Genomic DNA, 115,343 nt, shown 5'->3' on the forward strand with positions numbered 1-115,343 from the left:
CGAGCGCCGCGTAAAAAATAGAATAATCAGGAGACAGGGAAATGAAAAAACCGCGTTTTGCCACGCATCGCCATCGTCGACAGATGCTGGCAATGCAAGTATTGACCATGCTGGCCGCGGCGCCGGTAGCGGTCTATGCCCAGACGCCGCCGAGTTCCGGCAGCATCTTCGACGCCAACCGCCAGCAACTGACACCTACCGACCGTGAGCGCCTGCAGCAGCAGGACCAGGGACAACCGCGCCAGCGCGTACAGATTGAAAAAGAAACCCAGGACACCGACGATGCTGGTGCTGCAGCGACGCAACAAGCTGCGGTGAGCATCAAAGTCAGCAGCTTCGCCCTGAGCGGCAACGCCTCGATCGACGACGCCGCACTGCAAGCAGAACTGAGCGAATTCGTCGGGCAGGAACTCGACTTCAACGGGCTGCGCAAAGCCGCCTCGCGCATCACCAATCTCTATCGTGCTCACGGCTATCTGGTGGCGCGCGCCTACTTGCCTGCGCAAGAAATCCGCGACGGCAAGGTAGCAATTGCCGTGCGCGAAGGCGTCATCGGCCAGGTCATCGCCGACACCGACAGCAACGTGCGTCTGGACAAAAGCATCATCCAGCGCTTCCTCGATGAACTCAAACCCGGCGCTGTCATCCGCGAGAGCGAACTGGAAGGCACGCTGCTGCGCCTGTCCGATATTTCCGGCGTGTCGGTGCGCGCCCTGCTGCGTCCGGCCTCAGTCGCCGGCGCGACCGACATCGTACTCAAGATCAGCGAGATGACTGCGATCACCTCGCGCGTCTCCATCGACAATTACGGCAACTACTACACCGGCGCCAATCGCCTGTCGGCCAATATCAACCTGAACGATGCCCTGGGTCTGGGCGAGAGCTTCGGCATCAATACCCAGAATTCGTTTGAAGGCCTGCGCATCGCCGGTCTGAGCTTTGCGCTGCCGCTCGGCAGCAGCGGCGTTTCCATCGGCGCCAGCATCGCCGAACTGGAATACAACGTCGGCAAGAATCTCAAGGATGCCCAAGCCAGCGGCTCGGCAAAAGTATCGAGCTTCTTCATCAACGACTCGCTGTACCGCAGCCGCAAGGCCAACGTCAATCTGTCGCTGGCGGCCGAATTCCGCCACTTCCAGGACATCACCTCGGCCACTGCGGTAAACAAGTCCGCGCGCTTCTGGAGCGCCACGCTGTACGGCGACTGGCGCGACAACCTGTTCGGCGCGCAAGGCAACAACAGCTGGAGCGTGCGCTACGGCCGCGGCCAGCTCGACAAGGAAACACCCAACGATGCCGCGCTCGACGCCATCACCTCCAAAGCCGCCGGCAACTACGAGAAAACCAATATCTCCTACAGCCGCCTGCAACAACTGGGCGGTGGCTACTCGCTGCTGGCGGCGGTCAACGCACAATATGCCAACAAGAATCTGGATGCCTCAGAAAAGATGAGCCTGGGCGGTCCCAACGGCGTGCGCGCTTATCCGGTCGGCGAAGCCGCCGGCGATGAGGGCGTGCTCGGCCGCGTGGAGCTGCGCAAGCTGATCGGCGTCTATGGAAACACGGTGGTCGAAGGCGCGCTGTTCGCCGATGCCGGCCGCGTCACCGTCAACAAGTCGCCGTGGGACACGACACAGAATTCGCAGTCGCGCTCCGGCTACGGCGTCGGCATCAACGTGTATAACAAGGACCTGGTCTTCAACGCCAGCGCCGCCTATTCGCCGGGCGTCAATCCGACCACCGAGCAACGCAACGCGCGCCGTCTGTGGGTGTCGGTATCAGGCTCGCCGCAAGCCTTCTCCAGCTTCGGCTCCGACACCACCGGCAAGGGCGAAGACTTCGAAGAACCGGAAACCGCCTTCGTCATCTACGGCTCGCTCGGCCTGGTGCCTGAATTCGTACACCGCGACGGCGCCACGGCGGCAGCCGCTGCCGACCAAAGCAAGCTGGCTACGCCCAATGGCCGCAACATGCCGGGCTTCTGGCGCGTGCGCGACAACGTCTCCTACATTGGCGCCCACAGCGGCATCCAGCTGTACGATCAATGGAAGTTCCTGTGGCAGCTGGAAATGGGCCTGTCGCTCAACTACACCAACCGCAGCGCCGAAGCCGTACCGGACTGGACCCACTCGCAAGACCTGCGCAACACCGGCGTCGCCTTCGCCAATCCGTCGGCGGGCACGCTGATGTACGGCCGCTGGGATACGCCGATGAAAGAAAGCACAACTTCTTTCGATCCCTTCCAGGGCCTGACCAGCGCCGCCCACTACAACATCATCGGCTCACCGGGCTTCGTCACCAGCATCACCAAGAACTCCGGACCGGTCGGCGACGCCATCAATTCCAACAACGACGACGCGGCCTTCAATCGCCGCCAGGACGGCCTGATCGGCTACTGGTCGCCGAAGCTCTATGGCTTCCAGCTCAAGCTGGCGTATTCCAACAACGGCATGAAGGCAGCCTCGGACGTCGCCACCGGCTATCTCTACGGCGGCAGCCTGTCATATGAGAACGGCGGCTTCTCGGCGGTGTTCGCGGCGGAACAGCACATCAACTATTTCGGCATCGCCAGCCTGGGACGCGACGCGCGCGGCGTAGGCAGCAGCACGCACGTAACCGCAGGCACCTCGTCGAGCGACTTCAGCTTCCGCTACGGCGTCGCCTACGATTTCGGCAAGACCAAGGTCTCGCTGATCGCCGACGACCTGTCGTATTCGGAATCGGGTGTGATCAACAACAGCACCACGTCGAGCGACTTGTCCAACTATCGCCGCCGCGCCTACATGCTCGGCATCTCGCATCAGATCGGCGCACTGGAATTGCGCGCCAGCTACGCCAAGGCGCTGGCCGGCGACTGCAGCATGATCGGCGGCAGCACCTCCGGCAACGTCAAATGTTCGACCGACGGCATGGGCGCCACATCGCAGGCGATCGGCTTCTCTTACAAGTACAGCAAGCAGACACGCTTCTTCGGCCAGTACGTGGTCTTGCGCAATGAAGCGCTGGCCAACTACAACTTCGCCGTCTCCGGCGTGCTCGGCGCCACCGGCCTTTCGCCCGGCGTCGGCACCACCATCCGCGCCCTCGGCGTGGGCGTCAACTACACTTTCTGAGGCCTGTCATGACAACGATGAACAAGCTCACCCGCGCCGGCGCTCATGCCAACATTCATGCAAGCGTCCGCAAGAAAATCAACCCGGCCCTCAAACCGGCCTGCGTCGCCGTCCTCACCGCCTGGTGCGGCCTGACGGTACTGCCGGCGCATGCGCTGGACACCGGCGCCTTGCCGACCAACGGCCAGATTACTGCCGGCAGCGGCAGCATCGGCCAGAGCGGCAACACCATGACGGTCACGCAAACCTCCGACCGCATGGCGGCGACCTGGAACACCTTCAACATCGGCAGCAATGCGACGGTCAACTTCGTGCAGCCGACTTCCTCTTCAGTCGCGCTCAATCGCGTGACTTCGGGCGATGCCTCGCAGATCCTCGGCCAGCTCAACGCCAACGGCCAGGTCTACCTGATCAATCCCTCCGGCATCCTGTTCGGGGCCGGCTCCTCGGTCAACGTCGGCGGCCTGGTCGCCAGCACGCTGAACATTTCCGACGCCAACTTCATGGCCGGCAAGAACATCTTTGAAGCGGAAGGCGCAGGCGGCTCGATCATCAATCAAGGCAACATCACAGCGGCCGACGGCGGCTATGTCGCGCTGCTTGGCGCGCAAGTTCGCAACGAAGGCAACATCGTGGCTCGCCTCGGCAGCGTAGTGCTGGCCGCAGGCGAAAAGATGTCGCTGGACTTCAACGGCGACGGCCTGATCAATGTTGAAGTCAGCAACGCCACACTCAACGCCAACATCGTCAATCAAGGTTTGCTGCAAGCCGATGGCGGCGCCGTCATCATGACGGCACGCGCGACCGATGCCATGCTGTCTAACGTCGTCAACAACAGCGGCGTGATCGAGGCACGCAGCCTGCAGAGCCGTAATGGCAGCATCCTGCTCGATGGCGGTGATTCCGGCATCGTCGCCAACAGCGGTACGCTGAATGTGTCCGGCGTCAACGCCGACGAGACCGGCGGCACCGCGAAGGTATTGGGCCAATACGTCGGCCTGTTCGACGGCACGCGCATCGACGCCTCCGGCGATGCCGGCGGCGGCACCGTGCTGGTCGGCGGAAATTATCAAGGCAGCGGAACCGAACGCCAGGCCGAAGCGGTCTACATGGGTGGCGACGCCACCATCAAGGCCGACGCCATCCACAGCGGCAACGGCGGCTCGGTGGTGCTGTGGTCGACCGGCAGCACACAATTCTATGGTGATATCAGCGCGCAAGGCGCGGGCACGACAGGGCGCGGCGGTTCGGTGGAGACTTCGGGGCATGATCTCGAAGTCAACGGACTGGTGCATTTGGGTGCAACGTCCGGACTGGGCGGCGACTGGCTGATTGATCCCTACAATATCAATATCACCAGCGCGGCCAATGCTACCGGCGCTACCTCGACAGCGCCATTCACATCGAGCGGAGCCTCCAGCTCCAATCTGAGTTCTGCGACACTCAATGCCTCGCTGTCGGAAGGCGCCAACGTGCGCGTCTATACCACATCGGTGGGCGGCACTTCGGGCGACATCAACGTGCTCGATGATGTCAAGGCGGTCGGCAATGCGACACTGACCTTGCAGGCGCATCGCAACATTGTGATGACCAATCATTCGATCAGCAACGCCACCGGCAAGTCACTGAATGTCTCGCTGTTCTCCAACTTCAATAATTCCGGCAACGGTTCAATTGCGCTGACCAACAGTACAATCTCCACCAACGGCGGCTATCTGACCATGAGCGGCGGCCTGGATCCGACTACCGGTTCGGCCGGCACCGCCGTCAACAGTACCTCGGCCATCCTGATCAGCGGTTCGACGCTCAACACCAACGGCGGCAACGTTACCATCCGCGGCGCCATCGCCAGCAATGTGACCACCAATAGCAGCGCCGTGCAAATCACCGGTTCGACCGTCAATGCCGGCGGTGGCAGCATCACGATTCTTGCCAATCAGTCCAGCACAACCAGTACCGGGGACGCCTTCATCCTCACCGGCGGCAGCAGCGTCGTCACCAACGGCAGCGGCTCGATCAGTATCGACAGCACCAATCTCGGCAATGGCAACGGCACGCGCATTTTCAGCACCAATAACACCATCGCTGCGACCGGCTCGGGCAACGTCACCATCAGTGGCAATGCGACATCCGGCTTCGGCGTGCTGGTGTGCTCGACTGCCGCTACGTCGTCGCAGACAGTTACTGTCGGCAGCGGCAACCTGACGGTCAAGGCAAACAGCGGCGGCTTCGCCGGATCGAGCCGCGGCGTCTACCTGGCTGCCAGCGGTACCGGCTCCGTTGTCCTGAACTCAACCGCTGGCGGAACTATCAATGTCAACGGCAGCAGCACAGGCAGCTACGGCACGGTGCTCAACTCCACCGGCGCCAGCTCGCAAATCAGCATCACCACGGCAGGCGACATCAACATCAACGGCACCACTTCCGGCGGTACTACACCTGCGCTGGCGTTGATTTCTTCCGGCAACGGCACCAGCTCGGCTGCCGGTTCGCAGGTCAATGTCACCAGCAGTGCCGGCAACATCACGCTGACGGCCAACAATAACGTGATCAACAATTCCAGCGGTTCGTTCAAGGCATTGTCGCTGGATGTCGGCGGCCAGTACGCTGCAGTAAATATCAAGACCACCACCGGCAACATCAGCCTCAACGGCACCAGCGCATCCGGCCGCGGTGTCGACATCGCGCCGTCGGCGCTGAATGCGGTCGTCAATATCGGCTCCAACAGCGGCAACATCGCCATCAACGGCAATAGTACCAACAGCTTCGGCGGCTACGGCATCTTCTTCAATTCGACCGGCAGCGCTATCGGCGTGAACGTCACCACTGTCAGCGGCGACATCACGCTGCGCGGCGATTCCGTCGGCACATCGGATGCGATCGCGTTGGGCGGCAGCGGTACCGCATCGGTCAACAACATCTCGTCGCAAGGCGGCAACATCACGCTCAACGGCAATTTCCATTCGCCCAATGTGCCTGAACTGGATCACGGCATCGCGATTCTCGGCGTGACCAATAAGATCCAGACCACCGGCTCCGGCAATGTCACGCTGATCGGCAACGCCGCCGATCAGGGCGACGGCGTGAGCCTCTACAGCAGCGGCAATGCGTTGTTGAGCGTAGAGAACGGCGCCTTGAGCATCACCGGCAGCAGCGTGTACGGGGACGGCATCAGCGTGCTGACCGGCACCAGCGTCATCCGCGCCACCGGCAGCGGCTCGGTCAGTCTGACCGGCACCTCGGTCAACGCCGGCGGCATCACGATCTATCCGTCGACCAACACCAGCAGCGCCGTCATCTCTACCAATACCGGCAAGCTAGCCTTGACCGGCACCAGCGGCGGCGCATCAAGCACGGCCGGCATCACCATCCGCAGTCCAGGCTCGGGCGCGGCGGCAGGCGTCAAGATCCAGTCCAACAGCGGCGATATTGCATTGACCGGCAAAGGTAACGGCGCCGGCGAAGGTATTGCCTTTGTCGGCAGCAGCACCAATGGTTTCAACACGGTGAGTACCGGCGGCAGCGGCAACGTGACGGTCAACGCCACCAGCAATGGCTCCGCCGGCCTGCGTTTCAACGGCGGCACCAACACGCTGCAGGTAAGCGACGGCATCCTGTTCCTCACCGGCATCGCCCCGAACGGCGCACCGCTGGCCCAGGCGGGTGACGCCACCTCCTTCGCCGCCATCGGCTCTGGCGTGGTCATCATGAATTTTGGCAAAGGCATCAGCAACACCCTGACCAATTCGGCGACTGCGGCAACCACTGCGGCGCTGCAAACCGATCAGACTGCCAACGCCTGGAATCGCCCGAGCGGTAACAGCAACGTGTTCTCGCCATTCAATGAAAGCGCGCGCCGCATGAACATCGAACTGGCCTCCGCCGGACCCGCTGCTGCTGCCACCGATGCGCCAACCGATTCTTCATCTGCTTCAACTCCGACCAACACCAGTACTCAAGGTAAAGACAATGATGCTGACTAAATCCTCCTCTCTTCGCGCCGTGCTGCCGCGCCACACAGCGCGCATCGCAAAACTGGCGCTGGTGCCGCTGGCGCTGATGACCTTCGGCGCCGCCGTAGCGGCCGACAAGAAACCGGCCTATCACGATGCCTTTTACTTTCTCGGCGAGATGAACAAGGCGTCGACCGTGATGGTGATCGAGAACAAAATCGTGCCGCCCGATCTCGGCAAGAAGATCGTCTCGGCCGTCGACCAGGTCATCAAGAACGGCGACCAGCCGGGCGCCAAGCGTCCTGCCGATTACCTGCAATACGAACCGCTGATCCTCGCCATCGCCGGTCCTGACGGTTCGCGCATGCACTCCGGCCGCAGCCGCCAGGACATCCTGTCGACCAACCGCCGTCTGATGCAGCGCGAACGTACGCTGGACCTGATGGATGCGATGAACAAGTCGAAGGCGGAAGTGCTGGAGCTGGCCGAGAAAAATCTCGACACCATCGTGCCGGCCTACACCAATGGCGTGCAGGCGCAGCCGACTACCTTTGCCCATTATCTGCTGGCGTTCTCCTCAGCTTTCGGCCGCGACAGCGCACGTCTGCAGGAAGCCTACACGCGCCTGAACCTGAGTCCGCTGGGCGCCGGTGCGCTGGGCACATCGAGCTTCCCCGTCGACCGCAAGCGTCTGGCGGAACTGCTGGGCTTCGACGGTCCGATTGAAAACTCCTACGACGCCGCGCAACTTGGCGCGCTCGATCAGGGTGTGGAGCTGGTCAGCCTCTGCAGCAATGCCGCGCTGACCATCGGCATCCTGATGCAGGATTTCCATACGCAATACCATCAGCCGTACCCCTGGATCATGATCCAGGAAGGCCGCCTCACCGGCACCAGCAGCATCATGCCGCAGAAGCGCAATCCCTACGGCCTGAACGTGCTGCGCCTGCAAGCCAGCGACATTGTCGGCGGCGCCATGACCTTCCAGCTGGAGGCGCACAACGTCTCGCCGGGCATGCCTGATTACAAACGCGATCAGGTTGAGAAAACCTTGGAACTGACTTCCAACGCCTTCATCAAACTGGCCGATCTGCTGGACAATCTGGTGATCGACAAGGACCGCGCGCTGCAGGAAGTGGACGCAGACTATTCAACCACCACCGAACTGGCCGACATCCTGCAACGCGATTCCGACGTACCGTTCCGCGTGGGCCATCACTTCGCGTCGGACCTGGTGACCTACGGCCGCACCAACAAGATGAAGCCTGCGGATATTCCCTTCGACGTCGTACAGCAGATATATACCGAAGCTGTGAAAAAGTTCGACTTCGAACGCACGCAATTCCCGCTGACGCAGGAGCAGTACAAGAAATCGCTGACGGCACAGAACATGCTGGCATCGAGCAAGGGACTGGGCGGTCCGCAACGCGCAGAAGTCATGCGCATGCTGGGCGTCGAAAAAGCCAAGCTGGACAAGGACATGACGTGGGTGCAGCAGCAGCGCCAGAAACTGGCGAAGGCGTCGGCTAACCTGGATCAGACGTTCTACAAGCTGGGCAAGTAACGGAGTAAGTGAGTAAGTGAAGAAGCAAGAAGTTGTAACCTGGTAGGAAGGATTTGTCCCGGCATTGCCGGGACTTTTTTATTGCGGCGATGACAATGACTAAGACAGCGCCTGCGCCATCGCCTTGCGGTCCAGTGCCTTATCCCACGCACACACCACCACGCAGGCGAGACAATTACCGATGACATTGCTCAGCGAGCGGCATTTCATCAATCGTTCCACACCCAGCAGCAGCACGATGCCGCCGACCGGAATGATCTGCAAAGTGCTCAGCGTTGCCGCCAGTGCGATGAAGCCGGAACCGGTCACGCTGGTCGCTCCCTTTGACGTCAGCATGGCAATCGCCAGCAGCGACAGTTGCTGCCATACGTTGACCTCGATCCCGCCCGCCTGCGCCAGAAACATCGCCGCCATGGTCAGATAAATATTGGTGCCATTGAGATTGAAGGTATAGCCGGTCGGCAGCACCAGCCGTACGACGGCTTTGGAGCATCCCATACGCTCCATCTTTTCAATCAGTCCCGGCAGTGCAGCCATTGATGATGTAGTGAAAAATACCAGCGACAGCTCTTCCTTGATGTAAGCGATCAGACGAAAAATATTCACCCCCGCCACGCGCGCGATCACGCCCATCACCACACAGACGAACAAAATGCTGGCGATATAAATCGCGCCGACAAAATGCAGCAACGGCAGCACCGACGCCATGCCATAGCGCCCGATGGTGTAGGCCATCGCACCAAATGCCGCCAGCGGCGCGACTTTGAGTATCAGGTTGATCATGCCGAACAGGATGCGCAGGATCCCCTCGATGAAGCCGGTCACGCTGCGTCCGCGCTCGCCCTGCCGCGCCAGCGCGACACCGAACAGCACCGCCAGCAGCAGAATCTGCAAGCTGCTGTTGCGCAGGAAAGCGTCGATAAAGCTGTTCGGGATGATGTTCAGCAAAAAGTCGGCGACGCTGGTGGTGGTCAGCTTTGCTGCGTACTGCGTGCTGTTCTCTGCCAGATGCGAGAGATCGAGATTGGAGCCGGCGCCGGGTTGCAGGATATTCGCCGCCAGCATGCCGAAGCCGAGCGAGACGAAAGTCATGATCTCGAAATACACGATCGCCTTGCCGCCCACCTTGGCGGCATGCATCTTGTCCTGCATGCCGGCGATGCCCAGCACCACCAGCGCGAACATCACCACGCCGATCAGCATGCCGATCAGACGCACGAAGCCGTCGCTGAGGGGCTTCATCTGCACCGCCAGATGCGGGTCGAGATGGCCGAGCAGGATGCCTGTCGCGATGGCGATGAGCATCTGGACGAAGGCGTTCTTGTAGAAGGCTTGCTTCATTTTGGGTGCCTGGCGAGGGCGGTCTCCGGGTGTTGTTTTTGGGTTTTGGCGTCGTATTGAGGCGATCTTGTCTTGGGGGAATTTTATCTTGTTTGAGGTGGTTGGCGGGGGTGGTGGGAATTAGGGGTATCCGCAATTGCGGGTTGGGGAATTGTTTTGTGTTTCGTTCCGGCCTGGCTTCTCCGGTAGCTTCAGCTTTTCTTTCTTCGGACAACCGTGCCGGGGTAGCCCGGCGAAGGATTGATCGAAGAAAGAACAGCATTCATCAACGCACAACGAGCAAGTCGGAACACAACACCGCCAGATGTAAAATGTATCCACTCCCTCATCTCAAAACTAAAAAGAGATCTCCAAAAAATGGAACTCCGCCACCTCCGCTACTTTCTCGTAGTCGCCGAAGAACAACACTTCACCCGCGCCGCAGAGCGTCTGGAGATGCAGCAGCCACCGCTCAGCCATCAGATCCGGATGCTGGAAAAGGAGCTCGGCTTCGACCTGTTCCGCCGCCACCCCAAAGGCGCAGAGCTGACGGCCGGCGGCGTCGCCTTCCTCGAAGAAGCCAAGTCCATCCTGCGCAGCGTCGAACTGGCCTCGGCCAAGGCCGCGCGCGCCGCGCAGGGCTTTGAAGGCACGATGATCATCGGCTTCACCAGCTCCGCCGCAGCGCATCCGCTGATCCCCGGCATCATCCGCGCTTACCGCGATGCTTATCCTGGTGTACATCTCGATCTGCGTGAAGGCAATGCCGCGGAACTGACCGAAGACATCGATGAAGGCAAGGTCAATCTCGGCTTCCTGCGCTCGCCGGTAAGCCAGCCGCGCGGCATCGGTTTTCATCAGTTGCTGGATGAGGAGATGCTGCTGATCCTGCCAGTCGGACATGCGCTGCTGGAGAAACAGCAGAAGAGTGAATTGCCTGTCATCTCGATCAAGGCGCTGGCGGATGAGCAATTCATCCTGGTACGGCGGCATGGTGCGCCGGGGATGTATTCCAATCTGATCGAAGCCTGCGAGAACGCGGGTTTTGTGCCGCGCATCGCGTCGGAGGTCGAGCGCATGCTGACCAATATCAGTCTGGTGGCCGCCGGCGGCGGGATCTCGGTGGTGCCGGCGTCAATGAAGAACTTTCATCGCGACAGCGTGGTGTACTGCCGTATCCGCGATGCGCGCCCGGCACTCGTGGCGCCGATCACTCTGGTGAACCGGATCGCCAGCATTTCGCCGGCAGAGAAAAATTTCCTCGATCTGGCGAAGAAATTCACGCAGCAATACAAGAAGGCTTGAATCAGCCTCTGGACGGCGGCAAGTCGGAACTGCTGCGTATGCAATCCCGGCCTTCGCTCTTGGCGAGGTAGAGCGCCTTGTCGGCCGCACGCAGCAACTTATCGGACGCATCGACATCGCGGATCGGCACGAAGGCGCTGACGCCGGCGCTGATGGTGACGATGCCCGCTTCATTGCCTTCATGCAGCAAACCAAGCTGGCGTACGGCGACGCGTACGCGCTCGGCCACCGCCATGGCGCCGGCTTCATCGGCGCCGGGCAACAGGAGAGCCACTTCTTCACCGCCATAGCGCGCCATCAGATCGCCCGGACGCGCCTGATGGCTTTTGATGACACGGCCGATCTTGCGCAGGCACTGGTCACCGGCGAGATGGCCATAGATATCGTTGTATTGCTTGAAGTGATCGACGTCGATCATCACCAGCCCCAGCGAATCGCCGTTACGCATGGCGCGGCTGAATTCTTCGTGCAGGCTGAGATCGAACTGGCGGCGGTTGGCCAGCCCGGTAAGATCGTCTTCCAGCGCCAGCCGTTCGAGTGCCTTGTTCATGCCTTCCAGGTTCACACGCGCCTGGTCGAGCGCGATGTCGGCATCCTTGCGTTCCCGCATGAGCGAATTGAAGGCGCTGCCCAGATCGCCGATTTCATCTTCGCGATACGCCAGCGGCACTTCGTCGTAGCTCTTGGCGGCGCGAATTTTTTGAATGTGGCCGTGCAGCTGATGCAAAGGATCGATCAGGCGCGACATGATCAGCCAGGCCAGCCAACCGGCGACGAAGGCCAGCGATAGCGACACCAGCAAGGCACGTTTCTGAATTTCCCGCACCGGCTGAAAAGCATCTTCCTGCAGATAGATGGAGCCGATGATCCAGTCCGTCGACGTCATGCGCTTGAAGCCGAACAAGGCCGGCTGATTGTTGCGGCTGACGCCTTCCATGCTGCCCTCGAATCCCTGCAACGCGCGATCGGTGCCGCCGCTATTGCCGCCGATGCTGTTGGCATGCTGCAGGATGCGCCCCTTGTCGATGTGATCGACGATGATGCCCTTCGAGGTCAGAACGAAAATGAAGCCGTTTTTGCCGACTTTGGTGTTGGTGAACTGGCCGAGAAAATTGGCTTGCTGCAAGTCGACGCTGCCGACGAACACCATCGCAACATCGCCGCGGTCATCCAGCACCGGCTCGGTCATGAGTACGATGGCGCGTTGTGAAAGCTGGCTGCGCAAGGGTTCGGAAATGACCCCGCGTTTTTGCTCCAGCGTGCGCCGCATGTATTCCCGATCGGCAACATTGAATTTGCCAACCGCGCTTTTGTCGATGAAGTTGCCGATCAGATTGCCGTCGGCGTCGAAGACCGAGAAGTTAAAGAACATGTCGGTCAGGCTGGTATGGCTGGCCAGATAGGTCTGCAACTGCTGATGGTCGTGATAAGCCGAGGCCGGCAATCCCTGCGACAGTGAGCGCAATGTAATGCGGCGGGTGTGGAAGCTTTCGTCGAGCGCCGTGGCGATCATCTTGATCGTTGTGTACTGCTGGTCGCCGATCAGATGCTTGATGTCGCGCTTCATGATGTAAAGCGAAACGGAAACAATTACCGCAGTCGTGACCAGAACGGCGGCAACCACGACCATGATGACCTTGGTCTTCAGCGTCCATTTCACTGGCAACAGATTGCTCAAAATTTTTTTCTTCTCGGAAATAATGATGATGCGCGCAAGAAATCTGCTGCTTGCGGGCATTGCCATCTTAACCGACTTTAATCTCTCTCATATAACGGGAAACTACGCGCGGCATACTTAAACACCACGAAACCGCGCATCTAAATCACCAGCAGCGCCTGCAACACAGGCAAGCGTTCCACGAAGAAACGTTGCGCCTGCACGCTCAGTTCGTCCAGATTGTCTTGCTCGTCCTCCAGACGCACGCCTTCGCGCACGAGCTTTTTTCCCTGCGCCGAAATATGCCGCCAGACAAACGCGATGATGTCGTCCGGCGTCTGCTGCTCTTCCAGTACGGCGAGCATGAACAGTTGCTGGATGCGATCGGCCGGCACGCCACCGCCGGTGAGCGGGCTGGAGAGATGTTCGATGTCGCCGTCGGATGTGCCCCCGGCAGACAGCGCAATGAGATGACGGTTGAGCGCAGCGCTGGCTTCACTGCCGTGCGCAATGTCGGCGTCCAGCTGCACCGGCGCCGCATTGCCCGCGCCGACCAGCATCATCACTGCATCGAGCACTTGCTGCAGGCCGAGGTTGCGCGAACCGACCACCCCGGCGATCTCGCCCAGCGAATGCGGCCGCATGTCCGACAGTTCTTCAATGATCGGCCCGTAGATGTGCGGGTTGAGCGTGATCTCGGTGGCGACTGTCTTGAGCATCATCGGGATCTTGTCCGGATGATTGAGCAGCACCACGCGCTGTTGCGCCAGCGTAGCCTGGTGCAGGGCGGGATCCAGACGTCGCGCGCCGCGCACCCAGTAGTCGCGGCGGAACTGCTGGTTGACCATGAAGTCGCGCACGCTCTGGCGCAGATGGCGATCGTCGATGCCATCGCTGAAAGCGCGCTGCTCCGGCGTCAGGTTGGCCATGTCGAGGTAATCGCGATAGTCGGCCGAACAGGCGAACTCCAGCCCCGCGCCGGACCAGATATCGGCCATGTCGGCAAAGGATTCGGCATGCCAGTTACGATTGAAATACTCGTGCGCCAGATAGTGGCGGCTTTGCTTTTTGACGAGTTCCAGGCGTTCCTGCATGAAGGGATTGGCCTGCGCATACAGCGGGTTGGCGGCGAACAGGCGGTCGGCAAACGCCAATGCGGCGTCGATGCGTTCGGCACTGCCCTTGCCGTCGTTGGACGGCGAGTCGAAATGGCGCAGCAGCAAATCGCGCAAGGGCATGAAAGCGGCCCAGCCCGGCTGCGTGTTGTAGCTGACGTAGAGCACGCCGCCGATCTTGAGGTGGCGTTCAACGAAGCCGCGAATGATGTGCCGGTTCTCGGCCGACACCCAACTCCAGATGCCGTGCATGGCGATGAAATCGAATTGCGGCAAGTCATCGCGTGCGCAAAACCCGGCGAAGCTGGCTTGCTGCAATTGCGCGCTGCTGCCTGCCGCCGTCGCCAGCGACTGTGCATTGGCGACCTGCTGCGCGTTGAAGTCGTTGCCGTACCACGCCACCGGCGATGCGGCTGCATGGATGTTGATGCTCAGACCCTGGCCGAATCCCAGTTCGCAGGCGGTGCGCACCAGCGGGCTGTCGAGCCCGACTGCGGCAAATCCCAGCTGCAGCCGGGCCGGATTAAGTTGCGGGTAGTAGCCGTGGGTGTAGCCGATGTCGGTGACATAGCCGTCGGTCCAGTTGGAGTTCATTGCGCCGTCTATCCCTTGTTGTGCGTTGCGTGCGTTCTACGTCTGCGGGGGAATTCGATGAAAATGCCAATCCGCAGTGTCGCAGAATCGGACAAGGGCGTTTTGACGAATACGGCGGAAATTCAGCCCCATTCCCCAATCTGACTGCCGGCTGACCGGACATGGCAGCCCGTTTATTGATAGCACCCGATCTCCAGCACGGCCTCGTAGTCGGCAATCGAGATCGCTCCCGACGGTGCACCGAAGGCGCTGCCGGTAGTACGGATATGTTGTGCGAAGCGCTGCATCATGTGGGCATAGGCCAGCGTCGCCGAGATCGGGAAACTGAGCACGCGAAACCCCAGCGCGCCGAACTGCGCGGCGGTGAGCGGAGGCGTCTTGCCGTCGACGGCGTTGAACATCAGCGGCGCATCGATGGCGGCGATGGCCTGGCGCATTTCATCTTCGAACTGCAGCATTTCCAGCAGCACCAGATCGGCGCCGGCTTCAGCGTATGCCTGGCCGCGTGCGATGGCTTCTTCCAGTCCGAGCGGAATGCGCGCATCGGAACGGCCGATGATCAGAAAGTCTTTGCTCTTGCGCGTTGCCACGGCGATACGGATTTTTTCTGCATGCTCTTCTTTGGAGATCAGCGCCAGACCTTTCATGGCGCCGCATTTCTTGGGGGTGACCTGGTCTTCGAGATGGATCGCCTGCACGCCGGCGGCTTCGTAGTTTTGCACGGTGCGCACGACGTTGTTGAGATTGCCGTAGCCGGTATCGGCATCGGCAATCACCGGTACCTGCACCGCACTGGCGAAAGCGCGTCCGCGCTCGACCATCTCGCTCATGCCGAGCAAACCGATGTCAGGCGCACCCAGCAGGCTTGCGGATAAACCATTGCCGGTCATGTAGACGGCTTCGAAACCGGCCTGCTCATAAATTTTGGCGCCGAGTGCATCATGGCAGCCGGGAGCGACGATGATGCCGGGCTGGCGCAGACGTGCAGCCAGAGAGAGTGCTTGTGTCATGAGGCTTCCTGCAAAAAATTGCGCCGCCATCGGCATGAGGGCGGCGCAGGTTCTTCAAATAGGCTGAGTCAATCCGGCTTCAGTCAGCAGCGCGGTCGTTCTTGAACTTGAGCGATGCGCACAGCACGAAACCGATCATCGGACTCACCGCCAGCACCAGCAAGGCCATCGAGAAGCTTTGCGTGGTTTCGCGGATCCAGCCGACCAGATAGGGGCCGATGAAGCCGCCGATCTGCGCGAAGCCGTTGATCATCGCAATGCCGCCGGCCGCAGCCGCGCCGGTCAGGAATTGCGTCGGCAAGGTCCAGAACACGCCCAGCGTGGCCCACAAACCCATCGCCGCAATGCAGATCAGAATCAGACCGACGACAGGCGACGACACCAGTGCGCTGGCCGCGAGGAACACGCCGCCGCACAGACCGGCGCAGGCGGTGTGCATCTTGCGCTCACCGGTGCGATCCGAGCTGCGCGCCACCAGCACCAGGCCGACCGCCGCGCAGATAAACGGAATCGCCGACACGATACCGGTCTGAAAGTTGTTGAGACCGCCCAGACTCTTGACGATTTGCGGCAGCCACAACACCACGCCATAAATCGCCACCGCGTTGAACATATAGATCAGCGTCAGAATCCACATGCGCTTGTCGCGGAAGATTTCGCGGAATTCATGCTGAGCATGCGGTGCGTTATCGGCCTGTTCGGCGGCCAGCGTGGAAGTCAGCCAGCGACGCTCATCGTTGTCCAGCCACTTGCCTTGCTCAGGACGATCGACCAGATAGAACAAGGTGACCACGCCCATGATGATGGCAGGCAGGCCTTCCAGGACAAACATCCATTGCCAGCCCGACAGGCCGTACCAGCCGTGGGTGGAACTCAGCAGATAACCCGACAGCGGCGCGCCGACCACCGACGACAGCACGGTCGCCAGCATGAACCCGGCGACGGCTTTGCCACGTTCTTTCTTCGGGAACCAGTAAGTCATGTAGAGCAGCACGCCCGGCGCAAAACCTGCCTCGGCCAGACCGAGCAGGAAGCGTAATGAATAGAAGCTCAACGGTCCTTCAATGGCGGCCATGGCGCAGCCGACGATGCCCCAGGTGACCATGATACGGGCGATCCAGATGCGCGGACCGACTTTGTGCAGGATCATGTTGCTGGGGATTTCAAAGGCGATGTAGCCGAGGAAAAAGATCCCCGCGCCCAGGCCGTAGACCTTGGCGCTCAGGCCGAGGTCGGCGTTCATGGTCAACGCGGCGAAACCGACGTTGACGCGATCCAGGTAATTGATCATGAACAGGAAAAAGCAGTACCAGACGATCTTGCGATGCAGCTTGCTGATGACGCGTTTGCCGATGTCTGTATCGGCGTCGGCGATCCCGGCTACGTTGGCGTAAGCCATATTGTCTCCTCAATATTGGATTGTTGTCAGATGGACATGTCACGCTGCTACCTGCTATTTGCAACCGGCCATCTGCCCCTTGGCGCTTATGTTGTTCTTGCCTTTGGGGAAGTCCGATTATACGAGATACCGATTAGAAGGTAAAAAGGTCTTACCAATTGTAAAGAGCATGCGGCGATGTCTTTACCGTCCCAAACATCTTCCCTGACAGACCTTTGTCCGCCGGCACACTCGCCGTGCTGGCATGCAGGCGATCTGCCTGCATCCTGAGATGCGCCGCTGAGTTCACCGTCGGCCGGGCAATCGGCTATAGTCTGCTTTTGCCCTCTTCTGCCCCGACCTCATGAGCGACTCCTCCCCCGCCTCCGACCTCACCGCTCTGCGCGACATCGTGCGCCAGTTCGCCGAGGAGCGCGACTGGCAGCAGTTTCACACGCCTAAAAATCTGGCCATGGCCTTGTCGGTCGAGGTGGCTGAACTGGTCGAGCACTTCCAGTGGCTCAAGACCGGTGAAGACCATGAACTCGACGACAGGCAACGTACCGGCATCCGCCATGAACTGGCCGACACGCTGGTGTATCTGATCCGTCTGGCGGACCGTGTCGATGTCGATCTGTATGACGCCGTGATCGAAAAGATGCAGCTCAATCGCGAGAAATATCCGGTCGATAAAGTCAAAGGCCAGTCGCGCAAGTACACCGAGTATTGAACGCCCGCGGCGATCGCAACTCCAAACTGCCGCATAGCGTCAGATCAAGCCTGAGATCAAGCAAGATCAGACACCAGATGCAGAGCAATGACCATGATCCACCCTGTTCAGGAAATAGAATGAAGCCGTCCCTCAAGATCGCCGCTGCATGCGGCACGCTGTTGAGCCTCTGCGCCCTGTCCGCGCATGCCGACATCAATAGTGCAATGAAGGCTTACGGCGAGCAGAAATACGATGCCGCCTATCGCGAGTTTTCACAGTTATCCGCGCAAGGCGACAATCGCGCAAAATCCTTCCTCACACTGATGACACTGCGCGGCCAGGGCACCGCCCGCGACGTCGTGCAAGGCGCCAGGCTCGCCCGCGAATGCGCCGAAGGCGGCGAACCGACCTGTGCCGCGATTTACGGCAACCTCAACCTGCCCGGCAATGGCCTGCCGGTCAATTTCACCGAGGCGCGTGCGTGGACGCGCAAAGCTGTCGCCGGCGGTGACCAGCGCGCCGGCTATGGATTGTGGCAGGCTTACTCACTCGATCCCGCCAACCAGTTCATGGTCAACGGCAAGGCAGACGACCGCAAGTACAACGCCATCGCCCGTCGCAGCATTGCCGAACGCGGCGATCAGATCGAAGCCATCGACGGTCTCGCCGGCGCTGCTGCCGCTGGTTATCTGCCGGCGCGACTGATGCTGGCGACACTGTTGCTGGAGCAAAGCGGCGCCGGCACGACCAAGCAAATCCGCACGCTGCTTGACGGTATCCCCAACCTGCCGGCGGACTATCAAAAATATCTCGCACTGGCGCAGCAAGTCGATACGCTGGGACCGACTCGCGCAGCGCCCAAGGTGGTTGCCGATGCAGTCCCGACAGTCATGACGGGCGCGGCGCTGGCATCGGAACGCAGCGGCACGCCGAACGCAACGCAGTGCAAGGACTTTCGGCTGATGTCCATCAAAGACGTCAGCACCGTGGGCGATGCCGTCTGGCTGCCGCTCAAGCAGCCGCTGGTGGCGGGAACCTATCCGGTCAAAGGAACATGGACGGAAGACTGGCACGTTTTCTTCTGCGGCGCCGAGCGTACGGTGCAGATGCAATTCTCGGCTGACGGCATGGGCGGCGCTGTTTACAAGGTGCGCTCATAAAGTGCGCTGATGTGCATTCCCGCAGCAAGAACATTGCAGTTATCATACGGGCGACTTCGGGCGGCTTGCTGAGCCCGCGCATCTGAACTGATCTGACTACGTTTGCACCTTCATGAAACCTCAACGCAGCGCCGACACTGCCGAAAGCCTTGACCAGACCGTCTATGACGCGCTCTTCAACGGCGTAATGCATGGCCGTCTGAAACCCGGCACGCGTTTGCAGGAAGCGGCCTTGTGCGAACAGTTCGGCGTCAGCCGCACCGTCGTGCGCCAGGCTTTGCGCCGCTTGTCCGAAGTCCAGATCGTCGACATCGTCGCCAACAAGGGCGCGGCCGTCGCGACACCGAGTCCCAAGGAAACCCGCGACGTTTTTGCTGCGCGCCGCGCCATCGAAGGCGCCATCGTGCGCGAGGTGGCGCGCCGCATCGAGCACGGCGATATCGAAAAACTCAAGCAACGGCTGCGCGCCGAACACGACGCCTTGCACGATCAGGATCATCCGCGCTGGGTGGCGCTGGCCGGCGGCTTTCATCTGGCGCTGGCGGAGTTGTCCGGCAACCAGGTCCTGCAGCGCATGCTGACCGAACTGATGACGCGCTGCTCCTTGATCGTCGCCTTGTACGAAGCACCCGGCGAAGCCAGTTGCGAACACGACGAACACGCCCGCCTCGTCGAACTGCTGTCCTTGCGCGACGGCCACGGCGCGGCTGATGAAATGGACAAGCACTTGCTGGCGCTGGAAGCACGCCTGCAACTTCCCGCCTGAGTTTCTCCCGCTCAACCGCCTCCCATCTTCCGCGTCGCATCTTTTTCAGTCTCTTTCTTCTCCTTGTTTCAAACGCACCAGAATTTTGCCGTTTGCCCGCGCATGGTGCGGATTCGTCTTTGATTGCGCCAAAATAAACAAATGTATACAATTTAATAAAATATATTATTTATATATAAATCAAATACTTAATTAATTTAAAAGGCTGGCATTTAACTTGCATGTATACAATTTAAGGGCGACCGTAATGCACTCTGCCCTGACCATTGTCCATCCATGTAAGGAGCCTTGTAGCCATGAAACGCCGTGACTTTCTTTTCGCCTCGGGCGCTGCCGCCCTCTCTTCGCTGTCCGCGCTGTCTGCACCGGTCATGGCCGCGACCAGCCCTGCGCCGCGCCTGAAAATCGGCTTTATCTATTCCGGCCCGGTGGCCGATATCGGCTGGTCGTTCCAGCACGACCTCGGCCGCCGCATGCTGGAACGCGAATTCGGCGCCCGCGTTGAAACCGTCTTCGTGGAGCGCGTGCCCGAAACGCCGGAAGCCGAACGCGTCATGCGCCAGCTGATCGATGACGGCTGCAAGATGATCTTCGCGACGTCCTTCGGCTTCATGAATCCGGTCATCAAGGTGGCGGCGGAATATCCCGACGTCATCTTCGAACACTGTTCCGGTTACAAGACCGCACGCAACGTCGGCATCTATCAGACACGTTTCTATGAAGGCGCTTATCTGCTCGGCACGATTGCCGGCCGCATGACCAAGACCAACACACTGGGCTATGTCGCACCGATTCCGATCCCGGAAGTGATCCGCAATCTGGATGCCTTCGTGCTCGGTGCGCGCAGCGTCAATCCCAAGGTCACCGCCAAGGTGGTCTGGATCAACGCCTGGTACGACCCGGGCCTGGAACGCGATGCGGCGCAGACCTTGATCGCGCAAGGCGTCGACACGCTGTACCAGAACACCGACTCGCCGGCCGCGGTGCAGGTGGCGCAGAGCCGCAACCTGTACGCCTTCGGCCAGGATTCCGACATGACGCGCTTCGGTCCCAACGCGCATCTCACCGGCAATGTATTGAACTGGGGCGTGTACTACGTTCACAAGGTGCGCCAGGTGCTGGAAGGCAAATGGAAATCGGAAGACACCAAATGGGGCATGAAGGAAGGCATCGTGCAGCTGGCGCCGCTCAATCCCGCTCTGCCCAAGGATGTCGTCGCGCTGGTCGAACAGCGCCGCAAGGCCATCGTCGCCGGCACGCTGCAACCGTTCGCCGGCCCGATCAATAATCAGGCCGGCCAGGTACAGGTGGCCGCCGGCAAGTCCGTGCCCGAATCCGAACTGTGGACCATGAAGTGGTACGTAGAAGGCATACAGGGCAAGCAACCTTAAGAAAGCATCGCCATGACTGAAATCGATTTCTCCGAACTGGGTGTGTATCAGCGCTACAAACTGATGGCGAGCCTGATCGTGCCGCGGCCGATTGCACTGATCACCACACTGGGCGAAGACGGCACCATCAACGCCGCACCGTTCAGCATGTTCAACATGCTCGGCGAAGATCCGCCGATCGTGATGGTCAGCATCAATCGCTTGCACGACGGCAATCTGAAAGACACTGCCGCCAACATTCTCAGAACCGGAGAGTTCGTCGTGCATCTGACCGACGAAGCCATGTGCGAACAAATGCATGCCTGCGGCGACCGGCTGCCCTCCGATGTGAGCGAGCTGGCGCACGCCGGGCTGCATGCGGTGCCGTCGCAAAGCGTCAAGCCGCCGCGCATCGCCGAAGCGCCGGTCGCCTTTGAATGCGTGCTGCATGAAAAACTGGAGACCGCCAGTCGCTACATTTTTATCGGACGCGTACAATGGCTCGCAGCGCGCGACGGCCTGGTGGACACCGAACTGTGGCGCGTGCGGTTGCAGGACTACCACCCGGTGGGCCGTTTCGGCGCCAGTTTTTACGTCAAGACCAGCGAGCGGTTTTCGCTGGAGAAGGCGCAGGCCAGCTCCACTCCGATCGACGAAATGTGAGAATAAAAAAATGACATTCAACGATAGTGACGTTAAAGCCATGCGCCTGGCAATTGAGGCATCTGCGGAAGCTCTTGCGGACGGTGATATGCCTTTCGGGGCGACGCTGGTGTCGCCGCAGGGCGAGATTTTGCTGGTCGCCGCCAACAATCAGAACAGCGCCGCCGATTGCACCGGCCATGCCGAAATGGTGCTGGTGCGCACCGCGCAAAAGCAACTTGGCCTTCGGGCGCTGCGCGGCGCGACTGTCTATGCCAGCGGCGAGCCTTGCGCGATGTGCAGCGGCGCGATGTTCTGGGCCGAAATCAAGCGCGTGGTGTATGCCGCCTCGACAGCGCAAATCGGCACGGCGCTGGGCGGCCCGCAACTGCCGATGCGCAGCGCCGACGTGCTGGCCAACACCAGCCCCGCCATGACCGTCGAAGGACCGCTGATGGCAGAAGAAGCCTGTGCGGTGCTGGCGCAGTTCGTGCCGGATTGACACTCGCCATATCACTCCGCGCCTATGCGAACGCAGCTGCTTGCCGTTAAGGCAAGTGGTTTCCGCTCGCCAATATTTCCCCCAGAACATGCTTGCGCTACAAGTGTAAATTTGACGCGCCTCGCTTCAGAAAACGGCATTGCTGTCGTTACCGGGATTACCTCCGACGCAGAATGTTGCATACATTCTTGCCGCGAAGAAGTTTTATTAGCCCGTTGCCATGAATCGAGTACAAGCCATGAAGATGCCTGAAATGTCGCCGCGTGATTTTTATCAAGTGAACGCATTGCATGCATTCGGCCTGTTCGCATCCTCGGCGGAAATGCGCTTTGAGCGTCTCACGCGTCTGGCCAAGCGCCTGTTCAACGTGCCGGTGGCGTTCGTCAGCCTGGTCGACACGCATCGCCAGTGGCTGCCGTCGAAATCGGATCATTCCGCCATTCCGCGCACCGCGGCAACCGCCGAAATGCTGGTGGTGCCCGATACGGTGCTGGACGATCGCTTTCAGGATCATCCGCTGATGGGCGATGCCAGCGTGCGCTTTTATGCGGGTTGCCCGATTCGCGTGGGCAACGGCGATCAGCTCGGCACGCTGTGCCTGATCGACAATCAGCCGCGCGCCTTCAACGACGACGACCAGGCCCTGTTGCTCGATCTGGCGAAGATGGCTGAGCAGGAATTATTTGCCATGGAACTGGCGACCATCGATGAGCTGACCCGCGTGCCAAACCGCCGCGGTTTCGAATCGATGGCGGAGCAGGCGCTGAGCCTGTGCAAGCGTCTCGACAAACCGGTCTCGCTGTTCTACTTCGATCTCGACCTGTTCAAGCAAATCAACGATCAGTTCGGCCATGCCGAAGGCGACCGCGCGCTGCAGGATTTCGGCGCCATTCTCACTCGCAGCTTCCGCCAGTCCGACATCATCGGCCGCCTGGGCGGCGACGAATTCGCCGTGCTGTTGCCCAATACCAATCAACAACAGGCGGACGTCGCGCTGCGCTTTCTCGACAAGGCGATCAGGCAGCACAACCGTAGCAGCAAGCGCGGCTACAAATTGCATTACAGCGTCGGGTACGCGGATAGCCATGCCGGCGGTGCGATGCACTCCATCGGTGAACTGATGCAACGCGCCGACGCGCGCATGTTCGAAAACAAGAAACAGCATGCGCGCCATGGCGCCAATGCGTTCGCGATGCTGCTGGATATGCTGCTGCCGGCGCAGCGTAAATACCGGCATTGATTCTGCCGCCGTTCTGCCGCCGTGCCACCTTCTTGCCGGCGTGATGTACGTGCGCATGCGCCAGTGGCTGCTTGTGACTATCTCCGCAAAACCCGAAATTGACTTCGAGTATGATGTGCGCTCCAACTCGTCACGGGAGTGAAACATGAACTTGCGCATTGTTGATTTGCCACCGGTCAAAGTTGCTTTCCTGCGCTACACCGGCCCTTACGGCCCTGCGCTGGGCGACTTCTGGCGCGACACGTTCATTCCCTGGCTGCAAACCAATCACCTCGACGGTCCGACCTGCTATGGCATCGGATTGGATGACCCTGCGACCACGCCGCCCGAACAATGCCGCTATGACGCTTGCGTGCAAGTGCCGGCCGGCTTTGTCGCCACCGGCGCGGCCCAGCTGACCGCGCTGCCGGGCGGACGCTATGCGGTGGCGGATTTCCGCGGCCATGCGCGCGACATCGGTCGGGCCTGGATGGACATGTGCGGGCAATGGGTCCCCGGGCAGCAATTGCAGTTCGACGCGCGGCCCAGTTTTGAACGTTATGTGCCGGGTTCGCGCACGGATCCGGAAACCGGTTTATTTTCCTGCGAACTCTGTGTCGCGGTGCGTTAAACTTCTTTGGATTGCAGTTCGGTTCTCTGAGTTTTTTTGTCCTGCTGTTGCCGTCGAGGGAGCGCAATGATAGGTACGCGACAATGAGTACGACAGACACAGGCGCCATGACCGTTGCGCCGGCGGAGCCGTCACGTGAAGAAGCCGTGAGAAAGCCGGCCTCGGTCGCCAACCTCGCGATCGGTTTCATCCTGCTGGTGTGCGGCCTGTTTATCGTCGTCGACCTGATTCAGTTGGGCGTGGCCCGCAAGCAGCAAATTGACGACACCAACATCGCTGTCACCAACATATCGCGCGCTCTGCAACGCCACGCCGACGATGCGATCAAATCAGCCGATGTCTCTCTGATCGGCATGGTCAAATTGATCGAATCCGAAGGAAGCGGCGCGAAAGGGCAGCGAAACCTTGCAACGCTGATGGGACAGAATGCCAATGCGCTGCCGCAAATCCATGCCTACTTCGCGTATGACGAACACGGCCGCTCTCTGGTCGACTCCACACCGCTATACGTGCCGCAGGACGTATCCGATCGCGAATACTTCATGTTTCACCGCGACAATCCCGGCCGCGACGCCCATATCGGCCCGCTGATCAAAAACCGCACCACCGGCTCATGGGTCATTACAGTGTCGCGCCGCCTTAATCACCCGGACGGCAGCTTCGCAGGCGTCATCATGGCGGCGCTCGATCTGGAATACTTCAAGACCTTTTACGAGACCTTCGACATCGGCAAGGAAGGCGTGGTTTTTCTCGGCATGAACAAGGGAACCGTGCTGGTGCGGCGTCCGCTATACGAACAATACGTCGGCAAGACCATGATCGACACGCCTATCTTTCGCGACCACGTCACCAAGAAATCGTCCGGGCTGGTCACGTTCAGATCGCCGATCGACAATAAGGTCCGGCTCACCGCCTACGATCATTTGCAGCACTACCCGCTGTATGTTTTCGTGGCGTTGTCGAAGCAGGAGGCGTTATCGGGCTGGGTCGCCGACACCATCATGCATGCCTGCGGGATCGGGGTGCTGGTGCTGACGCTGGCGTTGCTGGGATGGCGGCTGGTGCGGCAAATCAGATTGCGCGCGCTCACCGAAATCTCGCTGCGCGAGGCGCGCGACTCGCTCAACGAACTCAACGCCACCTTGCAGCGGCTGGCATTGGAAGACGGGCTGACCGGTCTGGCCAACCGGCGCCATTTCGATCTGGCGCTGCAGGAAGAACTCAGCCGCGCGACGCGCAATGCCAGTTCGCTGGCGCTGATCATGATCGATGTCGATCGCTTCAAGCAATACAACGACATCTACGGCCACGCCGCCGGCGACGAATGCCTGCGCCAGATCGGGCGCGCCGTAAAGAACGTGCAGCGCCGCAGCGGCGATCTGGCCGCGCGCTATGGCGGAGAAGAACTGGCGGTGCTGCTGCCAGACACCAATCTCGCAGCAGCCGTAAAAATCGCCGAGAAACTGCGCCAGACCATCGATGCACTCAAGATTGCGCATGCCGGCAATCCGGTCGGCAATGTCACTGTCAGCGCCGGTATTGACGCCCTCATGCCTGTGCGGGCCGAAGACCTGCCCGACACCTTGATCCGCCAGGCCGATCAGGCGCTTTACATGGCGAAAAAACAGGGGCGCAATCAGGTTTGCGCTGCGACTGACGTAGTCTGAAGCGCGCCCGTAAAGCGCACATGAAAAAGCCGCAACGTTTCTCGCAAACGCTGCGGCTTTTATTCATTGCGCCACGATGACGACAGGGATCAGTGCGGCAACAGCTTGACGTTGCGCTTGCCGTCGTTGTGCGCAATGGCCAGACGCGATCCGCCGGAAATCATCGGCAGCTCAACCGCATTGAGCACGGCGCCGTCCACGCTTCGGACCACCATCGATGCGCCATGGCCATGCGACAACTTGAACAGGCTGACCGCGCGCGTCAGGCTCTCGGCCTGCTCCTGCAGGGAGCGGGCTGCGGCGGCGGCTTGCTCAACCAGCGCCGCATTGTGCTGCGTGACTTCATCCATCTGATTGATCGCACCGCTGACCTGCACGATGCCCTGATGCTGCTCCTGGCTGGCGACACTGATTTCCTCGACGATGCCGGTTACGCGCTTGACGCTGGCGACTACGTCATCCATCGTGCTGCCCGCGAGTTCGACCAGCTCGGTGCCGCTGGCGACCTTGTTCACGGAATCGGCGATCAGTTCCTTGATTTCCTTGGCGGCGGTGGCGGAACGTTGCGCCAGGCTGCGCACTTCACTTGCCACGACAGCGAAACCGCGGCCTTGTTCGCCGGCGCGCGCGGCTTCCACCGCCGCGTTCAGTGCGAGGATATTGGTCTGGAAGGCGATGCTGTCGATCACGCTGATGATGTCGACGATCTTGCGCGAGGATTCATTGATGGAGCCCATGGTTTCCACCACCTGGCCGACCACGCTGCCGCCCTTCACCGCCACCGACGATGCGGTCGCACCGAGCGCGTTGGCCTGGTGCGCATTGTCCGCGTTGCGCTGGACCGTCGCGGTCAGCTCTTCCATGGCCGATGCCGTTTCTTCCAGCGAGCCGGCTTGTTCTTCCGTGCGCGCCGAGAGGTCGGCGTTGCCGGAGGCAATCTGGCTCGATGCAGAAGCTATCGTATGTGCGCCTTCGCGGATCTGGCCGACGATATGCGCCAGGTTGTCGCGCATTTCTTTCATCGACATCAGCAGGCTGCCCTGATCGCTGCTCTTGGTGTTGATCTCGATGGCGAGGTCGCCTTTGGCGATGTGGTCGGCGATTTCCACCGCATAGTCGGGCTCGCCGCCGAGCTGCTTCAACAAGCCGCGCGTGATCACCACCGCGACGACGATGCCGATCAGCACGGCAATGACGGTCATGCCGATGATCCAGGCGATCGAACGGTCAAACAAGCTGTCGGAAGCGGCGCCCGCTTCGGCTACGCGCTGTTCGGTCTGCCTGATGACGACGTTGATGTCACGCACGATCTGGCGACGCAGCGGACTGCATTCCTTGACGAGGAAATCGCCATATTCCTGCATCTGCCCCGCCTCGCGATATTTACGCGGACGTTTCAGTTCTTCGGCCATCGCCAGCAGACCGGCACTCACCTTGTCGAAATCGGCGTCGCCCTTGAATGCCGGCGCCATGGCTTTCAACGTATCAAGGTAAATCGCCTTTTGCTCGTCGACAATCGCCAGTTCCTTCATCGCCTCGGCGTTGTCGGTAAAAATGAAGGCATTGCGTGCCGCCAGGCCGGTCTGATCCAGCGCTTCGCGTGCGTTGTACAAAGGCTGCAGTTTTTCCGCCTGTACTTTGTCGCCGTACTTGACGGTGTCCAGAATCCCTTCCAGACGCAGCAGAGCAAACACTGCCATGGCCGACAACATGAACACCAGCAGCCCGAATCCCAGGCCGAGGCGTACCCCGATTTTCAATTTGTTTAACGCACGCATGCTTGTTCCCAATCCGAAGTTTTTGTCAAAAGTCGACCTTACGGGTGAGCACGTCCCATGCCACGCCGGAGAAAAAATATTTACTACAGGAAACAATGTCCTGTATTTTTGAGTATGCTTGAGGTTGCGTCAGGTGATGCCAGACGTTGCGTACAGTCTTGCCGGGCGGAAAAGCTTTGCCAGCTTGGCGTACGACCGTGCGAAGATATCACATACGATCAAGAATGCTTATTTTTTCCGCAATGCTTTCGCGGCATCTTTACAACATAATTGACACAAACCAGAAACAACTCCATGTTAAAAATTCAAACAAATAAGGGGGGAATCATGAACAAACACATCGTCCGCGTCGTGCTGTCGCTGCTGCTTCCTTTTTCTCTCCTGACCGCCTGCGACCATTCGGTCGACGACAAACTGGCGGCACAGGCGGCTGCTGAACAATCGCTGGGCATCTCCCCAAGCCTGTTCGCGACCAAGTTCAACCGCGCCATCGCCGATGTACTGGAAGACCGCAACGATGAGGGCGCCGGCCGTATGGCGCCGCTCTACACCATCGACGTCACTCAGTTGCACAACGGCGGCGAAAAACACACCTTCCAGACTCAGGTCGGTCCGGCGCAGACATCCATGATGGGCAGTCTGGCCAAAGACGGCGACCTGAAGACGGTGGGCGTGCTGCTTTCCAATCGCAGCGAAGGTGCGCGGGCGGAATTTTTCCTGTGTGCAGAAGCCACCGGCCGCCTGGTCACCGACGGCGATAAGAAAAAGCTGCCGGACCTGATCAAACGCCTGGTCAACAACGCCCTGAACAACCCCGGCCAGCGCATGACGGAAGTCGTCGGCGACAAGCTGATGTCAGCGGAGATCATCCAGCAGGGATTGATGTTCCAGGTCGAACACAAGTAAAAGCAGAATATTCTGTGCAAAACAAAGCGGGGGGTGACCATGGTCGCCCCCCGCTGCTTTCTTGCCTCAGATTTGCCGGCTCGCTAGCTCTTGCCTTGCCGTTCCCGGTATCCGGGAATCAGACGTCCAGTTTGATCAGGCGCGTCGCCTTGGCCGTCCCGCCGGCCATCAGATGGTGGATCCTGCCGTCGGCGACGGACAGTTTGACCTTGATGACGCTGGGTGACGGCGGCTGCATCAGATAGCCCTGTTCGATAATGATCTCGGCGTCCCTGACACCGGCGTAGTCGCGCAGATAACAGGCCAGCGGCCCGGCTGCCGTACCGGTTGCCGACTCCTCCGGGATGCCGAAGCGCGGCGCGAACATGCGTACGCCGGCATGCCGTCCGCTGACTGTCGTCATGTCGGAGAATGCGTAGTAGCCGATCACATCCAGCTCATTGCTGATGGCTTCGATCAGTTTGAAATCGGGACGCAGCGTGGAAACCGTCTGTTCGTCCGGAAACGGCAGCACCAGGAAGGTATTGCTGGTATTGACCAGCGCCGGCACCAGCATGCTGTGAAACTGCCCGGGCGCTACGCCCAGCGATGCCGCAATCCGTGCGGTGAAAGGCGAGCTGGCGGGAATGTCGCGATACTCCGGCGCGCGCTGTTCCATGTAGACCATGTCGCCATCGATCAGGATGTTGCGGTTGCCGTCGATGGTTTCCTTCGACAGCATGCCTTCGCCGACCATGCCCAGCTTGCGCAGCAGGGAGAACGTCGCGATGGTGGCGTGGCCGCAATGCGCGATCTGGCGTGTCGGGGTGAAAAATTCGAGTTTGATGGTGGCGCTTTGCGAGGCGGAAACAAATGCCGTCTCGGACAAACCCAGCTTGCGGGAAATGTGCAGCTTCTGGTTTGCCGTCAGATTATTCGCGTCGAGCACTACGCCTGCGGGATTGCCGCCAAGGGCGCCATCAATGAAAGCATTAACGATCTGAGCTTCGACGTGCAAAATGAAATCCCCCCGAAGTGTGTATTTAACTATTTGTTCTTCAGGGGATTCTAGCGCAACACGCCTGTTCTTCGCTGGCGTGTTGCAACTTTACTAAACTTCACGTCAATTACTTGCCCTGGAAAGGCTCAAACGGCTCGGTCAGGATGCCGGTCAGGGTGCGCACGCCGTCGATGTAATTCCCGAGACGCATGTTCTCGTTGGCGCTGTGCTGGTTGTTGTCGGCATTGACCAGCGGCACGATCACGAACGGAATCTTCAGCGCGCCGACCATGGCGCCGGTCGGCACGGTGCCGCCCATCATGCGGATCTGTACCGGATCCTTGCCGTAGGTCTTGTTGAACGAGCTGCGCAGCCATTTGCCGATCGGCGAAGCCAGGTCGGTGCGCACCGCCATGCTGGATGCGGAGACTTGCGCGTAGTCCAGCGAAGCGAGCTTGGCGTAGCGGGCGCGATCGTCATCGGTCGGCTCGCCCTTGACCAGATGGAATCCCTGCTTCTCGATGTGCGACTTCAGCAAACCCAGCAAGACTTGCGGATCGGTCTCAGGCACGGTGCGCAGGTCGAGTTCGGCAATCGCCACGCCCGGCACGATGGTGCGCGCCTTGGCGCCGACATCGGCGGACTGCAGGCCGCGCACGTTCAGGGTCGGGTATTGCATGGCTTCCTGGTAGTTCTGTCCGACCTTCTCGGCCTGGGCGATGCCAAGGCGCTTGCGCAGAGCGACTTCGTCGTCCGGCACGGCGCGCATGATGCGGCGCGATTCGTCGTCCAGCTTGACGGCATCATAGTAGCCGGCGACCGTCACGCGGCCGTCATCGTCCTTCATCGAAGCCAGCAGGCGCGCCATGGTCTGCGCCGGATTGGCGGCGTAGTTGCCGTAGTGTCCGCTGTGGCTGTCCTGGCGCGGGCCGAACACCTTTAGCGTGGCCTGGGCCACACCGCGGTTGCCGAACACCAGTGTCGGCAGATTGCTGGCGTGCATGGGACCGTCTAGTACCACCAGCAGGTCGGACTTCAGCAGCGCCTGATGCTCGCTGATCACCTTGCCCAGCGAGGGCGAACCTTTTTCTTCTTCCGAATCGAGGATGATCTTGACGTTCACCGCCGGCGCGGCGCCGTTGGTCTTGAGCGCATCGAAGGCGGCCAGCATCATCATGATCGGCGCCTTGTCGTCAGCAGATGCGCGGCCGAACAAACGCCATTCCGGATTCGGATTGGCGGTGTAGAGCTGATCGATAGGAAGCGCTTCCCATTGGCCGGCAGCGTTGCGTTGCTTGAGCGTCGGCTTCCAGGGGCTTTCCTGTTGCCATTCGGACGGTGTCACCGCCTGGCCGTCGAGATGCGCGTAAAACAATACGGTCGGCTTGCCTGCCTTGTTGCCCGGCAGCTCGGCAAACAGCATCGGACGGCCGTCATTGGCCAATTGCTGTGTGCGGAAGCCGCGACGCTGGAAGGCCTGTTCGAACCATGCCGTGTTGCGTTGGATATCGGCCGCCACGACGGAGTCGTTCGGGATGGCCAGCACTTCCGTCCATTCCTTGAAGGTGGCTTTGGCAGCCGTGGCAGCTTGCGCGCCGGTCGGCGCATCGGCAGCAAAAAGAGACGACGACGCCAGCATGGCGACGGCAACGCCGGAGGCGATACAGGTGGCGCGGAGAGAGCGGCGGGAGATGATGTTCATACGATTTCCTCAAGGCAATGGAACGGCCATGATACAGAAATCATCTCCCTGCGAATATCCATCTGCATGCCGAAGATGCGCCAGAGAGGGTGCAAACGCACGCCCCCTATGACCCCGGCACGAATGATGAAAATTATTTGTGAATTACGGCACGTACAGAATGGCAGCCAGCAATCGACGATCAACCATCAATGATTGCGGCCCTGCGTCCGCGACATCAGGCCGATGTGTCGATGATGTTGCCGATGGATTTCCAGCCGGCGGAGACATCGTCAGCCACGGTGTGGGCGGCCGACTTCACGGTGTCCACAGTCGAGTCGACGGCGTCGCTGATTTCATCGCCCACTTTGGCGACGGCATTTTTTACCGGTACATAGATGTTGTCGTACAGCGCATTGGAATACGAAGAGGAAACGGATGAAACGCTCATGGCAGGCTCCTTGAAAATTTCGATGAATAATTCTGTCTTCATCATAGCCATTCAGAGCGCAGACAAGAACAGGCCGGAGCGCCATTTCAGGTAAATCGGATTAAAGATTTGTAAGGACGCGCGGCGCCCGGATGTCTGCTACGGCGTCGCCAGAAAGCGCGAGATCACGCCGGCCGCCTTGTCGAGGTTAAGCACGCCTTCCAGATGTCCGCCCGGCCCCTGCAACAGATACAGCATGCCCTGGCCGCCCTGTTTCTTGAAACGCTGCAGCGCTTCCATCGACAGCTTGGGCGGAAACACCAGGTCGCTGTAGCTTGGAATGAACAGGATCTTGGCCTTGATGCCTTTCACTTCTTCATCAGTGAGGCGATACAGCTGATTCGCCTTCGACATGTAGATGATGCTGTTGCCGTCCGCAACCTTGGCGCGCGCCCGCGCACCGGCTTCCAGCGCCGACTCGATCTTGAACAGATTGCCCATCGCCGCACCCGGCGCCTTGTCTGCATCCGCAGGCGTATAGCCGAAGGTGGCCTGTGCCCAGTCCCAATGACGCGTTTGCACGGTCACGATCTTGAGTGCTTCCGCGACACCGTCATCCGGGTCGCCGCTACCGTAGTAATCGCCCTGCTTCCATTTCGAATCGAGCCGCACCGGCAGCGACCAGACATCCAGCAAGGCGATCACGTAGGGACTGATTTCAAATCCCGGTCCGATCACATGCACCACGCGCTTGACGAAATCGGGATACAGCGCGGCCCATTCCATCGCCTGAATCGATCCTCCCGACGCCCCGATGGCCGCCGCCAGCTGATGCACGCCTAGCTTGTCGAGCAACTGCTTGTGAACGCGCACGGAGTCACGCATGGCCACCACCGGAAAATGCATGCCGTACGGTTTGCCGGTGGCAGGACTGATCGATGCCGGACCGGTGGTGGTGACCATCGGATCCTTGACGTTGATGTTGACCAGCGTATCCGCGCTGATCACAAAAAACTTGTCGGTGTCGATCGCCTTGCCGGGACCGATGATGCTGTCCCAGTATCCGGGCGCGGCATCACTCTCTTTGTACTTGCCTGCGGCGTGCGAGGTCCCTGAATAAAAATGGGCGATGAAGATGGCGTTGTCGCCTGTGTCGTTGAGTTTGCCGTAGGTTTCATAGCCGACGCGCACGTCGCGGATTTCCTGACCGGCGACGGTCTTGTAGGACGGCAGCGTGAATATCTGCTTGTTGACCAGCGGCAACGGCGCCGATGAAGAAGACTGCTGCAACTGCTGCGAGGGCGGCTGCGGCATCTGCTGCAGCGGCTGAGGACGCACCGGCGTTGGCAGCGACGAGGCGAAGGAAGCCGGAAAAGACAAGGCAAGAGGCAGAGCGAAAGAGAGGATGAGAGACAGATGGCGCAACTTCATCATGAAGCGAATCTCCTTGGCGTGAATGTGACAACCCGGCCACTCTACGGCAAGCATCGCCGCATCACAACCGGGCATGTGTAAAAATACGCCTCTTTACAGTTCACATACTGTTTCAATGCGGTTTCAATACAACGGAGATTTCCTGTGTCCACTACTCACCTGCCCGATGTCGCCGGCCTGCTGCATTTGCGCAATGCCCAGGGCGACAGCGCCGTCATCAGCCTGTACGGCGCGCAACTGCTCTCCTGGACAACCGCTGAAGGACGCGAGCATCTCTATTGCACGCCGATGCCATCGGTCAAACCGGGTGCGTCAATCCGCGGCGGCGTGCCGGTCTGCTTCCCGCAATTCTCCGGCCGCGGCACACTGCCAAAACATGGCCTGGTGCGCAATCTGGTCTGGCATGTCGACGGCGATGTAATCAGCGGCGACGATCAGGACGTCGCCTGTGTACGCCTGGTCGCCACCGATACCGATGGCACGCGTGCGCTGTGGCCGCACAGCTTCCTGCTGCAATTGCAGGTGGAGCTGGGCGCTGGCTGGGTCAGCGTTGCACTCAACGCCACCAATACCGGCGAGGCCGCCTTCGACTTCACTGCCGCACTGCATACCTACCTCGCCACACCCGACGTGCGCCAGTCCGCCGTTGCACAGCTGGAAGGCACGCGCGTGCTCGACACCACCGTCGCCGGCGGCAGCGAAGCCGTGCATGGCGCCACGCCGCTGCGCATCAGCGACGAGACCGACAACATCTATTTCGCCGCGCCGGCGGCGTTGTCCCTGTTGCAGGACGAGCAACCCTTCCTGCAGCTGGATCAGCAAGGATTCGCCGACAGCGTGATCTGGAACCCCGGTCCGGCCAAGGCGGCGCAACTGGGCGACATGCCGGCGGAAGACTGGACCCGCATGCTCTGCATCGAAGCAGCGCAGATCGAGCATCCGGTCCGCCTGTCGCCGCAAGCGACCTGGCGCGGCGTGCAGCGACTGACGCGCAGCCGCTGACAACCGCCCAACGCATCAACTTACAAGGTCAGCAATAGCGCGCCCTGCACCGCACCGGCCTCCAGCAGGCGGTGCGCCTGTGCAGCCTCTTGCAGCGGCAAGCGGTCGGCAATGTCGATCTGCAATCCCGCCTGCAGTTGCGCCACCGCGGCATCGGCTGCGAGGCGATACTGTTGCAGGTCGCCGATAAAGCTCAGGATGCTGGGCCGCTCCAGCAACACGCCTCGCGCCTGCGCTGCCGGCAGCGCTTCTGCCGGCGCCCCTTCGCCGGAAATCGATCCGATGCTGATCGTCATGCCGCCGCTGCGGGTTGCCTCGATACTGCGCAAGACATGCGCACCGCCGATGCCGTCGATCACAAGATCGGCACCTTTGCCGCCGGTAAGATCGCGCACGGCGGCGGCAAAATCCTGCTTGCGATAGTTGATCGCGACATCCAGTCCGCGTGAATGCGCCAGTGCAGCTTTGTCTTCGCTGCTGACGGTGCCGATCACGCGCGCGCCCATGCGTTTGGCCCATTGCGTCAGCAGCAAACCCAGACCACCGGCCGCCGCATGCACCAGCACAGTCTGACCGCGTTGCAGACGCGCGTAGTGATTCAGCAGCAAATGGCCGGTCATCGCGCGCAGCATACCGGCGCCGCCCTGCTCCAGCGACACATCGTCAGGCAAGACGATCACACGCGCCGCGTCGAGATCGACATGCTCGGCATAGCCACCACTGCGTGCAACCCACGCCACGCGCTGGCCGACTCTGAGTGTTGACACCCCGGCGCCGACGGCTTCGATGACGCCGCTGCCTTCCACGCCCGGCACGCCTGGCAACGGCAAGGGATAGCGTCCGACACGGTAGTACACGTCCACATAGTTGACGCCGGCGATGTGCTGACGCACGCGCACCGCGCCCGACGCCAACGGCGCCAGCGTGCGCGAAGTGAACTCCAGCTGCGTGGCGTCGCCGTAGGACGAAAATTGGATGACTCTGGAAGTGACTGCTTGCGCGCTCATGTGCATGCTCCGTATCGAAAGAGTAGAAAAAAGAGGAAGTGGACGCTCAGAATAACTTCGTGCAAAATCAATCGGAATTCCCTATTTCCACCCAGCCATTGTGCAAAAATCGACAAACACGCCGTCAACGCCTTTCGCTCTTGAACAGCTCTCCTGGGATGACGTACGCTACTTCCTCTGCCTGGCGCGCGGCGGCAGCCTGTCGGCAGCGGCGCGTCTGCTGGCGGTGGAGCATTCAACGGTGGCGCGCCGTATCGGCGCGCTGGAAGCCGCGATCCGGCTGCGCTTGTTCGACCGTCTGCCGCGCGGCTGGCAACTGACCGATGAAGGCAAGACCTTGCTGGAAGCGGCGGAACGCATCGAACTGGAAGCCCACGCCTTCGGCCGCGCCATCCAGGGCATGACCGCCATGCAAGGCACCGTGCGGCTATCGGCGCCGCCGGCGTTGTCCAGCCATTTTCTGATGCCGCTGATGGCGGAGAAACATAAAGAGTGGCAAGGCATACAGCTTGACCTGGTCGGTGAAATCCGCGCCGCCAACCTGCACCGGCGCGACGCCGACCTGGCGCTGCGCCTGTCGCGCCCGGAAGAACCCGGCCTGCTGGCCCGCCGCCTCGGCAGCGCCGGCTACGGCCTCTACGGCAGCAGCCGCTGGAAACGCGTGGCGCGCACCAGGCGGCAATACATCGGCTATGGCGACGCACTGCAAGGCGGTCCGCATCGCGCGTGGCTGGCGCAATGCGCAGACGATGCGCCGTATGTGCTGGCCGCCAGCGACTTCGCCATCCTGCATCAGGCTTGCCGGTCGGGATTGGGATTGACCATCCTGCCGCATTTCATCGCGCGCAACGACGACACGCTGATCGAATTCGACAGCGGCCTGGACGCCATGCAGCGCGACATATGGCTCACCGTCCATCCGGACCTGCGCCGCTCGCCGAGGGTGCAGCGCATTGCCGGCCTATTGGCACAGATCATTCAGGAGCAGACCGCGTTGCTGAGCTGACGCGTTCGATCCCGGCCTGCTGAAAATCGCGGTTCAGGATATGCTTTCGGGGTTACCCACATTTCCTGTCCGTCATCCCCGCCATGATCAAGATCCTTGGAAAGCCAACTTCCATCAACGTCCGCAAAGTTCTCTGGTGCTGCGAAGAACTGAACCTCCCCTACGAGCGTGAGGACTGGGGCAGTGGATTTCAGCCCACCCAGGCGCCGGAATTCCTCGCTCTTAATCCCAATGCACTGGTGCCGGTGATCGAAGACGACGGTTTTGTTCTGTGGGAGTCGAACAGCATCATCCGTTATCTCGCCAATCGTTACGGCAACGACAGCTTTTATCCACGCCATCCCCAGACGCGCGCCCGCACGGATCAATGGATGGATTGGCAGGCCACCAATCTGAACAACTCCTGGAGTTATGCGTTCCTGTCGCTGGTGCGCAATTCGCCGGCGCATCAGGATCCGCAACAACTGGCCGCTTCCGTCGCCGGCTGGAACAAACACATCGGCATCCTTGAGCAGCGGCTGCAAGCCACCGGTGCCTACGTCGCCGGCGACCGCTTCACGCTGGCCGACATTCCCATCGGCCTGTCGCTCAACCGCTGGCTCGCCACCCCCCTGGAACGTCCCGACTATCCGGCCGTGTCGGCGTATTTCCAGCGGCTCAAAGAACATCCCGGTTTTATCCGGCACGGCTGCAACGGCACCCCATGATCCGGCCTGCCGGCTTATCGACATCTGACATCGACCGACGACCATGAACAATTCCGCCAATCGCCTTGTAGACATTTTCTTTTACGGCCTGCACATGGATGCGGAATCGCTGCAGCAAAAAGGCATCGTCATCCGTCAGCCGCGCCTGGCCACTCTCCTGCATCACAGTGTGGTCGTACGCGAAAAAGCCATGCTGCTGCGTGAGAAAGACGCGCTCGCCTACGGCATGCTGTATCAGTTGACGCATGCCGAAATCGACCTGCTCTACCAGCATCAGACCGGCTATCGTGCCGAAGCCTTCCTCGCCAACGACGGCGGGCACGAAGTCTGCGCCATCAGCATGGTGCATATCGAACCGCCGATCGGTTCGGCCATCGATTACGATTATGTTTCCAAACTGCGTGGCGTATTGGAGCGTCTCGGCTTTCCGGTTGACCATCTTCCGGCAATGCTGGTCTGAGGAGACCAACCGATGCTGCTGCACACCATCTATCTGATCGCCATCACGGCCGAAGCCATGTCCGGCGCCATCATGGGCATCCGCCGCGAGATGGACCTGTTCGGCATCTGCCTGATCGGCACAGTGGCAGCATTGGGCGGACCTTTTCCGAATATAACCCTTTCATCGTCGTCATCTTCGGCATGATCACCGGCATGATCACCGGCGTGTTCGGCGGCCTGCTGCGCGACGTGCTGTGCAACCAGATTCCGCTGGTGCTGCAGCGTGAAGTCTATGCCAGTGTGTCACTGGTGACGGGCGGCTTATACGTGGGATTTCTATGGCTGGAGATTAACACCAATGTGGCGTCGTTGAGTGCGCTGGCGGTAGGATTCGTGTTCCGTCTGCTGGCGATCCGCTATCACTGGATGCTGCCGCGGTTCAACGACAAGGATGTGCAGGGTTTTGAGTGAGCGCCGGCCTGCAGCGATAATCTCGCAACGATCTCCTCAAGAACCCTGACGCAAAAAATACCTACTCGATGATGATCGGTTCGATCGATGGCAACGCAACCGGTTGCGTTGTGAATTGCACGCTGCTTTCATCCTGATCGATGCCGTCGGTGGCTTTTTCCACATTCATGTCATCAGCTGCATCGTTGTTTTGCTGGCTGGCCTGGCGTCTCTTGCGTTCCGCTGCCATCAGCTTTGCCGGCAATGGCGTCCACACAATACTGGTATTGACTGCATACATCTGGCACACGACGTTACGCCATTTTGCGCAACGCTGCATGGCACGTGTCGCCGGATCCGAAATCCCAGGCACATCGGTCACGCTCACGCCCCACGTCGCCATCCATCTGCCGTTACTGGCGATGAGAAAGGCACGCGGCAATCTCTGTTGCAGCCATCTCTCGTAACCGGCCCGCCCTCTGTCATTCACTCCCGGCAACGCCATGCCGTCACTGAGGGACGCATAGGTGCTGCGGCGGAAGCTGAGGCGGCGATCATTCATTCGCGGCGCTACGCCGGGGAGCAAAGCGATATCCGCTCTGGCCTCGTCTACCGGACGAGCGCGCAGCACGGTCTGCTCAAAATGCTGCTTGTCTTCAGGGTCCGGCGTGAAATCGAACTGATAGTAGCTACGCTCGCCGGCCTTGACCTGAATCGTACGTCCGCGATTAAAGCCCCATGGCCCGGGGCTTACGACAACGTTGTGCTTGCCGGGCTCCAGATGAAAGACAACATAAGTGCCATTCGCCAATGCCGGTCCGATATGGCCATCAACCGTGGTATAGAAAGGCTGCGCCCTGGCGATATCGGATTTTTTGCGATAGATATAGACGTCGCCTTTGTTTTCGTCCACCGGTTTCATCGGTGTACCGGCCCGCGGTGCTCGCGCACACCCCGAAACCAACACTGCTGCTGCGATAAAAAGGAAAGCGTAGACACGGGGCAGTCGCGAACCCGCCGTTTCTGTCTGATGTGGCATCTGATATTTTTTCTTATCTGTTGAGGGATCCCCCCGGCGATTCTCACCGATGTCAATTTAACGGTCAAGCAACAACAATGCATTCTTCAGAGTATGTAAAATATCCCGGCAGCGCATCTCCGAGCGGCTTTGCGCCTCGCTCGTCAGCACTTTGACAGTATCTGGTGCTAGAGTCGCTCAGACGATCTCTGCGGTAAAAAACAGAAGAACGCAGCGCCATGCCGGACAAGAAAATCAAAAACATGCCTCCTCTTTCTTCCTCTTCGCCCACTTCGGCCAATTCGGCGCTGCCGCTCGTTGCCACGCTGCTTGCCCTTGGCCTGACCTCTCTTCCTGCATATGCCGCGCGCTGGCAGGAAGTCGGCGCCAGCGAAACATCGCTCGACAAAAGTTACATCGACATCGACTCCATCAGGCAGGAGGGTAACTTCCGCGTCGTACAGTTCATGACCGTCTACGAAAAGGCGCGCGTCAACTCGCACGACATCAAGATGGACCGTTACATCCAGCGAACCGCGTTTGATTGCAACAACAAGGCCTTCTCTCCGATTTCTACCGTCGGTTATCTGGATGGACAGCGGGTCGGTTTCAGTCCGGTACGCACCGATTGGACCAAGAGCTTCCGGCCGTTGCCCGATACGCCATTCTCTCAACGCTCGCTCACGCTCGCCTGCTCCGCTCCGGCGCAGAACGTCCAAGCGCCCAAAGCGATAGTGCAGCCTCCCGCATCGCCGCCAAAACAAAAGTCAGGCAGCGGCACCGGCATCATCGTCAACCGCGATGGCTACGTACTGACCAATCACCACGTCGCCGAGGGCTGCAAGACACTGGCCATAAAAGGCAGTGGCGGCAACGCATCGAGAGTGTCTGCGGAACTGGAAGCAATCGATCCGAAAAATGACCTGGCGCTGCTCAAGGCCGGACAACCCTTCGGCCAGGCCGCCAGTTTTCGCATGCAGGCCAAGCCACCGCGGCTGGGAGAGGAAGTGGGCGTCATCGGCTATCCGCTGCCGGGACTCTTGTCGAGTGAACCTAAAGCAACATTCGGCCAGATCAATGCACTCGCAGGCATGAACAACAACCGTGCACACCTTCAAATTTCTGCACCGATCCAACCCGGCAACAGCGGTGGTCCGGTACTCGATGCCAGCGGCGCCGTCATCGGCGTGGTGGTATCGCAGGCTGCCATGTCGATCGCTCAATCGACCGGTTCCGTGCCGCAGAATATCAACTTCGCCATTCGCGGAGAGATAGCGCAAGCGTTCCTGGCTGCGCATCACATCGATTACATCATTGCGGAGCCAGGCAAGAAACTGGAAACAGATGAAATCGCCGAAAACGGCCTGCAATTTACCGTGCAGGTTCTCTGCAACTGAATCGTCAGGCAAGGCATGGCGGGATGAGCGGCAATCGACAAGCGGCAAGTGCCGCGAGACGGCGAGGCTCAGTGCTGCGTCAGTTGGCGTAACGCGCTCAATCCGGATTCAGACAGCTCGGGTAGGGTTCTTTTTCACCCGGCAGGCGGGCACACAGCCTGACCGGAGCAAGCTGCTGGTACCTGCCTACCCATTTCGCCATGCTGATGGGCACCGGCATCGCCGACGGCATGCCTCTTTCCGCCCACTGCACAGTGTAGTAGTCACGCTCGCCCCTGATCACGACGACCAGCGCCGACTCGCTGGTGCGCCCTGCGGTTGCAGGCGACTGACCACAGCTGACCACCATGACGTATTGTTCGTAGCCGTTGACGATGCCCTCGGACATCTTCTTCTGACTGAAAGAACTCGAACATGCGCGCCGGAAACCGCCTGCGATATGTTCTGCGTATCCCGCCGGCGAAATGGTCACCTCTGACGCCGTATCCTTGACGCCACTGATCGTTATCATCTGCGTCCAGGCGCCGAGATCTTCCCCTTCCGGAACCGACTCGCGGATGTAACGCTGCGACGAAGTGTTTTCAGAAGCCGTCCTGAATCCCTTGGGATAGCCCAGATAGAGAAGCTGGCTGTAGACCGGCGTCGCCGATTTGACAACGGCATCCTGCGGCGCGCCATTCGCGGCCTCTTCCGGCGAAGTCGTTTCCGTCATGACCGGCGCCGGCATAACCTTTTCTTCGCCGCCGTCTTTCTTCGTTGCTTTTGGATCACTCTCCTGCGCCACGGCATGACATGCCAGGGAGACAAGAATAGACAGAACGGCGAATGTAGGGAAAGAGCGCTTCATATTGTTGTGATCGTCTGCGGTGACCGGTTGATCTCGATTTCTCAGCCGTGATTCTACATAAAGAGCAGCAGACGGCAAGCTATCCGGCGCAGATCAATCAGCCGGAGACGCATCCGCTTTACCTTGCCTGCCCGCTGCGACATAGTCCGCCTGAAACATGCACATGCGTACCGCATCGCGATACTCGCCGTTGACGAAGAATTCACTTTTCAACACGCCTTCTCTGACGAAGCCGCATTTCTCATAAATGTGTAGCGCTTTCACGTTCTCCACGTCGACGTAGAGATACAGCTTGTAGAGGTTGAGGACGAGAAAAGCATATTCAATCGCCAGCAAGGTAGCGGATGCAGCATAGCCCTTGCCCTGCGCATGCGGCGCGACGATGATCTGGAATTCGGCGCGCCGGTGGATGTGATTGATCTCCACCAGTTCGACCAGTCCGACTCGCTCGGCGGCATCGCTCTCCAGAATAAAGCGCCGCTCAGTCTGGTCATGCACGTGGCGATCATAAATCTGCATCAGCTCGACATAAGCTTCGTACGGTTCTTCGAACCAGTAGCGCATGATGTGGCTGTTGTTATCGAGCTTATGGACGAAGCGCAGGTCTTCGCGTTCAAGGGGGCGAAGTTTGACGCCGAATTTGGTGAGGGTGGTCATGTTTTCCTTTTTTGATGTCCGCGGTACCGAGGCCAGACCCGATGCACCTTCAGGGTTTCAGGCCTGTCATTTTCGGGGGCTGTCAAGGTGTCACGCAGTCGGACCGCAGGATGGTGCGCTAGTTTCTTCCTCCTTTCCGTCGCCGCCCCGCAAGACAGGAGCAGATGAAATAAATATCCATGCCATTTTCATGTATTGAATTTTTCTCGCTTGTTGCCGGAGCCCGCGCGCCAGCAGAATAGGGACTCGCTTCCTTCCCCCTTCGCCGCCGGAGCCAGGTACATGACACGCCCTCTCGACATCCAGCACCTCGCCACGCAAATACAAGATGCCCAGGACAAGGTGCAGCAGATTGCCGCCATCACCTCACGGGAACCGGAATTCAATGTCGCCGCCGCGTACGAAGTTGCAGATCTTGTGCATCAGGCAAGACTGGCGCAAGGCGCCGTCGCCGCCGGCCGCAAGATCGGCTTCACCAACGCGGCGATGTGGGCGCGCTATGGCGTGGAAGAACCGGTCTGGGGCCACATGTATGACCACACCATCGCCTTTCTGGCGAATTCACAAGGCGAATGCAGTCTGGCCCGTTTCGCCGAACCGAAGATCGAACCGGAGATCGCCTTGCATTTCCACAAGGCCCCGCCCGAAGACGCCGGCATCGCCGCGCTGGTCGAGTGCATCGACTGGATTGCACCTGCCTTCGAAATCGTCCAGTCGCACTATCCCGGCTGGCAGTTCAAAGCTGCCGACACCGTTGCCGATGGCGGTCTGCATGGCATGCTGTTTGTCGGTGAGCGCGCGTCATTTTCTGAATTGGGCGATCAGGTATTGGAGCAGTTATTGGAACAGTTGAAGTCGTGTTCCGTGGCCCTGCTCTGCAATGGCGCCGTACGCGAAACCGGCAAAGGCGCCAACGCGCTTGGCAGTCCGCTCGCTGCGATGGCGCATCTGATTGCCGTCATTGCGAAGCAGGCGATCCGGCGTCCGATTCAGGCCGGTGAGATCGTGACGACGGGCACGCTCACCGCCGCGTTTCCGGTGAGCCCAGGCGAAGTATGGAAGATGGAACTGGAGGGCATTGCCTTGCAAAACATCAGCCTGAAATTTACCGGCTGAATTCGCGTCCCCTCTTGTCACAAAGCGTTATTGAAGCGCCGGCTCCAGTGCGCGCCAATGGCCAGCATGCTGCCGCTGGTCAGCACCGTCACCACGCCCATCGCCATGCCGTCGCCGATGGAGCCTTGTTCAAACTGCTGCCAGATATAAATCGACACAGTCTGCACGCCGCTGGGCGCAAGCAGCAAAGAGTTCACCAGTTCACGCGAAGCGATCGCAAACACGATCAGCATCGACGAGATCAGCGCCGGCGCCGTCAGCGGCAGGATGATACGTCGCATGACCTGGCTTGCCGATGCGCCGTGCACGCGCGCGGCGGCTTCGAGGTTGTCGCTGATCTGGCGCAATGCGGCGCTGGCGTAACGCACCGGGTACGGCAGCAGCAGGCAGCTATAGGCCAGCAACAGAATGCCCCAGGTGTTGTAGGGTGTCGCTGGCCAGAACGACTGATTCCAGGTCAGGATCAACCCGACGCCGACCACCACGCCGGGCAAGGCATGCGGCATCAGGGTGAGCGCGTCCAGCAAGGCACGGCCGCGGATGCGCGTCTTCACGATGGTCCATGCGCTCAACAATCCCAGCGCGCCGGTGATGAATGCAGTCAACGTGGCAAGACTGAGACTGGTCGTCAATGCGCTTGCACCGTCTCCGTCGTTCCATAACGCATGGAAGTGATTCAGGGTGAGGTTGGCGGCATTCAGGCCGCCCGACAGCGTGCGGGTAACCGCCGTCACGGCAATCGCGAACAAGGGCGCCAGTGTAGCGGTCCCGGCAATGACGGCGAAAACGATCAGCACCGGCCAGCGCCATGCGCCCAGTTCACGCGGCGTGGTCGCGACCGGCTTGCCCGACTGTGTTTCAAAATTGCGGTTCGCCAGCAGCCGGTGCTGCAAAAAGAATGCCGTCAACGCCAGCACCGCCAGCAACAGCGACAACACCGATGCGCCGCTCAGGTCGATGGGCCAATCCGAAAAACGTTGTTCGATCGAGGTCACCAGCAGCTCCACACCAGCGCGATGACCGAGCGCCGCCGGAATGCCGAATTCTTCAATCGACATGGTGAACGTCAGCAAGGCACTCGCCGCGATGGCCGGCAGGATCAAGGGCAAGGTAATGCGCATCACGCTGCGCCACGGACCGGCGCCGAAGATTCTGGCGACATCGGTCAGACGCAAACCCACCGCCGCCAGCGCACGCGACACGGAGAAGTAGACGATGGGAAAGACGTTCAAGGTCATCGCAGCAACCACGCCGTTGAACGAGAACAGGAAATGCCCGAGATTGACGCCGGCGACCTGTTCAAGATAGCCGTGCGGCTGCAGCAACAGCATCCAGCCCAGTGCCGCCAGATAAGGCGGAATCAGAAACGGCGCCAGAAACAGCAAGTCCCAGACCCGCGCCAGCGGCACCCGGAACAATCCTCGCAGCGCACCCAGCGGCACGCCGATCAACACGCTCGCCAGCGCCACAACGATACCGAAGCGCAGCGTATTGAACAGCAGCGGCAAGGTGTCGCCGCGATCCAGAGTGGCGCCGAAAGAAGCAAACGGATGCGAGAACGAACCGGTGTTAATGCCGGGGAAAATCGCCTGCAGCACGATAAATCCGATCGGCAACGCCACCAGCAATCCCAATGCCAGAAACAACGCAGATGCGGACAGCACGCGCGCAGACGCAACTGTCTTCCAGGTTTTCATGAGAATCACGGCCGAGGATTTCAGTGTTGCTTGAACAGTTTGGAAAAACGTTCCAGCGTCTCGGCATGCATGACTGCTGCTGCCGCACCTTCCTGAGGCAACAGTTTCAGATCCTTCAACAACGGCCGCTCGCTGCTGATGTCATCGCGCGCCGGCATCAGCCAGGCATCAGCAACAATTTTCTGCCCTTGAGGCGAGAGAACGTAGTCGATAAAAGCGCGCGCCTCATTCTGCGCGCGCGAAGTCTTCAGGATCATCATCGGACGCGGCGCCACCACGGTGCCACCGGACGGAAAGATCACCTTGATCGATTCGCCGCTGACCACGGCGCCGTAGGCGACGTAATCAACCGCGCCGAAGACCGCCGTCTTGGCGCCCTGTAACACCGGATTGAGCGCCTGCGCATTAGGGCCGAGGACCACCATGCCATTGCGGTGCAGATTGTCGAACAGGGAATCCGCCTGCTTGCCGAGACGCGCCTGCAGACCCAGCAGCAGATCCAGCGTCGCGCCGGACAGTGCCGGATCCGGCATGGTCACCTGGTTGCGATACGCAGGCGCGGCGAGGTCGCGCCAGTCGTGCGGTTCCGGCAGGCCGGTGCGCGTGTTCCACACGATGCACAGCGCCGAGATGCCTTGTGCAACATAGGATGGCGTCTTGAACATCGCCGGCACGTGGGCGGCGTTCGGGCTCTCGTAGTTGAGCAGCCAGCCGCGTTTTTCCAGATCGCGCGCGGTATCCCAGGATGCGGAAATCAGCACGTCGGCATGCGGGTTGTCGGCTTCAGCTTCGAGACGCGCCATGACCTTGCCCGTGGTCGCCTGGAACAAATCGACTTTGATGCCCGTTTTTTTCTCGAATCCCTGCGCCAGTTTTTTACCGAGGCTGCCGGGCCCTGCGGTGTAGACAGTCAGGGCATTTGCGTGTTCAGCCGCGAACCCAAAAGATAACGACATGGTGAAAAAAAGTAGGAGGTTGCTAAAACGTTTCATTATATTGATTCCCGGATCGTTGCATAGCGCGAACAACGCGCCCTTGCTGCATGGTGATGACCTGATGCGCCAGTGTTTCCGCCTCTTCGCGGTCATGTGTCACATACACGGCGGTGGTGCCGAGTTGCGCGAGCAAGTCGCCGATTTCACGGCACAGGCTCACACGCAGGTCGCGGTCAAGATTGGAAAGCGGTTCATCGAACAGAAGAATCCGAGGTTCCGCGACGATGGCGCGCGCCAGTGCAACACGCTGCTGCTGCCCGCCTGAGAGTGCCGAGATACGCCGCTTGCTGACATGCCCCAGACCGACGCGCGCGAGCGCCGCTGCGACACGATGCTCGCGCTCGGTCTTGGCCACGCCGCCCATTTCCAGCGGAAATGAGACGTTGCCGGCTACCGTCATGTGCGGCCACAAGGCGTAGTCCTGAAACACCATGCCCAGCCCGCGCCGCTCGGGAGCGACACAGGTCTGGGCATCGGCGACAAGCTGATCGCCGAACCGGATGCTGCCCGCGCCGGGTTGCTGCAAGCCGGCCAGCAGCTTGAGCAAGGTGCTCTTGCCGCAGCCGGACGGCCCCAACAGTGCGAGGGTGGTGCCGCCCGGCACCTCAAGATCGATGTCCGACAACACGGCCTGCGCGTCAAACGACAGTCCCAGGCCGCGGACTGAAATCGACGTGCCGGCCGATGCGGCGTGTTGAAGAGATGCCATCTCAGAAGGTGTGACGGATGCCAATCTGCGTACCGAGCTGGTTATGGCCCGCCACTGCCGACGACGCGAAACCGTTCAGACCGAGGTCCGAGCCGCCGCGATTGATGACATAGCCGGTGTTGATATAAAGGTCCGTACGCTTGGACAAGAAGTAATCCAGATCAACCTGGAACGACATCGGCGCCAGCGTGCTGCCATAAAACTTCTGGTACATCGCCGTCCCTGACATGAGCAGGCTTGGCGTCATGTGATAGGTCGTACCCAGCCAATACAGACTGGACGCCTGCACCGGGCCTTTGGTCAGCGCAGTCAGGTGAATCGCCTTGGAGTTCAGATAACGATAGCCGGCGAACAGATCCACGTTCGCCAGTTTGTACGAGGCACCCGCACCAACGCGCTTGTCCTTGTTGCCTTCATAGCCGCCGCCGGCGACCGTGGTGGCTGCGGTCGGGCTGGCAGCCGAACCGTTCTTCTGGTCATAGACCAGCGTCGCGCTGAAGTCCCCGCCTTCATACAACAGGCCGGTCTCCATCACACGGCCGCGCAGGTTGTCGCCCGCCACTTCCGAGCCGTAAGCAACGCTGTCATAGCCCTGGCTGTATTGCGCAATGGCAGTCACCGCGCCGAATTTCTTTTGATAGCGAATGGTATTGTCGAGCCGGTCCGAGAACGCCGGATCCATCATCTTGATGGCATACACCGCGTTGTTGAGCGGATTGAACTTGCTCGCCCAGTCCAGAAACAGACCGCCGATGCGACCGACGGAGACGGTACCGAAATCGTTGTTCGCCAGCCCGACATAAGACAGGCGGCCGAACAAGCGGTTGCCTTGCAGCAGACCGCCGGTGTCAACGGCCATGCCGCTCTCGATCAGGAAGAACGACGAGGTGCCGCCGCCGAGATCTTCGTTGCCCGTGATGCCCCAGCGCGACCCGGACATATTGCCGGACGTCATGCGGGTGAGATTTTTTGTGCTGCCGCTGACCAGAGCAGCGTTAGTGAGGTATTCGATTCCGGTATCGACAATGCCGTAGAGCTTGACGGACGATGTGGAAATGGAGTCTTCGGCGAAGCCGACGGAGGGTAGCGTGAGACAGGCAGCCGCAAAGCAGCCTGCCGCGCCAAGGCGGTAGAGAGAGTTCATAAATTGTAGGTCCTCTTTGGGATTAAATTTAAACGCGACCGACGGTCACGTGGCCCAGAGTATCGGGGGTAAATATTTCTGGGTTATGAACGATTTATGTCAGTTTGATGACATGTCTCCCGCGATGCGGGACAAGCCGGCAGTGTTGAAGGCAGGAAGCGGATCTGCGCATTCGATGGCAAGAGCTTGCAGGCCAATGCAGGTCAGCGAGCGCCGACCTGGGTGTTGACGAACCATGCGCGGAGCATCAGTTCCGGCAGAGGACCGGTTCGGTCCGGCATCTGCACGATACTTCTTCTGACACTGCGGCTGAATCAGGATCAGGAAGTGGTGACGTCCGTATTTTGAGAAACGGCACCGTTGGCCGGCTGCTGTTCTCTCAGCGGTCTGTTTAAACAGGAAATACGATTCCGTCCCTCTGACTTGGCCATCTGCAACGCGCTGTCGGCACGCTGCAAGAGGTCATCCATCGCCTTGTCGCCGTGTTCACTGACTGCGACGCCGACGCTGATGGTAAAGGGCGGCAGATTATCGCTTTGATTCTCAGCCATGCCGCGACGCAGTTTTTCCGCGATGATCATCGCTCCGTGCAGATTCATCACAGGCAGCGCCAATGCAAATTCTTCGCCGCCGACGCGGCTGATGATGTCCGTGTCGCGCAAGATGCGCGCTGCCAGTTCGCCGAAGCGGCGCAGCACGGCGTCGCCGACGGCGCGTCCATGGGTGGCATTGATCTGTTCGAAATTATCGATATCGCAGACCGCCATCGACAAGGGCTTCGCGGTACGCCGCGCCAGCCGGAATTCGCGGTTGGCATATTCGTCGAATTGGCGCCGATTGGCGAGCCCGGTCAGCGGGTCACGGGTTGCCATCTCATACAGATGCGCGTTGTAGCGCCGGATTTTCGTGATCATAGGACGGAAAATCAATGCCGCCTCCAGCGCCAGCGCGATGAAAAATGCGATCAGCACAACCAGTTGCGCCTTGCGTGCCTGTTCAATGCGGGCATCCGCTTGTTCGGCGAACAGCGCAGCCGCGCGATCGAGCGCAGGCAACAGCAGATCGCGAGAATGGTGTTGCAGCGCCCGATAGGCTTCGTTGCCGGTGTTCATATTGGTCGCGCCAATGAAACGGCGCGCGTCATCCAGAAAACTGCGGACTTCAGCATCGAGGGGGGTGCTGCCGACAAAATACAGCTCATGTTCAGCCGCGTTGAGCGGATAAGAGGCAGGATCGCCTTTGCCAGTGAGAGTATCCTGCAAGCGCTCCATCTGGTTGACGGCATCCTGCAAGGCATCGTTGGTGGACGTGTCGCCGACATACAGATCCGTGCTGAGCAGTGCAATGCGTTGCGACAGCACCCGTTGCTGCTCGACGAGATGAACGCGCTGTGCGGCGCTGCGTTGTTCAATGACGATGTTGCCAAACAGAAAATATGCCGCCAAAAACAGAATCGCCATCGCTGCCACGCCAGCGACATAGGCAATGGTCATACGGGTGGCGCTGATCTTTCTGTCGGGCAAACTGGTCGCTGCTGTCTTGGTTTCTTTGGCCGCACGCATCATCGTAGTGCTTTCTGTGATTGGAACGCGGAATGCAGAATGCATCGCTGAGGGTCGATATTATGACATCAGTGCTGGGTACCAACACTGCGGCGGAGATGCTTAGTGAGATATCCGAGTTTTGTCGACGGCGGCAGTTCGCATCAGTCACGAACCTTTCCCCGCATCGATTTGATTTCACCGCGCAGTGTCTTGGTTTGCAGCCGTTTGCGCTGCGAACTGCGCGGGGGACGCGTCGGCCTGCGCAATACCGGCACGTGCGCGACAACCGCCAACATTTCCTGCAAACGCTGCAAGGCGTCCGCCTTGTTCTTTTCCTGACTGCGATGCGCCTGGGCCTTGATGATGACAATCCCCTCCTTGCTGATGCGATGATCCCGCATCGCCAGCAGGCGCTGCTTCACATCATCCGGCAAGGACGACGCGCGAATATCGAAACGCAGGTGGATGGCGCTCGATACCTTGTTGACGTTCTGCCCGCCCGCGCCTTGGGCGCGGATGGCGGTGAGTTCGACTTCTTCGTCAGTGATAAAGAGGGAAAGGATGGTAGTGGCTCGATCTGGCAAAGCACTATTCTAACGAAACGCTTTTTAAGTGGAAGTGAAAGTGGAAAGGAATTGGCGGCAAACAATCAAAAACTAAAAACTATCCGGCATTACCATTTTACGAAAATAGGCGTTTCAACTGCTCGTCTTAGGTTTGCGCTCTGTCATTGAGCTACACCCTCGTTAGGTTCGGATTGCCAAGGGATCGTTCCAGCACGCCCCGGACAAGTTACCGAAAGGCATTCGAATTAGATTCTTCGTGCTACCAGTTGCAAGAGGGGCGTTAGTGACGTATTCGATCATTGTGACGTGGCTATTGGAAACACAGTCGGTCAAATCCAGTGGAAAAAATTGTTGAAATTTGCTCGACCCAATAGTACTCAAAAGCAACGAGCAACTTAACCGCGCCATATAGTGCGTAGCGGTCATATTTTTCACTCTTCGCAACTTAAGTTTCCATTCATGTCAGAAGAACATTGGTAAGAAGAACTTATTACCTATACTCCTAACGCCATCCTTTGATGGCATACACAAAAAGAGGGAGATCGAAATGGCACGACATCAAGTGACATGTATTACTTTGTCCGGCGGACGTAATCACGAACACATCACTCACATCGGTTTCGAAAATGGTGTCAGATGGAGCAAACAAGAAGGGGTTAATTTTCTTAGGACCGCAGGAAATTCTTTATTTGTGGCAGATCAACGAGGGTCGGTGGAAGTCGGAGTAGTTGACGGAAATCCACCTTATCTTCGTACCTATGCAGATGGAAGATACACTGACAATCTCTTGGCTCTTCCCGCTTGTTAATCATAGAAAAAAAATCGCCTAGCTCTTTACGTAGTAGCGAGGAGTTAGGTCTTGTATTTCCCTCTTTACCAAATCCCCAACAAAATTAGACAATGCTCCTCTACTAGCTACTAGTAAAACAGGATGCTGACTTTGGTTTGTCGATTTCAATTTTATAAATATCCTGAGTAGTATGTAAAACGGAGTGATCTAAATTCAAACGGCGGTCCTCCACTATGCGGAGAACCCGTGTATTCTTTTATTCGATTGACAAAGTATGCGTAAATTTCTACAAAGAGGATCTACGCAGAGGACTGCCCTTCTGAAAACAAAATATAACATCGCAAAAACCTGCTAAAAAATGCAGATAAAAATATGGGGATTTGTTCATGGAATGGAGCAAAGACCGCCCGTTTCAAGCACTCGCGCTGACCGGCGGCGGTTACAGGGGACTCTTCACAGCGCGCTCTTTGCAAGTCATGGAAGAATATACAAACGCCCCGATAGGACGAAATTTTGATCTTGTCTGCGGCACCTCTATCGGCGGCATAGTGGCACTTGCTGTTGCATTTGAAATTCCTTTGACGCAGGTTGTTCAAATATTTGAAGAATACGGGGAAGCGATTTTTCCACCGTACAAACGGCCTACCTCCCAAATCGGAAAGATTCTCGACGTATACAAATACCTCCGCAGACCTCGGTACGATACCGCTCCTTTAAAGGAAGCGATAGCCAAGCTAATACCCGCAACAGCTATCCTAGGTGACGCAATTCATCCCCTGGCAATTCCTGCAGTAAACGTCACTGAGGGAAAACAACAGGTATTCAAAACTCGACATAAATCGGAATGGGTACGCGACTGGCGTTTTAAAGCGATTGATGTCGCACTAGCCACCTCAGCTGCACCAACTTTTTTTGAACTGGCAGAAGTTGAAACTAGTATGTACGCAGACGGTGGATTATTCGCAAATGCGCCAGATTTGATCGCGATGCATGAAGCAGAGTACTTCTTTAACGCTCGACAAGACGCTATACGAATTCTAAGCGTAGGAACTACTACCCAAGCATATTCCATTGCCAGCAGCGCAGGTAGACGCTTTGGCATAGGGGACTGGATGCAGGATCAAAGATTGTTCTCAGTCATGATCTCTTCACAACAACAGTTCGTTGATCAAATCGTTCGGCATCGACTACATGATTCTTACGTTCGAATCGACCATTCTGCGAGTCATGAGCAAGCTCAAGATCTTGGGCTAGATGTTGCGACCTCAGGTGCGAAGAGAACACTCAAAGCATTGGCCGATAAATGCGTAACGGACTTATTAGGAACTCAACTAGTACCATTTCTAAGTCACATCCCACAACTTAAAATAATTAGGGGGAACTAATGGGCCACGCTGCTAGATTGTTTAACGGCTCCGCAGAGCAAACACTTTATGGTCGAATTACGCCTACAGACGCACAGCGGGAATTTTTGCAAGTGCAATGGAATAGCTTGGCGGAACATTTAAAGAGAGAGCTCGCGGATTGGGGATATCCGGTTTCAACTTGGTTACAGGGATCATACAAATATGGAACCCTAATTAAGCCCGTACACAAGGGGGAAGAATACGATGTTGACGTGGGTATCTATTTTCACTGGGAAAAGAAAACTGGTGAAATAACGCCCTCACCAGAGCAATTGCGACAATGGGTCCAGCAAGAGCTGTTGGACTACCAGAATATTAATGCAGACATTCAAAAAATCGATCCACCAAAGGAAAGATGCTCGCGGGCGATCTACGCCCAGCAATTTCACATTGACACACCAACGTATCACTTAGATCCATCTAAAGATCAGCGAAAGTTGGCGTGCCTTTCAGGAAAGTGGGAAGCCAGTGACCCAAAGGCCATTTACAAATGGTTCAAGAACTCTGTTGGCAAGGATGACAGAGACCTTTTACGTCGTTTGGTACGATACCTAAAAGGATGGGCTGCAGTGGCATTTCAAGAAGCCCCAGACTCTCGCCCGTCATCTATATTTTTGACGGTACTAACCACTGAAGTCTTTCAAGATATGTGGGGGGCACGCTTTTTCGGAATCGCCGATGACGATGCCCTCATTGCGGTTGTTAAAGCTATTTTTGAGCGCCTGATACGAGATCGCCGCGTTCCAAATCCGGTTGATCGTAGCGAGGATCTAAACCGCATACCTGATGCAGCTTGGGATGCATTCTTAACTAGGCTAACCGTTTTACGTGATACAGCTCTCGCTGCTGATGATGTCGAAGACGAGGCTAGCGCTGCGTTGATCTGGACAGAATCATTTTCGTTTCTAATGCCGCTACCAGAAACTGACGCGGTAGAAGTAATAGAACCAACATCCGAACGCCTGCTGATGCAGCTGCCGGATATCCAAATACAAATTTGGGATCAACAAGATAATCTTTTAGCTACACATATGAATGAAGTCCCGAGTATGACTAAGGGGCATAAATTGCTGTTCACCATCGTTAACCCCCATGTGGTGCCAGATTACGCAACCATCGAATGGACTGTTCGGAATAATGGCAATGAGGCTGACAGCATAGGAGACCTAGGTCATGCACGCGGTGGCATTCGCATGCTTTCTGTCGAGGAACACAGCGGTTATGTCGGTAAGCACTATATGGATTGTGTTGTAAGAAATAATGGATCCATATTTGCTGCAAGGAGGGTGGCAGTCCACATTGAAGAGGTGTTGGCACTTCGCCAGCCAAACCCGCAGAAGAATTGGATGAAATTGCGTACGCGACGTGGTCGTCGGCGTTAGATTTTAAAAAAATATTAACTGACCATAAAAACGCTTATTGCGATTGGCAGACATTTAATCAGCAACTTACCGCTGCTTCATGTGCCATCGACTAGCGAACACCGCTGCTGTATTTTTACATTATTTTTAGTATCGATTCTTCGGCCAAATATATCTAAGCCGCATCCAGATTGGTTAATCGAAAATCTAAGACTTAACTCCTGAAAAAATCAGGTGAACACAACTTACTAAGGGGATTATTTTGAAGCTTTTAAGTTTTTTTGCGCGAGGGGTTCACAAGCATTACACATTCGATATCGATTTCAACAGAGATATTAATTTCCTCGTCGGAGTTAACGGGAGCGGCAAGACTACCGCACTGAGACTTCTTCAAGCGGGTCTCTCATTCAATTTAAGGGATCTACTTCTAACCACTTTCCTAGAGCTAAAAATCGTTTTTGAAACCAGGTCGAATCCTAGTGGCTCCGTAAGAATCAACGAAATCAGGTTCGTTAAAGAAGGCGCCGAACTTCGCCTCAAAGTGAATGGAGAGCATCTATTGGTCATTCCGACTTTTGCGAAAGACGAAATGGAACAATATATAAGCTCGGGAAAATTTGAAGATTACATTGAAGAAAGACGATTTAGAGCACTCCGCGAGCATCCGTATATTCTCGATTTTTTTGAACGGATAAAGAAGCCACTGTTCCTCGGACTTGAGCGTAGCACAGTAGTTAAAGGGGAAGACCTTCTAGATAATGACGAAGTTTTTATTAGAAATGGCATGCGCCATCGGGTCAGTGCGAGCCGATCAAGAAATATTGACGCACCTCAGGACGGGCTCGAACATTCGAAAACACTTCTCAAAAACGCCTATCGACGCTTTCGTTCGGTCAGTGATAAGCAGACCGCATCACTACTAAGTTTGATCGTGAAGTCCACCTTCGAGTACATACAAGTGGATGAAGACGTGTTGAGTCCGAGCGGTACAAAATATGAAGAAATTCTTCACCGTCGTGACGAAATTCAAAAAGTCGCGACTGACCTCGGAGGTGAGACCAAGGCTTCGGGACAGATCGAAAAATTCTTTGAACAGCTCGAATCTGCATATAGCACAATGAAGCAATCGGGACCGAAAGCAACGGGTCTTAGTATTGAATGGCTTCTTAATAAGGCGCAAATTCAACGTATCAGTAAAATTTTGAACGAAATGGACGCACAGAAAAGGCGTGCCGATAGCTTATATATTCCTATTCGTAGCTTCGAAGAAGCCGCTAATTTCTTTTTCAATGAGTCCAGGAAGAAAGTGCGAGTTGATTCAGTAGGTAGCCTCAATGTCTCGATTAATTCCGATGATATACCACTCGGCACTCTTTCATCAGGAGAAAGGCAGCTACTCATTCTACTTGCTCACGTCGTCTTCACCAATTCTCAGGGAACGGACATAATTATTATTGATGAGCCTGAACTCTCTCTCCATCTACGGTGGCAAGAATATTTGGTAGATAAACTTATCGAATTAGACGATACGAAGCAGTTCATCTTCGCTACTCACTCCCCTGAAATTGTCGGATACCGCAAAGAAAAAACAATCAAGGTGCACAAATGATTGGCGAGTTCCTTGAGCGCACTGCTGCCGCACGGTATGCGTCTTCAGTTTTCTATGAAGAGTTTAACGATATCGATATCTATATTGAGGACACGGCGAATGGATATGAAAAACTTTTTGCAATAATCCTAGGCCGTCTTTTGGCTGATCGCCTCACCGTGACTAAAGTATTTCCACTTGGGGGAAGACAGAAGGTAATCGAAACTGCTCGCCAAGCGCAGAACACGGAGAGAAAATCGGTCTACATTATTGATGGGGATTTGTATCTGATTACTGGGGAGCGCGAAGGAATTCCGAACAACGTAGTAACGCTGGATCGTTATTGCATAGAGAACTATCTTATTGACGAGCGAGTGATAGTTGACATCTTGGATGATGAGCATCCAGAAAAACGCAAAGATGATCTAGCTGCGTTGTTTGATTTTGAGCATTGGCTTTCCTCAAGCCGACAAAAATTTACAGAGCTTTTCTTGCTATATGCAGCTGCACATCATTTACAGAGTGGTCTTCCAACGATCTCCAGACCAATGAAAGATCTTATTCGTAGCAACCGCGCCGAGGTAGATGCGGAAAAAGCGCAGAAAATAATCGAGGAAATTCATTCGAAGTTACTGGAAAAATTTGACGAAGCACAAGTGACCCAATTGTTAGCTGAATTGCAGAAAAATATTGATGTAAATTCCTGTTTTGTATCGAAATATGTTTCGGCAAAAGATTACACGCTTCCAATGCTTTTTGTAAGAATGAGGAGCATATGGAAGTTAGCGGCCACAAATCTCAACATCAAAATGCGCCTCGCGAAACACTGCGATTTATCTTCTTTGCAAAACGTCAAGGCAGCTATTCATGTTGCGATCCAATAAGCCGCGGCGGTGATATTGAGTGATTGGGTCAGAATATCTGGCCCAATCTTTTCCCGGCGACTGAGTACACATCAAAAGCGATAACAGCTTGAAGCAATCGGCCACTACAGAATCCATCACACTGAACAACCCTCAAGTTCACAAAACACCTCAAATCCCGCGTAAAATGCGGGGTTCGCGGGTGTAGCTCAATGGTAGAGCAGAAGCTTCCCAAGCTTACGACGAGGGTTCGATCCCCTTCACCCGCTCCAGGGTGCTAGGGAATCCAGCGTTTTTCATCGCTGCCTTATTTGTCTGCCTTTTGCACGCCGCATAACAATTCCATCCTCAGATCCTTCGCTTCACGAGTCATTCATGTCAGAAAACAAGTCCGGCAAACCGCTTTTTTACGATCCGACCGAACATCGCATCCGCAGCTTCGTCACACGCGCAGGTCGCTTGTCGGGGGCGCAGGCGCGCGCTATTGAGGAGCTGGGGCCGCAGTTCTTGTTGCCGTATGCGAAGGAGACGCTGGATATCGATGCGGCCTTCGGACGCTCGGCGCCGACAGTGTTTGAGATCGGTTTCGGCATGGGCGACACCAGCGCGAAGATTGCTGCGGATATGCCGGAGAAGAATTTCATCGGGGTGGAGGTGCATACGCCGGGCGTGGGTAGTTTGCTGAAGCAGATCGGCGAGCAGAGTCTGACCAATATGCGCCTGATACAGCACGATGCGGTGGAAGTGTTGACCAACATGATTGCACCGGGCGCGCTGGCCGGTGCGCACGTGTTCTTTCCGGATCCATGGCACAAGGCGCGTCACAACAAGCGCCGCCTGATTCAGGGGCCGCTGGTGAGTCTGCTGGCGTCGCGCATTGCGCCGGGCGGTTACCTGCATTGCGCCACCGACTGGGAAGAGTATGCGATCCAGATGCTGGAAGTGCTGGGCGCGGAGCCGACGCTGAAGAACAGCACCGACGCCGCTGAAGGTTATGCGCCGCGTCCCGATTACCGCCCGGTCACCAAGTTCGAAAACCGCGGCCTGCGTTTGGGACACGGCGTTTGGGATTTGGTGTTCATCAAACAATAAAGTCCTGCTGCGAGGCCATGATCTGTGATGTTGCCAATGAGCGTCCGGTGCTCAAAATCCTCATGTACCCAAGTACACTCCAAGGATTTCAACTGAGCTGTGCTCCGGGTGCCGCCAGCTGATGGCCTCTCGCTACGGACTTTGAATACGTTCCGAAGCGCTCATTCAATCAGACAACTCCGTCGCGCAGTTTGAACACACTCACTGCGCGCGCCAGACTGGCCGCCTGATCCTGCAGGCTTTCTGCAGCGGCGGCGGCCTCTTCCACCAGCGCGGCGTTCTGCTGCGTGACCATATCCATTTGCACGACTGCGCGGTTGACTTCGTCGATGCCGGCGCTTTGCTCGCGGTTGGCGCGCGTGATCTCGTCCATGATGGCAGCGACTTGCGCCACGGCACCGACGATCTCCTGCATGGTCTGACCGGCATTGCCGACCAGGCTGCTGCCGGTGTTGATCTTGGTGACGGAGTCGCCGATGAGCTCCTTGATCTCTTTGGCTGCGGTTGCACTGCGTTGGGCCAGCGTGCGCACTTCTGATGCAACCACGGCGAAGCCTCTGCCCTGTTCTCCGGCACGCGCTGCTTCGACGGCGGCGTTGAGCGCGAGGATGTTGGTCTGGAAGGCGATGCCGTCAATGACACCGATGATGTCGACGATCTTGTGCGAGCTTTGCTCGATGGCATTCATGGTGTCGACTACCGCGGCGACCATCTCGCCGCCCTTGACGGCTACACCCGAGGCATCGGCGGCGAGCTTGTTGGCCTGATGCGTGTTCTCGGCATTCTTTTGCACGGTGGAGGTGATCTCTTCCATGGAGGCGGCGGTTTCTTCCAGCGAGCCGGCCTGTTCTTCGGTGCGTGACGACAAGTCCTGATTACCCAGCGCAATCTCGGTTGATGCCGTGGCGATGGTGTGGGTGCCGGTGCGCACTTCGCTGACGATGCCGACCAGGTTGTCGTTCATGTCTTTGAGCGCTTGCAGCAGTTGGGCGGTCTCGTCCTTGCCGCTGACGATGACTTCCGAGCGCAGATCGCCGGCGGCGACCGTCTGCGCAATGATGACGGCGGTGTTGAGCGGACGCGTGATGCTGGTCACCAGCCAGAAGGTGACGATGCTGCCGAGCACCAGCGACAGGACGATGGAAATCACCAGCGTCATGCGCGCTTCGCGGTAGTCGGCCTGGGCGTCGATGGCAATCTCTTCGCGGAATTTGTCGGCCGACTTGCGCACGTCGGCGACGATGTCGTCGATCATCTGCGTCGGCAGCCGGTCTGCGCCTTTGACGGCGTCATCGACACGGCCGACGCTGTCGCGGTCTTCCGGCTTGTATTCCTTCTGGAGGGCGGCGAGGTATTTCACACCAAGATCGGCGTGCGCCTGCTGCGCCTGCTTGAGCTTGTCGACCGGCATGCCCAGCGCGGGCAGCAAGGTGTTGAGTTTGGCCAGATTGGCTTCGGTGGCTTTGCCTTCGTCGATGAAGGCCTGGCGGTATTTGGTGAAGGATTCCTGGTCTTTGCCGCGCAGCAAGGTGTTTTTCCACTCCTGCACCTGGATCTTGAATTGCACCTGAGCGCTGCGCGCGGAATCGATGGCCTTCTCGATGGTGCCGGCTTTTTGCATCGCCTGCGTGTTCTGGTCGAAGCTCTCGTTGAGCGTCATCCAGCCCCTCATCCCGACGAAGATGGTCGCCAGCAGCAGCAATGCCGCCAGCAAACCGAGACGTGTGCCTATCCTGAGATCGGTCAGCTTCATATACCCTCCATGCTTGTGTTTGCGCGGAAATATAGGTGCCTGCAACAGCGGTCTTCAACCGACTCGCGACCCGGTTGTTAACACTATATCCATTAACGGCAAAGCATGATGCGTACCACAGGGTATGTCACTCAGGTATTTCCTGAAATCTCCTGAATGAGGGCGATGATTTCCGTACCGTAAGTCTCCAGTTTCTTTTCGCCAACACCGGTGACGCCGCGCAGATCGTCGAGCGACGAGGGCTTGGCTTTGGCGATTTCGCGCATGGTGGCGTCATGGAAGATGACGTAGGCCGGCACGTTGTGTTTGCGCGCAGTCTCGACGCGCCACCAGCGCAGCTTGTCGAAGAGTGTCTGCTCTTCGGTCGACAAATCCGTTTCGGTGTAATTGGATTTGGACGAGGTGCGTTTCGGCTTGACCGGCTTCTGGTACTGGCGCAGCTGGATTTTTTGCTCGCCGCGTAACACCGGCTTGGCCTCTTCAGTCAGTTTGAGCGAGCTGTAGTTTTCATGGTCGACGGTCAGCAAACCGAGTGCGATGACCTGGCGCAGTACGGCGCGCCATTCGGCTTCGCCATACTCGCTGCCGATGCCGAACACCGACAATTGGTCGTGACGCCATTGTTTCACCCGCTCGCCATCAATGCCTCGCAAGACTTCCAGCACGTGGCCGGCGGCAAAACGCTGCTCGACGCGATAGACGGTCGACAATAGTTTTTGCGCCATCAGCGTGCCGTCGAAGGAGACCGGCGGCGACAGGCAGATGTCGCAGTTGCCGCAGGCTTGCTGGCCGTGCTGGCCGAAATAGTCGAGCAGGCGCACGCGGCGGCAATGCAGGGTTTCGCACAGGCCGAGCATGGCGTCGAGCTTGACGCCGAGCACGCGCTTGAAGGTTTCGTCGGCTTCCGACTCGGCGATCATGCGGCGTTGCTGCACCACGTCTTGCAGGCCGTATGCCATCCATGCGTTGGCGGGTAAACCATCGCGCCCGGCACGGCCGGTTTCCTGGTAATAGCCTTCAATGCTCTTGGGCAAATCGAGGTGGGCGACGAAGCGCACATCGGGCTTGTCGATGCCCATGCCGAACGCGATGGTGGCGACCATGACGATCTTGTCTTCCCGCAGGAAGCGCGACTGGTTGGCGGTGCGCTTGGCGTAGTCCATGCCGGCGTGATACGGCAGCGCGTTGATGCCGCTCTGCTTGAGGAACTCGGCGGTCTCTTCAACCTTCTTGCGCGACAGGCAGTACACCACGCCGGCGTCGTCGGGATGCTCGCTCTCGATGAAGTCGAGCAGCTGCTTGCGGCCGTTCGCCTTTTCGACGATCTGGTAGCGGATGTTGGGGCGGTCGAAGGACGACACGAACTGGCGCGCGTCTTCGAGCTGCAGGCGGTGGATGATTTCTTCGCGGGTCTGCTGGTCGGCGGTTGCCGTCAGCGCGATGCGCGGCACGTTGGGAAAACGCTCGTGCAGCACCGACAGCTTGATGTATTCAGGACGGAAATCGTGGCCCCATTGCGACACGCAATGCGCCTCGTCGATGGCGAACAGCGAGATGTGCGCTGCTTCCAGCAGATCGAGGCAGCGCGGCGTCATCAGGCGTTCGGGCGCGACATACAAGACATCGAGATCGCCGCTGCGCACGCGCCGCTCGATCTGCATCGCTTCATCGAAGGTCTGGGTGGAATTGAGGAAGGCGGCACGCACGCCGACTTCGGCCAGTGCATCGACCTGATCCTGCATCAGCGCGATCAGCGGCGACACCACCACGCCCACGCCGTCGCGCACCAGCGCCGGCACCTGATAGCACAGCGACTTGCCGCCGCCGGTCGGCATCAGCACCAGCGCATCGCCGCCCTGCACCACGTGCTGGACGATCTCGGCCTGCTGGCCGCGGAACGACGAATAGCCGAATACGGTTTCGAGGATGTGCAGCGCTTTGGTCTGCTGCTCCTGGACGCGTTCTGACACAATTTCAGACATTTATTGCAAGAATCCCTTGCTGACCGCAACCAGCAAAAACACGCCGAGTGCGGCGCGATAAACAATGAAAGGCCAGGTCGAGAAACGCTCCAGGAATTTCATCAGTCCCCAGATCGCGCAAAACGCCGAAACGCTCGCGACCACAATGCCGAACAACAACAGCGACCATGCCTGCAGCGGAATATGCGCATGCCACAGCACAGCCAGTTCTTTGAGGCCGGCCAGCGCGATCGCCGGCAAACCGAGCAGGAAGGAGAAGCGCGCCGCTTCTTCCCGTTTGAAATTGAGGAACAGCGCCGCAGTCAGCGTCGAACCTGAACGCGACACGCCCGGAATCAGTGCGCCGACCTGGGCAATGCCGACAATCAGCGCGTCCCGCAGGCGCATTTCATCGACGGTGCGGCGATGACGGCAAGCCAGTTCGGCAATCGCCAGCAAAACCGCCATGGCGATACACGACCAGCCGATCACCGACAGGCTGCGCAGCGGCGAACCGCAGGCGTTGAGTACGTGCGACAAGGCCAGTCCGGCGATGCCGATGGGAATCGTCGCCAGAATGATAGCGACGGCCAGACGGAACATCGGGCTGTTGAAATCGCGCTGCTTCCACGCCGCGATGCTGCCGGTGGTGACGGCCGAGACGTCGCGCCAGAAATAGCTGACCACCGCAGCCAGCGCCGCCAGCTGCATCGCCGCCGAAAACGCCGAACCGGGATCATGCCAGCCCAATACCGCGGGCACGATGCGCATGTGCGCCGTGGAAGAAATCGGCAACAGCTCGGTGATGCCCTGCACGATGCCGAGAAAACCGATCTGCAAATAATCCAGAGAGGCGAAGCCGATATCCAGACCGGCGCTGCATGCATTTGCCACGATGCTTCCTTTTTTACTTATTTACTTATTCAACCCAGGCGACCACGCCGCTATAGGCGGTGCCGAGAATCACCAGGCCGAACAGGATGCGGTACCAGGCAAACACGGTGAAGTCATGCGAGCTGATGTAACGCAGCAGCCAGCGCACGCACAGGAAAGCGGAAATGAACGCTGCCACGGTGCCGATGGTGAACAGCGGCGCATCGGCGGCGCTGAGCAAGGCGCGTTCCTTGTACAGCGAATAGATGGTGGCCGCAAACAGCGTCGGAATCGCCAGGAAGAAGGAGAACTCGGTCGCTGCCTTGCGCGACAGGCCGAACATCATGCCGCCGATGATCGTGGCGCCGGACCGGCTGGTGCCGGGGATCAGCGCAAAAGCCTGCGCGCAGCCGACCTTGAAGGCATCCAGCGGCGTCATGTCGTCCACCGAATCGATGCGCGCCGAGGAATAGCCCATGTTGCCCTTGTTGCGGCGCTCCACCCACAGGATGATCAGGCCGCCGACGATGAAGGCGATGGCAACCGGCACCGGTGCGAACAGCACGGCCTTGATCTTCTTGCTGAACAGGAAGCCGAGGATGGCCGCCGGCAGAAAAGCGATGATCAGGTTGATCACCAGGCGCTGCGCCTTGCGGTCGCTGAACAGGCCGCCCAGCACCGAGGCGATGCGCGCGCGGTATTCCCAGCACACGGCGAGGATGGCGCCGGCCTGGATGACGATCTCAAAAACGTCGACTTTCTCTTTCGGAAACGCCGGACCGGCGAAATGCAGCAGGCTGCCTGCAAGAATCAGATGTCCGGTGGAAGAAATAGGTAGAAATTCGGTCAGGCCTTCTACGATGCCCATGATGAGCGCTTTGAGAGCGAGAATGGTGTCCATGCTGAGGGGGAGAGTGAGTCAAAAGAACCGAAAAGGGCCGAAAAAAAGCGGCGCCGGTGCCGGTCGAAGTCAGCATTTTACTGGTTCGGCACGGGACGGGTACTTTTTTGCATCAGCGCGGAAGAAACTGTGCGAGATTATCGAAGTCACACGATCTCATCAGGCAATGCACGCGCCGCCGCTGCTTCATTCAGTTGCTATCCACTTCCGGAGAATAGTAATGACGATTCGACATCATCCTGTACTGATCGCGGGCGCCGGCCCTACCGGCCTCACCGCCGCCATGGAATTGTCCCGGCAGGGCATACCGGTGCGCCTGATCGACAAGCTGGCAGCACCGTCGACGACATCGCGCGCGCTGGCGGTACAGGCGCGCACGCTGGAGTTGCTGCAACAACGTGGTCTGACTGACAAGATGCTGGCGGCGGGCAACAAGGCGCATGCAGGCAGCCTGTACGGTCGCGGCAAGCTGCTGGGCACGGTTGACCTGAGCCGGATTCCCGGGAGACACAATTACGTGCTGCTGTTATCTCAGGCAGAAACGGAACGTTTGCTGACGGAGCAATTGGCGCTGCAAGGCGTGCAGATCGAACGCAGCGTGGAACTGATCGGCTTCGTGCAGTCGCAACCACCCACTCCGGAAAGCGGCCTGCTGGCCGAACTGCGCCATGCCGACGGACGCATCGAGCAAATGCAGGCAGCGGCGCTGATCAGTGCCGAAGGCGCCCACAGCAGCGCGCGCCATGCGCTCAAGCTCGCGTTTGAAGGCAAGTCGCTCAAACCCACGTATGCGCTGGCCGACTTGTATGTGGACGGCGAAATCGCGTCGGACCAGTTGTCGATCTTCATTTCGGATCACGGCTTTCTGGCGATGTTTCCGCTGGCGGAAGGACATTTCCGCATGATCGCCATCGAGCCGGATGCAGACAGCCAACACGACGGCGATCTGGTGCGCGACATCCCGGGCGATCCGCCCACGCTGGCGCAATTGCAGGCGATCTACGATGCGCATTCGCCGGTCCCGGCGACACTGAGCAATATCGTCTGGAGTTCACACTTCCGCATCAACAGCCGCATGCTGCAGACGCTGCGGCAAGGCAACGTATTCTTCGGCGGCGATGCCGCGCACATCCACAGTCCGGCCGGCGGCCAGGGCATGAATACCGGCATCCAGGACATGATCGACCTGTGCTGGAAGCTGGCGCTGGTGTTGCAAGGCAAGGCCGGCACGGCGCTGCTCGACACCTATGAACAAGACCGCCTGCCGGTGATACGCAATATCGTCACGCGCACCGAAGCGGCCACCGACGTGCTCAATTCGCGCAGTACATGGCTGCATAGACTGGTGACGCATATTGCACCACTAGCGCTGAATATCGACTTCATTCAGGACACCGCCACGCGGCTGATCAGCGAGATCAATATCGACTACCGCGACCGGCCGCTGTCGGCCACGCATGACGCAGGCGGCAGCTTGCACGGCGGCGATCGCTTGCCCGACATCGACGTGATTGCGTGGGAACATAACAACAGCACTGATGAATCCCGCGAAGGCAATCTGTATGCGCTGCTCGACCCCTCACGTCTGACGCTGCTGATTGCGCAAGGCCCGTCGGCGCCGATTCTGCCGCCGGACTGGCGTGAACAATTGCGCCGCTGGGACGGCGTGCTGACGGTACGGCATATCGCAGCGGCGCTGGCGGAAGGGCAGGACCGCGAATTCAGGAACCTGTTCGGCTCTTACCATTTGCATGTCGCGCGGCCCGATTGCTATCTTGGTTTTGTGGGCGATGCGGCGCAATGGGATGCGCTGATCGGGTGGCTGGAAAAATGGTTCTCGCCGCAGGCGGGACGGTAGTGCGATGTTGGCGTTAGGTATGACGGCATGACGTATACTTCCCGATCCGATTCCCTCTTAGGCCTATCGCCATGTCCGACATCACGATCTATCACAACCCCAAATGCGGCACCTCGCGCAACGTCCTGGAAATGATCCGCGCCGCCGGTATCGAGCCGCAAGTGATCGAATACCTGAAGACGCCGCCCGACCGCGCCACACTCAAGAAGATCATCGCCGACAACGGCCAGCCGGTGCGCGACATCATGCGCCGCCGCGGCACCTCGTACGACGAGAAGGATCTGGACAACGCCAAGTGGAGCGACGAGCAGTTGATCGATCTGATGCTGGAAGACCCGATCCTGATCAACCGCCCTATCGTCGTCACGCCATTGGGGACGCGGCTATGCCGGCCGGTTGAGAAGCTGCAAGAGATCCTGCCGCAAGCGTAATGTTTTCCGGCTCGGCGGCCGGCTCCGCGATCCGTCCCGAGAGCTGCCCGAGCAAGGTGGTGCGATACATGATGCGGCGCTGGCTGTGATCGTAATCGGACAGCGCGATGTGCATGGCGCTGCGGTTGTCCCACATCATGGTGTCGCCGATTTCCCAGCGATGGCGGTAGACGTTTTCCGGCACGACACTGTGGTCGTACAGATATTGCAGCAGCGGCCGGCTCTCTTCCTCTGTCATTCCCTCAATCGATACCGACGTCATTTCACTGACATACAAGGCCTTGCGCCCGCTGCCGTCGTGCACGCGCGCGATCGGCTGGTACACGGGCGGATTGCGGCGGCGGATCTCGGCCAGTTCTTCACTGGTGCGCCGCAGCCGGGTCTCGCGCGCCACCGACATGTCGTGCAGCGCATTGCGGCCATCGAGGATGGACTGCAAGGTCGGCGACAAACTCTCCCACGCTTTGTACATATTGCAGAACATGGTGTCGCCGCCGACATCCGGCAACTCCACGCAATGCAGCAGCGAGCCTTTGGCCGGACGCGTGGTGGTCGACAGATCTGAGTGCCACTGGCGACCGACTGCCAGACGTTTTCCACCGGATTCGAAGTTGGTGACCAGCAGGATCTCATGATGATCAGGATGGCGGAAGCGGGGAACCGCCGCATGATCGTCGAGCGCGCCGAAATTGCGGCTGAAGGCGATGTGCTCTTCAAACGTCAGCGGCTGATTGCGGAACAGCAGGATGATGTAGCGATGCCAGGCATCGGTCAGCGCCTGCACCGTCTCGGCGTCCAGCGGCCTGCGCATGTCGATGCCGATCACCTCCGCACCCAGCGCCGAGGACAAGGGTTTCAAGGAAAAGCTACTCATGCTGCCTCCCGTCAAGTGGTGGCTACATCAGTTCGTCTCCGATTTTTATTCTTATCAAACCTGCTCACAATCTGTAGCGAGAAGCCATCAGCCGGTGACGGACGGAGCGGAGCTCAGTTGCGGAACCCTGGAACGTACTCTGGTACGTGAGGATTCCGAGCACCGCCCGACGCCGGATCATGGCTTCGCAGCAGGATTGCGGACAGGTTTCTATACGGTTGGAATCTTCGAACTGTCAGCCCAGAACAAAGCCTTGCGTTGCAGAATACCCATCAGCACATGCAGACATACCCCGATCGCCGACAACACAAACAGCGTGGCGAACACGCCGGCCGTATCGAGATTGACGTTCATCTGCATGATCGCATTGCCGAGTCCCTTGCGTGAGCCGAGGAACTCGCCGACGATGGCGCCGAGGATGCTGAAGATGATCGCGATGTTGAGTCCCGCGAAAATCATCGGCAGCGCACCCGGCAGGCGCACCATCGTAAAAATCTGCCAGCGCGTTGCGCGCAGCGAGCGCATCAGTTCCAGCCGCGCCGGATCGGTGGAGCGCAGGCCGCTGATGACGTTGACCAGAATCGGGAAGAAGGCGATCGTCGCGGCGATGATCACCTTGGACGTCATGCCGAAGCCGAACCACATGATGAACAGCGGCGCGACCGCTACCTTCGGCGTGGTCTGGATGGCGATCAGGTAGGGATACAAGGTTTTTTCCGCCAGCCGAAACTGCGCGATCAAACCGCCCAGCACGATGCCGAACACCGCCGCCAGCAGGAAGCCTGACATGGCTTCACCGAGCGTGTAGAGCGCATTGTCCCAATAGCTGGTATTCATTAGCGACAGCGCGATATTCGACGGCGCGGGCATGATGTAGATCGGGATCTCGAAGTAGCGGATGATGGCTTCCCAGATCACCACCACGGCGACGAACACGCCCGGGATCAGGATCAGCTCGGGGCGCGCCTTGAGCTTGCGGCGCAGGCTGAATGAGGCAGGCGCAGACGTCGTTTGCGCTGTGTGCATCGTTTGCGTCGTTTGCGTAGTGGCCGCGCTGTTGTGCACGCTTTCCATCAGATGAATCCTTGCGTATTGAATTGGCTGCGAATGCGATTGCTGAACACGCCGAAAGCATCGGTCGACATGATGTCGAGCCCGCGCTCCGACGGCAGGTCGACCGCGACCAGGTCGGCGATGCGGCCCGGCCGGTTGGACAGGACCATCACATGCGTGCCGAGGAAGATCGCTTCAGGAATCGAGTGCGTGACGAAGATGATGGTCTTGCCTGCTTTGCGCCAGATGCGCAGCAACTCCAGGTTCATCACTTCGCGCGTCATGGCGTCGAGCGCGCCGAAAGGTTCGTCCATCATCAGGATGGACGGATCGTGGATCAGTGAGCGCGCAATGGCGACGCGCTGCTGCATGCCGCCGGAAAGTTCGCTGGGATAGCGTCCGGCGAAATCGGCCAGGCCGACCATCTCCAATAATTCTTGGGCGCGCACACGGCTGGCGGCCATGTCGAGACCGAGCACCTTGGCCGGCAGCAGGACGTTGTCGATGGCGGTTTTCCACGGCAGCAACACCGGGCTTTGAAACACCATGCCGATGTCGCGATGCGGTTCGTGCACTTCTTCACCGTTGACCTTGATCGATCCGGCGGAACGCGGAATCAGACCCGAGAGCAGTTTGAGCAGTGTCGACTTGCCGCAGCCGGAAGGACCGACGATGGTCATGAAACCGCCCTGCGGCACGGTGACGGAAATCGGCCCGAGCGCCTGCACCTTGCCGCCGTCGTGGGTGGCATAGGTTTTTTCCAGCGCCTCGACGACGATGGCGGCAGCACCATCGTCGGGATGGTTCAGATGAGTGTTTGCTTCCTGGCTGAATGAAGTGTCGCGCACGATAGACATGGCTGGCATCTGATTGACTCCTGAAGGTCACGCATCATACAGAGAATTCAAGTCACTAAAGTCGTCTTTACAAATTCGAGGCCGCCGCCGGCGTTGACGATGTCCTGCAGGAACGGCGACAGCGGTTCGACCTGCATCTGCTTGCCGGTCGTGGCGTTGTGAATCGCGCCGCGGCTGAAATCAATGTCGAGCTGATGGCCGTCATCGATGGCGTCCAGCACTTCGGTCGTTACCATCAATACCGGCACGCCCATGAAGATCGCCAGACGGAACGGGCCGCGCGAGAGCGAGCGCACCAGCAGGCCGACGCCCAGCGCCTTCATCGCGAGAAAGGGATGGCTGTGGTTGCTGCCGTGGGCGAAGTTGCGGCCAGCGACGATGACGTCGCCCGGCTGGGCCTGCTGGGCAAACTCCGGACGCACTTCGGCGAGCAGGTGATGGCGCAGCATGCGCGGGTCGAATTCAAAGACATGGCGCGCCGAGATCAACTGGTCGCTGGAGATATCGCTGGAGAATTTCCAGGCGCGGCCGCTGCTGGTTTTTCCTGCAACTTCAGTCGTCATTGCACACCTCCCCTGGCGAAGCTGCGCGGGTCGGTGATATGTCCGGTGATGGCGGACGCGGCCACCGTCATGGCGCTGGCGAGGAATATCTCCGCCTCGTTGCTGCCCATGCGGCCCGGATCGTTGCGCGTGCTGGTGCTGATGCGGCGCTCGCCGGCGGTCAGTTGCGCGATGCCGCCGAAGCATGGCCCGCAGGTCGATGGCGAGATGTTGGCGCCGGCGGCGGTGAGTTCGGTCAGCAGGCCTTCCTGCAAGGCTTGCTGGAATACTTGCTGCGTCGCCGGGATCACCAGCAGATTCACGTCGGCATGCACCTTATGGCCGCGCAGGATGGCGGCGGCGGCACGGATGTCTTCGATCGAGCCGGACACGCAGGAGCCGATGTAGGCGTGCTGAATAACGATGTCCGACATGGCCTGCGCCTCGCGCACATGGTTGGGCGATGGCGGAATCGAGACGCGCGGCGTCAACGTGGCAAGGTCGAGGTCGATGGTCATGGCGTAGTCGGCATCGTCGTCACTATTGAGTGGCTGCGGATCGGTCACGCCATGCTCGCGCAGGTAATCGATGCAGCGCTGATCGACGGCGGCGATGCCCGACTTGGCGCCGGCGTCGACGCACAGGCCGCAGATGGTCATGCGTTCCGGCACGGACAAGGTCGACAGACCTTCGCCCTGATATTCGATGACGCGATAGCTGGTGGCCTCGTCGTCAAGCTGCTGCATGGTCGCCAGCACGATGTCGCGCGCCCCGACGCCGGGTGCGCAGGCGCCGTGCAGACGCACACGAATGGTTTCCGGCACCTTCATCCAGATCTGGCCGGTGGCCAGGACCATCGATACTTCAAATCCGAACGGCACCGACAAGGCGCCGACCGCGCCGAGGCCGGGCGCATGGCTGTCGGCGCCCGCGGCAAACATGCCGGGCGCGATCAGTCCCTGCTCGACCATCAGCGGATGCGTGATGCCGGCGCCGTCGAAGAAATGACCGACCGACAATTCCTGCGCCAGCTTGCGGGTGAGCTTGTTGCGTTCGGCGCCGGCGATGCTGTGCACCGGTACTTCGTGGTCGATGATGACGGCGACCCGTTCCGGGTGCGCCAGTCTGGTGACGCCGATTTCACGGATGCGTTTGATGTAGGCCGAGAACGACACCTCGGGCGCGGTCACCAGATCGGGACTGGCCCAGATGATTTCGCCGTGCGCGACAGGACTGGTCAACGGATCGCGCCCGCTGGCGCGGGCAAGAATTTTTTGCGTCATGGTGGCGCCCATGTCGGCTAGCTCCCGGTGGATTCTGTAGGTGCTTCTGGTTCGTTCAGCTGCGCGTCGAAGGCGGCGGCGCGCTCGACACCGACCAGACGGCCGACGTCGGCAAACTTCGCCATGCCGTCAATCAGATGCGCAGTATCGCCTGCGTCGAACATGCTGCGCAGCATGGTTTGCTGCGCCTTGAATGTGGTCTGTATCAGCGACAAAGGATACAACGCCATGGCGAAGCCTGCTTGCGCCAATTGCTGTTGCGTATAGCTGGGGCGCACTGTTTCGGCGGCAACATAAATGACGGGGATCCTGACGCTGGAGGCGACCGCTTCGAGTTCAGCCTGCGTGCTCAGCGAGGGCACCATGACGGCGTCGGCGCCGGCGCGTTCCATCGCTTTGGTGCGCGCAATCACTTCGTCGAGGCCGTAGATGGTCATGGCGTCGGTACGGCCGATGATGACGAACTCGCTGCTCTTGCGACCCGCTCGTGCAGCACGCAGGCGCAATGCCATTTCTTCGCTCGGAACCAGTTTCTTGCCGGCCATGGCGCCGCACTTCTTGGGCATGATCTGGTCTTCCAGATGCAGGCCTGCGATGCCGGCTTTTTCAAAGGCGCGCACAGTCTCTGCGATGTTGGCCGCGCCGCCGTAACCCGTGTCGGCGTCGACGATCACGGGAATGGAAACGGCCTCGGCAATGCGAGCCGCCTGCTGCACCATGTCGGTCATGGTCAGCAGGCCGATGTCCGGTTTGCCGTAACTGGATGCGAGCGAGAATCCTGTCATGTAGGCGGCCTGAAATCCGGCCTGTTCAATCAGCAATGCGCCGAGCGGGTCATAGCAGCCAGGCACCGGTACGGCACCGCCGCGGGCCAGCATGTCACGTATCAACGTTCCTGGATGATGCATCGGTATGGTCTCCTTCGTACGCACGGTGAATCTCGCGTGTACTTTACCTGCACTGCGCCATAAATCGTAGTTTTTAATGCGCGTAATTTTTTAATGCGCTTAATTTTTTGATGCCCGGATTGTTTCTGCTCTGTTTCGGATTCGTCTCTGATTCTTGTTCTTCTGCCGGCGTTGTTTCTGTCGGTGCTGCAACAATGCGCAAACCACAACCTGGCAAAGCCATACCGACGCGCACAGGGCGGTCTGCTTCGCTGTATTTATTTTTATTGACTTTAATTAATCATACTTAGTAGTATGTTTATGTCAAGGACGATTCTTCATTTTCCTTAGCCGCATTGCGGCATTCCCCCCACATCGCCCTGATGTACCTGCAGTTCTCTCGTGTGTACCCGAAGCAATCGCAATCGAACACCACATGTGACGAGGCCTCATGACCATCGACTATCGCAAGCTGATGCACTGGAAGATCCCGATCGCGCGGCAGCACGTCAAGCCGCACGACTGCATGCTCTATGCGCTGGGCATCGGCCTCGGCGCCAATCCGCTGGATCGCGATGAATTGCATTACGTTTATGAAGAAGGCTTGCGCGTGCTGCCGACCATGGCGGCGGTGCTGGCCTATCCCGGTTTCTGGATGAAGCTGCCCGAGACCGGCATCGACTGGACGCGCGTGGTGCATGCCGAGCAGCAAATCATTCTGCATCGTCCGCTGCCGGTGTGCGCACGCCTGATCGGCGACACGCGCATCGTCGATATCGTCGACAAGGGGCCGGGCAAAGGCGCACTGATCTATCAGGAACGTGTGGTCACTGAAGAAACCAGCGGCGAACCGATCTGTACCCTGCGCATGACCACCATGTGCCGCGGCGATGGCGGCGTGGAAGGCATGCCATCTGCCGCCACTGCACATACGCCGCATCCTGCGCCTGTCGCCTTGCCGGAGACGCCGCCGGATTTTTGCATCGACCTGCCCATCCTGCCGCAAGCCGCGCTGATCTACCGCTTGTCGGGCGACACCAATCCTTTGCATGCAGATCCCGACGTCGCGCAGCGCGCCGGTTTCGACCGCCCTATCCTGCACGGGCTATGCACCTTCGGCATGGCCGGCCACGCTATCTTGAAAACCCTCTGCTGGCCGCATAAGCTGGAGATCAAATCCATCGGCGCGCGCTTCTCGGCGCCGGTGTTTCCCGGTGAAACCCTGCGCACGGAAATCTGGCGGCGCGATGCCGGCCGTATTGCGTTTCGCTGCAGCGTGCCGGAGCGCGACGTCGTCGTGCTCAACTTCGGCCAGGCCGACATTGCGCCGCACGCCGCCGAAGCACATCTCAACAAGGAAAAAATTCATGCCGCTTGATCAGCAGACGCGCAGCCAGTTCGTGACGGCGGTGGAACGCTTCGTCGCCGAACGCCTGCTGCCGGCGGAAGCGCAGGTCGAAGAACACGGCCGCGTGCCGGACGACATCCTCAGCGACATGGCCGCGCTGGGGCTGTTCGGCCTGAGCATTCCCGAACAATGGGGCGGCCTCGGACTCGGCATGGAAGATGAAGTCGCGGTGCTGATCGCGCTGTGCCGCGCCAACCTGTCGTTCCGCTCTGCCATCGGCATCAACAACGGCGTCGGCTCGCACGGCCTGCTGACCTATGGCAGCGATGCGCAGCGCGAACGCTACCTGCCGCAGTTGGCCAGCGGCGAAATGATCGCCTCGTTCTGCCTGACCGAACCCGATTGCGGCTCCGACGCCGCCGCCGTGCGCACCAGCGCGCGCCGCGATGGCGATCACTGGGTGCTGGACGGCGTCAAGCGCTACATCACCAACGCGCCCTCGGCCGACGTCTTCACTGTCATCGCACGCACCGATCCGGAGAGTCGCGATCATCGCGGCTTGTCGGCATTTCTGGTCGAACGAAATGCGCCCGGCCTCAGCATCGGCAAGACCGACCGCAAGATGGGATTGCATGGCTCGCATACAGCCGACGTGACGTTCGGGGAGTGCCGCATTCCCGCCGACGCCATCATCGGCGAACCTGGCCTGGGTTTTGCGCTGGCGATGTCCTCGCTGAACCGCGGCCGTCTCGGCATCGCCGCCGCCGCCATCGGCGCCGGCTTGCGCCTGATCGAAGAAGCGCTCAGCTACGCCACGCAGCGCCGCAGCTTCGGCGAACCGATTGCGCAGCATCAGCTGGTGCAGGCCATGCTGGCCGATTCGGAAACGGAATTGTTCGCTGCGCGCTGCATGGTGGAACACACGGCGCGCCGCTTCGACCAGGGCCTGCCGGTGATCAAGGAAGCCTCCTGCTGCAAGCTGTTCGCTACCGAAACGGTCGGCAAGGTGGCTGACCGCGTGCTGCAGATTTTTGGCGGCGCAGGTTTCATGGCGGAGTATCCCATCGAGCGCATCTACCGTGACGTGCGCGTGATGCGCATCTACGAAGGAACGTCGCAGATTCAGCAATTGCTGATTGCGAAGCAGATGCTCAAGGAACATGCGGGTAAGCGCTGACGCTGTTGCATAGTTTCGGCAAGGATTTACCTCCGTCGTCCCAGCGCACGCTGGGACCCCGTGGCGTTCAATGCCTATCCAACGGCGATTAAGACGCTGGATCCCAGCGTACGCTGGAATGACGGCTTATTTTAGAATTTGAAATTGTTGCTAAGGTCGGCCGCCGCCGCAGATGACGATCTGCCCGCTGATGTAATTCGACTCCGGAATGCAGAACAGATACACCGCCCCCGCCGCTTCCGCCGGCGTGCCGGCGCGCCCCATCGGAATCATCGTTTCCAGATTCTTCATCAGTTGCTGATTGACGCCGACCTTGATCTCCTGCCCCGAGATGTTGATGGTGGCATCGTCGCCCGCAGTCGCCTCCGTCAGGCGTGTTTTGATCAGGCCGAAGGCGACGCTGTTGACGTTGATCCGATAGCGTCCCCATTCTTTCGCCAGCGCCTTGGTGAGGCCGTTGATCGCAGATTTCGCAGCGGAATAATTGGCTTGTCCGGCGTTGCCCATCACGCCCGACACCGATGAAATATTCACTACCTTGCGGAATACTTCCTGGCCTTGCTCAGTCTCTTCCTTCGCGGCGCGGCGAAAGTACTCCGAGGCCGCGCGCAGGATGCGGAACGGCGCCGTCACGTGCACGTCCATGATGGCATCCCACTGCTCGTCGGTCATCTTCTGGATCACGTTGTCCCAGGTGTAGCCGGCGTTGTTGACGATGATGTCGAGGCGGCCGAAGGTGGAGAGCGCGGTGTCGACGAAGCGCGCGGCGAACTCGGGCGCGGTGACGTTGCCGACACAGGCCGTGGCGCGGCCGCCGGCGGCGATGATTTCTTGCGTGACGCTCTCGGCGACGGCTGCATCGAGATCGTTGATGACCAGGGCGGCGCCGTCAGCGGCCAGCTTGAGTGCGATCTCGCGTCCGATGCCGCGTCCCGAACCGCTGACGATGGCGACTTTTCCTTCCAGCTTGCTGCTCATACGGTCTCCTTCAATGAGTCATTGCATGAATCGATGGATGATGAAAGAAGGCGGCTTGCCGTGGAAGCGCCGCTCGATTTTTAGCTTGCTCTATTGTTGCTGGTAGACCGTGACGACGCAGGCGCCGCCCAGGCCGAGATTGTGCTGCAAGCCCCAGCGCGCACCTTCGACCTGCCGCTGCTCGGCTTGTCCGCGCAGTTGCCAGACCAGCTCGGCGCATTGCGCCAGACCGGTGGCGCCGAGCGGATGCCCTTTCGACAGCAAGCCGCCGGACGGATTGGTGACGATCTTGCCGCCGTAGGTGTTGTCGCCGTCGAGGATGAATTTTTCCGCGGTGCCGGGTGGCGTGAGCTTGAGCGCTTCGTAGCTGATCAATTCGTTGGCGGTGAAGCAGTCGTGCAGCTCGACCACATCCATGTCTTCCGGACCGACGCCGGCTTCGGCGTAGACGCGTTCCACCGCCGTCGCCGTCATGTCGTAGCCGACCAGTCTGCGCATGTCTCCGCTATCGAAAGATTCCGGCCGGTCGGTGGTCATCGCCTGTCCGGCGATGGCGACGCTGGCATCGAGCTTGAACCAGCGCGCGAAACGTTTGGAACACAGCACTGCCGCCGCCGCGCCGCAGGTCGGCGGACAACATTGGAAGCGCGTCATCAGGCCGAACACTTGCGGCGACGCCATCACTTCTTCCAGCGTCAGCGGCGCGCGAAAGACGGCGTAGGGATTATGCGCGGCATGACGGCGCGCCTTCACCGCGATGCGTCCGAAGGTTTCCGGCGCGATGCCGTACTGATCGAGATACGCCTGCCCGGCGCCGCCGAAAAATTGCGCGGCGCGTGGTGCGTTATCGTCGAATCCCTGGATGCCTTTCATCACATCGGCGAAGCGTTGCAGCGGCGCAGGCCGATCGGTGTAGACGGTCTTGAGCGCGCCGGGCGACATCTGCTCGACGCCGACAACCAGTGCGCAATCGATGGCGCCGCAGGCGATCGCCTGACGTGCAAGAAAAAGTGCGGTCGATCCTGTCGCGCAATTGTTGTTGACGTTGATGACGGGGATGCCGGTGAGACCGACTTCGTAAAGCATCGCCTGGCCGCAGGTGGAGTCGCCGTAGACGTAACCGGCATAGGCCTGTTCGATGGCTTCGTAGCGTAATCCGGCGTCATGGAGTGCGGCACGGATTGCCGTCGCGCCCATGTCCACATACGACGCACTCGTACCTGGTTTGGCAAAGGGAATCATGCCCACGCCAACGACATAAACCTTCTCGCTCATGACCGTCTCCTTGCCCCGAATCGTTCTCGCTTTGGGCTGCGCCGGCAAGATTGTTAGCTGGCGTGTAAAGTATTGCGAACGCGCGTACTAAATATTGATGAAATCAGTTCTAGTTGGCTAAAGCAAATGTTTCTGCTTGACCAACAAGTAAGCACGTTGGTTGACTCTCTTCATACTACTTAGTATATTAGACCAAAGTCAATATAAGAAAAAGCCGCTCCACAACACACCTGCAGCCGCCCCACACACGGCAATGGAGAGAAGATGGCGATTATTTGGGACCCTCCGCTTACTGAGGAGGCTCGTAACTGGCGAGACATTGCACGCCGGCTTGCGCATGATCAATTGGCGCCGCTCGCGGCCGAGATCGACCGAGATCAGCGCTACCCTCACGAAAACGTTCAGGCATTACACGAGAGCGGCATCGCCGCGATGTTCATTCCAAAAGAATACGGCGGCGGCGGCGGCTCGCTGGTGGCGTTCTGCGCCGTCATCGAAGAACTTGCACGCGCCTGCGCCTCCACCAGCGGCATCGTCGCTACGCTGCAATTGGGCGCGCTGCCGCTGCTGCGCGCCGGCACCGATGAGCAGAAAGATACCTACATCCGTTCCATCGTCGCCAAGCGCGAATCGATTTCCTTCGCCCTGAGCGAACGCGAAGCCGGCTCGGATCCTTCCAACATGCAGACGCTGGCCATTCCGGAAAACGGCGGCTGGCGGCTGCGCGGCGAGAAGCGCTGGATCGGCGGCGGCGGCGAGTGCGCCTACTACGTGGTGTTTGCGCAAACCGAACCGGGCCAGGGACGGCACGGCATCGCCGCCTTCATGGTCTCGGCCAATGCCGACGGCGTCCGTGACGACGCACGTGAAGACAAGATGGGCATGCGCGGCACGGTCAACACCACGGTCGTGCTCGACACCTGGGTGCCGGCCGAAAGCATGATCGCTGCGCCTGGCAAAGCACTCAAGCTCGCGCTGGAAGCATTGAACGTCGGCCGCATCGTCGTAGCGGCGCAATCGAACGGCATCGCCCTGGCGGCATTCACTGCGTCGGCGCGTCGCGCGGCGGTGCGCACGACCTTCGGACAGCATCTGGTCGACCATCAAGGCATAGGTTTCAAACTTTCTGATGTCGCAACTCGGCTATCCGCAGGTAGAATGCTTGCATACGAGACCGCCCGCAGTTTCGATACTGGTCAGGATGTCGCGCTCATCGGCGCCCAAGCAAAGTTGTTCTGCAGCGAGGCTGCCCATGACGCAGTCGATATCGGCGTACAGGTATTTGGGGGGGAAGGTTTCGTGAAGCCTTCGCTCGTCGAGCGTCTTTATCGTGATCAGCGCGCCACCGAAATTTATGAAGGTACTTCGGAGATCCAGAGACTGGTGCTCGCACGAGCGATACATGCCGAGTTTAATAATGAGGAGCAAGCATAATGAAGGTCGACACAGCACGTCCCACATCGACAACAAATGAATTTGCCGGAGACGATACAGATCCGCGCAGCGAGATTCTCGACGCAGCGGCTCTGGCATTCATGACAAAAGGTTATGCCGCTACCAGCATCGACGATGTCGCCGATATTCTCAGCGCCACCAAGGGCAAGATCTACCATCACTACCGCAAGAAAGCCGACCTGTTCTTCGACGTGCACAAGCGCGGCATGGAAATGGACCTGGCCGCCGTGCAGGCCGCCGCATCGCTGTCGCACCAGAAGGCGATCGACAAGCTGCGCGCGATGACGCTGGCGCACATCACCGTGATCATGGATCACCTGCCCTACCAGCGCGTTGCCGTGCAAGGTCTGGAAATGCACCTGGCCGGCGAAACCACCGCCGCCCAGCGCGAAGTCCTGTCTGAAATCCTGGTGCTGCGCGATCAATACGAAAACCTGTTCCGCGACACCATCCGCCTGGTCATGGAAGAAGGCCACGCACCGCAACAGGATCTGCAAATCGTCGTGAAGGCATTCTTCGGCGCGCTCAACTGGACTACCATCTGGTTCCGTCCGCGCACCGATCAGACCGAAGCTGAAAAGCTGAGCGTCGCCGACACTATCGCCACCTTCGCCATTCGCGGGCTCGGAGCGGCGTAATGCGCTCCGGTGCGCTCCTCGCCGCCGCGCCCCTGCATCTCGATCCCGCCGAAAGCTGGGATCGCGCCACGCTGGAATCATTCCAGCTGGCGAAGCTGCGTACGCAACTGGCGCGGCTCGCGCAGGACAGCGCCTACTATGCGCCGCTGTTCAGACGGTTGGGCTGGAACGCCGGCGAACTCGGTTCGCTGGCTGACCTGAGCAAGCTGCCGTTCACGACCAAATCCGACTACGCCAATTCCATCGGTCCCGATGCGCCCTTCGGCCAGTTCATGACTGTGCCGCAGAGCGAAGTACTGCGCATGCATTTTTCATCCGGCACCACCTCGGCGCCGACGCCGCAGTTCTGGACCCAGAACGATCTTGACCGCTGGGCCTGGATGTACGCGCGCCATTCGCACGCGCAAGGCATCGGCCCGGACGACATCGTCCAATGCATGTACAGCTACACCTGGTTCGTCGGCGGCCTTGGCGCCACTGCCGGTTACCAGCGCGTCGGCGCGATGGTGATCCCGGCCGGCAGCCAGGATACCGAGCGCCAGATCAATACCCTGTTCACCTATGGCAGCACCGTGCTGTGCGGTACGCCCTCGTTCATCACCCATCTGGCGGAAGAGGTCCGCAAGCGCGGCCGCGACCCGGCCGCATCGACGGTGCGCACCATCATGATGGGCGGCGAACCCGGCGCCAGTATCCCCGCCACGCGCAAGCGCATTGAAGAACTGTGGGGCGCGCGCGCCTACGATGCCTACGGCTGTCTGGAATTTCAGCCGATTGCCGGAGAATGCGACGCACAGGCCGGCCTGCATCTGGCGGAAGATTTTCTCTACGCCGAAGTGGTCGACGCTGAAACCCGCCAGGCGGTTCCCGATGGCACGCCCGGTGTGCTGGTGGTGACCCATCTCGACAAGCAGGCCGGACCGCTGGTGCGCTGGTGGACCGGCGACATCGTAGTGCGCGACTCCACACCCTGCGCGTGCGGCCGCACGCATGCGCGCCTGCTCGGCGGCGTGCGCGGACGCGCCGACGACATGCTGGTGGTGCGCGGCGTGAACGTCTTCCCTTCTGCCGTGGAAGAACTGGTGCGCAAGTCGCCCGGCCTCGGCGACGAATATCAGCTGGTGATCAACGCTTCCGTCTATGACGCCGGCGGTTTCATGAAATCCATCCATGTGCGCGTGGAGCAGAGCGATGCGTCCGCAGACGCCGCTAGTCTGGCCGCGCAACTGGTGCACGATATCAAAGAAAAGTTGCAAGTCGGCGCCGCCGTGGAAGTGCTGCCTTTCGGCACGCTCGCGCGCAGCACGCACAAGGCAAAACGCGTGGTCAGGGAAAACTGACCGGCGCCCTAGGCATCGGGATACAAGAAGCTGAAAAGCAAGAAGCCGCAAGAAATCAAAGGCTCGTTTCCACGGGTAGCACCGATCAGCGCCAAAGCAGCATCAGGAGATCAGGAGGAGCGGACATGGAAACCATCGTCACCGTCGAGCGTACCGACGCCATCGCCTGGGTCGGCATGAACCAGCCTGAGCGGCGCAATGCCCTGACCCCGGAAATGCGCGATGCGCTGATCGACGTCTTCGAAGGTCTTGCCGAAGACGCCGACTGCCGCGCCGTCATTCTCGGCGGCAGCGATCGCAGCTTCTGCGCCGGCGGCGATCTGTCCAGCCTGCCCTCGGGCGACACGCTCGCCAGCCGCAAGCGCATGGCGCAGGCACACCGCCTGCTGCGCCTGATTACCGAACTCTCCAAACCTGTCATCGCCGCTGTCGACGGCACCGCCTTCGGCGCCGGCATGTCGCTGGCGCTAGCCTGCGACTATGTCCTGTGCAGCGAACGCGCGCGCTTTTGCACTGCTTTCTCCAACGTCGGCCTGATGGCGGACATGGGCCTGCTGTGGTCTTTGCCGCAACGCGTGAGCGCAGGGCAGGTGCGCCGCCTGCTGTTCACCAGCGCAGTGGTCGATGGCGATGAGGCGCTGCGCCTCGGTCTTGCCGACCAGTTGGTTACGTCGGAAGAACTGCATCAGAGTGCGCTCGACATCGCGACGCAATTTGCCGGTGCGCCGCCGCTGTCGGTAGCGCTGACCAAGGCCGCACTGACGCGCATGCCGGCCCCGCTGCAGAATGTAATGGGACTGGAACTCGACGGCCAGTCGCAATTGTTTTCCAGTGCAGACTTCACGGAAGGGCGTTATGCCTTTCTGGAAAAAAGACGGCCGCATTTTCAAGGCCGTTGATTGATCGATTGGTTATTCGCTTCTGTTGCCCGTTCCAGTTGCCCGCTGAAATTACTCGCTTTTCCGGTAAATTCGTACCTGCGAGTATGTATGCAGATCAGTTAGGATTCCGCTCGTCACAACATCGAGGACATGTCATGAAAAGAATATTCACCGCATTCGCAACACCGCTCTGCACCGCCCTCGCCGGTGTTTTCGCCAGCGCTCTGATGACCGCACCGGCCATGGCGCAGGAAAGAGAAAAGGTCACCATCGCGATCGGCACCGATGTGCTGGACGCCTCGCAGGCCAACAATACCTCGATGCCGATTTACACCAAGTGCTGGGAAAACGCGGGCCTCGACGTCACCCTGCAGCCGACCAATTCCACCACGGCCATGCAGGCGGTGCTGACCGGCCAGGCCGACATGGTCAACATGGGCCCTGCCGCGGCGATCATCGCGCGCACCAAGGGTGCACCGTTGAAAGCGGTGTACCTGAACATGCGCCACAACTTCCAGTTCCCGGTGGTGCTCGACTCATCGCCGATCAAGACGCTCGGCGACTTCAAGGGCAAGACGATCGGCGTGATCTCTTACGGCGCGCAGATGGTGCAGATCTTCAAGGGCATGCTCAGTGAAGCCGGCGTCAATCCGGACAAAGACGTCACCTTTGTCGAAACCGGCTCCGGCGCACAAGCCGTGACCGCCTTGTCGCGCGGCCGCGTCGACATCTGGGGCACCTGGGATTCGCAGATCGCCACGGCGGAAAACATGGGGCTGAAACTGCGCCGCTTCTCCTCGCCGTTTGCCGACAAGCTCAACTTCGGCGGATCGTATTTCGTGCGCGACGACATGATCACCAAGCGTCCCAAGACCATCGAAAAAGTCTTGCGCTGTGTCGCCATGGGTTCAGTCAGCGTGCTGGCCAATCCGCAGGGTGCGCTGAAGGCGCACTGGAAGATTTTCCCTCTGACCAAGCCGTCCAGCGTGGATGAAGCCACCGCCGTCAAGCAGGGCCTGCACCTGATCCAGACGCGCGCCGAATTCCTCAAGCTGGAGCCCGGCGTCAAATGGGGTGAAATCCCGATCAGCGCCGTGGCCAACATGGTCGCCTTCATGAAAGCCAATAACGTCATCCAGACCAGCCCCAAACTGGAAGACCTGTACACCAACCAGTTCATCGCCAGCATCAACAACTTCGACAACGCCAAGGTAGTGGCTGCGGCCAAGGCACTGCCGCAATAAACCGCCGTACCCGTTCGCCATCCTCGCTGCCGGTCGCCCTCCGGCCGGCAGCATCCCTTCCCTCTTTACCTGCAGGTCGCCTCATGACAAAACCCGTCTATGTCGCCGGCATTGGTATGACGCCGCTGGGCAAACATCTCGACAAATCCGTCAAGCAATTGAGCGCCGCCGCTGTCGAGCTGGCATTGCAGGACGCCGGCATCGGCAAGGATGCCATCGAAGCGGCGTGGTTCTGCAATACGCGCCAGGGTGCGCTGGAGGGACAGCACGGCGTGCGTGGCCAGGCGTCGCTGCGGGCGATGGGTTTCGAGGGCATCCCGATCTTCAACACCGACAATGCCTGCGCCAGTTCCAGCTCGGGACTGATGCAAGCCTATGCCGCAGTGCGTGCCGGCCTGTATGAGGTCGCGCTGGTGGTCGGCACCGAAAAGATGAACTACCCGCACAAGCGCCAGGAGATGTTCGAAGCCTTCAAAGGCAGTTGGGACCGCGATCTCGCCGACCGCCACATGCAGCAACTGCTGGCCATGGGCGCCGGACTTGAACTTCCGCCGGAAGCCGCTGAAGCCAACAACGCCGCCGAGCGCAGCGTGTTCATGGATATCTACGCAGCGCAGGCGCATTTCCACATGAAGACCTTCGGCACCACGCAGCGCCAGATTGCCGCCGTCGCGGCGAAGAATCACTGGCATTCGCAATTCAATCCGCTGGCGCAATACCGCACGCCGATGAGCATCGAAGAGGTGCTGGCCGACAAGATGATTGCATGGCCGATCACGCGCGCCATGTGCGCGCCGATGAGCGACGGTTCCTGTGCGCTGGTGGTGATGTCGGAGTGGGCGGTGCAGAAACTCGGCAATGCGTCGCGCGCCGTCAAGATCCGCGGCATCGCCGTCGGCAGCGGCACCGAGCGCACGCCCGAGCAATACGACCGCCATCTGACCCGCCTCACTGCGCTCAAGGCCTACGACATGGCCGGCGTCGGTCCGCAGGATATTTCCGTCGCCGAATTACATGACGCTTCCGCCATCGCGGAAATCCTGCACGCCGAAAACGTCGGCTTCTGCGCTTACGGCGACGGCGGTCCGCTGGCAGAAAGCGGCGACACCAGACTGGGCGGACGCTTGCCGATCAACGTCTCCGGCGGCCTGCTTTCCAAAGGCCATCCGATCGGCGCCACCGGCGCCATCCAGATCCATGAACTGGTCACGCAGCTGCGCGGCGAAGCCGGACCGAGACAAGTGAATGGCGCCAGAATGGGACTGGCGGAAAACGGCGGGGGATTTTACGGATTGGAAGAAGCGGCTTGCGTGGTGACGATACTGGAAAAATGAAACGCATGGATCTCCGGAAACATCACGGCGCAGTAAGCTGCTCCAGCTTCGTCAGATAGAACATCCCCGCTTCGCGGCTGTCGCCGCACATCTCCGCCGACGCCTGCAATCCCGAGCAGCACGCCGGCCGCTCCGGCTTGCCAAAAATCGCGCAGCGCAAATCCTCCATTAACTGCACGCAGGGCACACCCGCCGGCTTGCCATTGGGCATACCGGGGATCGGGCTGGAGATGGATGGCGCCGTACAGCAGGCGCCGCATTGAGGACGGCAGTTCATTTTTCAGGCTCACATTCAAGGGGCGTATTCTACCGCCTCGACGCCAAACCAAGCATACAGTGGCTTTTCAGCCGATAATTGCCATGCGGCGACGTTCTTGCCGCGTACAAAAATAAACAGGGAAGGCGCATGACGCAAGATCTGAACGACCTCTATTACTTCGCCGTCGTCGTGGAGCATCGCGGCTTCGCCGCTGCCGGCCGCGCATTGGGCATTCCCAAATCAAAGCTGAGCCGGCGCATTGCACAGCTGGAAGAACGTCTTGGCACGCGTCTGATTCAACGCTCAACACGCAGCCTGTCGGTAACAGAACTCGGGCAGAGCTACTACGACCATTGCAAGGCAATGCTGGTGGAAGCCGAAGCGGCGCAGGAAGCGATTGAACGCAATCGTGCAGAACCGCAAGGCACGGTGCGTCTGACCTGTCCGGTGGCGTTGCTGCATGGGCGTGTCGGCGTGATGCTGGCGGATTTTCTGATGGAGCATCCGCGCGTGACCTTGCAGGTGGAGTCGACCAACCGGCGCGTCGACGTCATCAACGAAGGCGTCGATGTCGCCTTGCGCGTGCGTCTGCCGCCGCTGCAAGACAGTGATCTGGTGCTGAAGACCTTCGGTGTGCGCCACTGGTGCCTGACCGCGAGTCCGGCGCTGCTGGAGAAATGCCGGGTACCGGAAGTGCCGGCCGACCTGCATCGATTCCCCAGCCTGAGCATGACGATACCGGCGGAAGATCACGTCTGGTACCTGGAAAATAGCGATGGCGAAACGGCCTCCATCCGCTACAACCCGCGCATGATGACGGACGATACCACCGCACTGAAACGCGCGGCGGTGGCCGGCGCCGGCATTGTGTTCCTGCCGACGATGGTAGTGATCGATGAATTGAGAAACGGTACTTTGGTCAAGGTCTTGCCGGAATGGGCCCCGAAATCCGGCATCATCCATGCCGTATATTCATCGCGCCGCTTTTTGCTGCCGTCGGTGCGGCAACTGATCGATTTTCTGGCGAAGCGATTTGAAGAGCTGGAAGATTATTGAGCCGGAACGAAGCCTGTTGCCATCGAAGACATCGCCGGCAGATTGATCGGGGCGCCGCTCAGCAGCAGCGCCGTGGTATTGGCCTGGGTTTCCAGGAATACGCCTTCCCCCTGCGCATCCAGCATCACCACTTCACCGCTGCGCGCGGCCTGATCGCCGTTGATGGTGACCGAGCCGTTCAGGATCGCCAGCAACAAGGTACGGCCTTCTACGGTTTTCAATTCACTGGCGCAACGCGATTTCAGTTGCAACTCCCACACGTCGAACGATGATGACGTCGGCATGGCGCCGCGGTGGTTTGCGCAATTGCCGGCGATGACACGGATGCGTCCGCCGTCATCGGGCAAGGCCAGCGTCGGGATGGTGCGGCCGTCGACAATTTTCTCGGCCGGCGTCTGATGCGGGCATGTTGACAGCGGCATCGGCAGATCAATCCAGAGTTGCAGCATCTCAATCACGTCGCCGCGTCGCGTGCCGGCCGGCGTGTATCGGCCCGGCGTCAGGCCGTCGGCAACGGTAACCCACTGCACGTCGCCGGCGCCGATGGTTTCGGACTTGCCTGCGGCATTCGTGTATTCCAGCTGGCCCTGATAGACCAAGGTCAGCAACTTGCAGTTGTTGTAGGCATGCGGCCGCGCGGCGACAGCGTTCTCCACAGCCGGCGCAGGTATCGGCACAGGTGTCGGCGCCACGTGATCGAGCGACAAAAACGGACTGACGTGCCGGCCCAGCGTGCGCTGCGAAAAGAGCGTGCGCGCCAGCAAGCCTTCACCGACGCGATGCTGTCTGGTGCCGCTGTAGATACCGAGAATTTTTTTCATGATTCGCCCTCCTGCCATTGCGCCCTTGCCTGTTCATGACGAAGGCACGTCAAGAGTAGAACGACCGTGGAATAAAAAGAGAAGTAAAACCGGTGCTGAAGACATCCGCTTGCAAGATCAGCGCGCGGGGGACGACTGATCTTGCAAGGGTGTAAAACGATGTCTCGAAAGAGACTGGCGAAGATGGCGGAAACGGTTGGCAGAACACATGTCCGTCATGCAGAACTCAGGCGCCACTATCCAGCGACTGACCGCGGTCGGCTTGCTTCAGCTGATCTTTCACGGCCTGACGGGTCAGCGTCGATTTTGATTGCACTTCAACCGGGTACATGTCGTTGCTGATGATTTCGCCGTTGGCGCGTGCTTGCTTCAGTTCTGCGATCACTTGCGCACGTGTCTTGTGCGAGACGATTTGTGTTTCTGGCGGGTAGGCTTCTTCAGCCATGGCGCTGCCGATGACGGAGAGGAAAAGCAAACCTGTGGCGATTTTCTTAATGTTCATGATAGTTCCTTAGTAGTCGATGGTATCGATGGTGGAAGGTCGGTAGACCTTGTTTGCTGCTTTGTACGGGCGTCGGATTAACGCAGATACAGAGTTTCTTCGTAGCTCAGCGGTTCGCGGTTGGCGACTTTTTGCTGAATTTCCTGACGCTTGATAGCGGACTTCGATTGGTGCTTGACGACTTGCTGCGCGTTGGCTTGAGCGCCCTTGCCGGCGTCGGCTGGTGCGTTTGCTGCATAAGTGCTGCCTGCTGCTGCGATCAGCAGAACAGCGGCGGCGAGTTGTTTGACGTTCAGGTCAAACCGGGCGGTAGTGGTGCGCATGATGGCTCTCCAAAAATTAACTTATTCACAATAAATTGGCTTGCGGCAAGTTGCCTGCAACGCCGGCGGTAAGGCGGTAATACGGGACTGATACAAAACAGTTGCGTTCGCTTTGGTGTTTTGCAAGTGCGACTGCTTGAGACGAAGTGTAGGTTTTGATGGGAATCGTGACTAGGAGGCAAAATTCGGATGGATTGTTCTATTCATGGAACGATAAGATTGCTTGAATCCGTTTATTGCATCCCCAGCGCTCCCCTCCCTCCGGCCTGTCGACGTTCTCCGGCGGTCATATCGATATCTGTTTATCTTCGTTATCAAGCGTGTTTTGCTGCCAGATAATCGGTCGCTTGGCGGTGCGATCCGAGTTCCGGCTGACGGGCCCGGGTGTACTGCGACCTCGACGACAGCAATCCATACCCGCAAAAAAGGCAACCATGACTCAAGCATCCGGCCCGACCACCTCCGACGCATTGTTCGCTCGCTTCCAGGACATCTTCGCGCGCATCGCCCAAGGCAGCATCGATCGCGAAAACGATCGCGAGCTGCCGTATGAAGCGGTGCAATGGCTCAAGGACAGCGGCTTCACCTCTTTGCGCGTACCGGTCGAACAAGGCGGCAGCGGCGTCACCTTGCCGCAATTTTTCAGCCTGCTGATCCGTCTGGCGGAAGCTGAATCAAACCTGCCGCAAATCCTGCGTGTCAACGCCGGCTATACCGAACTGCTGCTGGAGCGCAAAGACGACGAAGACACGCGCCATTGGCTGAGCGTGATCGGCAAAGGAGAAACCTTCGGCGCAGCGGCGTCCGAGCGCACCAGCTCGACCAGCAACTCGGTCACGGTCACGCCCGATCCGGACAAGCGCCCAGGCCACTTCCTGTTGAACGGCGAAAAATACTATTCGACCGGTACGCTGTATGCAGACTGGATTCTGGTGCGTGCGCACGACGACGAGTCGGATCTCAACGTGCTGATCAAGAGCGACACGCCGGGCGTCACGCGCGTCGATGACTGGGACGGTTTCGGCCAGCGTCTGACCGGCAGCGGCACTACGCGTTTTGACAAGGTGCTGATCACGCAGCAGCAGATCCTTGATCGTTATCATGTGTCGCAGCCGCGCCGCAACACCATCATCACGGCCTTTTATCAGACCGTGCATCTGGCGACGCTGGCCGGTATCGCGCGCGCTGTGCAACGCGATGCCGTCGCCTTCACACAGGCGCGCACACGTACCTTCGGCGTGCCGGGACAATCCAGTCCGCGCGAAAATCCGCTGGTGCATCGCGTGGTGGGACGACTCGCCAGCCTGGCATGGTCAGCCGAGCAACTGGTCAACGCCATCGCCACCGCCATCGAAAACGTCCATCAGGCACGCAAGGCAGGCACCGCCAAGCCGGAAGACTACATCGCGCTCGACGTGCAAACTTTCCAGGCGCAGCAGGTCATCATCGGTCAGGTACTGGAAGCCAGCACACTGCTGTTTGAAGTCGGCGGCGCCTCCGCCACCAGCGACAAACGCCGCCTCGATCGCCACTGGCGCAATGCGCGCACACTGGCTTCGCACAATCCGGCGACGCAGCGTGAAGCCGCGATCGGCGACTATCACCTCAACGATAATCCGCCCAATGAACGCTTCGGTTTTTCGTATGCATAGACAATCTCTCCCGGCGTTCTGCTGAAAAAATCCGCATAAGGACAGACGAATTCATTCGTTTGTCTAGCCCGCAGTCCTCTCTACACTTGATCGTTCATCCTGCCCGGCAGTGCATTACAGCACTGTCGGGCAAGCATTTGCACATCAATCCAACAAGAGAAAACGACGCCGAACATGCAAGCCAAGTTTTACAAACCACTGATGACGCTGGCGCGGAGTCTGTTCGCCGCAACCTTCGCATTGACCTTCGCCGTGGTGTCGCTGCACGCCTCCGCCGCACCGCAAAAGCCCGAACTGCGTGTGGGCTTCGTCCCCGGTCCGTATATCGACGAATTCAAGATCGGCGTCCAGCCGGAGCTGGAGAAGAAAGGCTACAAGATCAAGTACTACGAATTCAGCACCGGCCTGGAAGCCAACAGCGCCGTGTTCAAAGGCGACATCGATGCCAACGTGATGCAGCACTCGGTGTTTCTGAAATCGTATAACGACCGCAATAAAACCGACCTGGTCGGCATCGTGCAAGTCCCGACGCCGCCGATGGGCCTGTACTCGAAGAAGCATCGCAGCCTCGATGGCCTGAAGAAGGGCTTCACCGTCGCCGTCCCGAATGACCCCGTCAATCTGCAACGCGCACTGTGGATTCTGCAGCGCCTGGGCTGGATCAGGATCAAGGAGAACGCCAATCCGGTCGACGTCACCGAGCTCGACGTGATCGAGAACAAGGTCGGCCTCAAGCTGGTATTGCTGGAAAACGCGCAAGGTCCGCGCGCACTGGATGATGCCGACTTCGCAGCGATCCAGGGCAATTTCGCCATCTTCGCCAAGCTGAAGTTGTCCGAAGCCTTCCTCCTCGAAGACATGACGCCGGCCTACATCAACGTTCTGGCGGTGAAAAAGACGCGCCAGTCGGACCAGTACGCGCGCGACATCGTCGAAGCCTATCGCTCCGACACGTTCCAGAATGCGATCCGGGCCGACCGCTTCTATGACGGCTTCCGCCTGCCCGACTATTTCAAAAAATAAACTCCCCTCCCTCCAGAACAAACATCAAAGGAACGAGCATGAATCAACGTTATCGACTTCGCCTGCAAGCGGCAGTGGCGGCAGTCCTGATCTCCACCTTCGGCCTTGCCCATAGTGCAGACAAAGTGTTGCGTGTCGGCGTGCGCGGCGGCGTCGACGAACAGATCTGGGAAGTCGTCACCAAAGTGGCGAAGAAGAACGGCCTGAACGTGGAGCCGGTCGTCATCTCCGGCGCGGCCAGCCCGAACGAGGCGCTCAACAACGGTGATCTGGAAGCCAACTCGTTCCAGCACATTCCTTTCTTGCGCGACCAGATCAAGCAGCGCGGCTACAAGCTGAGCATCGTCGGCAACACCATCATTTCGCCGATTGCTTTCTATTCCAAGAAATACAAGACACTCAAGGATTTGCCGGATGGCGCCAAGATCGCCATCCCCAACGATCCAAGCAACCAGACGCGCGCACTGGTGATCCTGCGAGACGCCGGCTTCATCACCTTGCGAGAGGGTTTCGACCCATTCACCGGCACCGCCTCATTGGCGGATATCACTTCCTACAAGAAGAAGATCACTCTCATCGAAAGCGCTTCAGTGGTACTGGCGCGCGCACTGGAAGACGTTGACGCCGCCGCCATCATCAACACCTTCGCCTATCAGGTCGGACTGATCGCGACGCGCGACGGCATCGCCGTGGAGAAGCGCGAACACAATCCTTACGTCAACGTCATCGTGGTGCGCGATCAGGACAAGAATGCAGCGTGGGTGGCGCCGCTGGTGAAGTCGTACCAGTCGGAAGAAGTACGCCAGTTCATCCAGAAACAGTTCGGCGGCTCGGTGCTGCCCGTATTTTGAGCATCGCTTTGAATATCGCCGCACTGACCGGCGTGGAGGCCCGCCTGTCCACGCCGCCTGCCAACCCGCCTTCGGATAAGCCTGCCGCCAGAACGTACGCCGCGCCTGCGGCAGACGATCAGCCGCATCTGGTGTTCGACAACATCTCGCGCCAATATCCTTCGCCGGCAGGCACCATCCACGCGCTGCGCGATGTGTCTTTTACCGTCAGCCGCGGTGAAATTTTTGGCATCATCGGCCGCAGCGGCGCCGGCAAGTCGACTTTGCTGCGTACGATCAATGCACTTGAGACTCCCGATACCGGAGTGGTCGCGATCAACGGGCTCAAGGTCGGTAGTCTCGATGAAGATGCCCTGGTCAAACTGCGCCGCCGGATCGGCATGATCTTCCAGCATTTCAACCTGCTCTCGGCCAAGACCGTGCGCGACAATGTCGGCCTGCCCTTGCGCGTGGCCGGTGTCGCGCCGGAGCAGATCCGTGCGCGCGTCGATGCTCTGCTGGATCTGGTCGGTCTGCGCGACAAGGCGGATGTCTATCCATCCAAACTCTCGGGCGGTCAGAAACAACGCGTCGGCATCGCCCGCGCGCTGGTGCACGAACCGGAAATTTTGCTGTGCGACGAAGCCACCTCAGCGCTCGACCCGGAGTCGACGCAGTCCATTCTGACGCTGCTGCGCGACATCAGCAGCAAGATGGGCCTGACCGTCGTCCTGATCACGCACGACATGGCCGTCATCCGTGAAATCTGTGATCGCGTGCTGGTTCTCAATCATGGGCAAGTGGTTGAACAGGGCGAAGTGTGGCGCGTCTTTGGCGATCCGCAGGCGGAGGCGACACGCGCTTTACTGCGACCGTTGCAACACGGACTGCCCGCCGATCTGGCCCTGCAACTGACCGACAATCTCGACAACCGGGCCGGTGATGTGCTGCTCAGTTTGCGCTTCAACGGCGCTGCGCATCCGCAGGGCGTCAGCCTGCAACAGCTGGCGCTGCTTGGTCCTGATGCGACACTGATTCACGGCGGACTCGACCGCATTCGCGGCCATGCGCAAGGCAGTCTGCTGGTTTCTCTGCCAGTCGCCTCGTGGGAAGCGATCAAGAAACGCGGCAGCGGTGGCTTAGGCAACAACAGTGACCGCTTCCACGGCGCAGACTTTATTGAGGTTCTCGGCTATGTCCCTGCCCGCACTTAACAAATACGTCCAGGCTTTCTTCGAAACGCTGCTGATGGTCGGCACGTCGGCGCTTATTGCCATCAGTCTCGGCCTGTTGCTGGCGGTCGTACTGACGATCACGGCGAGAAACAGCCTGTATCCGAAACCGCGCTTTCATCGCGGTCTGTCGGCGACGGTGAATGTATTTCGCGCAGTGCCTTTCATCATCATGCTGGTGGCACTGCTGCCGGTCACACGCTTTCTGGTCGGCACCACGCTGGGTACCTGGGCTGCGGTGGTGCCGTTGACGGTGAACCTGATTCCGTTCTACGCGCGCATTGCCCAGGTCAGTCTCAATGAAGTCGATCCCGGCCTGGTGGAAGCGGCGCGTGCAATGGGTTGCCGCCGCTGGCATATCGTGCGGCACGTGCTGTTGCCGGAAGCGCTGCCGGGTATCGTCGGCGGCATGACCGTGAGTGTGATTGCGATGATCAATGCTTCCGCCATGGCGGGCGCAGTGGGCGCCGGCGGACTTGGCGATCTGGCGATCCGTTACGGTTATGAACGCTACGAGACGCGGGTGATGTTTGAAGTGATCGTGATCCTGATTGCGCTGGTATCCATCATCCAGTTGTTCGGCGAAAAACTGTCGCGCCGGCTCGATCACAAACATTGAAATCCTGAAGCTGATTGGAGTTGCCCGATACGTCGGGTAACTCCAATCGGGCAACTCCCCGCCCTCTTCCTCGCCCAGTTTCTGCTCAGGCTGCTGCGGCAATTCCTTTGCGTCCCGCCGGCCGCGCCAATCCCAGATGTTCACGCAAGGTCGTGCCTTCATACTCGCGGCGGAAGATGCCGCGCTGCTGGAGAATAGGCACCACGCCGTCGGTAAAGTCCTGCAAGCCGCTCGGCAACGCGTCGGGCATCAGGTTGAAGCCATCGGCAGCGCCGGCCTTGAACCAGTGTTCGATGTCGTCGGCGATCTGTTCCGGCGTGCCGACCACGACCCGGTGACCGCCACCGCCGGCCAACGCGTACACCAGTTGGCGCGCGGTGTAGCCATGCAGACGCGCTTGCGCCAGCGTGGCGTTGAAGAAGGTGTGATTGCCGTTGCCCTTGTTGGGCAAACCGATGTCGTCGGGCAGACGCTCATCCAGCTTGATGCGATCGGGCGCGACGCCGAGGATGCCGGCGAGGCGATTGATGTTGTAGCTCCAGGGAATCATGTCGATCAATTCGTCGCGGCGGCGAATGGCATCCGCTTCCGTGGCGCCGATGATGGTGGTCAGCCCGGCGAGGATCTTGACGGCGTGCGGCCCGCGTCCATAGGCTGCGGCGCGCGCATTGAGTTCACGTCCGTAGGCCAGCGACTCTTCCAGGGATTGTGATGCCGAGAACACCGCCTCGGCATGCCGCGCAGCGAGGTCGCGGCCATCCGCCGAACCGCCGGCCTGCACCAGCACCGGATGTCCTTGCGGCGTGCGCGGCAGATTCAGCGGACCTTGCACCGAAAAATGGGTGCCGTGGTGAGCAATCGGCTGAACCTTGTCGGTATCGATGAAGCGGCCGCTGACTTTGTCGCCGATGAGCGCATCGTCTTCCCAGCTGTCCCAGAGTGCTTTGACGACGTCGGTGAATTCCGCCGCGCGCGCATAGCGGCCGGCATGGTCGGGGACGGCATCGCGGCCGAAATTGCGGGCCGAGCCGAGATCCGCCGTGGTGACTACATTCCAGCCTGCCCGGCCTTTGCTCACGTGATCTAGCGTGGCAAAGCGCCGCGCGATGTTGTACGGCTCGTTGTAACTGGTCGAGGCGGTGCCAATGATACCGATGTGGGTGGTTGCAGCCGCGACGCACGCGAGCAGTATCGTCGGCTCCAGCGCGGTGATCGGACGAAAGTCGATCTGCTCGACGATGGACGCGTTGTCAGCCAGGAAGACGGCGTCGAACTTCGCCGCCTCTGCAATCTGCGCGACGCGCACGTAATGGCCGACGTCGATGAAAGCGTGCGGATCGGCGTCCGGCAAGCGCCATGCGGAAGGCACGAAACCGGAATGCAGGACATTGATGTTCAGATGCAATTGACGCGGCGGTACAGCAGCATTGCTGGTGGTCTCGCTCATGGAGCAATCTCCTTGGAGGGAAGCACGAAAGGAAGCACGAAAGATGCACGAGGGGAGCTGGAGCGGAAGCACCAGCGCCGCGCGCAGTATCGTTCAATGCGTTTTGAAAAATCCGTGGCGCTCGGCCAGCAGATCGAGGATGCGGCGGGTGTCGGTGACGAAGTGTTTGCTGCCCAGTTGCTGCACATGCTGCAGATCGGCGGGAACCGGATGTTCATCGCCGAGGATCAGCACCGGCAAACTCTGGTGGTCCGCATCGAGCGCGGCCACCACGGCCTGGCGCGGCTTGGCGAAAGGCAGGCGACGGATCTCCAGCTTTACGGCGTGCTCCGGATCGCCTGCCAGCAAGCCTTCTATCGGCGCGCCATCGGGACAGATGAAACGCTCTCCCGGGTATTTCGGATCGGTGAATCCAGGTTCCAGCAACAGCAGCAAATCTCGGCTCATGACACGGCACTCTCAGGTAAAAATGAATCTGTTGATTCTCTTGCGCCGGGCGAGCAGCCGCCACGAATATATCTGCATATTCATATATGAAGCGAGCCGTGAGGGGTGTGCGTGCCGGACCCCGTGCGAGCTACCGGGCGGCAGATAGCGCCGGGCATGTCGCCTCGTATTGCGTCGACGAGGGAGTTTGGAATATACTGTTTTTATGTACAGTATAATTCGACAATTCAGGAGTGAAGGGATACGCCGCACCGAGGCGGAGATTGCTGCCGACACCGGATTCGCCGGCTTCGTCGGCATGAGTCTCGCCGGGACGACGCGTCAGATGACGCTGTCCGCGCAAAAGAGCGGCGAAGGCACGACGGTATTATTGTTGCCGCCCCTGTATGAACCGCAGTTGCTGAGCATGCATGCCGACGGCATGATCGTGCGCGGCTGGCAGCGTTTGTCCGGCAGCAAGACGACACCGGGGCCGACGTACTTGCAGGAGTGGTTGCTGACCTTCGTCGGTCAGCAGTCGGGACGCCAGCACGAGATGCGTCCGTTGCAGGCGTCGCCGCTGCAGCTGACAGAGGGAGACTGATAGCGGGCGACTGAAACCGGCACCCTGCCGTAGAAATGTCTCCCGATCGCGGACTGTCAGCCTGCGATGCCGTAGCAACGCGCTGCTGTGCCACCCCAGATTTGCGCCTGTTCGTCCTTGCTCAGATTGGCGGCGGACCAATCGACCACCAGCTGCGCCACTTGCTCATACGACGCTGCCAGCAGGCACACCGGCCAGTCGGAACCGAACATCAGTCGCTGCGGACCGAAGGCTTCCAGTGCAGTATCGAGACAGACACGGATATGTCCGTAGTCGCTTTGCTGCAGACCGGCTTGCCAATCTGCCTCGGTAACGAGCCCGGATAGTTTGCAGGCGACGTGCGGCAGTTTTCCCAGCGCCAGCAGTTCTTTTTTCCATCGCGCCAGCGCAGCATCGCTCTGCGTAAACTCCCTCAGCGCCGGTTTGCCGAGATGGTCCAGCACCAGCCAATGCTTGTCGTGACGCGCGCAAAAGGCTTGCGTGTCGGCGAGCTGACGCTCGAACACCAGCACGTCGTAGACGTAATTCTTCGCTTGCAGCAAGGTGATGCCGCGATTGAAGCCGGCATGTTCCAGGAAAGCGCGCGCGTCGGCTTCGTCCTGCACCTGATGGCGAAAGCCGACCAGCTTGTCGCCTGCGTGCCATTCGGACAGACGCTCTTCGAGATCGGCGACGGTAAGGTTTTCCCAGCCGACGACACCGGCGATCCAGTCGGTGTCTTTCGCCAGGCTGAGCAAAAAGCGCGTCTCTTCGCGGCCCGAGCGCGCCTGTACGGCGATGGTGGCGGCGATCTTGTGGTCTTGCAGAACAGGTTGCAAATCGGCGGGCAATTTATCCTGCGCGAGCACGTCCATGCCGGCGCCTATCCATGGGTAATCTTCAGCGCGGTAGCGCCAGAAATGCTGATGTGCGTCGATGCGCAGTGTCATGATTTTTATTGATGCAGAACGTAAAAATGAAAATGCCGGCTTGTACTCGCAGATTCACGAATACACACCGGCATCGGATCCTCAATTGATCACGCGACTATCTGAATAGCTGAGCGGCCGATCAGTCGTACAACACTGCCGCGATCTTCGGGTCGGCGATGTTGCTCTTGTCGTACCAGTAGAAACCGGTGTCGATGATCTTCGGCAGCTTCTCGCCCTTGAGCGCCTTCACTGCTGCTTCGACGGTCTTGTAGCCGATGCCGACAGGATTTTGCGTGATCGCACCGGCCATCTGGCCGTCGCGGATCGCATCCTTCTGCTGCTTACCGGAGTCGAAGCCGACGATGACGACCTTGCGCTTCATTTCCTTGGCGCCGTTCAGCACGCCGATGGCCGAACCTTCATTGGTGCCGAAAGCACCCTTGAGCTTGGGATAGGCCTGCAGGATGGACTTGGTGACTTCGGTCGACTTCAGTTGATCGCCTGCGCCGTACTGGATGCTGACGATCTTGATCTTCGGATAGGCTGCCTTCATGCGGTCGACAAAACCGTCGCGGCGGTCGATGCCGGTACGGCTGGTCTGATCGTGGGCAACCACGGCGACTTCGCCTTCCTTGCCGATCAGTTCCGCCATCTTGTCGGCGGCCAGTGCAGCGGCAGCCTTGTTGTCGGTAGTGGCGGTGGTGACGGGAATATCGCTGTCCACGCCGGAGTCAAATGCGACTACCGGAATCTTGGCGGCTTGCGCCTTCTTCAGCAGCGGCAGCGCAGCTTTACTGTCGAGTGCGGCAAAGCCGAGTGCTTGTGGTTTCTTCGCCAGCGCGGCGGACAGCATGTCGATCTGCTTGTCGACCATGGCTTCGGTTTCCGGACCTTCAAAGGTGACTTTGACCTTGTAGTCGGTCGCCGCCTGGTTGGCGCCGGCCTTCACGGCTTGCCAGAACTGATGCTGGAAGCCCTTGGAAATCAGCGGGATGTAGATGTCTTCAGCGTGCGCGACGCTGCCCAGGCCCATGGCGAAAGTCAAACCGATGGCAATGTTGAGTGCTCTTCTCTTTATCATTTTTAAGTCTCCTTGGTTGATGTAAAACAGCGGGGGTGCTGGTTTGCTTGGATTACGTGATTTTTTGTTATTGGCGACGGCGGCGCAGGATGTCCATATAGACCGCCAGAATGATGATCACGCCGGTGACCACGGTTTGCCACTCCTGCGCTACCGACATGATGCGCAGACCGTTGATCAGCACGCTCATGATGAATGCGCCGATGATGGTGCCGAGGATGGTGCCGGTACCGCCCGACAGCGAGGTGCCGCCGATCACGACCGCTGCAATCGCGTCCAGTTCGTAACCCTGGCCCAGCGCCGGTTGCGCCGAGTTCAGGCGCGACGCGATCAGCAAACCGGCGATGCCGCAGATGGCGCCGCTGACGGTGTAGACCACGACCTTCCAGAAATCGACCTTGACGCCGGACAGGCGCAGCGCTTCTTCATTGCTGCCGAGCGCGAAGGTGTAGCGGCCGAAGACGGTCTTGTTGAGGACGATGCCGGCGCCGATGGCGACCAGGAACAGGATCAGCACGGCGTTGGGAATCGGCAGCGCCGGAATCAGGTCGCCGATCAGCGACTCCTGCGAGATCTGCGAAAACGACGGCGTGTCGTTGAAGTAAATCGGCTTGGTGCCGGAGATCACCAGGGACAGGCCCTTCAACAGCATCATCATGCCCAGCGTAGCGATGAACGGCGGCACCTTGAGCTTGGCGATCAGCATACCGGACGACCAGCCGCACAATGCGCCGAAGAAGATCGCGGCGAAGATGCCGAAGTAAATCGGCAAACCCCAGTAGGTCAGAAACACGCCGGCCATCACCGCGCAGAAAGTCATCATGGTGCCGACCGACAAGTCGATGCCGGCGGTAATGATCACAAAAGTACATGCGATCGCCAGCACGCCGTTGACGGCGGTCGATTGCAGGATGCTGACCAGATTGTCGACCTGCAGGAAGTTCTCGTTGGCGAAGCTGAAGAACACGACCAGTGCCAGCAGACTGGCGAAGGCCAGCAGTTTTTGCCGCGTGGACGGATGGAACAGGCTCGCGCGCAGGCTGCCTGCGCCGGCTTCGGAAACAGGTGTGGATGTCATGGTCAGGTTTGCTTGAGGATTGGGAGTAGTTGCCATGGTCGTCTTCTTCAATGTGTAGGGGCAGCGGCGACAGCGGAAGGACGCTGCGTCGCCAGTTGCATGATCTTTTCCTGCGAGGCTTCGGCAGCGCTCAGTTCGCCGGTGATGCGGCCTTCGCACATGACCAGCACGCGGTGGCTCATCCGCAGTACTTCAGGCAGTTCGGAGGAAATCATCACGATGGCCTTGCCTTGTTCCGCGAGGGTGTTGAGCAGTTTGTAGATTTCGCTCTTGGCGCCGATGTCGATGCCGCGCGTCGGCTCATCGAAGAACAAGATGTCGCAGTCGCGCAGCAACCACTTGGCGATCACGATCTTTTGCTGGTTTCCGCCGGACAGCAGACGCGCAGGCTGATCGATGGACGGCGTCTTGATGGCAAGCTGGCGCACGTAGTTTTGCGCAGTGCTGCGAATCGCGGCCTGATCGAGGAACAAGCCCTTTTTCAGGAAACGGTTCATGCTCGACATGACGACGTTGGCCTTCACGTCGAGGCCGGTGGCCAGGCCGAAATGCTTGCGGTCTTCCGACAGGTAGCCGATGCCATGTGCAACGGCATCGGACGGCGACTTGATCACAGCCTTGCCGCCATGGATGAAAATTTCACCGGCTTCCAGCGGATCGGCGCCGAAGATGGCGCGCGCGACTTCGGTGCGGCCCGCGCCCATCAAGCCTGCGAAGCCGAGAATCTCACCCTTGCGCAGCTGAAAACTGACGTCGCGGATCGCATGGCCGCGCGTCAGTCCCTTGACCTCCAGCACCACCTTGTTGTCGCCGGCATTGGCGATGACCGGGCCGGCGCTGTCGAGTTGACGACCGACCATCATGCCGATGATGGTGTCGATCGGCGTTTCTTCGGTAGGGACCGTGGCAATGTATTTGCCGTCGCGCATGACAGTGACGCGGTTGGAAATACGGCGCAGCTCGTCCATCTTGTGCGAGATGTACACGATACCGACGCCCTGCGCCTGCAGGTCGCGGATGATGCGGAACAGTTCGTCGATCTCGGCGTTGTTGAGCGCGGCGGTCGGCTCGTCCATGATCAGGACGCGCGAATTGAAGGACAGCGCCTTGGCGATTTCCACCATTTGCTGCCTGGCGACGGTCAGTTCGCCGACCTTGGTGCGCGGGTCGAGCTTCAGGCGCATGCGCTCGAAAATGTCGGCGGTCTGGCGATTGAGCGTCTCTTCGTCGAGGAACACGCCGAACCGTCCGCGCGGCTCGCGGCCGATGAAGATGTTCTGCGCGGCGCTGAGATGATTCATCAGGTTGAGTTCCTGATGGATGATGCCGATGCCGAGCTCTTGCGCCGCACGCGGACCATCGATGGCCACTTCCTTGCCGTCGACGAAGATCTGACCTTCATCCTTCTGGTACACGCCGGACAAAATCTTCATCAACGTCGATTTGCCGGCGCCGTTTTCGCCCATGAGCGCGTGGACTTCGCCGGGAAGCAAATCCAGCTGGCAATTATCCAGCGCCAGCACGCCGGGGAAGCGCTTGGTCACGTTACGCAAGCGGATCAGGCATCCCGATTCGTTTGCGGTCTCTGTTTGTTCTGATTGCATACCTGCCTCGTTGATGCAAACCAGCCTTGTTATATTGATTGGCTGTATTGTGTATTTCGGTACTGCCTTACGTTTACTTTCACTTGCCTTACTGATTGCCGAGGTCGAAGATCTTCGTCATCGGCATCCATTTCTCTCCTTGCGGCGTCCACGGCGTCGGCGCCTGGAACTGCCACATCAATGCTTCCCACTCCTGCACCCTGGGGTCGTCCTGCATGGCCTGCGCCATGGCTACCGCGTCATAAACCGCATCATCGGTTTCCATGATCATCGTCAGGCGCGTGCCGAGACGGTAAATCTCCATCCCGGTCACGCCGTTGGCGTGCAGATGTGCGGCAATCTCCGGCCAGATCCTGCGGTGATGCTCTTCATAACGCGCAATCAGGGCCGCGTCGTCTTTCAGGTCGAGTGCGAGGCAGTAGCGCATCGGTTTCCCCTCAGGTCAATGCGCGGTCGAGATGCGTGTAGCCGCCATCGACGAACACCCATTGGCCGGTAGTGTGCGCGGCGCGATCCGACAACAGGAAGACGGCGGTATCGGCCATTTCTTCCGAGGTTGTGAAACGCTTCCCCAGCGGGATCTTGCTGGTAATGCCGGCAAGCTTCTCTTGCGGATTGTCGAAGCTGGAAATCCATTTTTCGTACAGCGGCGTCATCACTTCCGCCGGGATCAGCGCATTGACGCGCACGCCGTCGTTGGCCAGCGCTGCGGCCCATTCGCGCGTGAGCGAGAGTTGCGCGCCTTTCGATGCGCAGTAGCCGCTGGTGTTGCCCTGGCCGGTGACCGCGGTCTTGGAGGAAACATTGACGATGGCGCCGCGCGTGGCCTTGAGATGCGGCACGCAGTAGTGCGCCATGACGTAGTAATGGATAAGATTTTTTTCCAGCGACTGCATGAAAGCGGCGCGGCCGGCATCGAGGCCGACGTTGTCGTTGATGCCCGCGTTGTTGACCAGGCCGTCGAGACGGCCGAATTCACGCACGGTGTCGGCGACGGCTTGCTTGCACTTCTCTTCATCCATCAGGTCGAGCAGGAAGAAGCGCGCCCTCGGTTGCAGCTTCAGCAACTGCTCCTTGAATGCGTCGTTCGGCTGACTCTTGCCGAACACGACCGGAATCGCGCCCTCGCCCGCCAGTTGCAGCGAGATCGCACCACCGATGCCGGAGGCGCCGCCGGTCACGATCACGACCTTGTCTTTCAGATGTAAGTCCAAGTCTTGTCTCCGTCTTTATTTTTATCTTGTTGCCCGATCAGCCACGAAAGCGATATTGCTCCAGCGACTCGGGCTTCATCGTAATGGAAAAGCCCGGTGCGGTCGGCGGCATGTAAGCCGCTCCTTTGACCACGCAGGCATCGATAAAGTGCTCGTGCAGATGATCGACGTATTCGGTCACGCGTCCCTCGGTGGTGCCGGCGATGCAGATGTAGTCGATCATCGACAGATGCTGCACGTATTCGCACAGGCCGACGCCGCCGGCATGCGGGCAGACCGGCAGCTTGTACTTGGCCGCCATCAGCATGACGGCAAGGATTTCATTGACGCCGCCGAGACGGCAGGAATCGATCTGCACCACGTCGATCGCACCGCGCATGATGAATTGCTTGAACAGCACGCGGTTCTGGCACATCTCGCCGGTGGCGACTTTGACTGCACCGATGCCTTCACGGATCTTGCGATGTCCTTCGACATCGTCCGGGCTGGTCGGCTCTTCGATGAACCACGGCTTGGCGAAGGCCAGTTCGTTGACCCAGTCGATGGCCTGGTCGACTTCCCACACCTGGTTGGCGTCGATCATCAGGTGACGATCCGGGCCGATGACTTCGCGCGCGATGGTGACGCGGCGCTTGTCGTCGGCCAGGTCGCGGCCGACCTTGAGCTTGATGTGGTTGAACCCGCCGTCGATGGCTTCCTTGCAGAGGCGGCGCAGCTTGGCGTCGTCGTAGCCGAGCCAGCCGGCGGAGGTGGTATAGCAAGGATAGCCGTTCTGCTCCAGCAGGCGAATGCGCTCGGCTTTGCCCGGCGCTTGTGCGCGCAGCAGCTCCAGCGCTTCTTCCGGCGTGATGCAGTCGGTGATGTAGCGGAAGTCGATGCTGCGCACGAATTCTTCCGGCGACATATCTGCGACCAGTTTCCACAGCGGCTTGCCTTCAGCCTTGGCCCACAGATCCCAGACGGCGTTGACGACCGCACCGGTGGCGAGGTGGATGGCGCCCTTGTCCGGGCCGATCCAGCGCAACTGGCTGTCGGAGGTGATGTAGCGCCAGAAACGGCCCATGTCTGCGCTGACCCAGTCGAGGTCGAGGCCGACGACCAGATGTTCCATGGCTTGAATAGCGGCGCAGCAGATCTCGTTGCCGCGGCCGATGGTAAAGGTCAGGCCATGGCCTTCCAGGCCGGACTTGTCGGTTTCGAGGATGACGTAAGCGGCTGAATAATCCGGATCCGGATTCATGGCATCGGAGCCGTCAAGGGTCTTGGAAGTCGGGAAACGTACGTCCAGTACGCGCATGGAGGTGATCTTGGTCATCGTCGCTGTCAAATGTAATGGAGTGAAATCGGTTGTACCGGCTACGGATCACTGCACTACATCGGAAGTAGAGATAACTTCGCCGGCGCCGCATGGATGCCGCCGTCCTGCCACCTCTTCAGGCTGTCGCGCCTGTCTCCATTGTTGTCGTGCTTCGCCTTTGTGCCGATTGCTCGGGCCAAGGCTGTGTCTTTTGCTGTGTAGCGATTATCACACGCAGCTTTAAATTCATCAATAAAATTTAATTTTATATTTGAGTTTACTTTGCTAATATCCAGTCGCTGAAGACTACATTGCTTTCATGTAGTTTGGAGCGATAACCAATGTATATCTATGGGATATCAAAATAGAGATGGTTAGAAAACAATATTTTGCGATTTCATTCTATTAAAAATTCATTTTACAAATGAAATAAAAATATTAACAGGAGGAAATGACAAACATCCGCGTCACCGCCACATCGCTGCACCGCGGGCCGCCCGACTTCCGGGCCCGTGTCGATAAAAGAACAAGTAAGAACAAGCAATCACAAAATCATAATTACGGAGATTCTCATGCAGACAACTAACTCTACTGCTCGTAGCACCCATGGGCGCAACACCTTCACCAACAAGAACATGACACGCGCCGTCGCCGGCGCCTTGCTCGGACTTGCCGGGCTTACCGGACTTGCTGTCAGCAGTGCGCACGCGCAAAGCAGCGTCACCATCTACGGCCGCGTCGATGCAGGCGTCGACTATCAGTCCAGCGTCGCCACCGGCAACGGTGGCAGCGGCAGCCTTTGGCGCTCTTCCGGCAACCAGTGGGGCACCAGCATGATCGGCTTCAAGGGCACGGAAGACCTGGGTTCGGGACTAAGCGCCTTCTTCCTGCTGGAATCCGGCTTCGACGCGACCAAGGGTACGACCAACGGCCCGGCGCTGTTCAATCGGCGCTCCTACGTGGGCCTGGCCGGCAGCGCCGGTTCCCTCAAGCTGGGCAAGAACCTGTTCATCGACAACGACGTCTGGTTCCTGGATCCGACCGGACAGCAGTTCATCGGTACCGCAACACTGGTGCGCGGACGCAACTGGCAAGGCGCCGACAACGTCATCGAGTACCAGACCCCGACCTGGGGCGGTTTCAATGCAACGGTGCAAACCAGCCTTGGCGAACAGGCCGGTTCGCTCACCAAGAAACGCAAGGATGGCGTCTCGCTGGTCTATGCCAATCAGACGGTGGAGCTGCGCGCAATCTATGACGTGGTGCGCGACGCCAATGGCCGCTTTGTCGATGTGTTCGACACTTCCAAAGAGCTGATCCTCGGCGGCACGCTGACGATCGACAAACTCAAGCTGTTCGCCGGTTATGAAAACCTGCGCGCACCGGACGCTGCACCGACGGCATCGGATAAGGCCAATCATTACTGGATCGGCGCCAACTATCAGGTAACGCCGGCGCTGACGCTGATCGGCTCGGTGTTCCGCGTGAATGTGAACAAGGGCGGCGGCAACGCCAATCTGTTCATGGCTGGTGCGAACTATTCGCTGTCGAAGCGCACTTTGCTGTACGTGGGTGCGGGTACGGTGCGCAATAGCAGCAATGCCAATTTCTCGGTGGAGGCGACGAATAACAATCCGTTGCCGGGGCAAAACCAGAACGGGGCGTACGCCGGCATCAGCCACTCCTTCTGAAATCTGTCCTTGGGCCTACTGCGAGCCCGTGATCCGATGCCGTACGGTGCTCGGGATCCTCGTGTACTTGAGTACACTCCGGTGCCCTGTGCTCCGGTCGGCACCGGCTGACGGGCTCTCGCTACGGCCCAAGAACAGATTCGATGTTTTGAGTGTTCCTCTTTGAAACCGGCAATCGATCGTGAATGTCGGTTTCAGAGATAAAATGCGAAATAATTCGAATTTGCGCAAACCCAGTCGGGTTGCGCGGTGTCATCTTCCATCAGGCCAGCCATGCCAAGAACCAAGAAAATCGTGCCCGACGCGGACCTGAATACCGATGTTGCGGAAGATATTTCCGCCAACGATAGCGCCACGGATCCCGGCAAGACGCGCTATGCGGCGCCGGCGCTGGATAAGGGGCTGGATATTCTGGAACTGCTCAGCAAGGCCGAGCAGATGCTGACGCTTAACCAGATCTCCAAGCAACTGGGACGCAGCGTCAACGAGATCTTCCGTATGGTGGTGACGCTGGAACAGCGCGGTTATCTGATTGCCGATAACGATCAATACCGCCTGTCGTTGAAATTGTTCGAGCTGGCGCATTATCACCAGCCCATTCGCTCACTGGTAAGCACTGCGCTGCCGCACATGCGCGAGCTGGCGAACAGAACCATGCAGTCGACCCATCTCACCGTGTATGAAGCCGGCCGCGTGATCGTAGTGGCGCAGGTGGACAGCCCGGAACGCTGGGCCTTCGGCCTCAAGGTCGGTGCGCTGGTGAGTCTGACCGATACGGCGTCGGGCCATGTGCTGCTGTCGTTTCGCGATGAAGCCGAACGCGGCCGCATGCTGGCGGCGCACGTCAGGATGGATGGTGAGCAGGAAATCGATCACGCGCAATTGCTGCGCCAGATTGCGGAAACTCAGGAGCGCGGTTATTCGCGCATGGAAAGCCGTCAGATCCGCGGCGTGGTGAATTTGTCTTATCCGGTGCTGGGCGCCAACGACCGCATGCTGGCGGCGCTGAATATTCCTTACATCGAACGCATCGATAAAAAGATCAATCCCAGCCTCGATGAAGTACAGAACATCGTGCAGGAAATTTCTGCGCGCCTGTCCAAGCTGATGGGCAGCAGCAGTTTCGGCAGTTGATCCGGTCTGAACCTGGCTGCGGCCAGATCGACAGTAACAAAAAAGCCAGGCAATGCCTGGCTTTTTATTCTGCGTTCTGGCCATCTGGTTAACCGATGGGAAGCGATGTCAGCGCGTTTTTTGTCTTGGTCTTGCCCTTGGCCTCATGTGCTTCAGTGGCCGCCTGGGTCAGCGAATAGCGGGTGTAAGCCTTGACCAGATCAGCCATGAAATCCGACTCATTCTTGATCGGACGCCAGTTCTTGCCATCCAGTTCTTCCACCTGCGTGCTGTTGCCGTCATAGACGATACTGATCGCGCGCGGCTTTTCCTGCTCCCTGAACTCGGTCAGGAAACCCTTCATGTCGTAACCGGAAGAATTGCCTTGCGTAAAGGTCTCGATGGCCGACTGCATGGCAGTCTCACGTGAAGCAAGCGCCTGAGTCTGCGCTTGCGCCAGCAGATCGGAAACGCCGGTATGGTCATTGAGCAGCATCTCGAACTTGCCGTTGCGCTCATCGCCCTCTTCCAGCTTGAAGCCTTTTTTGGTCGAGAAAATGCGCAGCTTGGGCGGCACATTGATGCCGTAAGCGCCGACCAGTCCACCCAGCGCCATGGTCAGCGCCGGACTGACGTCGGGACGCATCGGGTTGACCAGTCCGTCGACGCCCGTATTGCGGGCAATCATCATCTGGGCGAAACCGATATCGTTATTGTTGGCGTACGCCTTCGCAGCAGTGGGTGCCGCGGTGTTGTTGACGAAAAATTGGTTGCTGATGTTTTGCATTGCGGCGCTCCTGCGATTACCAGGTCCGATGGTTCAACTTGCGCGAATAATTGCCAAAAGCATAATGAAAGACAAATGGCAGACGCCACCATTGTAAGAGGCTTTCAGCGTTTCTACACAAGAAGCTGAGGCATTTCCCTCCTTCAATCCTGCCATTTGTCGGTTTATCGCAAAAACCTGTCATTCCGGAGGAGCCGCATTTACCCTGCTTTACGCCGGATCTTTCCCGAGGTTTCTTGACGACATGACTATTGCCACTTACATTGCTGACTCGCGGGCAATCGCGGCCCCGCCGGCGAAGCATCCGTCGCGTTGCCGCCCGGGTCCCGATTGCCGGCCCTGCCTCGGTTCCACAATATCCCGAACATACCGACGTCATTGCCAGCAGCATCGCCCTGATCTCTTCCGCACCGTGCTGTGGCGAGAGCGGAAGCTTGCAACAACAATTTCACCGATCCGCGCCTGAACGGCTTACCAACGAAACCCTGATGACTCTTTCCTTCCTGAAACGCCGCCCGGTCCTGATTGGACTGCTGATTCTGATCATTGCCGTCGCTTTCATCGCGACCAGAAAGCGTCCGCCGGCAGTCGCAACGGTAGTCGCCAAGCCTGCGCAAGTGCTCGAATTCCTGCCGAGCGACACGATCGAAGTCGGCGTCGAACCGCTGCGCCAGGTGCTGCCGCTTTCCGGCGCGTTGCGTGCGCTGAACCAGGTATCGGTCAAGGCTAAGGTGGCGGGTGAAGTAAAGGACGTGCTGGTGCGCGCCGGTGAAGCGGTCAAGGCGGGCCAGGTACTGATTCGCATCGATACCAGCGAATACCAGGCCAGGCTCGAGCAAGCCAGAGGCTCTCTGGTCGCATCGCGCGGCCAGCTCGATATCGCCACCAAAACCCGCGACAACAACCAGGCCTTGATGGATAAAGGCTTCATTTCGCGCAATGCCTTCGACAACGCCGCCAGCCAGTTCGACATCGCCAAGGCCAACGTCGACACCGCGCGCGGCGCACTCGACGTTGCGCAAAAAGCCTTGAACGACACGGTGATCAAGGCGCCGATCACCGGCATGATCAGCAGCCGCACCGTCGAGCCGGGTGAAAAAGTATCGATCGACAACAAGTTGCTCGACGTCGTCGACCTCAGCCAGATGGAACTGGAAGCGCCGGTGCCGACTGCGGACATCCTCAAAGTAAAACTCGGACAGGAAGTGCTGGTGACCGTGGAAGGCCTGCCGCAAGCAGTCGCCGGCAAGGTGGTGCGCATCAATCCGGCAACGCAATCCGGCTCGCGCTCGATCATGGTGTACGTGCGCATCGAAAATCCGCAAGGCTTGCTGCGCGCCGGCATGTTTGCCGACGCCAGCCTGACGCTGGACAAGCGCGACGCCGTGATGACGGTGCCGCAGACGGCGATCCAGACCGATGGCGACAAAACCTATGTCTACGCCATCGAAGACGGCAAGCTGATCCGGCGCGACGTCGTACTGGGCATGCGCGGCGTCGACAGCCGCGGCAATGCGGTTGAAGTCAGCAGCGGCCTGCAAACCGGCGCGCGCATCGTCAAGGCCAACCTCGGCAACCTGAACAGCGGCACGCCGGTGCGCTTCTCGGCGACTGGCGGTGCAGTGCCGACACCAGCGGCGGCGGCCCCGACGGCGGCCAAGGCAAAGGAATAAGCGCATGTGGTTCACCCGTATCAGTATCGGCAACCCGGTGTTCGCCACCATGATGATGATGGCGTTCGTGGTGCTCGGCTTGTTCTCTTACCAGCGCCTGCGCGTCGATCAGTTTCCCGATATCACCTTCCCCGTGGTGGTGGTGCAGACCACGTATCCCGGTGCGTCGCCTGAAAATGTGGAATCCGACGTCACGCGCAAGATCGAAGAATCGGTCAACACCATCAACGGTATCAACAGCCTGACGTCGCACTCGTATGAAGGCTTGTCGGTAGTGATCGTCGAATTCGACCTCACCGTTGATCCGGCGCAAGGCGCGCAGGACGTCCGCGAAAAGGTGGCGCTGGTGCAGGCGGCCTTCCGCAAGGAAGTCGACCAGCCGCGCATCACGCGTTTCGATCCGGCCGATCAGCCGATCTTTTCGATCTCGGTCACCAACGATCCGAATGCCGCCAACGCCAGACCGCGCAACCTGCGCGAGCTGACCACGATCTCCGACCAGATCATCAAGAAACGGCTGGAGAACGTGCGCGGCGTCGGTTCGGTGACACTGGTCGGCGGCGTCAAGCGCCAGGTCAACATCTACGTCAAACCCAATGAGATGGAAGCGCTGGGCATCGGCGTCGACCAGGTCATTAATGCGGTGAAGAACGAAAACCAGGAGTTGCCGACCGGCGCCATTCGCATGGCGGATGCAGAAAAAGTGGTGCAGGTGCAAGGCCGCGTCAAGAATCCGGAAGACTTTAAAAGCATCATCGTGGCGCGCCGCGGCGGCCAGCCGGTGACGCTGAACCAGATCGCCACCGTGGTGGACGGCCAGGAAGAACAAGAGACGCTGGCGCTCTACAACGGCCAGCGCACGCTCGCGCTGGACATCCTCAAGGCGCAGGGCCAGAACACCATCGATGTCGCCGACGGCCTCAAGCAAGCCATCAAGGACATGGAGCCGAATCTGCAAAAACTCTATCCCGGCGTGCGCCTGCAGATCATCAAGGACAGCTCGCGCCAGATCCGCACCGGCGTCGAGAACGTGCGCCGCACACTGATCGAAGGCGCGCTGCTGACGGTGCTGATCGTGTTCCTGTTCCTCAATTCCTGGCGCTCGACGGTGATCACCGGACTGACCTTGCCGGTGGCGCTGATCGGCACCTTCCTGTTCATGTACATGTTCGGCTTCACGATCAACATGATCACGCTGATGGCGCTGTCGCTATGCGTCGGCTTGCTGATCGACGATGCGATTGTGGTGCGCGAAAACATCGTGCGCCATGCCGGCATGAAGGTGCACGGCAAGTTCAAAACGCACAAGATGGCGGCGCTGGAAGGCACGGCGGAAATCGGCCTGGCGGTGCTGGCGACGACCTTCTCGATTGTCGCGGTGTTCTTGCCGGTGGGCTTCATGGGCGGCATCATCGGACGCTTCTTCCATCAATTCGGCGTGACGGTGACGGCGGCAGTGCTGATTTCGATGTTCGTATCCTTCACGCTGGATCCGATGCTGTCATCGATCTGGCCGGATCCGGATGTACATGGCGACACCTACAAGCGCGGTTGGTATGCTCGCACCATCGGCCGCGTGCTGAATCAATTCGATCGCATGGTGCAATGGCTGTCAGCGACCTATCAGCGTTTGTTGAAATGGTCGCTGCGGCATCGCGTGCTGACGCTGGTGCTGGCCTTGGCGACATTCATCGCCGGCTTTGCCCTGCCGGCAACCGGACTGATCGGTTCCGAGTTTGTGCCGCAAGCCGATTATTCGGAATCCGGCGTGACCTTTTACACGCCGGTCGGCTCTTCGCTGGAACTGACCGAGAGCAAGGTGCATCAGGTCGAAGCCGTGCTGCGCCAGTTCCCGGAAGTGGTCGACACCTATAGCACGGTCAATACCGGCAACTCGCAGGGCAAGAATTACGCGACCGTCTTCATCCGCCTCAAGCCGCGCAATCAGCGCCAGCTCAGCACCTCGCAGCTGGCGCCGCTATTGCGCGACCGCCTGACGCAGATTGCCGGTATCGCGGTGACGCACATCGGCACGCTGGACGGCGTCGGCGGCGACAACAAGCAGGTGCGTTTCAGCCTGCTCGGACCGGATCTGGATCAGCTGGCGCGGCTGTCGGATGAGGTGCAGAGAAAGCTGCTCGCCATCCGCGGCGTGGTGGATCTGGACTCCAGCCTGAAAGCGCAGAAGCCGACAATTTCCATCGAGCCCAAACGCGACATCGGCTCGGATCTCGGCATCGGCGTGGCGGAAATCGGCAATGCGCTGCGTCCCTTGCTGGCCGGAGAAGCAGCCAGCAGCTGGCGCGCGCCGGATGACGAAAACTACGACGTCAACGTGCGCCTGTCGCCGACCGACCGCAACACCGTCGATGATCTGTCGCGCCTGATGCTGGCCAGTACCCTGACCAACCCGGACGGCACGCCGCGCATGGTGCCCTTGCGCCAGGTGGCTGATATTAAAAACACCGTCGGCGCCAACCAGATCAACCGGCGCGACCTCAACCGCGAAGTGGAGTTGTCGGCCAACGCTGCCGGCCGCTCGGCCGGACAGGTCAACGCCGAGATCAAGACCATGCTGGAACGGATGAACTGGCCGCCCGGCTATCGCTACCAGATCGGCGGCTCGACCAAGAGCATGAATGAATCCTTCGGCTACGCCGTCGGCGCGCTGGCGCTGGCGATCGTGTTCATTTACATGATCCTGGCGTCGCAGTTCGCCAGCTTCCTGCAGCCGATCGCGATCATGTCGTCATTGCCGCTGACGCTGATCGGCGTGTTCCTGGCGCTGATGTTCTTCCGCTCGACCTTGAACATGTTCTCGATCATCGGCTTCATCATGCTGATGGGACTGGTGACCAAGAATGCGATCCTGCTGGTGGATTTCACCAATCAGGCGCGCAAGGAAGGCATGGAGCGCAGCGCGGCCTTGCTGGAAGCCGCCCACGTGCGGCTGCGCCCGATCCTGATGACCACGTTGGCGATGGTGTTCGGCATGGTGCCGCTGGCGTTCGGAATTGCGGAAGGTTCGGAGCAGCGCGCACCGATGGGTCAGGCCGTGATCGGCGGGATCATCACCTCGTCGATCCTGACGCTGGTGGTGGTGCCGGTGGCTTATACCTATCTCGACGACCTCGGCGCCTGGGTCAAGCGCAAGTGGTTCGGCCATGACGGGCAGGAACATGCCGACGATGGACGCGAAGAAGACAGGCCGGCTTCCTGAGTATTTCCTTTTTGCAAGCACTAATCCGGCCTCGGCTCGCAAAAAAACTTGCGCTACGCCCCGGAAAGCAACGGAAAGCAAGCGTCTGCCGCTGTCTCCCTGCTGCCGTGTTTGATAAAATGCTGCTTTTACGTCGTTATCGAGCCTACTGCCATGAATATCGAACAAGCCCGTTTCAATATGATCGAACAGCAAATCCGCCCCTGGAATGTGCTGGCGCAAGATGTCCTGGACCTGCTGACCGTCGTCAAGCGCGAGGAATTCGTTCCCGCCGCATACCGCAGCCTGGCGTTTTTCGATACCGAAATCCCGCTGCCTGGCGGCGAAACCATGCTGCCGCCGAAGGTGGAAGCTCGCATCCTGCAGGAAGCCAACGTCAAGAAACACGAGCAAGTGCTGGAAATCGGCGCCGGCTCCGGCTACATGGCGGCGCTGCTGGCTTATAAGGCGCGCCACGTCACCACCGTTGAAATCGATCCGGATCTGAAAGCATTGGCCGAAAAGAACCTGTCCACCTACGGCGTGAGCAACGTCAGCGTCGAACTGGGCAACGGTGCACAAGGCTGGCAAGGCGAATACGACGTGATCGTCATCTCGGGCGGCCTGCCTTTTCTGCCGGATACTTTCCTGAAGCAGGTCAAGGTCGGCGGCCGTATCCTGGCCATCGTCGGCGAAGCACCGGTGATGTCGCTGCAAGTGATCACCCGTACGTCCGATCAGGTCTATGACACAGTGGATGTATTTGAGCTGATGGCAAAACCGCTGCACGCAGCCAGCACACACTCTCACTTCACTTTCTAGGAATTCTGTATGGAGCACATCACCGCACCGGAACTGGCCGCCTGGATCGCCGACCCGGACCGTCCGACACCATTGCTGCTTGATGTGCGCGAGCCGTGGGAATTTGAAACCTGCAGCATCGAAGCAGCCCGGCTGATTCCGATGAACACGATTCCCAGCCGCTTTTCCGAACTGGATGAAGAACAGCCCGTGGTGTGCATCTGCCACCACGGCGCACGCAGCATGCAAGTTGCCGCCTTCCTCGAACGCCAGGGCTTTTCCAAGGTGACCAATCTGACCGGCGGCATTCACGCCTGGGCGCAGCAAGTGGACACCGCAATGCCGACCTATTGAGCGCGCCGTATTCGTTCGAAGCCGGACGTTTTTTGATTTTTCCCGGAACTGCGAAGTGCCTGAATAGCCGAACAACGGCTATTTATCCTCTATCCCCGTGAAAATCCTGCGTATGCCCTCCATCCTTTCCAGAGCCCTGACGACCGGCGCCATGTCCGCCGCGTTATCCGGCGCTCTCGCTTTTCCCGGCCATGCCGCCGATCTGGTTCAGGTGTATCAGCAGGCACTGGCAAATGATCCGGTTTATCAGAGCGCGCGTTATTCGCTGCGCGCCGGCGAAGAGAAAATCACGCAAGGCCGCGCCGCCATCCTGCCGACCGTAGGCGTGAACGGCAGTTACACGCGGTCCGGCGACACCATGCAGAATTCGGCCAACACCTACACGCTGCAACTGACGCAGCCGTTGCTGCGCATGGCGAACTGGGAGACTTATCGGCAAGGCAAGCTGTCGGTCGCCGTCAGCGAAGCGCAATTCGCGCAGGCGCAGCAGGATCTGATCCTGCGTGTGAGCCAGACTTATTTCGACGTATTGAGCGCGCAAGATGCGCTCAGTTTTTTGCGCGCGCAGAAGATCGCCATCTCTGAGCAATTGGCATCGGCCAAGCGCAACTTCGACATCGGCACCGCAACCATCACAGACACCAATGAAGCGCAGGCGCGCTACGATCTCGCCAACGCACAGGAAATCGCCGCGCAGAACGATCTGGAAGTCGCGCTCAGCAAACTGCAGCAAATCATCGGCCAGCCGCCGGCGCCTTTATCGACGCTGCGCACGAACGTACAACTGAGCATGCCGCAACCGGCGCTGATCGATCCGTGGATCAGCAGCGCAGAACAACAGAATTACGGCGTCGTCGCCCAGCAGGTTTCACTCGAAATCGCACAGAGCGAAATCAAACGCAGCCGCGCCGGCCACTATCCGACCGTCGATCTGACCGCCGGCCGCAATTACACCAATCAGAACAGCCAGCTGACGCCATATACCAACGGTCGCGGCTACGCCAACTCCATCGGCGTGCAATGGAATATCCCGCTCTATTCGGGCTTCAGCGTCAGCAGCAAGGTCGACGAGTCTATCGCGCTGGCCGACAAGGCGCGTTCGGATCTGGAGAACGCGCGCCGCGCTGCGGTGCTTAACGTGCGCCAGGCGTATCTGGGCGTGAGCAACGGTTTGTCACAGGTGAAGGCATATGAGGCCGCCGAGGTCTCCAGCCTGTCGGCGCTGGAATCGAACCGGCTCGGCTATCAGGTTGGCGTGCGCATTAACATCGACGTGCTGAATGCGCAGCAACAGCTATTCTCGACGCGCCGCGATCTGGCCAAGGCGCGCTACGATACGCTGATGAACGGATTGAAGCTGAAGTCGGCAGCCGGCAGCTTGAAAGAAGAAGATCTGGTGCAGATCAACCAATTGCTAGGCCCGCCGGCGCCGTGAAGAAATACGCCGGCAGCCGCAGCCAGACTGCCGGTGAATGGCGGGTGATTAGTTTCTCAGCGTGGGCGCCGTCTTGACGGCGTGAATGCATGCAGTGAGCAGGTTCTCCGCCTCTTTTTCAAGATCGAAACTATCGGGCGCGAAGAACCAGTCCGCCAGCAAACCGCTGAACATGGCATGCGCCATCAGGCAGGCGCGGCGGATGTTCAGATGGGGATCCAGCTGGCCGCGCGCGATGGCATTCTTGAGAATCTGCTCCATGCGCAACATACCCTGCATGTGGCATTCGCGCTGACGCATCAGAATCGGATCGTTGTTGTCGACAAATTCGCATTTATTGAAGATGATGTCGAATACTTTGCGGCAGCGCGGATCGGTGGCGGCTTGTTTGAGCACATACACCCCGCCTTTGATGAATTCGCCGAGAGGGTCGGCAACGCGCTCATCGGCGTTCTCCTCCATCATCGCTTCCATCGGCAGGCGCACGCGGTCGCACATGGCGTCGAACAGATCGCTTTTGTTTTTGAAGTGCCAGTAAATGGCGCCGCGCGTCACATCCGCCGCCTTGGCGACATCGGCCAGCGAGGTATGCGAAACGCCGCGTTCGTAAAACACCTGCTCTGCAGCATCGAGGATGCGCGAACGGGTTTCGAGGGCTTCTTCCTTGGTCGAGCGCGCCATGGTCAGGCGGCCGGACGAATAGTGGGTGTCATTACAATCTCCGTGCACCATCGTTGTGCAATAAAGACAAACCGTCGCAATTTCCTTTGACAAGGAGTCTGTTTCACGAAAGTCTGCATGTTCCGCATTGTTTTTTGTACGTAGTGCGAAATATTACGATACATCAACGCAATACATACATACAAGAATGTATGTATAATAGCACCGGATTTCAATAGCTGCTGTCAGTTTTATCCTACCCGCTGTCTTTTCTGCACTGCAACAATTTTTGCGTTATCTTCTTGTTTCTGTCTTTTGTCGGCTGTCTTTCGTTTTTCTTTCTGCTTTATCCTGTTGTACCCCGTGTTACCTGCTGTATTGCCAGCTTTACTGACAATATTCGTGACCGTATTCGAATCACCCGCTGCTGTAGCAGCTTCAACTTTACTTACCGTGCGAGATATTTATGAGCTCAGTTAGTCGTTTCACGCGCCTCACCCTGACCGTTGCCGTCATGGCCGCCTTTGCAGGCTGCGGTCAAAAACCGAATGCCCAACCAGGAGCAGGCATGCCGCCTGGCGAAGTCTCCGTGGTCACCATCGCGCCTGAACAAATCACCATCAGCAATGAGCTGCCCGGCCGCCTGGAAGCGACCCGTATCGCCGAAGTGCGCGCCCGTGTCGCTGGCATCATTCTCAAGCGCACCTTCCGCGAAGGCAGCGAAGTCAAGGCTGGTGAAGTGCTCTATCGCATCGATCCGGCAACGTTCAAAGCCAACTACGACAGCGCGCAAGCCACGCTGGCAAAGAGCCAGGCCTCGCTGACACAAGCCTCGCTGAAGGCACAGCGCTACAAGCCGCTGGTGGAAGTCAACGCCGTCAGCAAACAGGAATATGACGACGCCGTCGCCTCGCAAAAACAAGCGGAAGCAGACGTCGCTGCCGGCAAGGCAGCGGTGCAGACCGCCGGTCTGAGCCTGGGATACGCGACCGTGACGTCGCCGATTTCGGGCCGCATCGGCCGCGCGCTGGTGACCGAAGGCGCACTGGTCGGCCAGGGCGACGCTACGCAACTGGCTGTCGTGCAGCAACTCGATCCGATCTACGTCAACCTGACGCAATCGAGCACCGATCTGCTCAAGCTCCAGCAAGCCATGTCCAACGGTCAATTGAAGACCGTCGGCAAGGACAAGGCCAAGGTGACCCTGGTGACCGAAGATGGCCGCACTTACCCGCAATCGGGCAAGCTGCTGTTCTCTGACGTCAGCGTCGATGCGACAACCGGCGCCGTCACGATCCGTGCGGAATTCCCGAACCCGAACCGCACTCTGCTGCCGGGCATGTACGTGCGCGCCAAGCTGGAACAGGCGATCGACGAGCAAGCCATCATCGTGCCGCAACAGGCTGTCATGCGCGACCTGAACGGTTCGACCGTGTTTGTCGTCGGCGAAGACAACAAGGTTGCCGTGCGTCCGGTCAAGACCGGCGCGGCACAGGGCAACAACTGGGTTGTGACCGAGGGCCTGAAAACCGGTGATCGCGTGATCGTCGAAGGCGTCCAGAAGACCAAGCCGGGCGCACCGGTGAAGCCGGTCCCATGGAAGGGTCCTGTCAGCGACGCATCGGCAACACCGGCAGCGGCTCCGGCCGCAGGTGCTGCCGCTCCGGCGCCAGCCAAGCAGGACGCCGCAACCAAAGCTAACTAAGAGGCTGTCAGATGGGAAAGTTCTTTATTGATCGCCCCGTTTTTGCGTGGGTGTTAGCAATCTTCATCATACTGGCGGGCGCGCTGGCCATTACCGGCCTGCCCGTCTCCCAGTATCCGAGCATTGCGCCGCCGACCATCGTGGTCACGGCGACGTATCCCGGTGCGACCGCACAAACCCTCGACGATTCGGTGACCAGCCTGATCGAACAGGAAATGAACGGCGCCGACGGCTTGCAATACATGGAGTCGCAAAGCCAGGCCAACGGCCAGGTGCAAATCACGGTGACTTTCTCGCCGGACACCAACGCCGACCTGGCTGCGGTGGACGTGCAGAACCGCCTGAAGCGCGTCGAAGCGCGTCTGCCGGCGGCGGTGACGCAACAAGGTGTGCAAGTCACCAAGTCGCGCAGCAACTTCCTGCTGTTCATCGGCTTGTCGTCGACCGACGGCAAACTTGATCCGGTGGCGCTGGGCGACTATCTGTCGCGTAACGTCCTCAATGAAGTCAAACGCGTTCCCGGCGTCGGCCAGGCACAGTTGTTCGGTACCGAACGCGCGATGCGCATCTGGATCGACCCGAACAAACTGATCGGCCTGAATCTGACGCCTGCCGACGTGACTGCTGCCATCACCGCACAAAATGCGCTGGTCGCCGGCGGTACGCTGGGCGCCTTGCCGAGCCCGACCTCGCAGCAGATTTCTGCGACCGTGGTCGTGAACGGCCAGCTGACCAGCCCGGAACAGTTCGGCAACATCGTCCTGCGCGCTAACGCAGACGGTTCGTCGGTGCGCATGCGCGACGTCGCCCGCATCGAAGTCGGCGGACAGTCGTATGACACTTCCGGCCGTCTCGACGGCAAGCCAAGCTCGTTCATCGGCGTGCAGTTGTCGCCGACCGCGAACGCGCTGGGTACGGCAACCGCCGTGCACAAGAAGATGGAAGAGCTGTCCAAGTACTTCCCGGCCGGCGTGAAGTACACCATCCCTTACGATACCTCCAAGTTCGTCAAGATCTCGATCGAAGAAGTGGTCAAGACCCTGATCGAAGCGATTGTGCTGGTGTTCCTGGTGATGTTCCTGTTCCTGCAAAACATCCGCTACACCATCATCCCGACAATCGTGGTGCCGGTGGCGCTGATGGGCACCTTTGCGACTTTGTTTGTCTTTGGCTTCTCGATCAACGTGCTGACCATGTTCGGTATGGTGCTGGCGATCGGTATCCTGGTCGATGATGCGATCGTGGTGGTGGAAAACGTCGAACGCATCATGAGCGAAGAAGGTTTGTCGCCCAAGGAAGCAACCCGCAAGGCGATGGGCCAGATCACCGGCGCGCTGATCGGTATCACACTGGTGCTGATCGCCGTGTTCATCCCGATGGCCTTCTTTGGGGGCGCGGTTGGCGCGATTTATCGCCAGTTCTCGCTGGCGATGGTGGCGTCGATGGTGTTCTCCGTGCTGATGGCGTTCACGCTGACACCGGCATTGTGCGCAACCATTTTGCTGCCGGTCGAAAAGGGCCATCATCACGAAAAGGGCGGTTTCTTCGGCTGGTTCAATCGCCGCTTCAACAAGACTGCTTCCGGTTATCAGGGCTTCATCGGCAAGATGCTGACCAAGGCCGGCCGCTACATGATTGTGTACGCCCTTATCCTTGGCTGCGTGGGCTTGCTGTATGCACGCCTGCCAGCTTCTTTCCTGCCGAACGAAGATCAGGGCTACATCATCACCAACGTGCAGTTGCCGCCAGGCGCCAGCACCGGCCGTACGCTGGAAGTGATCAAGACGATTGAAGACTACTACCTCAAGCAACCTGCAGTCGAACACGTCGTGGCGATTGCCGGTTTCAGCTTCTCGGGTAACGGCCAGAATGCCGGTCTGGTGTTCACGCCGCTGAAGGACTGGGGCGAGCGCGACAAGACGCAATCGGCTGATGCTGTTGCCGGCCGTGCATTCGGCGCCTTCTCGCAGATCAAGGATGCGATCGTGTTCCCGCTGAACCCGCCGCCTATCCCTGAACTGGGTAATGCAACCGGCTTCACCTTCCGTCTGCAGGACCGCGCCGGTCTGGGACACGCTGCGCTGGTGCAGGCACGTAATCAGATCCTCGGCATGGCTTCGCAGAGCAAGGTGCTGGCAGGTGTCCGCCCCGAAGGTCTGGAAGATGCGCCGCAGCTGCAACTGGACATCGACCGCGACAAGGCCAATGCATTGGGCGTGCCGTTCTCGACCATCAACAGCGTGCTGTCGACGGCATTGGGTTCCTCTTACGTCAACGACTTCCCGAATCAGGGTCGTCAACAGCGTGTGATCGTCCAGGCCGATGCCAAGCGTCGTCTGCAACCGGAAGATCTGGCCGGCCTGTATGCCCGCAACAGCGGCGGAACCATGGTGCCGTTCTCGGCCTTCACGACCTCAAAGTGGATCAACGGTCCTGTGCAGCTGATTCGCTACAACGGCTATCCGGCAATGAAGATCGCCGGCGGCGCAGCACCTGGCCGCAGTACCGGTGAAGCGATGTCGGAAATGGAAGGCTTCGTCGCCAAGCTGCCGCCTGGCTTCGGTTTCGAATGGACCGGCCAGTCGCTGGAAGAAAAAACCTCCGGCTCGCAAGCGCCTGCGCTGTATGCACTGTCGCTGATCGCCGTGTTCCTGGTGCTGGCTGCGCTGTACGAAAGTACGTCGATCCCGCTGGCTGTGATGCTGGTGGTGCCG

98 protein-coding genes, 1 tRNA gene and 2 pseudogenes (1 of these 101 running past the window's edge) are annotated in these 115,343 nt (G+C 59.3%); 54 read left to right on the top strand and 47 right to left on the bottom strand.

The window, feature by feature from the left end:
* Positions 1 to 41: 41 nt before the first annotated feature.
* From AC1RN6_RS14545 to AC1RN6_RS14555, 3 genes are read left to right on the top strand one after another with little or no spacing between them, the layout of a single operon-like run.
* The gene (locus AC1RN6_RS14545) at positions 42 to 3,113 is read left to right on the top strand and encodes a ShlB/FhaC/HecB family hemolysin secretion/activation protein (protein WP_493006151.1); all 3,072 of its coding nucleotides are present in this window, start codon (positions 42 to 44) and stop codon (positions 3,111 to 3,113) included.
* 8 nt (positions 3,114 to 3,121) lie between these two features.
* Positions 3,122 to 7,096 (top strand): beta strand repeat-containing protein, encoded by a 3,975-nt coding sequence (locus tag AC1RN6_RS14550; RefSeq protein WP_493006152.1) that lies wholly within the window; start codon positions 3,122 to 3,124, stop codon positions 7,094 to 7,096.
* Positions 7,083 to 8,630 (top strand): argininosuccinate lyase, encoded by a 1,548-nt coding sequence (locus AC1RN6_RS14555; RefSeq protein WP_493006153.1) that lies wholly within the window; start codon positions 7,083 to 7,085, stop codon positions 8,628 to 8,630. Before AC1RN6_RS14550 ends, AC1RN6_RS14555 begins: the two co-directional genes overlap by 14 nt.
* A 99-nt stretch (positions 8,631 to 8,729) precedes the next feature.
* Here AC1RN6_RS14555 and dctA read toward each other — a convergent pair whose 3' ends face one another.
* A complete protein-coding gene (gene dctA, locus AC1RN6_RS14560) occupies positions 8,730 to 9,971 on the bottom strand; it encodes a C4-dicarboxylate transporter DctA (protein WP_493006154.1) in 1,242 nt (413 codons plus the stop codon).
* A 357-nt stretch (positions 9,972 to 10,328) separates the two neighbouring features.
* On the opposite strand from dctA, the gene AC1RN6_RS14565 reads away from it, so the two are divergent.
* On the top strand, positions 10,329 to 11,255 hold the full coding sequence (locus AC1RN6_RS14565) for a LysR family transcriptional regulator (protein ID WP_493006155.1): 927 nt from the start codon (positions 10,329 to 10,331) through the stop codon (positions 11,253 to 11,255).
* Position 11,256: 1 nt separating this feature from the next.
* Here the strand turns inward: AC1RN6_RS14565 and AC1RN6_RS14570 are convergent, their stop codons facing one another.
* The 4 genes from AC1RN6_RS14570 to AC1RN6_RS14585 all read right to left on the bottom strand — a co-directional run bounded on the left by AC1RN6_RS14570 (position 11,257) and on the right by AC1RN6_RS14585 (position 17,030).
* Entirely contained in the window at positions 11,257 to 12,933 is a 1,677-nt protein-coding gene (locus AC1RN6_RS14570; protein ID WP_493006156.1) for a sensor domain-containing diguanylate cyclase, read from the bottom strand.
* A gap of 140 nt (positions 12,934 to 13,073) precedes the next feature.
* Positions 13,074 to 14,621: a methyltransferase regulatory domain-containing protein gene (locus tag AC1RN6_RS14575; protein WP_493006157.1), complete on the bottom strand. Its 1,548-nt coding sequence runs from the start codon at positions 14,619 to 14,621 to the stop codon at positions 13,074 to 13,076.
* 173 nt (positions 14,622 to 14,794) lie between these two features.
* On the bottom strand, positions 14,795 to 15,631 hold the full coding sequence (locus tag AC1RN6_RS14580) for an isocitrate lyase/PEP mutase family protein (RefSeq protein ID WP_493006158.1): 837 nt from the start codon (positions 15,629 to 15,631) through the stop codon (positions 14,795 to 14,797).
* 79 nt (positions 15,632 to 15,710) lie between these two features.
* Positions 15,711 to 17,030, bottom strand: coding sequence for an MFS transporter (locus AC1RN6_RS14585; protein WP_493006159.1), 1,320 nt, complete (start codon positions 17,028 to 17,030; stop codon positions 15,711 to 15,713).
* A 343-nt stretch (positions 17,031 to 17,373) separates the two neighbouring features.
* On the opposite strand from AC1RN6_RS14585, the gene AC1RN6_RS14590 reads away from it, so the two are divergent.
* The 9 genes from AC1RN6_RS14590 to AC1RN6_RS14630 all read left to right on the top strand — a co-directional run bounded on the left by AC1RN6_RS14590 (position 17,374) and on the right by AC1RN6_RS14630 (position 25,678).
* Positions 17,374 to 17,739 carry a nucleotide pyrophosphohydrolase gene (locus tag AC1RN6_RS14590; protein WP_493006160.1) on the top strand — a complete coding sequence of 122 codons (366 nt, stop codon included), beginning with the start codon at positions 17,374 to 17,376 and terminating at the stop codon, positions 17,737 to 17,739.
* Between the two features lie 119 nt (positions 17,740 to 17,858).
* Entirely contained in the window at positions 17,859 to 18,881 is a 1,023-nt protein-coding gene (locus tag AC1RN6_RS14595) for a tetratricopeptide repeat protein (RefSeq protein WP_493006161.1), read from the top strand.
* Positions 18,882 to 18,993: 112 nt separating this feature from the next.
* Positions 18,994 to 19,647, top strand: coding sequence for a GntR family transcriptional regulator (locus AC1RN6_RS14600; protein ID WP_493006162.1), 654 nt, complete (start codon positions 18,994 to 18,996; stop codon positions 19,645 to 19,647).
* Positions 19,648 to 19,943: 296 nt separating this feature from the next.
* The gene (locus AC1RN6_RS14605; RefSeq protein ID WP_493006163.1) at positions 19,944 to 21,038 is read left to right on the top strand and encodes a BMP family ABC transporter substrate-binding protein; all 1,095 of its coding nucleotides are present in this window, start codon (positions 19,944 to 19,946) and stop codon (positions 21,036 to 21,038) included.
* 12 nt (positions 21,039 to 21,050) lie between these two features.
* Positions 21,051 to 21,680 (top strand): flavin reductase family protein, encoded by a 630-nt coding sequence (locus AC1RN6_RS14610; RefSeq protein WP_408170029.1) that lies wholly within the window; start codon positions 21,051 to 21,053, stop codon positions 21,678 to 21,680.
* Positions 21,681 to 21,690: 10 nt separating this feature from the next.
* On the top strand, positions 21,691 to 22,161 hold the full coding sequence (locus AC1RN6_RS14615; RefSeq protein ID WP_493006164.1) for a nucleoside deaminase: 471 nt from the start codon (positions 21,691 to 21,693) through the stop codon (positions 22,159 to 22,161).
* 238 nt (positions 22,162 to 22,399) lie between these two features.
* Positions 22,400 to 23,401 (top strand): sensor domain-containing diguanylate cyclase, encoded by a 1,002-nt coding sequence (locus AC1RN6_RS14620; protein WP_493006165.1) that lies wholly within the window; start codon positions 22,400 to 22,402, stop codon positions 23,399 to 23,401.
* A 145-nt stretch (positions 23,402 to 23,546) separates the two neighbouring features.
* Positions 23,547 to 24,011: an AraC family transcriptional regulator gene (locus tag AC1RN6_RS14625; RefSeq protein WP_493006166.1), complete on the top strand. Its 465-nt coding sequence runs from the start codon at positions 23,547 to 23,549 to the stop codon at positions 24,009 to 24,011.
* Positions 24,012 to 24,094: 83 nt separating this feature from the next.
* Entirely contained in the window at positions 24,095 to 25,678 is a 1,584-nt protein-coding gene (locus AC1RN6_RS14630) for a sensor domain-containing diguanylate cyclase (protein WP_493006167.1), read from the top strand.
* A gap of 89 nt (positions 25,679 to 25,767) precedes the next feature.
* Here AC1RN6_RS14630 and AC1RN6_RS14635 read toward each other — a convergent pair whose 3' ends face one another.
* Positions 25,768 to 27,456: a methyl-accepting chemotaxis protein gene (locus AC1RN6_RS14635; RefSeq protein WP_493006168.1), complete on the bottom strand. Its 1,689-nt coding sequence runs from the start codon at positions 27,454 to 27,456 to the stop codon at positions 25,768 to 25,770.
* A gap of 327 nt (positions 27,457 to 27,783) precedes the next feature.
* On the opposite strand from AC1RN6_RS14635, the gene AC1RN6_RS14640 reads away from it, so the two are divergent.
* Complete coding sequence (locus AC1RN6_RS14640) at positions 27,784 to 28,362, top strand: aldehyde dehydrogenase (protein ID WP_493006169.1); 579 nt, start codon at positions 27,784 to 27,786, stop codon at positions 28,360 to 28,362.
* Between the two features lie 118 nt (positions 28,363 to 28,480).
* Here the strand turns inward: AC1RN6_RS14640 and AC1RN6_RS14645 are convergent, their stop codons facing one another.
* From AC1RN6_RS14645 to AC1RN6_RS14660, 4 genes are all read right to left on the bottom strand, one after another.
* On the bottom strand, positions 28,481 to 29,359 hold the full coding sequence (locus tag AC1RN6_RS14645; RefSeq protein WP_493006170.1) for a PhzF family phenazine biosynthesis protein: 879 nt from the start codon (positions 29,357 to 29,359) through the stop codon (positions 28,481 to 28,483).
* A gap of 109 nt (positions 29,360 to 29,468) precedes the next feature.
* On the bottom strand, positions 29,469 to 31,043 hold the full coding sequence (locus AC1RN6_RS14650) for a M20/M25/M40 family metallo-hydrolase (protein WP_493006171.1): 1,575 nt from the start codon (positions 31,041 to 31,043) through the stop codon (positions 29,469 to 29,471).
* Positions 31,044 to 31,260: 217 nt separating this feature from the next.
* On the bottom strand, positions 31,261 to 31,473 hold the full coding sequence (locus AC1RN6_RS14655; RefSeq protein WP_493006172.1) for a protamine P1 domain containing protein: 213 nt from the start codon (positions 31,471 to 31,473) through the stop codon (positions 31,261 to 31,263).
* Positions 31,474 to 31,611: 138 nt separating this feature from the next.
* Positions 31,612 to 32,886, bottom strand: a complete 1,275-nt coding sequence (locus AC1RN6_RS14660) for an E22 family MetX-like putative esterase (protein ID WP_493006173.1) — start codon at positions 32,884 to 32,886, stop codon at positions 31,612 to 31,614.
* A 144-nt stretch (positions 32,887 to 33,030) separates the two neighbouring features.
* Between AC1RN6_RS14660 and AC1RN6_RS14665 the strand changes: the two genes are divergently transcribed.
* A complete protein-coding gene (locus AC1RN6_RS14665) occupies positions 33,031 to 33,888 on the top strand; it encodes a D-hexose-6-phosphate mutarotase (protein WP_493006174.1) in 858 nt (285 codons plus the stop codon).
* Between the two features lie 20 nt (positions 33,889 to 33,908).
* On the opposite strand, the gene AC1RN6_RS14670 is transcribed toward AC1RN6_RS14665, so the two are convergent.
* Complete coding sequence (locus AC1RN6_RS14670; protein WP_493006175.1) at positions 33,909 to 34,895, bottom strand: quinone oxidoreductase family protein; 987 nt, start codon at positions 34,893 to 34,895, stop codon at positions 33,909 to 33,911.
* A gap of 100 nt (positions 34,896 to 34,995) precedes the next feature.
* On the opposite strand from AC1RN6_RS14670, the gene AC1RN6_RS14675 reads away from it, so the two are divergent.
* The 4 genes and pseudogenes from AC1RN6_RS14675 to AC1RN6_RS14690 all read left to right on the top strand — a co-directional run bounded on the left by AC1RN6_RS14675 (position 34,996) and on the right by AC1RN6_RS14690 (position 37,520).
* Positions 34,996 to 35,901, top strand: a complete 906-nt coding sequence (locus AC1RN6_RS14675; RefSeq protein WP_493006176.1) for a LysR family transcriptional regulator — start codon at positions 34,996 to 34,998, stop codon at positions 35,899 to 35,901.
* Between the two features lie 83 nt (positions 35,902 to 35,984).
* A complete protein-coding gene (locus AC1RN6_RS14680) occupies positions 35,985 to 36,608 on the top strand; it encodes a glutathione S-transferase family protein (protein ID WP_493006177.1) in 624 nt (207 codons plus the stop codon).
* 43 nt (positions 36,609 to 36,651) lie between these two features.
* Entirely contained in the window at positions 36,652 to 37,068 is a 417-nt protein-coding gene (locus tag AC1RN6_RS14685; protein ID WP_493006178.1) for a hypothetical protein, read from the top strand.
* Positions 37,069 to 37,086: 18 nt separating this feature from the next.
* Positions 37,087 to 37,520 (top strand): annotated as a pseudogene (locus AC1RN6_RS14690) (trimeric intracellular cation channel family protein).
* Positions 37,521 to 37,581: 61 nt separating this feature from the next.
* Here AC1RN6_RS14690 and AC1RN6_RS14695 read toward each other — a convergent pair.
* Entirely contained in the window at positions 37,582 to 38,421 is an 840-nt protein-coding gene (locus tag AC1RN6_RS14695) for a hypothetical protein (protein ID WP_493006179.1), read from the bottom strand.
* Between the two features lie 359 nt (positions 38,422 to 38,780).
* On the opposite strand from AC1RN6_RS14695, the gene AC1RN6_RS14700 reads away from it, so the two are divergent.
* Positions 38,781 to 39,914, top strand: a complete 1,134-nt coding sequence (locus tag AC1RN6_RS14700) for a S1C family serine protease (protein ID WP_493006180.1) — start codon at positions 38,781 to 38,783, stop codon at positions 39,912 to 39,914.
* Between the two features lie 97 nt (positions 39,915 to 40,011).
* Here AC1RN6_RS14700 and AC1RN6_RS14705 read toward each other — a convergent pair whose 3' ends face one another.
* Entirely contained in the window at positions 40,012 to 40,761 is a 750-nt protein-coding gene (locus AC1RN6_RS14705) for a hypothetical protein (RefSeq protein WP_493006181.1), read from the bottom strand.
* 93 nt (positions 40,762 to 40,854) lie between these two features.
* Positions 40,855 to 41,418, bottom strand: coding sequence for a spermidine N1-acetyltransferase (speG, locus tag AC1RN6_RS14710; RefSeq protein WP_493006182.1), 564 nt, complete (start codon positions 41,416 to 41,418; stop codon positions 40,855 to 40,857).
* Positions 41,419 to 41,700: 282 nt separating this feature from the next.
* On the opposite strand from speG, the gene AC1RN6_RS14715 reads away from it, so the two are divergent.
* The gene (locus tag AC1RN6_RS14715) at positions 41,701 to 42,534 is read left to right on the top strand and encodes a 2-keto-4-pentenoate hydratase (RefSeq protein WP_493006183.1); all 834 of its coding nucleotides are present in this window, start codon (positions 41,701 to 41,703) and stop codon (positions 42,532 to 42,534) included.
* Positions 42,535 to 42,551: 17 nt separating this feature from the next.
* Here the strand turns inward: AC1RN6_RS14715 and AC1RN6_RS14720 are convergent, their stop codons facing one another.
* From AC1RN6_RS14720 to arfB, 6 genes are all read right to left on the bottom strand, one after another.
* Positions 42,552 to 44,231 (bottom strand): ABC transporter permease, encoded by a 1,680-nt coding sequence (locus tag AC1RN6_RS14720; protein WP_493006184.1) that lies wholly within the window; start codon positions 44,229 to 44,231, stop codon positions 42,552 to 42,554.
* Positions 44,232 to 44,251: 20 nt separating this feature from the next.
* Entirely contained in the window at positions 44,252 to 45,187 is a 936-nt protein-coding gene (locus AC1RN6_RS14725; protein ID WP_493006185.1) for an ABC transporter substrate-binding protein, read from the bottom strand.
* Between the two features lie 22 nt (positions 45,188 to 45,209).
* The gene (locus AC1RN6_RS14730) at positions 45,210 to 45,935 is read right to left on the bottom strand and encodes an ABC transporter ATP-binding protein (protein WP_493006186.1); all 726 of its coding nucleotides are present in this window, start codon (positions 45,933 to 45,935) and stop codon (positions 45,210 to 45,212) included.
* Between the two features lies 1 nt (position 45,936).
* Positions 45,937 to 47,079: a porin gene (locus AC1RN6_RS14735; RefSeq protein WP_493006187.1), complete on the bottom strand. Its 1,143-nt coding sequence runs from the start codon at positions 47,077 to 47,079 to the stop codon at positions 45,937 to 45,939.
* A 320-nt stretch (positions 47,080 to 47,399) separates the two neighbouring features.
* Positions 47,400 to 48,644 (bottom strand): GGDEF domain-containing protein, encoded by a 1,245-nt coding sequence (locus AC1RN6_RS14740; protein WP_493006188.1) that lies wholly within the window; start codon positions 48,642 to 48,644, stop codon positions 47,400 to 47,402.
* Positions 48,645 to 48,784: 140 nt separating this feature from the next.
* Positions 48,785 to 49,207: an alternative ribosome rescue aminoacyl-tRNA hydrolase ArfB gene (arfB, locus tag AC1RN6_RS14745; protein ID WP_493006189.1), complete on the bottom strand. Its 423-nt coding sequence runs from the start codon at positions 49,205 to 49,207 to the stop codon at positions 48,785 to 48,787.
* Between the two features lie 529 nt (positions 49,208 to 49,736).
* Between arfB and AC1RN6_RS14750 the strand changes: the two genes are divergently transcribed.
* The 7 genes from AC1RN6_RS14750 (at position 49,737) to trmB (ending at position 56,289) form a co-directional block, all read left to right on the top strand.
* The gene (locus AC1RN6_RS14750; RefSeq protein WP_493006190.1) at positions 49,737 to 49,997 is read left to right on the top strand and encodes a DUF3892 domain-containing protein; all 261 of its coding nucleotides are present in this window, start codon (positions 49,737 to 49,739) and stop codon (positions 49,995 to 49,997) included.
* Between the two features lie 368 nt (positions 49,998 to 50,365).
* Positions 50,366 to 51,364 (top strand): CBASS cGAMP-activated phospholipase, encoded by a 999-nt coding sequence (locus tag AC1RN6_RS14755; protein ID WP_493006191.1) that lies wholly within the window; start codon positions 50,366 to 50,368, stop codon positions 51,362 to 51,364.
* Positions 51,364 to 52,767: a CBASS cGAMP synthase gene (locus AC1RN6_RS14760; RefSeq protein ID WP_493006192.1), complete on the top strand. Its 1,404-nt coding sequence runs from the start codon at positions 51,364 to 51,366 to the stop codon at positions 52,765 to 52,767. Before AC1RN6_RS14755 ends, AC1RN6_RS14760 begins: the two co-directional genes overlap by 1 nt.
* 241 nt (positions 52,768 to 53,008) lie before the next feature.
* The gene (locus AC1RN6_RS14765) at positions 53,009 to 54,355 is read left to right on the top strand and encodes an AAA family ATPase (RefSeq protein WP_493006193.1); all 1,347 of its coding nucleotides are present in this window, start codon (positions 53,009 to 53,011) and stop codon (positions 54,353 to 54,355) included.
* Positions 54,352 to 55,218, top strand: a complete 867-nt coding sequence (locus AC1RN6_RS14770; RefSeq protein ID WP_493006194.1) for a DUF4435 domain-containing protein — start codon at positions 54,352 to 54,354, stop codon at positions 55,216 to 55,218. The genes AC1RN6_RS14765 and AC1RN6_RS14770 overlap by 4 nt, the downstream gene beginning before the upstream one ends.
* A gap of 177 nt (positions 55,219 to 55,395) precedes the next feature.
* Positions 55,396 to 55,469, top strand: a tRNA-Gly gene (locus tag AC1RN6_RS14775).
* A 103-nt stretch (positions 55,470 to 55,572) separates the two neighbouring features.
* Positions 55,573 to 56,289, top strand: a complete 717-nt coding sequence (gene trmB / locus AC1RN6_RS14780) for a tRNA (guanosine(46)-N7)-methyltransferase TrmB (protein WP_493006195.1) — start codon at positions 55,573 to 55,575, stop codon at positions 56,287 to 56,289.
* 169 nt (positions 56,290 to 56,458) lie between these two features.
* On the opposite strand, the gene AC1RN6_RS14785 is transcribed toward trmB, so the two are convergent.
* The 4 genes from AC1RN6_RS14785 to AC1RN6_RS14800 all read right to left on the bottom strand — a co-directional run bounded on the left by AC1RN6_RS14785 (position 56,459) and on the right by AC1RN6_RS14800 (position 61,777).
* Positions 56,459 to 58,042, bottom strand: coding sequence for a methyl-accepting chemotaxis protein (locus AC1RN6_RS14785; RefSeq protein ID WP_493006196.1), 1,584 nt, complete (start codon positions 58,040 to 58,042; stop codon positions 56,459 to 56,461).
* Positions 58,043 to 58,173: 131 nt separating this feature from the next.
* Positions 58,174 to 60,024, bottom strand: a complete 1,851-nt coding sequence (gene recQ / locus AC1RN6_RS14790; RefSeq protein WP_493006197.1) for a DNA helicase RecQ — start codon at positions 60,022 to 60,024, stop codon at positions 58,174 to 58,176.
* Positions 60,025 to 60,897 carry an undecaprenyl-diphosphate phosphatase gene (locus AC1RN6_RS14795; protein ID WP_493006198.1) on the bottom strand — a complete coding sequence of 291 codons (873 nt, stop codon included), beginning with the start codon at positions 60,895 to 60,897 and terminating at the stop codon, positions 60,025 to 60,027.
* Positions 60,898 to 60,922: 25 nt separating this feature from the next.
* Entirely contained in the window at positions 60,923 to 61,777 is an 855-nt protein-coding gene (locus AC1RN6_RS14800; RefSeq protein WP_493006199.1) for an undecaprenyl-diphosphate phosphatase, read from the bottom strand.
* A 220-nt stretch (positions 61,778 to 61,997) separates the two neighbouring features.
* Here AC1RN6_RS14800 and AC1RN6_RS14805 point away from each other — a divergent pair, with 220 nt between their 5' ends.
* Both AC1RN6_RS14805 and arsC read left to right on the top strand, forming a co-directional pair.
* Complete coding sequence (locus tag AC1RN6_RS14805) at positions 61,998 to 63,635, top strand: FAD-dependent monooxygenase (protein ID WP_493006200.1); 1,638 nt, start codon at positions 61,998 to 62,000, stop codon at positions 63,633 to 63,635.
* 71 nt (positions 63,636 to 63,706) lie between these two features.
* Positions 63,707 to 64,060: pseudogene (gene arsC, locus AC1RN6_RS14810) on the top strand (arsenate reductase (glutaredoxin)); the annotation flags it as partial.
* On the opposite strand, the gene AC1RN6_RS14815 reads toward arsC, so the two are convergent.
* The 6 genes from AC1RN6_RS14815 to AC1RN6_RS14840 form a co-directional block, all read right to left on the bottom strand.
* On the bottom strand, positions 63,999 to 64,940 hold the full coding sequence (locus tag AC1RN6_RS14815) for a TauD/TfdA dioxygenase family protein (protein ID WP_493006201.1): 942 nt from the start codon (positions 64,938 to 64,940) through the stop codon (positions 63,999 to 64,001). The pseudogene arsC and the gene AC1RN6_RS14815 sit on opposite strands and share 62 nt — an antisense overlap.
* A gap of 210 nt (positions 64,941 to 65,150) precedes the next feature.
* Positions 65,151 to 66,014, bottom strand: a complete 864-nt coding sequence (locus AC1RN6_RS14820) for an ABC transporter permease (RefSeq protein ID WP_493006202.1) — start codon at positions 66,012 to 66,014, stop codon at positions 65,151 to 65,153.
* Positions 66,014 to 66,859 (bottom strand): ABC transporter ATP-binding protein, encoded by an 846-nt coding sequence (locus tag AC1RN6_RS14825; protein ID WP_493006203.1) that lies wholly within the window; start codon positions 66,857 to 66,859, stop codon positions 66,014 to 66,016. Before AC1RN6_RS14825 ends, AC1RN6_RS14820 begins: the two co-directional genes overlap by 1 nt.
* Positions 66,860 to 66,897: 38 nt before the next feature.
* Complete coding sequence (locus AC1RN6_RS14830) at positions 66,898 to 67,413, bottom strand: LeuD/DmdB family oxidoreductase small subunit (RefSeq protein WP_493006204.1); 516 nt, start codon at positions 67,411 to 67,413, stop codon at positions 66,898 to 66,900.
* Complete coding sequence (locus AC1RN6_RS14835; protein ID WP_493006205.1) at positions 67,410 to 68,687, bottom strand: 3-isopropylmalate dehydratase large subunit; 1,278 nt, start codon at positions 68,685 to 68,687, stop codon at positions 67,410 to 67,412. Before AC1RN6_RS14835 ends, AC1RN6_RS14830 begins: the two co-directional genes overlap by 4 nt.
* Before the next feature lie 5 nt (positions 68,688 to 68,692).
* The gene (locus AC1RN6_RS14840; RefSeq protein WP_493006206.1) at positions 68,693 to 69,583 is read right to left on the bottom strand and encodes an isocitrate lyase/PEP mutase family protein; all 891 of its coding nucleotides are present in this window, start codon (positions 69,581 to 69,583) and stop codon (positions 68,693 to 68,695) included.
* A 430-nt stretch (positions 69,584 to 70,013) separates the two neighbouring features.
* On the opposite strand from AC1RN6_RS14840, the gene AC1RN6_RS14845 reads away from it, so the two are divergent.
* Together AC1RN6_RS14845 and AC1RN6_RS14850 are read left to right on the top strand one after the other, a co-directional pair.
* The gene (locus AC1RN6_RS14845; protein WP_493006207.1) at positions 70,014 to 70,940 is read left to right on the top strand and encodes a MaoC/PaaZ C-terminal domain-containing protein; all 927 of its coding nucleotides are present in this window, start codon (positions 70,014 to 70,016) and stop codon (positions 70,938 to 70,940) included.
* The gene (locus AC1RN6_RS14850) at positions 70,930 to 72,087 is read left to right on the top strand and encodes an acyl-CoA dehydrogenase family protein (protein ID WP_493006208.1); all 1,158 of its coding nucleotides are present in this window, start codon (positions 70,930 to 70,932) and stop codon (positions 72,085 to 72,087) included. The genes AC1RN6_RS14845 and AC1RN6_RS14850 overlap by 11 nt, the downstream gene beginning before the upstream one ends.
* A gap of 150 nt (positions 72,088 to 72,237) precedes the next feature.
* Here the strand turns inward: AC1RN6_RS14850 and AC1RN6_RS14855 are convergent, their stop codons facing one another.
* Both AC1RN6_RS14855 and AC1RN6_RS14860 read right to left on the bottom strand, forming a co-directional pair.
* Positions 72,238 to 73,065: an SDR family NAD(P)-dependent oxidoreductase gene (locus AC1RN6_RS14855; RefSeq protein WP_493006209.1), complete on the bottom strand. Its 828-nt coding sequence runs from the start codon at positions 73,063 to 73,065 to the stop codon at positions 72,238 to 72,240.
* 90 nt (positions 73,066 to 73,155) lie between these two features.
* On the bottom strand, positions 73,156 to 74,340 hold the full coding sequence (locus tag AC1RN6_RS14860; protein WP_493006210.1) for a lipid-transfer protein: 1,185 nt from the start codon (positions 74,338 to 74,340) through the stop codon (positions 73,156 to 73,158).
* A gap of 264 nt (positions 74,341 to 74,604) precedes the next feature.
* Here AC1RN6_RS14860 and AC1RN6_RS14865 point away from each other — a divergent pair, with 264 nt between their 5' ends.
* From AC1RN6_RS14865 to AC1RN6_RS14890, 6 genes are all read left to right on the top strand, one after another.
* Positions 74,605 to 75,774 (top strand): acyl-CoA dehydrogenase family protein, encoded by a 1,170-nt coding sequence (locus tag AC1RN6_RS14865; protein WP_493006211.1) that lies wholly within the window; start codon positions 74,605 to 74,607, stop codon positions 75,772 to 75,774.
* Complete coding sequence (locus AC1RN6_RS14870; protein ID WP_493006212.1) at positions 75,774 to 76,433, top strand: TetR-type transcription factor C-terminal domain-containing protein; 660 nt, start codon at positions 75,774 to 75,776, stop codon at positions 76,431 to 76,433. Before AC1RN6_RS14865 ends, AC1RN6_RS14870 begins: the two co-directional genes overlap by 1 nt.
* The gene (locus tag AC1RN6_RS14875; protein ID WP_493006213.1) at positions 76,433 to 77,773 is read left to right on the top strand and encodes a phenylacetate--CoA ligase family protein; all 1,341 of its coding nucleotides are present in this window, start codon (positions 76,433 to 76,435) and stop codon (positions 77,771 to 77,773) included. Before AC1RN6_RS14870 ends, AC1RN6_RS14875 begins: the two co-directional genes overlap by 1 nt.
* Positions 77,774 to 77,898: 125 nt before the next feature.
* A complete protein-coding gene (locus AC1RN6_RS14880; protein ID WP_493006214.1) occupies positions 77,899 to 78,672 on the top strand; it encodes an enoyl-CoA hydratase/isomerase family protein in 774 nt (257 codons plus the stop codon).
* A gap of 137 nt (positions 78,673 to 78,809) precedes the next feature.
* Entirely contained in the window at positions 78,810 to 79,898 is a 1,089-nt protein-coding gene (locus tag AC1RN6_RS14885) for an ABC transporter substrate-binding protein (RefSeq protein ID WP_493006215.1), read from the top strand.
* An 83-nt stretch (positions 79,899 to 79,981) separates the two neighbouring features.
* A complete protein-coding gene (locus tag AC1RN6_RS14890; RefSeq protein ID WP_493006216.1) occupies positions 79,982 to 81,232 on the top strand; it encodes a thiolase family protein in 1,251 nt (416 codons plus the stop codon).
* Between the two features lie 22 nt (positions 81,233 to 81,254).
* Here the strand turns inward: AC1RN6_RS14890 and AC1RN6_RS14895 are convergent, their stop codons facing one another.
* Entirely contained in the window at positions 81,255 to 81,509 is a 255-nt protein-coding gene (locus AC1RN6_RS14895) for a YkgJ family cysteine cluster protein (protein WP_493006217.1), read from the bottom strand.
* Between the two features lie 129 nt (positions 81,510 to 81,638).
* On the opposite strand from AC1RN6_RS14895, the gene AC1RN6_RS14900 reads away from it, so the two are divergent.
* Positions 81,639 to 82,547, top strand: coding sequence for a LysR family transcriptional regulator (locus tag AC1RN6_RS14900; RefSeq protein WP_493006218.1), 909 nt, complete (start codon positions 81,639 to 81,641; stop codon positions 82,545 to 82,547).
* Here the strand turns inward: AC1RN6_RS14900 and AC1RN6_RS14905 are convergent.
* The 3 genes from AC1RN6_RS14905 to AC1RN6_RS14915 all read right to left on the bottom strand — a co-directional run bounded on the left by AC1RN6_RS14905 (position 82,541) and on the right by AC1RN6_RS14915 (position 84,193).
* Positions 82,541 to 83,368, bottom strand: coding sequence for a pirin family protein (locus AC1RN6_RS14905; RefSeq protein WP_493006219.1), 828 nt, complete (start codon positions 83,366 to 83,368; stop codon positions 82,541 to 82,543). The genes AC1RN6_RS14900 and AC1RN6_RS14905 overlap by 7 nt on opposite strands.
* Positions 83,369 to 83,594: 226 nt before the next feature.
* Positions 83,595 to 83,870: a DUF4148 domain-containing protein gene (locus AC1RN6_RS14910; RefSeq protein ID WP_493006220.1), complete on the bottom strand. Its 276-nt coding sequence runs from the start codon at positions 83,868 to 83,870 to the stop codon at positions 83,595 to 83,597.
* A 77-nt stretch (positions 83,871 to 83,947) separates the two neighbouring features.
* Positions 83,948 to 84,193 carry a hypothetical protein gene (locus AC1RN6_RS14915; protein ID WP_493006221.1) on the bottom strand — a complete coding sequence of 82 codons (246 nt, stop codon included), beginning with the start codon at positions 84,191 to 84,193 and terminating at the stop codon, positions 83,948 to 83,950.
* Between the two features lie 434 nt (positions 84,194 to 84,627).
* Here AC1RN6_RS14915 and AC1RN6_RS14920 point away from each other — a divergent pair, with 434 nt between their 5' ends.
* From AC1RN6_RS14920 to AC1RN6_RS14940, 5 genes are all read left to right on the top strand, one after another.
* Complete coding sequence (locus AC1RN6_RS14920) at positions 84,628 to 85,845, top strand: acyl-CoA dehydrogenase family protein (protein ID WP_493006222.1); 1,218 nt, start codon at positions 84,628 to 84,630, stop codon at positions 85,843 to 85,845.
* A 174-nt stretch (positions 85,846 to 86,019) separates the two neighbouring features.
* Entirely contained in the window at positions 86,020 to 86,868 is an 849-nt protein-coding gene (locus AC1RN6_RS14925) for a MetQ/NlpA family ABC transporter substrate-binding protein (protein WP_493006223.1), read from the top strand.
* 38 nt (positions 86,869 to 86,906) lie between these two features.
* Positions 86,907 to 87,719, top strand: coding sequence for a MetQ/NlpA family ABC transporter substrate-binding protein (locus AC1RN6_RS14930; RefSeq protein WP_493006224.1), 813 nt, complete (start codon positions 86,907 to 86,909; stop codon positions 87,717 to 87,719).
* 44 nt (positions 87,720 to 87,763) lie between these two features.
* Positions 87,764 to 88,912, top strand: a complete 1,149-nt coding sequence (locus AC1RN6_RS14935) for a methionine ABC transporter ATP-binding protein (RefSeq protein ID WP_493006449.1) — start codon at positions 87,764 to 87,766, stop codon at positions 88,910 to 88,912.
* On the top strand, positions 88,893 to 89,549 hold the full coding sequence (locus AC1RN6_RS14940; RefSeq protein WP_493006225.1) for a methionine ABC transporter permease: 657 nt from the start codon (positions 88,893 to 88,895) through the stop codon (positions 89,547 to 89,549). Before AC1RN6_RS14935 ends, AC1RN6_RS14940 begins: the two co-directional genes overlap by 20 nt.
* Before the next feature lie 85 nt (positions 89,550 to 89,634).
* Here the strand turns inward: AC1RN6_RS14940 and AC1RN6_RS14945 are convergent, their stop codons facing one another.
* Both AC1RN6_RS14945 and AC1RN6_RS14950 read right to left on the bottom strand, forming a co-directional pair.
* On the bottom strand, positions 89,635 to 90,996 hold the full coding sequence (locus tag AC1RN6_RS14945; protein WP_493006226.1) for an LLM class flavin-dependent oxidoreductase: 1,362 nt from the start codon (positions 90,994 to 90,996) through the stop codon (positions 89,635 to 89,637).
* Positions 90,997 to 91,089: 93 nt separating this feature from the next.
* Complete coding sequence (locus AC1RN6_RS14950; protein WP_493006227.1) at positions 91,090 to 91,443, bottom strand: DUF3088 domain-containing protein; 354 nt, start codon at positions 91,441 to 91,443, stop codon at positions 91,090 to 91,092.
* 205 nt (positions 91,444 to 91,648) lie between these two features.
* Between AC1RN6_RS14950 and AC1RN6_RS14955 the strand changes: the two genes are divergently transcribed.
* Entirely contained in the window at positions 91,649 to 92,026 is a 378-nt protein-coding gene (locus AC1RN6_RS14955; protein WP_493006228.1) for a hypothetical protein, read from the top strand.
* Between the two features lie 56 nt (positions 92,027 to 92,082).
* Here the strand turns inward: AC1RN6_RS14955 and AC1RN6_RS14960 are convergent, their stop codons facing one another.
* From AC1RN6_RS14960 to AC1RN6_RS14990, 7 genes are all read right to left on the bottom strand, one after another.
* Positions 92,083 to 92,958: an L-fucono-1,5-lactonase gene (locus AC1RN6_RS14960; RefSeq protein WP_493006450.1), complete on the bottom strand. Its 876-nt coding sequence runs from the start codon at positions 92,956 to 92,958 to the stop codon at positions 92,083 to 92,085.
* Positions 92,959 to 93,076: 118 nt separating this feature from the next.
* On the bottom strand, positions 93,077 to 94,018 hold the full coding sequence (locus AC1RN6_RS14965) for an ABC transporter substrate-binding protein (protein WP_493006229.1): 942 nt from the start codon (positions 94,016 to 94,018) through the stop codon (positions 93,077 to 93,079).
* Between the two features lie 67 nt (positions 94,019 to 94,085).
* Entirely contained in the window at positions 94,086 to 95,132 is a 1,047-nt protein-coding gene (locus AC1RN6_RS14970; RefSeq protein ID WP_493006230.1) for an ABC transporter permease, read from the bottom strand.
* Between the two features lie 11 nt (positions 95,133 to 95,143).
* Positions 95,144 to 96,700 carry a sugar ABC transporter ATP-binding protein gene (locus AC1RN6_RS14975; protein WP_493006231.1) on the bottom strand — a complete coding sequence of 519 codons (1,557 nt, stop codon included), beginning with the start codon at positions 96,698 to 96,700 and terminating at the stop codon, positions 95,144 to 95,146.
* Positions 96,701 to 96,788: 88 nt separating this feature from the next.
* Positions 96,789 to 97,127 carry an L-rhamnose mutarotase gene (locus AC1RN6_RS14980; RefSeq protein ID WP_493006232.1) on the bottom strand — a complete coding sequence of 113 codons (339 nt, stop codon included), beginning with the start codon at positions 97,125 to 97,127 and terminating at the stop codon, positions 96,789 to 96,791.
* A gap of 10 nt (positions 97,128 to 97,137) precedes the next feature.
* Positions 97,138 to 97,914, bottom strand: a complete 777-nt coding sequence (locus AC1RN6_RS14985) for an SDR family oxidoreductase (protein WP_493006233.1) — start codon at positions 97,912 to 97,914, stop codon at positions 97,138 to 97,140.
* Between the two features lie 37 nt (positions 97,915 to 97,951).
* Positions 97,952 to 99,229 carry an L-fuconate dehydratase gene (locus tag AC1RN6_RS14990; protein WP_493006234.1) on the bottom strand — a complete coding sequence of 426 codons (1,278 nt, stop codon included), beginning with the start codon at positions 99,227 to 99,229 and terminating at the stop codon, positions 97,952 to 97,954.
* A gap of 554 nt (positions 99,230 to 99,783) precedes the next feature.
* Between AC1RN6_RS14990 and AC1RN6_RS14995 the strand changes: the two genes are divergently transcribed.
* A complete protein-coding gene (locus AC1RN6_RS14995; RefSeq protein ID WP_493006235.1) occupies positions 99,784 to 100,902 on the top strand; it encodes a porin in 1,119 nt (372 codons plus the stop codon).
* Positions 100,903 to 101,175: 273 nt separating this feature from the next.
* A complete protein-coding gene (locus AC1RN6_RS15000) occupies positions 101,176 to 102,036 on the top strand; it encodes an IclR family transcriptional regulator (RefSeq protein ID WP_493006236.1) in 861 nt (286 codons plus the stop codon).
* A gap of 88 nt (positions 102,037 to 102,124) precedes the next feature.
* Here the strand turns inward: AC1RN6_RS15000 and AC1RN6_RS15005 are convergent, their stop codons facing one another.
* Positions 102,125 to 102,802 (bottom strand): hypothetical protein, encoded by a 678-nt coding sequence (locus tag AC1RN6_RS15005; protein WP_493006237.1) that lies wholly within the window; start codon positions 102,800 to 102,802, stop codon positions 102,125 to 102,127.
* A gap of 488 nt (positions 102,803 to 103,290) precedes the next feature.
* On the opposite strand from AC1RN6_RS15005, the gene AC1RN6_RS15010 reads away from it, so the two are divergent.
* The 5 genes from AC1RN6_RS15010 (at position 103,291) to AC1RN6_RS15030 (ending at position 110,264) form a co-directional block, all read left to right on the top strand.
* A complete protein-coding gene (locus AC1RN6_RS15010) occupies positions 103,291 to 104,475 on the top strand; it encodes an efflux RND transporter periplasmic adaptor subunit (protein WP_493006238.1) in 1,185 nt (394 codons plus the stop codon).
* A gap of 4 nt (positions 104,476 to 104,479) precedes the next feature.
* On the top strand, positions 104,480 to 107,695 hold the full coding sequence (locus AC1RN6_RS15015; RefSeq protein WP_493006239.1) for an efflux RND transporter permease subunit: 3,216 nt from the start codon (positions 104,480 to 104,482) through the stop codon (positions 107,693 to 107,695).
* Between the two features lie 153 nt (positions 107,696 to 107,848).
* The gene (locus AC1RN6_RS15020) at positions 107,849 to 108,496 is read left to right on the top strand and encodes a protein-L-isoaspartate O-methyltransferase family protein (RefSeq protein WP_493006240.1); all 648 of its coding nucleotides are present in this window, start codon (positions 107,849 to 107,851) and stop codon (positions 108,494 to 108,496) included.
* Between the two features lie 9 nt (positions 108,497 to 108,505).
* Positions 108,506 to 108,829, top strand: a complete 324-nt coding sequence (locus AC1RN6_RS15025; RefSeq protein ID WP_493006241.1) for a rhodanese-like domain-containing protein — start codon at positions 108,506 to 108,508, stop codon at positions 108,827 to 108,829.
* Positions 108,830 to 108,941: 112 nt separating this feature from the next.
* Positions 108,942 to 110,264, top strand: a complete 1,323-nt coding sequence (locus AC1RN6_RS15030) for a TolC family outer membrane protein (protein ID WP_493006242.1) — start codon at positions 108,942 to 108,944, stop codon at positions 110,262 to 110,264.
* Positions 110,265 to 110,312: 48 nt separating this feature from the next.
* Here AC1RN6_RS15030 and AC1RN6_RS15035 read toward each other — a convergent pair whose 3' ends face one another.
* Positions 110,313 to 110,945 (bottom strand): TetR family transcriptional regulator, encoded by a 633-nt coding sequence (locus AC1RN6_RS15035; protein ID WP_493006451.1) that lies wholly within the window; start codon positions 110,943 to 110,945, stop codon positions 110,313 to 110,315.
* Positions 110,946 to 111,390: 445 nt separating this feature from the next.
* Between AC1RN6_RS15035 and AC1RN6_RS15040 the strand changes: the two genes are divergently transcribed.
* The gene (locus AC1RN6_RS15040) at positions 111,391 to 112,629 is read left to right on the top strand and encodes an efflux RND transporter periplasmic adaptor subunit (RefSeq protein WP_493006243.1); all 1,239 of its coding nucleotides are present in this window, start codon (positions 111,391 to 111,393) and stop codon (positions 112,627 to 112,629) included.
* 11 nt (positions 112,630 to 112,640) lie between these two features.
* Positions 112,641 to 115,343, top strand: partial view of an efflux RND transporter permease subunit gene (locus tag AC1RN6_RS15045; protein ID WP_493006244.1) — the 5' portion only. It continues 444 nt past the right edge of the window; the window shows 2,703 of its 3,147 coding nt (coding positions 1-2,703); its start codon is at positions 112,641 to 112,643; its stop codon lies beyond the right edge, outside the window.

The organism is Herbaspirillum sp. GW822-FHT03A08, from assembly GCF_058801885.1.

Bases quoted from the DNA above. Each gene is read 5' to 3' on its own strand.
- AC1RN6_RS14545 (WP_493006151.1), top strand. From the start codon at position 42: ATGAAAAAACCGCGTTTTGCCACGCATCGCCATCGTCGACAGATGCTG.
- AC1RN6_RS14550 (WP_493006152.1), top strand. From the start codon at position 3,122: ATGACAACGATGAACAAGCTCACCCGCGCCGGCGCTCATGCCAACATT.
- AC1RN6_RS14555 (WP_493006153.1), top strand. From the start codon at position 7,083: ATGATGCTGACTAAATCCTCCTCTCTTCGCGCCGTGCTGCCGCGCCAC.
- dctA (WP_493006154.1), bottom strand. From the start codon at position 9,971: ATGAAGCAAGCCTTCTACAAGAACGCCTTCGTCCAGATGCTCATCGCC.
- AC1RN6_RS14565 (WP_493006155.1), top strand. From the start codon at position 10,329: ATGGAACTCCGCCACCTCCGCTACTTTCTCGTAGTCGCCGAAGAACAA.
- AC1RN6_RS14575 (WP_493006157.1), bottom strand. From the start codon at position 14,621: ATGAACTCCAACTGGACCGACGGCTATGTCACCGACATCGGCTACACC.
- AC1RN6_RS14580 (WP_493006158.1), bottom strand. From the start codon at position 15,631: ATGACACAAGCACTCTCTCTGGCTGCACGTCTGCGCCAGCCCGGCATC.
- AC1RN6_RS14585 (WP_493006159.1), bottom strand. From the start codon at position 17,030: ATGGCTTACGCCAACGTAGCCGGGATCGCCGACGCCGATACAGACATC.
- AC1RN6_RS14590 (WP_493006160.1), top strand. From the start codon at position 17,374: ATGAGCGACTCCTCCCCCGCCTCCGACCTCACCGCTCTGCGCGACATC.
- AC1RN6_RS14595 (WP_493006161.1), top strand. From the start codon at position 17,859: ATGAAGCCGTCCCTCAAGATCGCCGCTGCATGCGGCACGCTGTTGAGC.
- AC1RN6_RS14600 (WP_493006162.1), top strand. From the start codon at position 18,994: ATGAAACCTCAACGCAGCGCCGACACTGCCGAAAGCCTTGACCAGACC.
- AC1RN6_RS14605 (WP_493006163.1), top strand. From the start codon at position 19,944: ATGAAACGCCGTGACTTTCTTTTCGCCTCGGGCGCTGCCGCCCTCTCT.
- AC1RN6_RS14610 (WP_408170029.1), top strand. From the start codon at position 21,051: ATGACTGAAATCGATTTCTCCGAACTGGGTGTGTATCAGCGCTACAAA.
- AC1RN6_RS14615 (WP_493006164.1), top strand. From the start codon at position 21,691: ATGACATTCAACGATAGTGACGTTAAAGCCATGCGCCTGGCAATTGAG.
- AC1RN6_RS14620 (WP_493006165.1), top strand. From the start codon at position 22,400: ATGAAGATGCCTGAAATGTCGCCGCGTGATTTTTATCAAGTGAACGCA.
- AC1RN6_RS14625 (WP_493006166.1), top strand. From the start codon at position 23,547: ATGAACTTGCGCATTGTTGATTTGCCACCGGTCAAAGTTGCTTTCCTG.
- AC1RN6_RS14630 (WP_493006167.1), top strand. From the start codon at position 24,095: ATGAGTACGACAGACACAGGCGCCATGACCGTTGCGCCGGCGGAGCCG.
- AC1RN6_RS14635 (WP_493006168.1), bottom strand. From the start codon at position 27,456: ATGCGTGCGTTAAACAAATTGAAAATCGGGGTACGCCTCGGCCTGGGA.
- AC1RN6_RS14640 (WP_493006169.1), top strand. From the start codon at position 27,784: ATGAACAAACACATCGTCCGCGTCGTGCTGTCGCTGCTGCTTCCTTTT.
- AC1RN6_RS14650 (WP_493006171.1), bottom strand. From the start codon at position 31,043: ATGAACATCATCTCCCGCCGCTCTCTCCGCGCCACCTGTATCGCCTCC.
- AC1RN6_RS14655 (WP_493006172.1), bottom strand. From the start codon at position 31,473: ATGAGCGTTTCATCCGTTTCCTCTTCGTATTCCAATGCGCTGTACGAC.
- AC1RN6_RS14660 (WP_493006173.1), bottom strand. From the start codon at position 32,886: ATGATGAAGTTGCGCCATCTGTCTCTCATCCTCTCTTTCGCTCTGCCT.
- AC1RN6_RS14670 (WP_493006175.1), bottom strand. From the start codon at position 34,895: ATGAGCGCGCAAGCAGTCACTTCCAGAGTCATCCAATTTTCGTCCTAC.
- AC1RN6_RS14680 (WP_493006177.1), top strand. From the start codon at position 35,985: ATGATCAAGATCCTTGGAAAGCCAACTTCCATCAACGTCCGCAAAGTT.
- AC1RN6_RS14685 (WP_493006178.1), top strand. From the start codon at position 36,652: ATGAACAATTCCGCCAATCGCCTTGTAGACATTTTCTTTTACGGCCTG.
- AC1RN6_RS14695 (WP_493006179.1), bottom strand. From the start codon at position 38,421: ATGAAACCGGTGGACGAAAACAAAGGCGACGTCTATATCTATCGCAAA.
- AC1RN6_RS14700 (WP_493006180.1), top strand. From the start codon at position 38,781: ATGCCTCCTCTTTCTTCCTCTTCGCCCACTTCGGCCAATTCGGCGCTG.
- AC1RN6_RS14705 (WP_493006181.1), bottom strand. From the start codon at position 40,761: ATGAAGCGCTCTTTCCCTACATTCGCCGTTCTGTCTATTCTTGTCTCC.
- speG (WP_493006182.1), bottom strand. From the start codon at position 41,418: ATGACCACCCTCACCAAATTCGGCGTCAAACTTCGCCCCCTTGAACGC.
- AC1RN6_RS14715 (WP_493006183.1), top strand. From the start codon at position 41,701: ATGACACGCCCTCTCGACATCCAGCACCTCGCCACGCAAATACAAGAT.
- AC1RN6_RS14720 (WP_493006184.1), bottom strand. From the start codon at position 44,231: ATGAAAACCTGGAAGACAGTTGCGTCTGCGCGCGTGCTGTCCGCATCT.
- AC1RN6_RS14725 (WP_493006185.1), bottom strand. From the start codon at position 45,187: ATGTCGTTATCTTTTGGGTTCGCGGCTGAACACGCAAATGCCCTGACT.
- AC1RN6_RS14730 (WP_493006186.1), bottom strand. From the start codon at position 45,935: ATGGCATCTCTTCAACACGCCGCATCGGCCGGCACGTCGATTTCAGTC.
- AC1RN6_RS14735 (WP_493006187.1), bottom strand. From the start codon at position 47,079: ATGAACTCTCTCTACCGCCTTGGCGCGGCAGGCTGCTTTGCGGCTGCC.
- AC1RN6_RS14740 (WP_493006188.1), bottom strand. From the start codon at position 48,644: ATGATGCGTGCGGCCAAAGAAACCAAGACAGCAGCGACCAGTTTGCCC.
- AC1RN6_RS14750 (WP_493006190.1), top strand. From the start codon at position 49,737: ATGGCACGACATCAAGTGACATGTATTACTTTGTCCGGCGGACGTAAT.
- AC1RN6_RS14755 (WP_493006191.1), top strand. From the start codon at position 50,366: ATGGAATGGAGCAAAGACCGCCCGTTTCAAGCACTCGCGCTGACCGGC.
- AC1RN6_RS14760 (WP_493006192.1), top strand. From the start codon at position 51,364: ATGGGCCACGCTGCTAGATTGTTTAACGGCTCCGCAGAGCAAACACTT.
- AC1RN6_RS14770 (WP_493006194.1), top strand. From the start codon at position 54,352: ATGATTGGCGAGTTCCTTGAGCGCACTGCTGCCGCACGGTATGCGTCT.
- trmB (WP_493006195.1), top strand. From the start codon at position 55,573: ATGTCAGAAAACAAGTCCGGCAAACCGCTTTTTTACGATCCGACCGAA.
- AC1RN6_RS14785 (WP_493006196.1), bottom strand. From the start codon at position 58,042: ATGAAGCTGACCGATCTCAGGATAGGCACACGTCTCGGTTTGCTGGCG.
- recQ (WP_493006197.1), bottom strand. From the start codon at position 60,024: ATGTCTGAAATTGTGTCAGAACGCGTCCAGGAGCAGCAGACCAAAGCG.
- AC1RN6_RS14800 (WP_493006199.1), bottom strand. From the start codon at position 61,777: ATGGACACCATTCTCGCTCTCAAAGCGCTCATCATGGGCATCGTAGAA.
- AC1RN6_RS14805 (WP_493006200.1), top strand. From the start codon at position 61,998: ATGACGATTCGACATCATCCTGTACTGATCGCGGGCGCCGGCCCTACC.
- AC1RN6_RS14815 (WP_493006201.1), bottom strand. From the start codon at position 64,940: ATGAGTAGCTTTTCCTTGAAACCCTTGTCCTCGGCGCTGGGTGCGGAG.
- AC1RN6_RS14820 (WP_493006202.1), bottom strand. From the start codon at position 66,014: ATGGAAAGCGTGCACAACAGCGCGGCCACTACGCAAACGACGCAAACG.
- AC1RN6_RS14825 (WP_493006203.1), bottom strand. From the start codon at position 66,859: ATGCCAGCCATGTCTATCGTGCGCGACACTTCATTCAGCCAGGAAGCA.
- AC1RN6_RS14830 (WP_493006204.1), bottom strand. From the start codon at position 67,413: ATGACGACTGAAGTTGCAGGAAAAACCAGCAGCGGCCGCGCCTGGAAA.
- AC1RN6_RS14835 (WP_493006205.1), bottom strand. From the start codon at position 68,687: ATGGGCGCCACCATGACGCAAAAAATTCTTGCCCGCGCCAGCGGGCGC.
- AC1RN6_RS14840 (WP_493006206.1), bottom strand. From the start codon at position 69,583: ATGCATCATCCAGGAACGTTGATACGTGACATGCTGGCCCGCGGCGGT.
- AC1RN6_RS14845 (WP_493006207.1), top strand. From the start codon at position 70,014: ATGACCATCGACTATCGCAAGCTGATGCACTGGAAGATCCCGATCGCG.
- AC1RN6_RS14850 (WP_493006208.1), top strand. From the start codon at position 70,930: ATGCCGCTTGATCAGCAGACGCGCAGCCAGTTCGTGACGGCGGTGGAA.
- AC1RN6_RS14855 (WP_493006209.1), bottom strand. From the start codon at position 73,065: ATGAGCAGCAAGCTGGAAGGAAAAGTCGCCATCGTCAGCGGTTCGGGA.
- AC1RN6_RS14860 (WP_493006210.1), bottom strand. From the start codon at position 74,340: ATGAGCGAGAAGGTTTATGTCGTTGGCGTGGGCATGATTCCCTTTGCC.
- AC1RN6_RS14865 (WP_493006211.1), top strand. From the start codon at position 74,605: ATGGCGATTATTTGGGACCCTCCGCTTACTGAGGAGGCTCGTAACTGG.
- AC1RN6_RS14870 (WP_493006212.1), top strand. From the start codon at position 75,774: ATGAAGGTCGACACAGCACGTCCCACATCGACAACAAATGAATTTGCC.
- AC1RN6_RS14875 (WP_493006213.1), top strand. From the start codon at position 76,433: ATGCGCTCCGGTGCGCTCCTCGCCGCCGCGCCCCTGCATCTCGATCCC.
- AC1RN6_RS14880 (WP_493006214.1), top strand. From the start codon at position 77,899: ATGGAAACCATCGTCACCGTCGAGCGTACCGACGCCATCGCCTGGGTC.
- AC1RN6_RS14885 (WP_493006215.1), top strand. From the start codon at position 78,810: ATGAAAAGAATATTCACCGCATTCGCAACACCGCTCTGCACCGCCCTC.
- AC1RN6_RS14890 (WP_493006216.1), top strand. From the start codon at position 79,982: ATGACAAAACCCGTCTATGTCGCCGGCATTGGTATGACGCCGCTGGGC.
- AC1RN6_RS14895 (WP_493006217.1), bottom strand. From the start codon at position 81,509: ATGAACTGCCGTCCTCAATGCGGCGCCTGCTGTACGGCGCCATCCATC.
- AC1RN6_RS14900 (WP_493006218.1), top strand. From the start codon at position 81,639: ATGACGCAAGATCTGAACGACCTCTATTACTTCGCCGTCGTCGTGGAG.
- AC1RN6_RS14905 (WP_493006219.1), bottom strand. From the start codon at position 83,368: ATGAAAAAAATTCTCGGTATCTACAGCGGCACCAGACAGCATCGCGTC.
- AC1RN6_RS14910 (WP_493006220.1), bottom strand. From the start codon at position 83,870: ATGAACATTAAGAAAATCGCCACAGGTTTGCTTTTCCTCTCCGTCATC.
- AC1RN6_RS14915 (WP_493006221.1), bottom strand. From the start codon at position 84,193: ATGCGCACCACTACCGCCCGGTTTGACCTGAACGTCAAACAACTCGCC.
- AC1RN6_RS14920 (WP_493006222.1), top strand. From the start codon at position 84,628: ATGACTCAAGCATCCGGCCCGACCACCTCCGACGCATTGTTCGCTCGC.
- AC1RN6_RS14925 (WP_493006223.1), top strand. From the start codon at position 86,020: ATGCAAGCCAAGTTTTACAAACCACTGATGACGCTGGCGCGGAGTCTG.
- AC1RN6_RS14930 (WP_493006224.1), top strand. From the start codon at position 86,907: ATGAATCAACGTTATCGACTTCGCCTGCAAGCGGCAGTGGCGGCAGTC.
- AC1RN6_RS14940 (WP_493006225.1), top strand. From the start codon at position 88,893: ATGTCCCTGCCCGCACTTAACAAATACGTCCAGGCTTTCTTCGAAACG.
- AC1RN6_RS14945 (WP_493006226.1), bottom strand. From the start codon at position 90,996: ATGAGCGAGACCACCAGCAATGCTGCTGTACCGCCGCGTCAATTGCAT.
- AC1RN6_RS14950 (WP_493006227.1), bottom strand. From the start codon at position 91,443: ATGAGCCGAGATTTGCTGCTGTTGCTGGAACCTGGATTCACCGATCCG.
- AC1RN6_RS14955 (WP_493006228.1), top strand. From the start codon at position 91,649: ATGTACAGTATAATTCGACAATTCAGGAGTGAAGGGATACGCCGCACC.
- AC1RN6_RS14965 (WP_493006229.1), bottom strand. From the start codon at position 94,018: ATGATAAAGAGAAGAGCACTCAACATTGCCATCGGTTTGACTTTCGCC.
- AC1RN6_RS14970 (WP_493006230.1), bottom strand. From the start codon at position 95,132: ATGGCAACTACTCCCAATCCTCAAGCAAACCTGACCATGACATCCACA.
- AC1RN6_RS14975 (WP_493006231.1), bottom strand. From the start codon at position 96,700: ATGCAATCAGAACAAACAGAGACCGCAAACGAATCGGGATGCCTGATC.
- AC1RN6_RS14980 (WP_493006232.1), bottom strand. From the start codon at position 97,127: ATGCGCTACTGCCTCGCACTCGACCTGAAAGACGACGCGGCCCTGATT.
- AC1RN6_RS14990 (WP_493006234.1), bottom strand. From the start codon at position 99,229: ATGACCAAGATCACCTCCATGCGCGTACTGGACGTACGTTTCCCGACT.
- AC1RN6_RS14995 (WP_493006235.1), top strand. From the start codon at position 99,784: ATGCAGACAACTAACTCTACTGCTCGTAGCACCCATGGGCGCAACACC.
- AC1RN6_RS15000 (WP_493006236.1), top strand. From the start codon at position 101,176: ATGCCAAGAACCAAGAAAATCGTGCCCGACGCGGACCTGAATACCGAT.
- AC1RN6_RS15005 (WP_493006237.1), bottom strand. From the start codon at position 102,802: ATGCAAAACATCAGCAACCAATTTTTCGTCAACAACACCGCGGCACCC.
- AC1RN6_RS15010 (WP_493006238.1), top strand. From the start codon at position 103,291: ATGACTCTTTCCTTCCTGAAACGCCGCCCGGTCCTGATTGGACTGCTG.
- AC1RN6_RS15015 (WP_493006239.1), top strand. From the start codon at position 104,480: ATGTGGTTCACCCGTATCAGTATCGGCAACCCGGTGTTCGCCACCATG.
- AC1RN6_RS15020 (WP_493006240.1), top strand. From the start codon at position 107,849: ATGAATATCGAACAAGCCCGTTTCAATATGATCGAACAGCAAATCCGC.
- AC1RN6_RS15025 (WP_493006241.1), top strand. From the start codon at position 108,506: ATGGAGCACATCACCGCACCGGAACTGGCCGCCTGGATCGCCGACCCG.
- AC1RN6_RS15030 (WP_493006242.1), top strand. From the start codon at position 108,942: ATGCCCTCCATCCTTTCCAGAGCCCTGACGACCGGCGCCATGTCCGCC.
- AC1RN6_RS15035 (WP_493006451.1), bottom strand. From the start codon at position 110,945: ATGGCGCGCTCGACCAAGGAAGAAGCCCTCGAAACCCGTTCGCGCATC.
- AC1RN6_RS15040 (WP_493006243.1), top strand. From the start codon at position 111,391: ATGAGCTCAGTTAGTCGTTTCACGCGCCTCACCCTGACCGTTGCCGTC.